Origin of the sequence: Alteromonas macleodii (assembly GCF_903772925.1) — a bacterium.
In the GTDB taxonomy this organism is placed as follows: domain Bacteria; phylum Pseudomonadota; class Gammaproteobacteria; order Enterobacterales; family Alteromonadaceae; genus Alteromonas; species Alteromonas macleodii_A.
This window is the reverse complement of sequence record NZ_LR812090.1, coordinates 278,264-393,606: the sequence shown is the minus strand read 5'-3', so window position 1 is coordinate 393,606 and position 115,343 is coordinate 278,264. Positions and strand designations below refer to the sequence as shown.

The 115,343-nt window shown below is 44.6% G+C and carries 93 protein-coding genes, 3 tRNA genes and 3 rRNA genes (2 of these 99 running past the window's edge); 34 read left to right on the top strand and 65 right to left on the bottom strand.

Annotation, left to right across the window (positions count from 1 at the left end):
- On the top strand, positions 1–639 hold the 3' portion of the coding sequence (locus PCAR9_RS01705; RefSeq protein WP_179982139.1) for an adenylate/guanylate cyclase domain-containing protein. 438 nt of this gene lie to the left of the window's left edge; 639 of the gene's 1,077 nt are visible here — the last part of the coding sequence; its start codon lies off the left edge, out of view; the stop codon is at positions 637–639.
- Positions 640–726: 87 nt separating this feature from the next.
- Here the strand turns inward: PCAR9_RS01705 and PCAR9_RS01700 are convergent, their stop codons facing one another.
- From PCAR9_RS01700 to glnK, 4 genes are all read right to left on the bottom strand, one after another.
- Positions 727–1,653, bottom strand: a complete 927-nt coding sequence (locus PCAR9_RS01700) for a Dyp-type peroxidase (RefSeq protein ID WP_179982138.1) — start codon at positions 1,651–1,653, stop codon at positions 727–729.
- 182 nt (positions 1,654–1,835) lie between these two features.
- Positions 1,836–3,527, bottom strand: coding sequence for a gamma-glutamyltransferase (gene ggt, locus PCAR9_RS01695; RefSeq protein ID WP_179982137.1), 1,692 nt, complete (start codon positions 3,525–3,527; stop codon positions 1,836–1,838).
- 219 nt (positions 3,528–3,746) lie between these two features.
- Positions 3,747–4,994, bottom strand: coding sequence for an ammonium transporter AmtB (amtB, locus tag PCAR9_RS01690; protein ID WP_179982136.1), 1,248 nt, complete (start codon positions 4,992–4,994; stop codon positions 3,747–3,749).
- Between the two features lie 32 nt (positions 4,995–5,026).
- The gene (gene glnK, locus PCAR9_RS01685) at positions 5,027–5,365 is read right to left on the bottom strand and encodes a P-II family nitrogen regulator (protein WP_012516988.1); all 339 of its coding nucleotides are present in this window, start codon (positions 5,363–5,365) and stop codon (positions 5,027–5,029) included.
- Between the two features lie 242 nt (positions 5,366–5,607).
- Between glnK and PCAR9_RS01680 the strand changes: the two genes are divergently transcribed.
- A complete protein-coding gene (locus tag PCAR9_RS01680; RefSeq protein ID WP_179982135.1) occupies positions 5,608–6,450 on the top strand; it encodes a hypothetical protein in 843 nt (280 codons plus the stop codon).
- Between the two features lie 72 nt (positions 6,451–6,522).
- Here the strand turns inward: PCAR9_RS01680 and PCAR9_RS01675 are convergent, their stop codons facing one another.
- Positions 6,523–7,302: an AraC family transcriptional regulator gene (locus PCAR9_RS01675; RefSeq protein ID WP_179982134.1), complete on the bottom strand. Its 780-nt coding sequence runs from the start codon at positions 7,300–7,302 to the stop codon at positions 6,523–6,525.
- Between the two features lie 128 nt (positions 7,303–7,430).
- Here PCAR9_RS01675 and PCAR9_RS01670 point away from each other — a divergent pair, with 128 nt between their 5' ends.
- Positions 7,431–8,354 carry a DUF808 domain-containing protein gene (locus tag PCAR9_RS01670; RefSeq protein WP_179982133.1) on the top strand — a complete coding sequence of 308 codons (924 nt, stop codon included), beginning with the start codon at positions 7,431–7,433 and terminating at the stop codon, positions 8,352–8,354.
- A 413-nt stretch (positions 8,355–8,767) separates the two neighbouring features.
- Positions 8,768–9,052: a hypothetical protein gene (locus PCAR9_RS01665; protein ID WP_179982132.1), complete on the top strand. Its 285-nt coding sequence runs from the start codon at positions 8,768–8,770 to the stop codon at positions 9,050–9,052.
- 268 nt (positions 9,053–9,320) lie between these two features.
- On the opposite strand, the gene mrcB is transcribed toward PCAR9_RS01665, so the two are convergent.
- Positions 9,321–11,672 (bottom strand): penicillin-binding protein 1B, encoded by a 2,352-nt coding sequence (gene mrcB / locus PCAR9_RS01660; protein WP_179982131.1) that lies wholly within the window; start codon positions 11,670–11,672, stop codon positions 9,321–9,323.
- A gap of 268 nt (positions 11,673–11,940) precedes the next feature.
- On the opposite strand from mrcB, the gene PCAR9_RS01655 reads away from it, so the two are divergent.
- Positions 11,941–13,215: a lytic murein transglycosylase gene (locus PCAR9_RS01655; protein ID WP_179982130.1), complete on the top strand. Its 1,275-nt coding sequence runs from the start codon at positions 11,941–11,943 to the stop codon at positions 13,213–13,215.
- 88 nt (positions 13,216–13,303) lie between these two features.
- Here the strand turns inward: PCAR9_RS01655 and PCAR9_RS01650 are convergent, their stop codons facing one another.
- Positions 13,304–14,116, bottom strand: a complete 813-nt coding sequence (locus PCAR9_RS01650; RefSeq protein WP_179982129.1) for a DUF4198 domain-containing protein — start codon at positions 14,114–14,116, stop codon at positions 13,304–13,306.
- Positions 14,117–14,295: 179 nt separating this feature from the next.
- Positions 14,296–17,019 carry an ATP-dependent RNA helicase gene (locus tag PCAR9_RS01645; protein WP_179982128.1) on the bottom strand — a complete coding sequence of 908 codons (2,724 nt, stop codon included), beginning with the start codon at positions 17,017–17,019 and terminating at the stop codon, positions 14,296–14,298.
- Positions 17,020–17,205: 186 nt separating this feature from the next.
- Here PCAR9_RS01645 and thpR point away from each other — a divergent pair, with 186 nt between their 5' ends.
- Both thpR and purU read left to right on the top strand, forming a co-directional pair.
- Positions 17,206–17,859 carry an RNA 2',3'-cyclic phosphodiesterase gene (gene thpR / locus PCAR9_RS01640; protein WP_179982127.1) on the top strand — a complete coding sequence of 218 codons (654 nt, stop codon included), beginning with the start codon at positions 17,206–17,208 and terminating at the stop codon, positions 17,857–17,859.
- Positions 17,860–18,083: 224 nt separating this feature from the next.
- A complete protein-coding gene (gene purU / locus PCAR9_RS01635; RefSeq protein WP_179982126.1) occupies positions 18,084–18,938 on the top strand; it encodes a formyltetrahydrofolate deformylase in 855 nt (284 codons plus the stop codon).
- A gap of 77 nt (positions 18,939–19,015) precedes the next feature.
- On the opposite strand, the gene PCAR9_RS01630 is transcribed toward purU, so the two are convergent.
- Together PCAR9_RS01630 and PCAR9_RS01625 are read right to left on the bottom strand one after the other, a co-directional pair.
- On the bottom strand, positions 19,016–19,453 hold the full coding sequence (locus tag PCAR9_RS01630) for a hypothetical protein (protein WP_179982125.1): 438 nt from the start codon (positions 19,451–19,453) through the stop codon (positions 19,016–19,018).
- Positions 19,454–19,517: 64 nt separating this feature from the next.
- On the bottom strand, positions 19,518–20,036 hold the full coding sequence (locus tag PCAR9_RS01625; RefSeq protein WP_179982124.1) for a YgjV family protein: 519 nt from the start codon (positions 20,034–20,036) through the stop codon (positions 19,518–19,520).
- A gap of 255 nt (positions 20,037–20,291) precedes the next feature.
- Between PCAR9_RS01625 and PCAR9_RS01620 the strand changes: the two genes are divergently transcribed.
- Both PCAR9_RS01620 and PCAR9_RS01615 read left to right on the top strand, forming a co-directional pair.
- The gene (locus PCAR9_RS01620) at positions 20,292–22,481 is read left to right on the top strand and encodes a M3 family metallopeptidase (protein WP_179982123.1); all 2,190 of its coding nucleotides are present in this window, start codon (positions 20,292–20,294) and stop codon (positions 22,479–22,481) included.
- A 360-nt stretch (positions 22,482–22,841) separates the two neighbouring features.
- Positions 22,842–24,752 carry a methyl-accepting chemotaxis protein gene (locus PCAR9_RS01615; RefSeq protein ID WP_179982122.1) on the top strand — a complete coding sequence of 637 codons (1,911 nt, stop codon included), beginning with the start codon at positions 22,842–22,844 and terminating at the stop codon, positions 24,750–24,752.
- A 56-nt stretch (positions 24,753–24,808) separates the two neighbouring features.
- Here PCAR9_RS01615 and PCAR9_RS01610 read toward each other — a convergent pair whose 3' ends face one another.
- Positions 24,809–25,396, bottom strand: a complete 588-nt coding sequence (locus tag PCAR9_RS01610) for a hypothetical protein (protein ID WP_179982121.1) — start codon at positions 25,394–25,396, stop codon at positions 24,809–24,811.
- Between the two features lie 189 nt (positions 25,397–25,585).
- The gene (locus PCAR9_RS01605; RefSeq protein ID WP_179982120.1) at positions 25,586–26,440 is read right to left on the bottom strand and encodes a hypothetical protein; all 855 of its coding nucleotides are present in this window, start codon (positions 26,438–26,440) and stop codon (positions 25,586–25,588) included.
- Between the two features lie 213 nt (positions 26,441–26,653).
- Here PCAR9_RS01605 and PCAR9_RS01600 point away from each other — a divergent pair, with 213 nt between their 5' ends.
- Positions 26,654–28,462, top strand: a complete 1,809-nt coding sequence (locus PCAR9_RS01600) for a cation:proton antiporter (protein ID WP_179982119.1) — start codon at positions 26,654–26,656, stop codon at positions 28,460–28,462.
- A gap of 275 nt (positions 28,463–28,737) precedes the next feature.
- Here the strand turns inward: PCAR9_RS01600 and PCAR9_RS01595 are convergent, their stop codons facing one another.
- The gene (locus tag PCAR9_RS01595; RefSeq protein WP_179982118.1) at positions 28,738–30,048 is read right to left on the bottom strand and encodes a 3-deoxy-D-manno-octulosonic acid transferase; all 1,311 of its coding nucleotides are present in this window, start codon (positions 30,046–30,048) and stop codon (positions 28,738–28,740) included.
- Positions 30,049–30,177: 129 nt separating this feature from the next.
- Between PCAR9_RS01595 and PCAR9_RS01590 the strand changes: the two genes are divergently transcribed.
- Both PCAR9_RS01590 and PCAR9_RS01585 read left to right on the top strand, forming a co-directional pair.
- Positions 30,178–31,251: a glycosyltransferase family 9 protein gene (locus PCAR9_RS01590; protein ID WP_179982117.1), complete on the top strand. Its 1,074-nt coding sequence runs from the start codon at positions 30,178–30,180 to the stop codon at positions 31,249–31,251.
- Between the two features lies 1 nt (position 31,252).
- A complete protein-coding gene (locus PCAR9_RS01585; RefSeq protein ID WP_179982116.1) occupies positions 31,253–32,359 on the top strand; it encodes a glycosyltransferase family 4 protein in 1,107 nt (368 codons plus the stop codon).
- A gap of 95 nt (positions 32,360–32,454) precedes the next feature.
- On the opposite strand, the gene rpsQ is transcribed toward PCAR9_RS01585, so the two are convergent.
- The 11 genes from rpsQ to rpsJ are packed head-to-tail and all read right to left on the bottom strand — an operon-like array spanning position 32,455 to position 37,392.
- On the bottom strand, positions 32,455–32,712 hold the full coding sequence (rpsQ, locus tag PCAR9_RS01580) for a 30S ribosomal protein S17 (RefSeq protein WP_012516966.1): 258 nt from the start codon (positions 32,710–32,712) through the stop codon (positions 32,455–32,457).
- Entirely contained in the window at positions 32,712–32,903 is a 192-nt protein-coding gene (gene rpmC, locus PCAR9_RS01575) for a 50S ribosomal protein L29 (RefSeq protein ID WP_012516965.1), read from the bottom strand. The genes rpsQ and rpmC overlap by 1 nt, the downstream gene beginning before the upstream one ends.
- The gene (gene rplP, locus PCAR9_RS01570; RefSeq protein ID WP_012516964.1) at positions 32,903–33,313 is read right to left on the bottom strand and encodes a 50S ribosomal protein L16; all 411 of its coding nucleotides are present in this window, start codon (positions 33,311–33,313) and stop codon (positions 32,903–32,905) included. The genes rpmC and rplP overlap by 1 nt, the downstream gene beginning before the upstream one ends.
- 2 nt (positions 33,314–33,315) lie before the next feature.
- Positions 33,316–34,020: a 30S ribosomal protein S3 gene (gene rpsC, locus PCAR9_RS01565; protein WP_014947978.1), complete on the bottom strand. Its 705-nt coding sequence runs from the start codon at positions 34,018–34,020 to the stop codon at positions 33,316–33,318.
- A 9-nt stretch (positions 34,021–34,029) separates the two neighbouring features.
- Positions 34,030–34,362 (bottom strand): 50S ribosomal protein L22, encoded by a 333-nt coding sequence (gene rplV, locus PCAR9_RS01560; RefSeq protein ID WP_012516962.1) that lies wholly within the window; start codon positions 34,360–34,362, stop codon positions 34,030–34,032.
- Between the two features lie 11 nt (positions 34,363–34,373).
- Positions 34,374–34,649 (bottom strand): 30S ribosomal protein S19, encoded by a 276-nt coding sequence (rpsS, locus tag PCAR9_RS01555; protein ID WP_012516961.1) that lies wholly within the window; start codon positions 34,647–34,649, stop codon positions 34,374–34,376.
- 15 nt (positions 34,650–34,664) lie between these two features.
- Positions 34,665–35,489: a 50S ribosomal protein L2 gene (rplB, locus tag PCAR9_RS01550; protein ID WP_012516960.1), complete on the bottom strand. Its 825-nt coding sequence runs from the start codon at positions 35,487–35,489 to the stop codon at positions 34,665–34,667.
- 14 nt (positions 35,490–35,503) lie between these two features.
- Positions 35,504–35,803: a 50S ribosomal protein L23 gene (gene rplW, locus PCAR9_RS01545; protein WP_179982115.1), complete on the bottom strand. Its 300-nt coding sequence runs from the start codon at positions 35,801–35,803 to the stop codon at positions 35,504–35,506.
- Entirely contained in the window at positions 35,800–36,405 is a 606-nt protein-coding gene (rplD, locus tag PCAR9_RS01540) for a 50S ribosomal protein L4 (protein ID WP_118490523.1), read from the bottom strand. Before rplD ends, rplW begins: the two co-directional genes overlap by 4 nt.
- Before the next feature lie 18 nt (positions 36,406–36,423).
- Entirely contained in the window at positions 36,424–37,062 is a 639-nt protein-coding gene (gene rplC / locus PCAR9_RS01535; protein ID WP_014947975.1) for a 50S ribosomal protein L3, read from the bottom strand.
- An 18-nt stretch (positions 37,063–37,080) separates the two neighbouring features.
- The gene (gene rpsJ / locus PCAR9_RS01530; protein WP_010179497.1) at positions 37,081–37,392 is read right to left on the bottom strand and encodes a 30S ribosomal protein S10; all 312 of its coding nucleotides are present in this window, start codon (positions 37,390–37,392) and stop codon (positions 37,081–37,083) included.
- A gap of 430 nt (positions 37,393–37,822) precedes the next feature.
- On the opposite strand from rpsJ, the gene PCAR9_RS01525 reads away from it, so the two are divergent.
- Positions 37,823–40,039: a GspE/PulE family protein gene (locus PCAR9_RS01525; protein ID WP_179982114.1), complete on the top strand. Its 2,217-nt coding sequence runs from the start codon at positions 37,823–37,825 to the stop codon at positions 40,037–40,039.
- Positions 40,040–40,105: 66 nt separating this feature from the next.
- On the opposite strand, the gene acnA is transcribed toward PCAR9_RS01525, so the two are convergent.
- Positions 40,106–42,823 carry an aconitate hydratase AcnA gene (gene acnA / locus PCAR9_RS01520; RefSeq protein WP_179982113.1) on the bottom strand — a complete coding sequence of 906 codons (2,718 nt, stop codon included), beginning with the start codon at positions 42,821–42,823 and terminating at the stop codon, positions 40,106–40,108.
- A 475-nt stretch (positions 42,824–43,298) separates the two neighbouring features.
- Between acnA and PCAR9_RS01515 the strand changes: the two genes are divergently transcribed.
- Positions 43,299–43,760 carry a cupin domain-containing protein gene (locus PCAR9_RS01515; RefSeq protein WP_179982112.1) on the top strand — a complete coding sequence of 154 codons (462 nt, stop codon included), beginning with the start codon at positions 43,299–43,301 and terminating at the stop codon, positions 43,758–43,760.
- Between the two features lie 176 nt (positions 43,761–43,936).
- Positions 43,937–44,683 carry a 2,3-diphosphoglycerate-dependent phosphoglycerate mutase gene (gpmA, locus tag PCAR9_RS01510; RefSeq protein WP_012516952.1) on the top strand — a complete coding sequence of 249 codons (747 nt, stop codon included), beginning with the start codon at positions 43,937–43,939 and terminating at the stop codon, positions 44,681–44,683.
- 70 nt (positions 44,684–44,753) lie between these two features.
- On the opposite strand, the gene PCAR9_RS01505 is transcribed toward gpmA, so the two are convergent.
- From PCAR9_RS01505 to PCAR9_RS01480, 6 genes are all read right to left on the bottom strand, one after another.
- On the bottom strand, positions 44,754–45,755 hold the full coding sequence (locus tag PCAR9_RS01505; RefSeq protein ID WP_179982111.1) for a branched-chain amino acid aminotransferase: 1,002 nt from the start codon (positions 45,753–45,755) through the stop codon (positions 44,754–44,756).
- Between the two features lie 188 nt (positions 45,756–45,943).
- Positions 45,944–46,059: ribosomal RNA gene (rrf, locus tag PCAR9_RS01500) — 5S ribosomal RNA — on the bottom strand.
- A 138-nt stretch (positions 46,060–46,197) separates the two neighbouring features.
- A 23S ribosomal RNA gene (locus tag PCAR9_RS01495) occupies positions 46,198–49,076 on the bottom strand.
- A gap of 348 nt (positions 49,077–49,424) precedes the next feature.
- Positions 49,425–49,501: transfer RNA gene (locus PCAR9_RS01490), tRNA-Ile, on the bottom strand.
- A 43-nt stretch (positions 49,502–49,544) separates the two neighbouring features.
- Positions 49,545–49,620 (bottom strand) — tRNA-Ala (locus tag PCAR9_RS01485).
- Between the two features lie 78 nt (positions 49,621–49,698).
- A 16S ribosomal RNA gene (locus tag PCAR9_RS01480) occupies positions 49,699–51,231 on the bottom strand.
- Together the 16S, 23S and 5S rRNA genes with 2 tRNA genes alongside form the textbook arrangement of a ribosomal RNA operon.
- A gap of 518 nt (positions 51,232–51,749) precedes the next feature.
- On the opposite strand from PCAR9_RS01480, the gene PCAR9_RS01475 reads away from it, so the two are divergent.
- Positions 51,750–52,898, top strand: a complete 1,149-nt coding sequence (locus PCAR9_RS01475) for an iron-containing alcohol dehydrogenase (RefSeq protein ID WP_179982110.1) — start codon at positions 51,750–51,752, stop codon at positions 52,896–52,898.
- On the opposite strand, the gene PCAR9_RS01470 is transcribed toward PCAR9_RS01475, so the two are convergent.
- The 7 genes from PCAR9_RS01470 to PCAR9_RS01440 all read right to left on the bottom strand — a co-directional run bounded on the left by PCAR9_RS01470 (position 52,895) and on the right by PCAR9_RS01440 (position 60,540).
- Positions 52,895–53,662 carry a 3-keto-disaccharide hydrolase gene (locus PCAR9_RS01470; protein WP_179982109.1) on the bottom strand — a complete coding sequence of 256 codons (768 nt, stop codon included), beginning with the start codon at positions 53,660–53,662 and terminating at the stop codon, positions 52,895–52,897. The two genes, PCAR9_RS01475 and PCAR9_RS01470, sit on opposite strands and share 4 nt — an antisense overlap.
- Positions 53,663–53,780: 118 nt before the next feature.
- Positions 53,781–54,398, bottom strand: coding sequence for a gluconate 2-dehydrogenase subunit 3 family protein (locus PCAR9_RS01465; RefSeq protein ID WP_179982108.1), 618 nt, complete (start codon positions 54,396–54,398; stop codon positions 53,781–53,783).
- Positions 54,398–56,083: a GMC oxidoreductase gene (locus tag PCAR9_RS01460; protein ID WP_179982107.1), complete on the bottom strand. Its 1,686-nt coding sequence runs from the start codon at positions 56,081–56,083 to the stop codon at positions 54,398–54,400. Before PCAR9_RS01460 ends, PCAR9_RS01465 begins: the two co-directional genes overlap by 1 nt.
- A gap of 44 nt (positions 56,084–56,127) precedes the next feature.
- Positions 56,128–57,045, bottom strand: coding sequence for a hydroxypyruvate isomerase family protein (locus PCAR9_RS01455; protein WP_179985119.1), 918 nt, complete (start codon positions 57,043–57,045; stop codon positions 56,128–56,130).
- Positions 57,038–58,255, bottom strand: a complete 1,218-nt coding sequence (locus PCAR9_RS01450) for a nucleoside permease (RefSeq protein ID WP_179982106.1) — start codon at positions 58,253–58,255, stop codon at positions 57,038–57,040. The genes PCAR9_RS01455 and PCAR9_RS01450 overlap by 8 nt, the downstream gene beginning before the upstream one ends.
- A gap of 26 nt (positions 58,256–58,281) precedes the next feature.
- Complete coding sequence (locus PCAR9_RS01445; protein WP_179982105.1) at positions 58,282–59,349, bottom strand: sugar phosphate isomerase/epimerase family protein; 1,068 nt, start codon at positions 59,347–59,349, stop codon at positions 58,282–58,284.
- A gap of 36 nt (positions 59,350–59,385) precedes the next feature.
- Positions 59,386–60,540 carry a Gfo/Idh/MocA family protein gene (locus tag PCAR9_RS01440; RefSeq protein ID WP_179982104.1) on the bottom strand — a complete coding sequence of 385 codons (1,155 nt, stop codon included), beginning with the start codon at positions 60,538–60,540 and terminating at the stop codon, positions 59,386–59,388.
- A 376-nt stretch (positions 60,541–60,916) separates the two neighbouring features.
- Here PCAR9_RS01440 and PCAR9_RS01435 point away from each other — a divergent pair, with 376 nt between their 5' ends.
- The 3 genes from PCAR9_RS01435 to PCAR9_RS01425 all read left to right on the top strand — a co-directional run bounded on the left by PCAR9_RS01435 (position 60,917) and on the right by PCAR9_RS01425 (position 63,317).
- Positions 60,917–61,921, top strand: coding sequence for a LacI family DNA-binding transcriptional regulator (locus PCAR9_RS01435; RefSeq protein WP_179982103.1), 1,005 nt, complete (start codon positions 60,917–60,919; stop codon positions 61,919–61,921).
- Between the two features lie 55 nt (positions 61,922–61,976).
- Positions 61,977–62,930: a sugar phosphate isomerase/epimerase family protein gene (locus tag PCAR9_RS01430; protein ID WP_179982102.1), complete on the top strand. Its 954-nt coding sequence runs from the start codon at positions 61,977–61,979 to the stop codon at positions 62,928–62,930.
- A gap of 63 nt (positions 62,931–62,993) precedes the next feature.
- Complete coding sequence (locus tag PCAR9_RS01425; RefSeq protein ID WP_179982101.1) at positions 62,994–63,317, top strand: DUF3392 family protein; 324 nt, start codon at positions 62,994–62,996, stop codon at positions 63,315–63,317.
- A 25-nt stretch (positions 63,318–63,342) separates the two neighbouring features.
- Here the strand turns inward: PCAR9_RS01425 and PCAR9_RS01420 are convergent, their stop codons facing one another.
- Positions 63,343–64,518: a PIN domain-containing protein gene (locus tag PCAR9_RS01420; protein WP_179982100.1), complete on the bottom strand. Its 1,176-nt coding sequence runs from the start codon at positions 64,516–64,518 to the stop codon at positions 63,343–63,345.
- Between the two features lie 263 nt (positions 64,519–64,781).
- Between PCAR9_RS01420 and PCAR9_RS01415 the strand changes: the two genes are divergently transcribed.
- The gene (locus PCAR9_RS01415; RefSeq protein ID WP_179982099.1) at positions 64,782–67,802 is read left to right on the top strand and encodes an anti-phage protein; all 3,021 of its coding nucleotides are present in this window, start codon (positions 64,782–64,784) and stop codon (positions 67,800–67,802) included.
- Positions 67,803–67,816: 14 nt separating this feature from the next.
- Here PCAR9_RS01415 and PCAR9_RS01410 read toward each other — a convergent pair whose 3' ends face one another.
- Entirely contained in the window at positions 67,817–68,335 is a 519-nt protein-coding gene (locus tag PCAR9_RS01410) for an HAD family hydrolase (RefSeq protein ID WP_179982098.1), read from the bottom strand.
- A 277-nt stretch (positions 68,336–68,612) separates the two neighbouring features.
- Here PCAR9_RS01410 and PCAR9_RS01405 point away from each other — a divergent pair, with 277 nt between their 5' ends.
- The 3 genes from PCAR9_RS01405 (at position 68,613) to PCAR9_RS01395 (ending at position 72,325) form a co-directional block, all read left to right on the top strand.
- Positions 68,613–69,506 carry a DMT family transporter gene (locus PCAR9_RS01405; RefSeq protein WP_179982097.1) on the top strand — a complete coding sequence of 298 codons (894 nt, stop codon included), beginning with the start codon at positions 68,613–68,615 and terminating at the stop codon, positions 69,504–69,506.
- Positions 69,507–69,656: 150 nt separating this feature from the next.
- The gene (locus PCAR9_RS01400) at positions 69,657–71,456 is read left to right on the top strand and encodes a diguanylate cyclase domain-containing protein (RefSeq protein ID WP_179982096.1); all 1,800 of its coding nucleotides are present in this window, start codon (positions 69,657–69,659) and stop codon (positions 71,454–71,456) included.
- A 197-nt stretch (positions 71,457–71,653) separates the two neighbouring features.
- Entirely contained in the window at positions 71,654–72,325 is a 672-nt protein-coding gene (locus PCAR9_RS01395) for a haloacid dehalogenase type II (protein WP_179982095.1), read from the top strand.
- Positions 72,326–72,396: 71 nt separating this feature from the next.
- Here the strand turns inward: PCAR9_RS01395 and PCAR9_RS01390 are convergent, their stop codons facing one another.
- The 19 genes from PCAR9_RS01390 to PCAR9_RS01300 form a co-directional block, all read right to left on the bottom strand.
- Complete coding sequence (locus tag PCAR9_RS01390) at positions 72,397–72,657, bottom strand: hypothetical protein (protein WP_179982094.1); 261 nt, start codon at positions 72,655–72,657, stop codon at positions 72,397–72,399.
- Between the two features lie 430 nt (positions 72,658–73,087).
- Positions 73,088–74,134 (bottom strand): protein-glutamate methylesterase/protein-glutamine glutaminase, encoded by a 1,047-nt coding sequence (locus tag PCAR9_RS01385; protein WP_179982093.1) that lies wholly within the window; start codon positions 74,132–74,134, stop codon positions 73,088–73,090.
- 2 nt (positions 74,135–74,136) lie between these two features.
- Positions 74,137–74,754, bottom strand: coding sequence for a chemoreceptor glutamine deamidase CheD (gene cheD, locus PCAR9_RS01380; RefSeq protein ID WP_179982092.1), 618 nt, complete (start codon positions 74,752–74,754; stop codon positions 74,137–74,139).
- Between the two features lie 8 nt (positions 74,755–74,762).
- Positions 74,763–75,593: a CheR family methyltransferase gene (locus tag PCAR9_RS01375; RefSeq protein WP_179982091.1), complete on the bottom strand. Its 831-nt coding sequence runs from the start codon at positions 75,591–75,593 to the stop codon at positions 74,763–74,765.
- On the bottom strand, positions 75,593–78,505 hold the full coding sequence (locus PCAR9_RS01370) for a methyl-accepting chemotaxis protein (RefSeq protein ID WP_179982090.1): 2,913 nt from the start codon (positions 78,503–78,505) through the stop codon (positions 75,593–75,595). The genes PCAR9_RS01375 and PCAR9_RS01370 overlap by 1 nt, the downstream gene beginning before the upstream one ends.
- Positions 78,506–78,609: 104 nt before the next feature.
- Positions 78,610–80,916: a methyl-accepting chemotaxis protein gene (locus PCAR9_RS01365; RefSeq protein ID WP_179982089.1), complete on the bottom strand. Its 2,307-nt coding sequence runs from the start codon at positions 80,914–80,916 to the stop codon at positions 78,610–78,612.
- Between the two features lie 4 nt (positions 80,917–80,920).
- Positions 80,921–81,424, bottom strand: coding sequence for a chemotaxis protein CheW (locus PCAR9_RS01360; protein WP_179982088.1), 504 nt, complete (start codon positions 81,422–81,424; stop codon positions 80,921–80,923).
- Entirely contained in the window at positions 81,421–83,364 is a 1,944-nt protein-coding gene (locus PCAR9_RS01355; RefSeq protein WP_179982087.1) for a chemotaxis protein CheA, read from the bottom strand. Before PCAR9_RS01355 ends, PCAR9_RS01360 begins: the two co-directional genes overlap by 4 nt.
- Before the next feature lie 38 nt (positions 83,365–83,402).
- Complete coding sequence (locus tag PCAR9_RS01350; protein WP_179982086.1) at positions 83,403–83,768, bottom strand: response regulator; 366 nt, start codon at positions 83,766–83,768, stop codon at positions 83,403–83,405.
- A gap of 65 nt (positions 83,769–83,833) precedes the next feature.
- Entirely contained in the window at positions 83,834–85,045 is a 1,212-nt protein-coding gene (locus tag PCAR9_RS01345) for a methyl-accepting chemotaxis protein (RefSeq protein WP_179982085.1), read from the bottom strand.
- A 226-nt stretch (positions 85,046–85,271) separates the two neighbouring features.
- On the bottom strand, positions 85,272–86,318 hold the full coding sequence (locus PCAR9_RS01340; protein ID WP_179982084.1) for a protein-glutamate methylesterase/protein-glutamine glutaminase: 1,047 nt from the start codon (positions 86,316–86,318) through the stop codon (positions 85,272–85,274).
- Positions 86,293–86,922 carry a chemoreceptor glutamine deamidase CheD gene (gene cheD / locus PCAR9_RS01335; protein WP_179982083.1) on the bottom strand — a complete coding sequence of 210 codons (630 nt, stop codon included), beginning with the start codon at positions 86,920–86,922 and terminating at the stop codon, positions 86,293–86,295. The genes PCAR9_RS01340 and cheD (PCAR9_RS01335) overlap by 26 nt, the downstream gene beginning before the upstream one ends.
- Before the next feature lie 14 nt (positions 86,923–86,936).
- Positions 86,937–87,767, bottom strand: a complete 831-nt coding sequence (locus PCAR9_RS01330) for a CheR family methyltransferase (RefSeq protein WP_179982082.1) — start codon at positions 87,765–87,767, stop codon at positions 86,937–86,939.
- A 3-nt stretch (positions 87,768–87,770) separates the two neighbouring features.
- Positions 87,771–90,674, bottom strand: a complete 2,904-nt coding sequence (locus PCAR9_RS01325; RefSeq protein WP_179982081.1) for a PAS domain S-box protein — start codon at positions 90,672–90,674, stop codon at positions 87,771–87,773.
- Between the two features lie 51 nt (positions 90,675–90,725).
- The gene (locus tag PCAR9_RS01320; protein WP_025256887.1) at positions 90,726–91,229 is read right to left on the bottom strand and encodes a chemotaxis protein CheW; all 504 of its coding nucleotides are present in this window, start codon (positions 91,227–91,229) and stop codon (positions 90,726–90,728) included.
- The gene (locus tag PCAR9_RS01315) at positions 91,226–93,406 is read right to left on the bottom strand and encodes a chemotaxis protein CheW (RefSeq protein WP_179982080.1); all 2,181 of its coding nucleotides are present in this window, start codon (positions 93,404–93,406) and stop codon (positions 91,226–91,228) included. Before PCAR9_RS01315 ends, PCAR9_RS01320 begins: the two co-directional genes overlap by 4 nt.
- Positions 93,407–93,444: 38 nt before the next feature.
- Positions 93,445–93,810 (bottom strand): response regulator, encoded by a 366-nt coding sequence (locus PCAR9_RS01310; RefSeq protein WP_071950567.1) that lies wholly within the window; start codon positions 93,808–93,810, stop codon positions 93,445–93,447.
- A 56-nt stretch (positions 93,811–93,866) separates the two neighbouring features.
- Positions 93,867–94,538: a methyl-accepting chemotaxis protein gene (locus PCAR9_RS20220; protein ID WP_415858651.1), complete on the bottom strand. Its 672-nt coding sequence runs from the start codon at positions 94,536–94,538 to the stop codon at positions 93,867–93,869.
- A 1,358-nt stretch (positions 94,539–95,896) separates the two neighbouring features.
- Positions 95,897–96,406, bottom strand: a complete 510-nt coding sequence (locus tag PCAR9_RS01300; RefSeq protein ID WP_179982078.1) for a hypothetical protein — start codon at positions 96,404–96,406, stop codon at positions 95,897–95,899.
- 172 nt (positions 96,407–96,578) lie between these two features.
- On the opposite strand from PCAR9_RS01300, the gene PCAR9_RS01295 reads away from it, so the two are divergent.
- The gene (locus PCAR9_RS01295; protein ID WP_179982077.1) at positions 96,579–96,872 is read left to right on the top strand and encodes a discoidin domain-containing protein; all 294 of its coding nucleotides are present in this window, start codon (positions 96,579–96,581) and stop codon (positions 96,870–96,872) included.
- Here PCAR9_RS01295 and PCAR9_RS01290 read toward each other — a convergent pair.
- Positions 96,869–98,053: an MFS transporter gene (locus tag PCAR9_RS01290; protein ID WP_179982076.1), complete on the bottom strand. Its 1,185-nt coding sequence runs from the start codon at positions 98,051–98,053 to the stop codon at positions 96,869–96,871. The genes PCAR9_RS01295 and PCAR9_RS01290 overlap by 4 nt on opposite strands.
- 104 nt (positions 98,054–98,157) lie before the next feature.
- Here PCAR9_RS01290 and PCAR9_RS01285 point away from each other — a divergent pair, with 104 nt between their 5' ends.
- The 3 genes from PCAR9_RS01285 (at position 98,158) to PCAR9_RS01275 (ending at position 102,318) form a co-directional block, all read left to right on the top strand.
- Positions 98,158–99,051, top strand: coding sequence for a LysR family transcriptional regulator (locus PCAR9_RS01285; protein ID WP_179982075.1), 894 nt, complete (start codon positions 98,158–98,160; stop codon positions 99,049–99,051).
- 104 nt (positions 99,052–99,155) lie between these two features.
- Complete coding sequence (locus PCAR9_RS01280) at positions 99,156–100,310, top strand: MFS transporter (protein WP_232091087.1); 1,155 nt, start codon at positions 99,156–99,158, stop codon at positions 100,308–100,310.
- A gap of 214 nt (positions 100,311–100,524) precedes the next feature.
- Positions 100,525–102,318, top strand: coding sequence for a polysaccharide lyase family 7 protein (locus PCAR9_RS01275; RefSeq protein ID WP_232091086.1), 1,794 nt, complete (start codon positions 100,525–100,527; stop codon positions 102,316–102,318).
- Positions 102,319–102,560: 242 nt separating this feature from the next.
- Here the strand turns inward: PCAR9_RS01275 and PCAR9_RS01270 are convergent, their stop codons facing one another.
- The 4 genes from PCAR9_RS01270 to mutY form a co-directional block, all read right to left on the bottom strand.
- Positions 102,561–102,740 (bottom strand): DUF2986 domain-containing protein, encoded by a 180-nt coding sequence (locus PCAR9_RS01270; protein WP_179982074.1) that lies wholly within the window; start codon positions 102,738–102,740, stop codon positions 102,561–102,563.
- A 153-nt stretch (positions 102,741–102,893) separates the two neighbouring features.
- A tRNA-Phe gene (locus PCAR9_RS01265) sits at positions 102,894–102,969 on the bottom strand.
- Between the two features lie 151 nt (positions 102,970–103,120).
- Positions 103,121–103,393, bottom strand: a complete 273-nt coding sequence (locus PCAR9_RS01260) for an oxidative damage protection protein (RefSeq protein WP_025256893.1) — start codon at positions 103,391–103,393, stop codon at positions 103,121–103,123.
- A gap of 58 nt (positions 103,394–103,451) precedes the next feature.
- The gene (gene mutY, locus PCAR9_RS01255) at positions 103,452–104,519 is read right to left on the bottom strand and encodes an A/G-specific adenine glycosylase (RefSeq protein WP_179982073.1); all 1,068 of its coding nucleotides are present in this window, start codon (positions 104,517–104,519) and stop codon (positions 103,452–103,454) included.
- 132 nt (positions 104,520–104,651) lie between these two features.
- On the opposite strand from mutY, the gene PCAR9_RS01250 reads away from it, so the two are divergent.
- From PCAR9_RS01250 to arcA, 6 genes are all read left to right on the top strand, one after another.
- On the top strand, positions 104,652–105,356 hold the full coding sequence (locus PCAR9_RS01250) for an alpha/beta fold hydrolase (protein WP_179982072.1): 705 nt from the start codon (positions 104,652–104,654) through the stop codon (positions 105,354–105,356).
- 91 nt (positions 105,357–105,447) lie between these two features.
- Positions 105,448–106,167, top strand: a complete 720-nt coding sequence (gene trmB, locus PCAR9_RS01245; RefSeq protein ID WP_179982071.1) for a tRNA (guanosine(46)-N7)-methyltransferase TrmB — start codon at positions 105,448–105,450, stop codon at positions 106,165–106,167.
- On the top strand, positions 106,167–107,249 hold the full coding sequence (locus PCAR9_RS01240; protein ID WP_179982070.1) for a methyltransferase: 1,083 nt from the start codon (positions 106,167–106,169) through the stop codon (positions 107,247–107,249). Before trmB ends, PCAR9_RS01240 begins: the two co-directional genes overlap by 1 nt.
- Before the next feature lie 146 nt (positions 107,250–107,395).
- Positions 107,396–108,820 carry a glycogen synthase GlgA gene (gene glgA / locus PCAR9_RS01235; protein WP_179982069.1) on the top strand — a complete coding sequence of 475 codons (1,425 nt, stop codon included), beginning with the start codon at positions 107,396–107,398 and terminating at the stop codon, positions 108,818–108,820.
- A 219-nt stretch (positions 108,821–109,039) separates the two neighbouring features.
- Entirely contained in the window at positions 109,040–110,680 is a 1,641-nt protein-coding gene (locus tag PCAR9_RS01230; RefSeq protein WP_179982068.1) for an ATP-binding protein, read from the top strand.
- Between the two features lie 160 nt (positions 110,681–110,840).
- Positions 110,841–111,548 carry a two-component system response regulator ArcA gene (arcA, locus tag PCAR9_RS01225; protein WP_014996957.1) on the top strand — a complete coding sequence of 236 codons (708 nt, stop codon included), beginning with the start codon at positions 110,841–110,843 and terminating at the stop codon, positions 111,546–111,548.
- 78 nt (positions 111,549–111,626) lie between these two features.
- Here the strand turns inward: arcA and PCAR9_RS01220 are convergent, their stop codons facing one another.
- Positions 111,627–114,737 carry a beta-galactosidase gene (locus PCAR9_RS01220; RefSeq protein WP_179982067.1) on the bottom strand — a complete coding sequence of 1,037 codons (3,111 nt, stop codon included), beginning with the start codon at positions 114,735–114,737 and terminating at the stop codon, positions 111,627–111,629.
- Between the two features lie 104 nt (positions 114,738–114,841).
- Here PCAR9_RS01220 and PCAR9_RS01215 point away from each other — a divergent pair, with 104 nt between their 5' ends.
- Positions 114,842–115,343, top strand: partial view of an AraC family transcriptional regulator gene (locus PCAR9_RS01215; RefSeq protein WP_179982066.1) — the 5' portion only. 353 nt of this gene lie beyond the right edge of the window; the window shows 502 of its 855 coding nt (coding positions 1–502); its start codon is at positions 114,842–114,844; its stop codon lies off the right edge, out of view.

The window sequence follows — 115,343 nt, the reverse complement described above, 5'->3', positions numbered from 1 at the left end:
TTTATGGGTGACGGCATCATGGCGTTATTCGACCATCAAGGTGGCACGCCTAAAGAAAAAGCATTGGATGCGGTACAAGCTGCATTAGATTTACGTAAGGCATTAACGATTTATAACGGACATCGGAAAAACTGCGATTACGAAGCTATAAATATGGGGATAGGTATTCATTTCGGCCAAGTCATTATGGGGACCGTGGGCTCGGAAGATAGAATGGATACCACAGTTATAGGCGATAGTGTAAATATAGCCTCTCGACTAGAAGCTCTAACGCCTAAGTATCAAGCCGACATTATTGTGAGTGCTCAGGTGCTTCAAATTATCGGCCCTAACGATTCTCTTAGAACCCGCCTACTTGACTGGGTTCGAGTTAAAGGGCGAAAAGCCCCAATAGAGATATACGAAATTCTCAGCCACCTGCCAGAAAAAGAGCAGGAAAAGAAACTTGCGGTGCAAACGAAAATAGCCGCGGGTTTGGCATGTAGAATTAATCAGCAATGGGATGAATCTATTGCATACTTTGAAACAGCCTTAGCAATAAGCCCCAATGATTCACTTGTACATCACCACCTGGATGTGTGCCGTATCTACAAAAACTTAGATCTTGCCTCTGACTGGGACGGTGCTTTGGTCCTATAGTATTTATCGCGCTAACACCTTCAAGCGACTAACATCCTGATGGATGTATTCCAGCTTCTAATGAAGATGGGCATTAACTCAACACTCTCAGTTTTCCGAAAGCTTCGCTTGTTGCCGAATAAATGTCACAGAGGGTGCAAAGAAAGCAGCACCTGTTTCGGCACTGGTGAAATCTAGCCAGCGGTCGTAGTCGCCTTCTCCGTTGCCGTATATCTGACTATGCAGCATTTGCTTAAAAGGCCGCGCGCTCGCACTACAACTTACAAAGAATAACCCCTGGGAAATCATATCGCCGTAAGGCATGCCTTGCTTTATTAGTCTTGGTTCATCGCCATCAGGGGCAACCGTACTTGCTCTGACATTATGTGACGACTCTGACTGCTCACTGCTGACTAAGTTATGCTCTTGCGTTGTGCCCATAACCTGCTCTTGCTGGCGGCTAGACAGGCTGTTCCAGCGCCTTAAATCGTGGCGATAACGCTGGACGTGAACATAGCTGCCACCGCTAAAATCAGGGTCATCTTCTCCGATAATCCCCACCTTTCTGCGCTTCATGCCACGAGGGTTATCCGCGCCATAAAGATACCCATTGAGGTCACGCCCATCTAAATATCTAAACCCTCTTATCTGTTCAACAAGCTCTACGTGAATGCGCAATAGGTCCATCACTTCAATGCCAACGGCGTGGCAGATATCTAGCCTATCAGCGCGAATTTGAATAAAGAGATCACAAGGCATGGTGGGCGCACTTCGGTCTTCGCACTGCATATCGGGAAAGGGGGCAAGTTCAATGGGTATCAAACCCGGATAGACTTCTGCCCAATAACCAGTACCTATGGCTACTACTCCTGTAACCATAGCCTCGTAATGCTCATTTTCGAAGTGCTCAAAAATATCCAGCACGCGAGACAATTTTGCGCGCACGGCTTGGCTATCATCGTCAATTACGTTCAGTAACAAATACTGTGCATGTAAGTTGGGCTCAGCGCAGAGGCCTTTTTGTGGTTGTGTCATTGCCGCTCTTTTTGTTATTAACGTCTTACTATGACGCTTCGCTGCTGACGAACATTCGTCACGCTTTGTATTGCGAACCTTTTTATCAATTGTAGCAACTACTTCAAACTTAAAAACCTTTTCAAGTGAAGCTAAGTTTTATTGAGCAGATAATCTATCGCTTAATATTTACTCTAGTGTGCTTAATAGCCCGCTGCTTGTCCATCTTTTCGCGTTTCTGACGCGCCAAAATAGACACCTTTTTGCTCATCCCAAGCAATGGCTTGGTAACCGCCAAATGCGCCTACAACGCGCTGTAGCTTATGCCCTCGCTCCATGAGCTCTCGTTGAACGGTTTCACTAAAGCCAGACTCTAAGCTCACATAGCCGCCATCGGTCATAAGCGCCCCAGTTGGGCTACTTGAACCACTGTGCAGTATGCGGGGAGCATCTCCCGCTTCTTGTAAATTCATACCGAAGTCGAGAATATTCACAATAATTTGTGCGTGCATTTGCGGCTGTGTCCCGCCGCCCATCACCCCAAAGCTCATTACGGGGTTGCCGTTTCTTGTTACGAAAGCAGGAATAATAGTGTGGAAAGGACGCTTGCCTGGGCGGTACTCGTTAAAGTGCCCTTCTTCAAGCGTAAACATCTCGCCTCTATTTTGAAGAATAAAACCAAGTCCAGGCGGCGTCATTCCTGACCCCATGCCGCGATAGTTGCTTTGAATCAAAGACACCATGTTACCCTCTTTATCAGCAACGGTAAGGTAAATGGTATCTCCTTCATAAATGCCCGCATCAACACGATTTGCAGCGCGTTCGCTGTCAATCAGCTTTTGGCGCTCAGCGGCATACTCTTTTGAAATCAGCCAATCGACGGGAATCTCATTAAAATCTGGATCAGCGTAGAACTTAGCGCGGTCTTCAAAGGCAAGTTTTTTGGCTTCAACAAAGGTATGTATGTAGTCAGCTGAATTAAACCCCATTCCTTCGATATCGTAACGTTCTAGCACATTAAGAATCTGTAGTGCTGCGATGCCTTGCCCGTTTGGCGGAAGCTCCCATACATCGTAGCCGCGGTAGTTAGCGGAAACAGGCTCTACCCACTCAGAGGTATGTGAAGATAAATCCTGGTATGACAAAAAGCCCCCTTGGGACTTCATATAAGCATCGATAGTACGGGCGATATCCCCTTTATAAAAGGCATCACGCCCCCCAGTTGCTATCTTTTCATAGGTCACGGCTAACCCGGGGTTTTTAAAAATGTCACCCTTCTGCGGTACCTTACCATTGATAAGAAAGGTCTCAGCAAAGCCATCGTAATGGCCAATTCGTTCTTGATTCATCTGCCAGTAGTAGGCAATGACCTCGGAAACCGGAAAGCCTTCACGGGCATATTTGATAGATGGCGTGAGCAACGCTGACATAGGCAGTTTGCCAAACTTCTCGTGTAGCGCAAACCAGCCGTCTACAGCACCAGGGACAGATACGGGCAGAGGACCAAATTTGGGTATTTGATGAAGACCGCGTTCAGCAAAGACCTTTTTGGTTAGCTGTCTTGGCGAGCGGCCAGAGGCATTTAAACCTACCAGCTTTTCTTCTTTTGCATCCCACACAATGGCAAATAAGTCGCCGCCAATACCGCTGCCTGTTGGCTCAACCAACCCCAACATGGCGTTGGCCGCAATGGCTGCGTCAACCGCGCTACCACCTTGTTTTAAAATATCCAAAGCCACTTGCGTGGCTAATGGTTGGCTAGTGGCCGCCATGCCGTTCTTTGCAATAACTTCTGAGCGACTTGCAAAGGGTTGCCCCGTTATTCTGTCATAGCCCAAACAATTGATACTGAAAAAAGCCAATATCAAAGGTAGTAGTCGCACACTTACAGTCATAACTATCCTTTTACAAAAACGTCGCCGTTGATAAATCTAGCCTAAACCCTTTAAAACATAGTGTAGCGTTATTGTCACATTACGCCTAGGGCCTTTTCTTTAGTCTTATAGCAACTAAAAAGTACATGACTTTAAAAGAAAAAAGCCCCGCAACTGCGGGGCTTAAACGAAGTAATAAGGCATTATTATTGTTATTTCATTTGCCTAATCGAGACTCTCTTACGAGCGGCCGCTTGTAAAGTCTGGGTATGCTTCCAGACCACACTCGCTCATGTCTACGCCGTCGAACTCTTCTTCTTCGCTCACACGTACACCCATTACCGCTTTAATCACTAGCCATACCACTAGGCTTACTACGAATACCCATACAAAGATAGTCGCGGCGCCAATAAGCTGACCAGAGATGCTTGAACCGTCATTTGTGAAAGGTACAAGGATTAGACCTAGAAGACCTACCACACCGTGAACTGAAATTGCGCCCACTGGATCGTCAATCTTAAGCTTGTCTAGCGTAACAATGCTTAGCACTACTAAAATACCACCAAGGCCGCCGAACAGCGTTGCTTCTAGTGGAGTAGGTGTTGAAGGCTCTGCTGTAATAGCTACAAGACCTGCCAGCGCACCGTTAAGAACCATAGTTAGGTCAGCTTTACCGAATAGAATGCGTGCTACGATAAGTGCAGCAATTGCACCACCAGCAGCTGCAGCATTCGTGTTCATAAATACAATAGCTACTGAGTTTGCACTTTCAACAGTTGCAGTAGCCAGTACTGAACCGCCGTTGAAGCCAAACCAACCCATCCAAAGGATAAATGTACCTAAAGTTGCAAGCGGTAAGTTTGCACCTGGAATCGCGTTTACTTTACCGTCAGCAGTGTATTTACCCTTACGAGCACCAAGCACAAGAACACCAGCAAGAGCAGCAGCTGCACCAGCCATGTGAACAATACCAGAGCCAGCAAAGTCAGAGAAACCTAGGTCTCCTAGTGTATACATACCGAATACGGCTTCGCCGCCCCATGTCCAAGCACCTTCCATTGGATAGATGAAGCCCGTCATGACAACTGCAAACGCTAGGAATGCCCAAAGCTTCATACGCTCAGCAACCGCACCAGATACAATAGACATTGCTGTTGCAACAAATACTACTTGGAAGAAGAAGTCAGCAGAAGGTGCATATGTTGCTGGTTCTTCAGCTACACCTGTAGCGCCATCAGCCATGATACCGCTTAGGAATGGACCCCAGTCGCCACCGCCATACATAATTCCGTAGCCGCAGATCATGTACATGGTGCAAGCAATTGCAAATAGTGCCACGTTTTTAGTTAGAATTTCTGTGGTGTTTTTCGCTCGAACTAGACCAGCTTCAAGCATCGCAAAACCTGCAGCCATCCACATAACCAGTGCACCGCAGATTAGAAAATAAAAGGTATCTAGCGCATACCCAAGTTCAAAAGTGATTTCCATTATGGTTTTCTCCGCAAATATATCGTTGTGGCTTACAGCGCGTCGCTATCCGACTCACCAGTTCGAATACGAACGGCGTGTTCAAGGTCATAAACAAACACCTTGCCGTCTCCAATTTTGCCTGTTTTGGCAGCGCCAACGATGGCTTCTACCAGGCGCTCTACTTGATCATCCTGAACAGCAATTTCCAGTTTGACTTTAGGTAGAAAATCCACCTGATATTCCGCTCCGCGGTAAAGTTCAGTGTGTCCTTTTTGACGTCCAAAGCCCTTCACTTCGGTCACGGTCAGACCGTCGATACCGATTTCTGAAATGGCTTCACGAACATCATCTAGCTTGAACGGCTTGATGATCGCTGTGACTAGTTTCATGAGTTGCTCCCAGTTTGTTTTGGTTATTCTGTGATTTATGGTCGTGTTTCCAACTACGGGAAGATAAACCAAGAGCCATGCCACAAATGTTTCCATATAAAAATCATATATATAGCCACAAACAAGCGGACCTTGCACAAAAATAATGCACATTAATGGTGCACGAGCTAAAAATTGCCCAACAATGAAGCGGCCGAAGAAAATACTGAGGTAAGGTGTCTAAAAAGAGCGATGAAATTAGGATGGAACTATTCGATAGCGTGAATGGTCTGTTGTTTACAATGACAACTATCACTCCTACTTTCTTTGCGCCTGAACGCAGCATCGAACACCATGCCCTTGCTAAAAAAACGGCGTGGCGGCCGCTATTAATTTCAGGCGGTGTACACGTATTTGGGGTGATTTTGGTTGTCTTACTTTCTCAGTTGAGTATTGATGATCAAAAAGCACGTGTAAACATTTTGGAGCGAACAGCCGAGATAAAAGCTCGTCTGTATTACCCTCCCATGCCACGACCTCAAGTGACAGAAGATAAGCAGGTTGAACGCCTTAATGAAACACGTAATAACGAGCTTAAGCCTGATGTGTTTAAGAGTCCGCAAGCGACTGATAGTAAAACCAAACCATCAGAAAAAGTAGAAGCCCACCAAGAGATAAACCCAGCGACTGAGGAACAGCTAGCACCGGTTGAAAGTAAGCCGGATAAAACGCCGCCGTCCTCGAGTCTTTCCAATGATATAAATCGACGGGCGGGTTCGTTAAACCTATCGGTTAAAGACGGGGCTGCACGCTATTTTGAAGAATATAACAACAACAAACTCGCTGAAGACGCTAAACAAGCAGCAAGAGAATTTCAAGAACAAAAAAACAGCCCTATATTAAGCGGGCCAAGCACACAGCAAATACAAGCAAAAGAAAATCGACGCCCTTCAAAGCGCGTAAACTGTAGCAGTACGACCAATAAAACCTTGGCGATATTGAGTGGGATTGCGGGTGGTAGCCTGAAATGCACCAAAATGGACGATCACAAACGTTTTATAGACGCTAGAGTGAAAAAATTACCCCAAGATGAAAATAAAAACTAGAGCGTGTTGATTATTGCTTTGCTTTTTTATAGTAGTCCGTAGCTAACGAGAGCTCCCCTTTAGCAAGGCGTATCACTTTCTCTTAAAAGTCTTTGGTGGTTGCCCGAAATACGTTTTAAACCGACGGCTGAATGCCGCAACGTCTTCATAACCCGTGGTTTGAGCTATGCTCGACATAGGCGTATCGGTATTTCTAAGCAGCGCTTTGGCTTTCTCCATCCTTATCTTCACTAGGTAATCACGTAAGCTAAGCCCAGTGGCTTGTTTAAACCGAGTTTTGAACTGTGTGGTTCCCATACAGGCCATCTCTGAAAGCAACTGCAACGTATGCGATGCCCCTAAGTCACCATGTATGTGGCTTATTACTTGGGTGATTCGCTTGTCTGCTCCCGCGCCCACCTCACTTTTTGCCAGCAATACCTGAAATAACGCAGTCATTTCATCGTGCCCGTAAAAAGCGTAATTGGTTAACTGCACTTCGACAAAACTTAAGAAAGCTTGAAGGGCGGTATTAACCTGGAAAATAGGCTTGTGTTTGTCTTGCAACTGTACTGGTACTGAACGTAAGTCGGCAACCACAAACTTTGCATTTTCGTTCGCACTAAAACTATGTACTTCGAGGGGCGCAATACACACTCCCTCCCCTACACCGACGCTGCCTGTAAAATAGTCTTGCGCTATTTCTATATGCCCGTTTACAGGCAATACTAACTGATAAAAAGGATGTGCGTGACTACGGGCTTTTCTGGCATAAGAACGAACTGAAAGCGACGGTAATTGTGTTGCTTCACCTATTTCTCTGTCGTTACTCACACTGATTCCTGCCTTTTTCTCTGATGTCACGTTATTCATAAGTTGCCAAAGGTAAGATGCTGCGCGTATTCTTTGTATGCCGCAACTACTTATCGCTTGCCGATTTGCTATGTTAGTGAAACATAAAAACAGCACACTTTATAACAACGAATACAAGGAAAATCACTGTGGCCGCAGCTAACTTACTTGCCCTACTTGATGATATTGCAACGTTAATGGATGACATCGCAACTATGTCAAAAGTCGCAGCACAAAAAACAGCGGGCGTTTTAGGTGACGATTTAGCAGTAAATGCCGATCAGGTTCAAGGGGTTAAAGCAGATAGAGAACTGCCTGTTGTATGGGCTGTTGCAAAAGGCTCGCTTATCAATAAGGCCATCTTGGTTCCCGCAGCGTTAGCCATAAGTGCCTTCATACCTTCACTTATTACCGTGTTATTGGTGCTGGGCGGATTATATTTATGTTTTGAAGGCGCTGAAAAACTGCTTCATAAATATCTCCCCCATGAAGATGAGGAAGAAATACGAGAAGCCCGAATTGAAGCGCTCTCTAAAGACGATGTTGATATGGTGGCTTTTGAACAAGATAAAATCAAAGGCGCTATACGCACCGACTTTATATTATCTGCTGAAATCATTGTTATTGCGTTAGGTACCGTGACAGATGCAACGCTCACAACGCAAATTGGTGTGTTAGTGGCACTAAGCTTAGCCATTACACTTGGCGTATATGGACTAGTCGCGGGCTTGGTTAAAATGGACGACGTGGGCCTTTACATGCTTCGTAAGTCACTAACAGGCTCAATGAACACCCTTCAACGATTTATCGGCAAAGCATTGTTAGTTGCCGCGCCCGCGCTAATGAAAACCCTTGCGGTAGTGGGTACGGTGGCAATGTTCTTGGTGGGCGGCGGCATCCTTACTCACAGCATAGGCTTTCTACATATTTTTACCGACTGGTTTACCACACTTATCCCAAGCGCATCATTGGTTATGTCTATACTGGCAGATGGCGTAGTAGGTATTGTTGCTGGCGTTATCATTGCGCTAGTAGTGACAATGGTTTCCAAATTTAAAGGCAAAAAGTCCTAGGGCCGTGCTCTGTGCTTTATCTTTTTGTTTAGTCTTTTTTCTTTTTCACCTTCTCTCTTAAGGGAGGGCGTCGCGGTTTTCTGTACCGCTGACCTTCCCTATAGCACTTTATCTAACAAAAAATACCTTAGCTCACGCTTTCTAAATCGTTGCGTTAGTCATTTTGACCACACTCATATGAAAAGCACTAAATTTTAGTATTTTTGTAATAGGCAATCTTTTTACCTACTTTCCCAAGAAAAACAAAGTTCAACAATTTCAAGTACATAGACTTTTTTAACGAGTTGGCACATCCCTCGCTATAAACTAATTGTTAATTGATAACGACTTATTATCGAAACCTTTAGCAACATGATAGCTGCCACGCAGTATGTTCAAGTGCAGTGTCTAACTTACTTTTTTAGGAGATTACTATGTTTATCGGTCGCAAAACTTTCACTGCACTAACTTTAGCAACTAGCGTATTGAGCGCAGCAGCATTCGCTGACGAATCTCAGAACAACATTGTTTCACATACAGATTTTATCGTTGAAAGCGCCATGAATGACGTAAAGCAGAACTTAGCGCTGGATGTGACCTATGACGTGTTAACTAAAAGTCACACATTTGAACCAGAAGTAGAAAAAGCCCGCTCATTGATTGCAGAAATAACTATTACACCAATTGAGTCAGTCAGCTCGGACGATAACGACGCATAAGGAGAGTGCACATGTTAACCGCCGCAACCCTATTTATGATAGTACTCGGGCCGGTTATTGCGTTTGCTGTAAGTGCGCTGGTGTTTTCTACAGCGCGCCTATTCCTTCAGAAAGGTCACTGAAAACGCAATAAAAACAAATAGGAACCTAACCGACTACCGCTAAAAGATTTGCCTTCCCTGGGCCTTTTACTCCAGAGGGAGATAGAAAGCACGGACTGTATCCCAGCCAAGTGATTGTGTTTTCTATCTTCTTACTGGAGTTTTTTTCATCCGAATATCCGTTCCCACCAGCTTTTATCATCCTTGTCGCTGTCTTTGTCTACAGGACGGCCTGAACAATCTTGTTGAGGTGGAGGAAGCACATCCAAAATAGCCGGTACGCTTAAACTCCCAGCACATCCTGCAACCACAACCGCGCCGGTCTTGGCGTCAAAATGTGCAATGCCTAAGCCTTTTGGGAAACGCCTTGATAATGACTTGGGTGACTGAGATTTCATGTAGTTTATAAAGACGGGTAAGGCCCCACCTGCACCGGTCAAATTAACCGGTTGGTTGTCATCATTGCCTACCCAAACCGTAACCACATTGTTTCTATCGAAGCCACTAAACCAGCTATCGCGGTAATCGTCTGTGGTGCCCGTTTTGCCAGCCATATTCACATTCCCAAAATTCCAACCGATGCGCTTCGCAGTACCTTCGGTGGTTACTTTATACAAGGCATAGTTGAGCAAATAGGTTGCTGCTTCATCGGTGCGCTGAGCAAAAAACTCCGCCTTTTTCCAAAGCAGCGCGTTATCTGCTGTTACTACAGAAGTCACCGTATGAAGAGGTATGTAACGCCCATCATTTGATAAGGTCTGGTACATTTGGTTTGTACTAAATGGTGTCAATTCAAAAGCACCAAGGGTCAACGACGGTACTTTATCTACAGGGGTGGTTACCCCTAATCGCTCTATCGTATCGGCTAGCGCATCAAGCCCTATCTGCATGCCTAAATTAACCGTAGGTATATTTAAAGACTCGACTAGCCCTTGAAGTAAAGGCACCTGGCCTCTGAACTCTTTATCGTAGTTTTGCGGCGACCACGTTTTTCCATTTCGACTTTCAAGGGTAATGGGTTCGTCTTTAAGCGGCGTTGCCAAGTTAAATTGTGTTGGATCTTCTAGTGCGGTTAAGTAAACCGCAGGTTTAATCAACGAGCCTATAGGGCGTTTTGCGTCTAGTGCTCGGTTAAAGCCTTTGAACGCAAAGTCTTTTCCGCCAACGATAGCGCGTACTTCACCACTTGCACTATCTGTGACTACCATTGCGCCCTGTAATGGCACTTTCCTGTCTTTTTGCAAACCGTCTAGCGTACCCGACAATGCACTTTCAGCGCGGCGCTGGGCTACGATATCAAGTGTTGTAAACACTTTTACGCCCGAATCTCTTAAGCTAGGCTCAGCCAGAATTTCATTGAGTTCCCGACGAACCTGCTCCATGAAAGCAGGGTGTTTACCGCTTGCTAGGCTCGCCCCACTGGCGAGCCCTAACGGCATATTCACAAAACGTTCGTAGTCTTGACGACTAATTTCATTTTCATCAAACAGCATGCGCAGCACTAAATCACGACGCTCTTTCGTGCGCTCAGCATATTTGCGTGGGTTGTAATAAGATGGGCCTTTAATAATAGCAACCAACGTGGCTATTTCGGGCGTACTTAGCTCGTTAGCTGGTCGGTCAAAATAGAAATAGCTAGCAAGTCCAAAACCATGTACGGCCATATCGCCATTTTGCCCCAAAAACACTTCATTTAAGTACGCTTCAATAATTTCTGATTTGCTGTAACGGGCATCAATGATCACCGCCATAATGGCTTCTTTTGCCTTACGCACAATGGAACGCTCACGGGTTAAAAACATGTTTTTAACCAGCTGCTGCGTTAGCGTACTGCCGCCTTGAACCGTTCGTCCGGCTGCAATGTTTGCCATTAGAGCCCGCAATATTGAAAGCGGCGCAACGCCATGGTGATTATAAAAATTGCGGTCTTCCACCAGGGTTAGCGCTTTTGGCAACATGTCAGGAATGGTGTCTAACGTTACCAGCATACGGTCTTCTTGAGACCCGCTTGTCATGCGCGTTACTAACCAGGGTTCTAGCTTTGCAGAACCATACGGGCGGCCTTGCGACTTGTCATAAATTTCCCCAATACGTGCACCTTCCCACGTGATCACTAAATGACGCAGAGGCTCTGCGCCTTCTGGAAACTGAAACGCGCGGCGCTGTACAGTCAGCACCTTATTTTGATAGCTATATTCACCGCTACTGTCGGCAAAGGTTACCTTGCGGTAGCCCAGCAAATTGAGTTCATCAATGACTTCTTGTGGCGTGATCTCCTCGCCTTTACTTACTTCTAAAGGACGTGCGAAGATTTGCGCAGGTACTTCCCACTTGTTACCCGAGAACGCATGTTTAATTTGTGCGTCGAGATAAAACGCATAAGCCCCGAGCACCACTAAGCCTATTAAAGCGACTCGCCAGAATAGCTTGAAAAACCACGAGCGCTTGGCTGAGCTCTTACCCTTGTTGGTTGTTTTGCTTTTTGAAGATGATTTGTTTTGTGTCTGTTTTTTTGCCACGTGAAAACGCCATGAAGATCATTGAAGATGACATCGCATACTTTGCGATATAGGTTTAACGAACGTCGCTTAAAACGTTAGTTTTAATGGTATCAACATTACCATTCGGGCCGCCGCTCAACAACTGTTTCCAAATATGCACACCTATTGCCCATTTACTATTGATGCGGAATAAAGTACTTCTGTACGTACTAGGAAAAGTGAATTTTACTCGCGTTTCACGGTCACAATGCGATAGCATGCTGGCAAGTAACACAGGAATCGTACTATGCGCTTAGCTTCATTTAAGTCTTCTTTTCTTTCTGATCGTTCACCTAAGAAGACCAAGTCTTACACCTCATTAATTCGTACATCTTTGGCTCTGCTTATTACTAGTGCGTCGATTAACACCGCTTATGCCAATGAACAATTTGCTAGCTGCACCGCCGTACTTGCAGATAAAGCAAAGCAAGAAGGGGTTAGCCAGCAAACCATTGATGATGTATTTCCTCACCTTGTTCATCAAGACCGTGTGATTGAGTTAGACCGAAGCCAACCTGAATTTGTACAAACCTTTCCAGGGTACTTTAGTAAGCGCGTTACCGATTGGCGCACTCAGAAAGGCAAAGAGATGTACGCTAAGCACGAAGCGCTTTTGCACAAACTCAGTGATAAGTATGGCGTGCCTCCTCACTACCTGCTCGCTTTCTGGGGCTTAGAAACAAACTTTGGCTCTTACAAAGGCAAAATGCCGGTACTTGATTCTCTTGCCACGCTGGCTTGTGACAAACGAAGAAGTAAATACTTTACCCAAGAGTTCCTTGTGGCCGTGAAGCTGATGGAACGGGAAAAGCTTCAAAAAGAAGACATGATTGGTTCGTGGGCTGGCGCTATGGGTCACACTCAGTTTATGCCTTCAGCCTATACACACTATGCCATTGACGGCGACGGCGACGGGCAAATTAATTTGTGGGCAAGTGAAGAAGATGCGTTATCTTCTGCCGCAAACTTCCTTGCAAGCCTAGGTTGGGAGCGCAGCTTCCGCTGGGGTCGTGAAGTGCAGTTGCCTGAGAACTTTGACTATCAAGAGTCTGGTTACAAAAATAGAAAACCTCTTAGCGAATGGAACGCTCAAGGCGTGAAGAAAGCCGATGGCTCTGCGCTGGGCGAAGACGATACCACAGCTTATGTTATCGTGCCTGCAGGGCATAACGGCCCTGCCTTTATTGCTTACAAAAACTTCCGCGTTATTATGCGCTGGAACAACTCTGAGTTTTATGCCATCGCCGTAGGCGTATTGGCCGACCGCATCGCTGGAGCGTCTGGTATTAAAGCAACCTTACCTGATCTCCCCGCCTACAGCCGCAAAGACATTATTGCGCTTCAAAGTAAGCTAAATAATTTAGGCTTCGATGTGGGCAAACCCGACGGCATCATTGGCCCTGCCACTCGCGAGGGTATCCGCAACTACCAAATTAGCAATAATATGATCGCAGATGGTTTTCCAGGTTTGGAAGTAATGGCAGCCCTCAACATTGACCTGGCAAGCAAGGCTACCTCTTAAACTTGATTAAAACAGCGCCCTTTCAAGGGCGCATTAATCATTTGGTATTTTTAGTAATCGGTAAGATAAACACCGTCCAGCTTATTGGTTACTGAACGTATTCAAACGTTAGACTTGAAAAGTAAGTTTCAAAATCTGCTGCAGAACTATTTGTAAGGGGTACGCCCCAAACCGTATTTAGCATAACAGGCCCTTCGACATTAACTTTAAACGTCGCCTTTCCTTCACTGTCAGTTTTAACCGCTTGCACTTCCACGCTGTGATCAACTAAGGATGCTGCATCGATAAGTGCATTGCTTAAGGGCTTTCCTTTGAACAACACCTGAACAGATAGAGTGTTATCTGAGAGTTTATAAGGGTGTTCAAGGGGCACTATTTCTAACGTGTGGCCAATTGGTTTTATGGCATTGTCCGTTATTGCCTCACCTACTTGTACAATGGTTTTTGCTTTCCTTGAATAAAGCTCTTTTCCGGCGATATCGTTTTGCCCTCTCGCCTCGCGATGGGCTAGTATTTCTGTTAAACCTTCATCTTTCGCATACTGATTAAACTTCTTCGCTTTTAGTACACTAGTCGCATGATAGCTTTCAAACCCTATAACGTGAGTGCCAGGTGAAAGCTCGACCGTTTTAGCCATGCCGGGTAGCATTGACGTTTTAGGTACTACGCTGGCGGCCATATCACTCACGCCATTAGAAGAATAAGTGCGCAACGCGACTATCCTATCCCATGACAGGTTCCAGTGAGAGGTATCTTCTTTATGGCCTACTTTAAACTGCAAGGCAACAGCACTTGGCTCTTGTGAACGGTAGCTTGCTGGCTCTAACCAAAAATCGTGAGCCCGAGCACTTAAAGATGTAGCAAACAGAAAGCCCACGGTGGCTAAACTGGATAATTTCATAGTGTAAGGTTACCTAAATAAAAGTTTGTAATTGCTACCATCAACTTAGCTTAGTTTTTATTGTGTAACCACTGTCGTTAAAAACAGACTGTGTAAGAGACTGGCGTATAAGCAATGGCTAGTGTTTGAAATACACAACAATCAAATAAAAACAATAAGAGGTATGGCCGCATCAACGGCTACATATGTTTTTTTGTCTTGCTGGTCGGCAATGCATTGGCAGGATCATCCGGCCAAAAGTGCTTGGGGTAACGCCCCTTCATCTCTTTTTGTATTTCTTTATAGCTGCCTTGCCAAAACGCACCTAAATCACTGGTGGTTTGCAGTGGCCTACCTGCTGGCGACAGCAGCTCGCACACAACAGTAACTCGCCCACCCGCTAAGGTTAATGGAGCGCTTTGCGAATACAATTCTGGCATTTTGACCGACAGCACCACATCCCCATTGTCGCGATAATCTAGGCTAGCCTCTCTGCCCGTAGGAATAGTCACGTGAGTGGGCAAAAGCGTGGCCAATGCGTCTTGCTGAGGCCAAGATAACCCATTATTCAAGACAGTTTTCCACGGTAACTGCTTAAGGCTTTTGATACTTTTACAGCTTTTTAAAACAGGCGCTAGGCTGTCTTTTGCCCTATGCACCAAGTCGCTTAATGACAATGGCCAGGGATCTGGTTCGTCAAAAGCTTTATCTTGCGGTAAATTGAGCTTTGCGGCCAACTGAACTCTTCGCCACCATTGCCAATCGGCATCCGACAGTGGCCAATTGGATAACGGCAAGGTATCGAGATAGGCAAACCAAGCATCGCACATTGCGCTATCCCAAAACGCTTTTTCGCGGCTTTTTTCCTGTCCGGATACTGGCGCACTATTTAGCGTTATGTCATAAAACCCCGTACTTACTCTGGCTTCCATTACGCCAGTTTCGCTGTTAAGAATAACGCTACGCTTTTCGCTAAATGCGTCAGGGAAAGCTAAACGCAACCTGCGCTCAGGGACACGCTCAGCTAGACGTATTGCCACTGTGCTTTTGATTAGCTGCCCCTCAAGCACGGCTATCCACGGGTGATTGTCCTTTTCGCTTTCATTGGAAAATGTACTACCGGCTGTAGCGGTTAGCTCAGCCCCCTTCCCACTCGCCAACTTGTACTCAATAATATGAGACTGTGAAGCACCGCTTCCCGTAGCCCCCTTCGTTGTCACTTTCGAATTACCAAAATTACCGCCATGGTTGCTTGGCGCATTTCGCCGGTAGCCCACCTGCAAAGGAAAGGCGATGGCGATACAAAGGCCAAGGGCGTGTTCGTCTAATGCGTTGATGTCAGGCTTAAAACTCTGCGTTTTTCCCTTCTCGCTTTGCACATAGCGCGCATAACGAGAAGCCTGTTGTATAAGCTGATTGCGAGTACTGCTATTAGCATGAAGCAGCGCATCCATTACGTTTGTCGCACCATTTACATTAATATTGCTTTCGCTTATAGCCACTACAAAAGGTGCTGCAAAGCGAAGCGCACTATTTTCATCAGCACTTAGCCCCTCTATACCTGTTTTTGCCGTTAGCAATAAATGGGCTAAATGAGGCTGACATGGCAACTGGGCCAACGCTCTTCCATAAGGGGTAATGTTTGCCTTTGAAACAGCATTAACTCGGCAAAGCTTTTGTTGTGCGACCTGCAGTTGTGCTTGTGTAGGTTGAGTCAATAATGCCAACGTATCTGGGCTGCTACCCCACGCCAGAGTATCAAGCAAGAAGCTGCTTAAGTCCTCTTTCTCAATTTGCGCCGCATTATGTTTGGCCAAACGCTCGAAGCTGCTTTTACTGCATAACCTATAGCAGGTACCGGCCATTACCCGTCCTGCTCGCCCTGCTCTTTGCGTGGCTGATGCTTGCGAAATACGTTGCTGGGTAAGCGCAGTAATATCGCTTGAAGGGTGATACTGAGCGCTGTTCTCCCACAGAGTATCAATAACTACTGTCACGCCTTCAATGGTTAAACTTGTCTCTGCAATGTTGGTAGATAATATGATTTTTCGTTTACCCTGGGGGTCTGGCGCGATGGCTGCTTGTTGTGCTGATTTTCCTATAGCGCCATAAAGCATGTGAACGGCTATGTCCGCACTTTCAGCTAACCCTTTTATTTCTCTGGCAACAGCATTTATGCTTCCTCGGCCGGGAAGGAACACTAAAATATCACCATCGTGCTCGCTTACTGCCTGTTTTATGAGATTACTGGTTTTCGGTACCAACTCATAAGCCTGCACATCTTGGGTGTAGCGAACATCAACAGGAAACATACGACCTTGCGTTTCCAAGTTCGCTACTGGCAGTACGCTAAACCCATTGAGCAATGTTTGAAGTGGCGCAATATCCAAGGTTGCCGACATCACCACTAGGCGTAAGTCATCGCGAAGCCCAGACTGGACTTCAAGTGCCAGCGCCAACCCAAAGTCACTATGAATACTGCGCTCATGAAATTCATCGAAGACAATAGCATCTACACCGGTAAGCTCTGGGTCTTGCTGAATCATGCGCGTTAATACGCCCTCGGTTATTATCTCAAGCCGAGTAGCTGACGACGTTTTTGACTCGCCCTTTATACGATAACCAACTGTTTCACCCACGTTTTCATTTAACTGTTTTGCTAAGTGGTCAGCAAGATTTCTTACCACCACCCGGCGAGGCTGCATGAGCAAGATTTTTCCTTTTAGCGAAGATTGCAGCAGCGACAAAGGCAGCACAGTAGATTTCCCTGCCCCCGGAGGCGCCCCTATGATGATGTTGTTAGTCGCTACGGCTTCTTGTAGCGGCGTAACAAGTTCATAAGCGGGTAGGTGAGAAAACGGTTGTAACATAAAGGGCATAAAGGTGTTATAAGTTGGTGGGTATAGTGTACCTGATGTAAACAATGCACTCGAACATCACAGCTATTTTTTTAAATTTGGTAAATACTCAATACGCGGGACTTGTTTTGGAACTCGTCCACAGCGCCATGATAAACTTATTATCGTACAGACGTTCGCTGCCTTCTTAAGTTTGTGGACAGCAATACTGTTTAATGTACATAGATAGGGCAAATTTAAAGGAGGAAAGCTATGCGAAGCTTTATTGGTTTAGATCTTAGCGCCACAGAAAAACTTGCTCTAGATAGCTGGCGTCAACAGGCGTTGCCTGAAGTAATGCCTCGTCAATGGGTGAAAAGCGAGGTAACTCGTACTCGTAAGTCTGGCAACAAGCGTAACGAGCACATCAACAGCCAAGGGCCCGCAGTACCTTATGCTGTGCCAGCAGCAAACTTTCATATAACGCTTTGCTTTTTAGGCGAGATAAATCACCGTCAGCACGAAGCGCTTGTGTATGAACTCGATCAGCTCGTCAGTGAACCATTTTCTCTGGCTCTCAATGCCACTGGGTTATGGAATGGGCCTAAAATACTCTTTGCTGCACCTACTGATACGCCAAAGGCACTTAATGAGCTCGCTAAATTGTCGCGAAAAGCGGCCCGTAAAGCGGCAATCGAAGTAGAAAACAGAGAGTATAAGCCTCACGTCACTCTTGTGAGAAAGGCTACGTCAACATTGCCGCTACCGCTTTACAGCCCAAGCGTAGACGTTCACATCTCAGCATTTCACCTATTTGAGTCTGTAACTACGCCGCAGGGAGTGACCTACCCTATTCGTCAATCTTGGCCGTTGAAACATAATATGTCGGTAAGAGAGAAACTTCGTCGCGGTATTACAGATGAGTAAACCAGCTAAATAATGAATGGCGAACTAAGAAAAATGTACTGCCGCACCGGATTATCCGCACCTGCAAAACTATGACAAACGCCTTTTTATGGCTAAGCAGCTGTGATCTATGGGTGTGATTATGAGTTATAGCAATTTAAGCTGGTTTTAAATTGCCTATAGCCTTTACAACGCCTAGCGTCACGGGTAAAAAGATAGCCTGTTTTTTTATTCAAACTGCCCACATGCAACAAACATTTAGATTAGTTATAGACTGCCCTGACCAAATCGGGCTAGTTGCCAGCGTGTCGCAATTTTTAGCCGACCATAACGCTACCATCGTTGAGGCCAGCCATCATACCGATTTACAGACCGGCCGCTTTTTCATGCGCCATGAAATTAGTACAGATTCGCTAAAACTAGACCACCAAAGCTTTGTTAAAGAGTTCACCCCACTTGCTAACGAGTATCAGATGAACTGGAAACTCAGTGATTCAGACAAAAAACAGCGCGTTGCTTTGTTAGCGAGCCTTGAGTCTCACTGTTTAGTTGACCTGCTTCATCGCTGGCATACTGGCGAGTTGCACTGTGATATTCCAGTAATTATTGGCAACCACCCGCAAATGAAACAGTTTGCTGACTGGTACAAAGTACCTTTTCATTGGGTAGACTTTAAAGCCTTAGGAAAAGAAGCAGCATTTGCGCAAATCACCACCTTACTTCAAGAGTACAAAATTGATTTGACCGTGCTTGCCCGTTTCATGCAGATTTTACCTGATACGCTATGCCAAGAGCTGGAAGGTAAAGCCATTAACATTCACCACAGCTTCCTACCTAGCTTTGCCGGCGCTAAGCCATATCAGCAAGCTTATGATCGCGGCGTAAAATTAATTGGCGCAACGTGTCATTACGTCACCAAAGACTTAGATGAAGGTCCGATCATTGAGCAAAGCGTAAAACGAATCAGCCATAGCGACAGCGCAGCTGACATGGTGCGCAAAGGTAAAGACTGTGAAGTAACCGCACTGGCTCACGGTGTGCGCTACCATTTAGAAGACCGCGTAATTATTCACAGAAACAAAACCGTGGTATTCGCGTAAGCTTTTACAATTACCTAATAAAAAAGCCCGACAGTAACATTACTCTCGGGCTTTGATTTGGTCGAGTCTCGCTCTATCTAGACATTCTTTTTCACGTTATTGAACCCATCTTCACCAAGTACTTCTTGAAGCCTAGCTTGTATTACGGCTTCCTTGTGTGGATAGTGAAAATCGAAACCTCTGCCATTTTTATCTAAAATTACTCCTAGATATTGGTGAGAAAAATTAAGCGCATAAATCGTGTCAGCATTCACTTTTAGTGGCTCGCGGTCATAACCGTGCAAATAGTGAAACACAACGCTCTCATTCTCTTTTTCTATTAAGCTTTCGATAGAATATTTCTTGCTAAGGCCCCTGCTTCTGAAATAGGAAACATAGCCAATAAGAAGCCCTACACTACTAATGGTCATTGCAAGCTTCAGATCGTCTTCTACGTTTAAGCGCAGGACAAAAAGCGCCAATAGAAAAGCCGGAACACCAAAAAATATTGCTTTGTCGATGGGTTTACGTTGCATTACCTTGCCTGTGGATTCAATTCCGTTTGACAATAAATACATCACAAAACAACTATATATTCAACTAAATTGGGCTAGTGCGCATGGCACGTCTAAGCTTCATGTAGTACCACAGGTTTGATACTGCAAATAGCGCTTCAGTAATAGCTAAGCCCCACGTTTGAGTAATCACACCGTATGCCGTGAAGTTGATTGAACCTATAATCATACACACGCGAAGGCCAGCCTCTTTACAGTGCAGTTCGCCAAAGCGATAAGCCATAAAAGTTAACACAGGCATAGCCTCAATCAGCGAGGTTTTACCGGTTAAATTATTTACTGTCAGTACAATCACCATCATAGTGATTAAGGTAATGTAAGTTGCAATAGGCGACAGGAGCTTATTTTTTATTATGCGATAGCTGGTACTCATTCCTGCTACCGTTATAACTACAACTCCTCCCCATGCTTGCTCAAAAGCCAAAAGAGAACCAATAGCAATACATAAACCTAAATTCAGCAGCAGTAACTTGCGTTCAGTATTCGACCAAAAGGAGGCCAAGGCGAATGCTACGGGAAACCCGTGGAGAAGAAATTCAAACATGGTGATCACAGTAAATAAGTCAATGGTTTACGCGCTGTGGAATACAGCTAATTCAGAACGCGCGCAGTGTAATTTCCAACCAGCGCAAAGCCAATCAAAATTTGTGCAATTTCGACGAATTGCATACCAGTACGATTTCCCCTCCAAACCGCTGTACTGCAAGGAATTACGTTAAAGAGCATTTAACTTATTTTTACATTATCTTAAGATGGTTTTTGTCAAAAAACCTATAGATAAAAACAGACAGGAAAACTCATGGGTAAATTTAAAACATCACTTACCGCTATAGCGGTTGTGGTTGCACTTGGTGCATGTTCACAGCAAAAGGCACCAGAAACGTCTAGCACAGAAGTGCAAAATACAACGGCATCTCAACAAGCACAGTTTGATAACGTGCTGCTTCAAGAGTTTAAAGGCCCCTATGGCGGTGTACCTGCGTTTGATAAGATGAATTTGGAAGATTTAAAGCCTGCGCTGGAAAAAGCTATGGAATTGAATCTTAAAGAAATTGAAGCTATCGCGAACAACGAAGCGCCACCAACGTTTGAAAACGTTATTGTAGAAATGGAGCGGGCAGGTGCAGAGCTGGGGCGCGTATTCACTTACTACGGCATTTGGAGTTCAAACAAGTCGAGCCCAGAATTCCGCGAAATTCAGGCAGAAATGTCGCCTAAGCTATCAGCTTTCTTCACGCAAATTACGCAAAACGAAAAGCTTTTTGAAAGAGTTAAAACGGTATATGAGTCTGACGAGTTAGATTCACTTACGCCAGAAGAACAGCGTATAACATGGATGACCTACAATAGCTTCGCACGCAATGGTGCGACCTTAGATGGCGAAGCGAAGAAGCGCTATGCTGAAATTAACCAAGAGCTTGCTACGCTACACACTAAGTTTTCTAACAATGTACTAGCAGACGAAGAAAACTACGTTACCTATATTACTGAAGACCAGCTTGACGGTTTGCCTGCCTCATTTGTTAAGGCAGCAAAAGCGGCAGCCGAGTCTCGCGGCGAAGAAGGTAAATATGCAATTACCAATACGCGTTCGTCTATGGACCCGTTCTTAACATACTCCACCAATCGAGAGCTTCGCGAGAAAGTTTGGCGTACTTACTACAACCGCGGTGACAATGCTGACGAGTTTGATAACAACGACATTATTAAACGTATCTTAACTCTTCGTGACGAGCGCGTTGAGCTATTAGGTTACGAAAATTACGCTCAGTGGCGCTTAGAAGATCGCATGGCAAAGAACCCAGAAAATGCCATGGACCTTATGATGAAAGTATGGCCTGCCGCTATTGCTCGTGTTGAAGAAGAAGTGGCCGACATGCAAGCCATTGCAGATGAAGAAGGTGCAGACATCACTATTGCACCATGGGACTACCGCTTCTATGCAGAAAAGGTGCGCCAGGCGAAATACGACTTAGACTCAAACGAAGTAAAGCAGTACTTACAGCTTGATAAGCTTCGCGAAGCCATGTTCTACGTTGCTGGTCGCTTGTTCAACTTCAATTTTACACCTGTTGAAGAAGGCAAAGTGCCGGTTTTCCATGAAGATGTAAAAGTATGGGAAGTAACAGATAAAGACAGCGGTGAACACATTGGCCTTTGGTATCTTGACCCGTTCTCACGTCAGGGTAAGCGCTCTGGTGCTTGGGCAACTACATACCGCTCTTACACTACCTTTGATGGCAAGAAAACCGTATTGTCTTCTAACAACTCGAACTTCGTAAAAGGCGCTGAAGGCGAAGCCACGCTTATTTCGTGGGACGATGCTGAAACCTACTTCCACGAATTTGGCCATGCACTTCACTTCTTAGCGTCCGACGTTGAATACCCGTCGTCGCATTCTGGTGTACGCGATTACACTGAGTTCCAGTCTCAGTTGCTAGAGCGCTGGTTAACTACCGATGAGGTTATCAACAACTACCTGGTTCATCACGAAACAGGCGAGCCAATTCCAGCAGAACTAGTTGAAAAGATTAAGAAGGCCTCAACCTTCAATGAAGGCTTCAAAACCACTGAGTACATGGCTTCTGCCATTATGGACCTGAAGTATCATACTACCGATCCTAGCAAGATTGACCCTGATACTTTTGAGCGTGAAGAGCTTAAGAAGCTGGACATGCCAGAAGAAATTGTGATGCGTCACCGCTCACCTCATTTCGGCCACGTATTCTCAGGCGAAGGTTATGCGGCGGCCTATTATGGCTACATGTGGGCAGAAGTGCTAACTGCTGATGCTGCAGAGGCCTTTATGGAAGCACCGGGTGGTTTCTACGATAAAGAAGTGGGCGACCGCTTAGTGAAATACCTATTTGCTGTGCGTAACGCAATGGATCCAGCTGAAGCGTATCGCAAATTCCGTGGCCGTGATGCCAAAGTAGACGCACTAATGCGCGACCGCGGTTTCCCTATTCCTAAGGAAACGAAAGAGTAAGCGTTAGCTGATGCTCTAATAAGCATTGCTTAAACTAGCCCTCGGTTCTATGAGTAGTCCGAGGGCTTTTTCGTTTATGTTTACTACCAGTCCACATAGATAAAGTCTAATATTTTTTGTTGACCTGTTGGTCAATTATGCTTCACAATCGTTTTGACCTATTTATTAGCAAAAAGTATAAACTTTACAAACAATAGGTCGATAACTTCTCTGCGCTTAAAAAATAATAAAAGCACGAGCGTAAGAATCATAAAGTAGTACTGGCCCGCCTAGGATTCAGTATCAGACGTTGCTGTGCCTGCAATGCCACGTCACCTTTAATCTATAAATTTTCAGCATTAACTTACGTGGTCGAAAGTCATGACTTTCAGTATTAAACAAAAACTCATTATTTCTCTTATTGTGGCAGTACTTGCCGCAGCTATTCTTGTAGGTTCAATTAGCCAATGGATTGCCCGTGATCTCGTTAAAGAGAACATGGAAGAACTACAGCTCCCTTCTTTACTGAAACAGGTTGGCAACCGCGTAGACAGAGAGGCCAGTGTAATGCTGACTGTGGCGCACAGCATTGCCTCTAACCCCGATATTCTCGCTTGGTCATCAGCCGGCGCCGATAGCGCTGGCGAACGGCGTTTACTGGGCTATCTAAATAATATAGTTGAATTTAACGATTTAACGGTAGCCTCGTTTGTAGACAGAAACACCTACAAATATTGGAACCAAGATGGCTTTTTGCGTGTACTTAAGAACGATGAGTTCGACGGGTGGTTTTTCGCTTACAAAAATAGTGGCGAACCCATCTCGCTGAGTTTGTACAACGAACCCGGACAGGGTTACCGCCTGTTTGCGAATTATCAGCAAGTAAACGGCAGAGGTATGTCGGGTGTTGCTAAATCGGTAGATGAGTTATTAGGTATTATCAATGCCGTTAAAATTGCACAAACCGGATTTGTCTTTCTTGTAGACGGTAGCGGTACTATTATCGCACACCCCAATACTGATTTACTGGGCAAAGCCAAATTAGCGACAATAAGTGATTCGAACACAGCAGGACAACTGCTTAATCGTCAGGGTTTCGCTATGGCCACCAGCGACTCAGCAGGCGATACACAGTTATTTGCCAGTACCTATGTGGAAAAGGCGGGCTGGTACGTAGTAGCGCAAGTACCCGAGCACGAACTTTATGCATCTTTAGATGCGGGTAGCCGCCAAATCATTATATGGGCGTTGATCATAGCCGGTGCTTTTGCATTCATCGGTATATGGCTAGCTGGAACCCTTACCAAACCACTTGAATCACTCGCTGATGTTTTCCAACAGCTCGGCAGAGGGCAAGGCGATTTACGTTCTCGAATTCCTATGCCTGAACAAAAAGAAATTGCCCGCTTAGTAGAAGGGTTTAATAACTTTATCGACCACCTTCACGGCACTATCTCTCAAGTGGCTAAAACAAGCCATGCATTAAAAGCATCGGCTCAGGATGTAGCAAAGCAATCTCATCAAACTGAAAACTCTACTAAAAGCCAACGGGATCAGACGTTGCAAGCAGCTGCGGCATTAACGCAGATGGGCAGTACAGTAAATGAAGTGGCACAGTCAGCTACTCATGCCGCGCAAAATGCGAATTTAGCAACCACAAACTCGGCTCACGGTCGCGAAATTACTCAGCGTGCAGTGCATGCGATAAACGGCCTGTCAGAGCAAATTCAAGATGTATCACGAGTTATTCAGTCGCTAGATGAACACACCGCAGCCATTGGCGGTATCCTTGATACGATAAGAGGTATTTCGGAGCAAACTAACCTACTTGCGCTTAATGCTGCAATTGAAGCTGCGCGGGCTGGCGATCACGGTCGAGGCTTCTCGGTTGTTGCCGATGAGGTTCGAACTTTGGCGCAACGTGCCGCCCAAGCGACTGATGAAATACAGGTTAAAATTGACAAGTTTCAGCAAGATTCTAAATCTGCGGTTTCGCAAATGGAGTCGAGCCGTACGCGCACCACTGATGTTGTAACCGCAACCACTGAAATTGACAAGTTGCTTCAAGATATCGCCGAAGAGATTGCTCATATCAATGATGTGAATACGCAAGTTGCCACTGCAACCGAAGAACAAGCGACTGTGGTTGAAGATATAAACCGAAACATCAACGATATTAGTGCATCTAGTGAAGAAACCTTAAATGCAACGCAAATATTGGTGAATGTAAGTGACAAACTTGACGAGCTGGCGCAGGAACTTTCGCTAGAAGTGAGCAGGTTTAAGTTGTAAGAAGCTTATAGTGCTATACGCCAAACAGTTGGTAAAAAAACCTTGTTCGCCATTATTTAGAAGGTAATGGCGTATTGCACTTTTACTTGATTATCACGGCTTGAGCGCCACGGTAGTTGAAGTGAGGCACCACCACTTTCCCACGATTCTCTCATGGCGCCTACAGTAAGTAGGTGCCTATCTTCGTTAAACGGAACTTCAACGTATAGGCCAGCCGTTGTGCTAGTTGGTAGTCTTATCGTATCAGCAACCGGGATACGCATTTCATGACGAGGGCGCACTTTATGGCTCAACCCTAAGCGGTAATCTCCTCTATCCCACCAGCTGACTACTTCGAACTCGTGGCTTTTCACGCGCTGAGATAAAACACCGTAGTCAAGAAGCCCTTTGTTGTAGTGCACAATGGCTTCAATGTTAAACATTGGCGCTATTTTTTGGCTGAATGCTAATTGGTACTGCTTCTGTTTACAGCCTTTGAATTTAATTTTGTTTTTGGTGAGAGTTAAAGAGAAGATATCATCGCTGTCTGAATACTTGTTTAGCCATTGTTGCGCTTTTTCAACCACTGAAGCATTAGCAGCACCTGCCATCATTAAACATGAGCAAGTGCACATTGCCAAAATAGCATGTACGAAACGTCTCATCTTCGCCCCTCTTAAAATGTGGTTGGTTAAAACAAACGTAAACACAGTTTTAGTATAGGCAGGAAAGAGGGTAATTGGGTATTAGCCATTTTACTAACAACAGCTAAAAGATAACTTAAATAGAATTGTGACGAGTGATGAAAGCGCGCTTGCTCACAGTTGTTAACAAGCGTAACGACCGAATTTTGCTTATTTTTGTGTTATTTGAGCGCTAGACAATGACGCCTTCCGCCCTTCCGTTGCTTCTTCACTAAACCAATAGGTGCCCTTGTTATCTACGCATACACCTTCAACTTGCTTATATCGCTCTAACGGCCATATATCAAAAAGCGTATAGTCTTGTGATATTTGAGCGATAAACGTTGCGAAATTGCCAAAGGGATCTGATTTATACCCTGTGATAACGAACATGCCTTGATGATGGTCGAAATCAACGCCAGTTACTACACCTGGTAGGCCTTCAATCGATGCAAAGGGGCTGATAGTTTGTTCTGTTTCCCCTTCGTTGACCTTGTAAACATGAGTAATGCCCGTTCTCCAGCTTTTTGAGAACAGAAGCAGTTCATTACCGTACTTGACCATCGCTTCTGAATCGAAATCGTGTGCGTAAGGAATATTGCTCGAAGCATTATTGCCTGCATATTTTAGCGTGAAGGTAGTTATTTCGTTTGTGTTGCGGCGATTTACTTTGTGAACTTCAACCTTCTCTCTTTTTCCTTTATTGTTTCCAACATCTGCAATGTAAAACGACGTGTCATCAGCGGTTATTGCTTCCCAGTCTCTATTAGTCAGTGGTAAACGCGTCCGCTCGGTTATCTCACCTTGGTAATTAATACGGTAAATTATTGGTGCGTTGCCTGAGTCATTAAGCGAATACATACTATCAATTTCACAAAACAAACCCGACGTTTCCGAAAGCTCTTCAGGCAATTCCACAACACTCTTAACGTTAAACGAAGCGCCCGAGGTAGGATATTGATTCGCGCATGCAGACGCTAGTAAAAGCGCTGACGTCAAAAGTGCAAGTTTAAAAAGAGAGTTCAAAAAAGTCGTTCCTAAAAGACCGGTAATCTCTTGTAATAATACCAAAGCTTTTAAACATCTAATATGTATTTAGCGCGCTAAAAATGGTCTATTGGTCTAAACTTCAAACCCAAGCGTATATCGCTATGGGCTAATGCTTGGCCTAAAGTCTCTATATGACAAATATTTAGGCTGATATAGGATGAATAAATAATAACGCGATAAGGATTCACTTTGTCAGACCCGCTTCTCTCACTCGTTGCAGTAGGATTGCTGTCAATTACATGCCAATACTTAGCTTATAAGGTAAGGCTTCCTGCAATTTTGCCGCTCTTAATAGTCGGTATTGTTGTCGGCCCGGTATTCGGTGTACTTAATGCGGACGACTTATTCGGCGATTTATTGTTTCCCGTCGTTTCTCTCTCTGTTGCCATTATCTTGTTCGAGGGCTCACTGACGCTAAAGTTTAGTGATATTGCGGGCCATGGCAATATGGTGAGGAACCTGTGCTCTATCGGTGTCTTAGTCACTTGGGTGGTTGCGGCGACAGCCGCACACTATAGCCTAGACCTTTCATGGCAGTTGTCCTTTTTGTTCGGTGCAATTGTTACTGTAACTGGACCTACCGTTATTGTTCCCATGTTAAGGACTGTACGACCTAAAACCAACCTAGCCAATATCTTACGTTGGGAAGGTATAGTTATCGATCCCATTGGAGCCTTGTTAGCGGTACTGGTATTCGAATTCATCGTAGCGTCACAAGAAACAGCTATTACACATACACTCATTGCCTTTGGAAAAACCGTCGGTATAGGCTCCGTATTGGGGCTTGCCTCAGGCTATTTACTGGGCCTATCTATTCGTAAGGAATGGATCCCCCACTATCTGCTTAATACCGCTGTGTTAACCGTTATTTTAGGTGTATTTGCAGCATCAAACTACGTAGCGCATGAATCGGGCCTTTTGGCGGTGACCATCTCTGGTATGGTGTTGGCCAACATGAAAGATGTTGATGTAGAAGACATCCTCGAATTTAAAGAAACCCTAAGCGTTTTACTTATTTCAGGTTTATTCATACTGCTTGCTACGCGACTGAACTTACAGTCTGTCATCGATGTAGGATGGGGATCGATTGTGGTGCTAGCCGCTATTATGTTTATAGCTCGCCCCCTGTCAGTATTAGCATCGTCCATTGGTACTGGACTTAAGCTGAATGAATTAGCGTTGCTAAGTTGGATTGCTCCACGTGGTATCGTTGCTGCAGCAGTCTCAGCCCTGTTCTCTCTTAAGCTTGAAGAAATCGGTTATGAAGGAGCGGGTATTATCGTTCCTATCGTCTTTATGGTGATTATCGCGACGGTTGTAGTGCAAAGTCTTACCTCTCGCAGTGTTGCATCTCTTCTTAAGGTTAGAGCGCCGGCGCCTACTGGCTACCTTATTTTTGGAGGTAGCAAATTCAATCGCGCCCTTGCGTGTGAAATGTTGAATCAAAAGTTGGACGTGACTATTGCAGATACTAACTGGGATGCGATTAGAGAGGCGCGCATGATGGATATTCCGGTGTATTTCGGTAATCCTATGTCCGATCATGCTGCTAGACATCTCGATTTAAACACCTTTGGCACTGTATTGATAATGTCGCCTTACAAACAATTGAACCCACTTATTGCTTATCACTTTGAGTACACTATGGGTAAAGACAAAGTGTGGGCGCTAACCAATAATGAACAGTCTACGCGACCTAGTCACCAAGTTAGCGAGCAGTATGCTAAAAAGCTTACGTTATTTGATGAGGGTGTTACCTATGGCTATTTAGCGTCAGCCATTGCCCGTGAATCTGCGGTTAAAACGACCCGGCTTTCAGAAGAGTTTACCTTTGAGCAGTATACGAAGCAGTATGGTGAACGGGCTACGCCGCTTATTGCCATTAATGCCGAAGGTAAAAGCTACACCTTTATTAACGGCAACAGCATTCAGCCTAAAGCTGGCTGGCGCATTATCAGCTTGATTGAGCCAGAGCTTGAACAAAAAATAGAAGAGTAAAAATAAGAAAACCTCCTGCCTCTCGGCAGGAGGTCTCTCCCTGGAGAACACGTAACACAGTGCCCTTTTATTAAAGGTGCGTTTTTATTTGGATTTTACTGCCGATACGCTGTCGTAGGCTTTATAGCAAAGAGTAGACCAAATCAACAAAACCCATTCTTTACAATAACTTACATTAGTTTGCACACCCTGACTTTAACAGGTACCTCATAGAAAACCCCATTAAAGTGCACAGTGCGCACTATTAAGGGGCCCACTTTTTAACCATAAAACAATTAGTTAACGTATTTCCGTATGCACTGAACAGTAGCTTCAAGAGCACCACTATTTTCTTCTAATACTTTACGGCCAGCTTGTCCTGCCTTTTCTCGCTCATTGGGTTTTAGAAGCCATCTATTCACAATCGCCGACATTGCTTCCCCACTCTCTACTTTTATCAGCGCGCCACACTCTTCTAAGTAACTGCAGATAACCGGATTATTATAAGTGTGAGGGCCCATTATTATCGGAATAGAAAAGCTTGCAGGCTCTAGGGCATTGTGACCCCCTCTATCAGCTATGGAGCCACCAACAAAGGCGAAAGAAGCCACCGCATAGGCATCATTTAATTTGCCCATCTCATCGAGTAACACCACATTGGTATCTTCTGGTACGGATTGCACCTGAGAACTTCGAACAAACGGTAGCGATTTAGCTTCAATAAGCTTAGCTACCGTATCGAAACGCTCAGGGTGACGTGGAACAATAATTACTTTGAAGGGAGGGCTTTGTTGCCACAACTCTTTTGCTGCTTGAAGTACCGCTTCTTCTTCAAGGTCATGGGTACTCCCCGCTACAAGTATGGGGTAATCTGCTCGATTCAAACCTAAAAAAGGATGGTCCGGCGCGGTAGCAGAAGCTACCTGGTCGAACTTGATGTTGTTAGTAAGCGTAAGCTTTTTATCGGGCACCCCAAGCCATGCATAATTTTTGTAGTCGCGCTGCCCTTGGGCACAAATATGGTAAAGCTTAGCGAGCATAGGGTTAAACAACTTACCAATCTTTTTATAACGTCTGGCAGACCTATCAGTCATACGGGCGTTGACGACCATTACAGGTATATCCCGTTTCCAGCATGCGTGGATAAGGTTAGGCCATAACTCTACCTCGGTGATTAGCACAGCTTTGGGCTGAATTCTTTTGAGCATTCCTGCCATAGCCATATGCAGATCGTAAGGTAAGTAAAAGTGATGCACGCTGTCACCGAAGATTGCGCGTACCCGCGCAGAGCCCGTAGGCGTAGTGGTGGTCACCGTAATCTGGCAATCGGGCTCATCCGCCATGATACGTTTAATTAAACAAGAAGCCGCAACCACCTCTCCCACTGAAACACAGTGAAATAAGTATCCGTCTTTTTTAGGTGCATGTGCGACGAACCCAAAGCGTTCAAACCTTCTCCGGTTATAGTCTTTGTTTCTGGTGGTACCTCTTAGCATTAACTGTAAAAAGGCGAAGGGAATAATGAACACTAATATCAGCGAATATCCCCATCGGCATATATCTTCAATAAGTGTGGGTTTGTAGCCGTTACGCTCGGCAGCAAACATAAATTGTCCTTAATGGTAAACATAAACGCATACATAATCGTTAATACAATGTGCGTCATTAAAGTGTCGTCAAACTGTGATGATATTGCTAGCTAGTTAGCTTCACGTGAATTTTGAAAGCCTATTCTAATGCCTAAAAACGTACAACAAATTCTTTTTATCAGGCTTAGCGCAATTGGCGATATTGTAATGGCTTCTGGCCTACCGTCTAGCATAAAGCAAAGTTATTCCCAATACGGAGAGCCTGTTGAATTAACTTGGCTAGTAGAAGCTCCCTATGTCGCGCTAGTTAAAAGTCAGCCCTATGTAGACCACGTTATTGCGTGGCCTAAAAACGAATGGCGAGCGCTATTAAAGGCTAAAAAGTACTGGGCGCTTTTTAAAACTATAAAAGCGTTCAGAAAACAGCTCAGAGAAAAGAACTTCAAAGTAGCAATTGAAGCACAAGGATTGTTGAAAAGCGCCTTTTTCGCTTACGTCAGTGGTGCATCACAGCGCATAGGTTTTAAAAGCAAAGAAAATAGCCAAAGATTACTTACTCTCGCGCTAGATAAGCCAATATCACAACAGATTAGCAGCGAATATCGACACCTCGCTAAAACACTATATTCACTTTGCAGCGCTGAAAACAATAATAGCCAAGGCTATGAAATGTGCATCAGATCAAGTAGCGCTGCCATGCAGTCAGCGATATCGAAAACTAGTCACTTAGGCTTAACAGAACCCTTTATAGCCATCGCGCCCTTTACCACTCGCCCTCAAAAGCATTGGCCTTCTGAACACTGGCAAAATTTAATTCACAGGGTACGTAATCACTCTAGTTTACCTATAGCCATTTTAGGAGGTCCTGGTGATGCAGCAAAAGCCGAAGCCTTAACCTTTGAATGTAACGGCGTAATTTCGCTCGCAGGAAAAATTAGCTTAGAGGAGTCCGTGAGCGTGCTGTCACTTTGCCATGCGTTTGTTGGTGTAGATACGGGTCTTACCCATTTAGCTACAAGTTATAAAAAACCTACTGTTGCCATTTTTGGTTCAACAAGACCCTATACTATAACCGACAATGCATATACCCATGTACTGTTTAAAGATATGCCTTGCGCCCCATGTAAACGGAAACCCACGTGCAATGAGCGCTTTGACTGCATGACGCTAGTTACACCTGAACAAGCCTTTAATCAACTTAAACCATACATAAGCCACTAGTATGAGCAACAAGCATTCTTTCGACATTAACGTTTTGCATATCGAATTGGGAAGGCATTTATACGGTGGTGCGAAGCAAGTAACTTATCTTATCGATGCGCTAGATAAAGACAGTGGGTTTACCCAACAGCTTGTTTGTGCTGCTAACAGCGAAATCAGTCATTACAGTTTTGACCGCTGTAAAACTTTCTCTATTAACTACAAAGGCGATACCGACCTAATAGGCTTTAAGCGTTTACTTGACGTTGTAAAGCGCATTAGGCCCGACGTAATTCACGTACACAGTAGACGTGGCGCTGATGTCTGGGGCGCACTGGTAGCAAAATTCACGGGAATACCGGCAGTATGTACCCGACGTGTTGATAATACTGAGGGTAAATTGGCCAGCTTTAAATATCGAGAGTACGAAGCGGTAATAAGCATATCGGACGGTGTCCATAATGTAGTCTCAAAGCACTGCGATAAAGTGAAATACCAAGGAATTATTCACTCTGCCGTTGATGAGAAAGAATACGGACAGCCTGCTGACCAGCAGTGGTTGAAGAGTAAGTTTGATATTCCACAGCACCACTTCGTTATCGCTAATTTTGCACAATATATCCCCCGCAAAGGGCAAGCCGATTTAATACTCGCTATGCGAGAGCTAACAACGCAATTTAATAACCTAACTTGCTTTCTTTTTGGTAAGGGCTCACAAGAAGAACACTATAAGTCGTTAATCGACAGGTATAAGCTGCACAGTAATGTAAAGCTGTGCGGGTTTACTAACGACGTTGCGAGCATTTTGCCTAATATAGACGTGCTGGTTCATCCCGCTTACGCTGAAGGGCTTGGCGTTATACTTCTACAAGCAGGGATAAGCAAACGTGCTGTTATATCAACCCCCGTTGGCGGAATTCCAGAAATTATAAAGCATAAGGAAACGGGTTTAATGGTGAGCCCCGGGGATATTAGCGGGCTGGTGCAAGCAGTAAGCTTATTGATAGCAAAACCCGAGGAAAAGATAGCATTAGGTAAAGCACTTCACCGGCATGTGAAAACACACTTTAGCATAGAGAATATGGCAAGAGAGTATGCTGCACTTTACAACCAGATTGTGAAAGCGTGAGTAAAACAAAGCGCGAACGCTTTTTAGGACAGGTCAAAGAAAACAAAAAAGCCGCTCGAAAGCGGCTTTTTTAAGACTTTGAAAAAAGTTAGCGATTAAACGCCAGCTTTTTCAACAACGTCAACTAGCATCCAAGATTTGTTCTTAGATAGCGGGCGACATTCACGTACTGTTACTACGTCACCTTGGTTGCACACGTTGTTTTCGTCGTGGGCGTGAAGCTTAGTAGAGCGCTTGATGAACTTCCCGTAGATTGGGTGCTTAACAAAACGTTCAACTACAACAGTGATGGTTTTATCCATCTTGTTGCTAACCACACGACCTTGTACTGTACGAATTTTTTGCTCAGTCATTACGCATCAGCCTTTTGAGTCAGAATGGTTTTAACACGCGCGATGTTACGACGTACTTTTCTCAACTGATCAGTTTTTTCAAGCTGACCTGTTGTGTGCTGCATGCGCAGGTTGAACTGTTCGCGTAGCAGGTTAATCAACTCTGCGTTCAGCTCTTCTACGCTTTTGTCTTTCAGTTCAGTCGCTTTCATTACATCACCGTCCGAGTTACAAAGGTTGTTTTAAATGGCAGTTTAGCCGCTGCCAATTCAAACGCTTCGCGTGCAAGATTTTCAGGAACACCTTCCATCTCGTAAAGAACACGACCAGGCTGAATTTGGCATACCCAGTACTCAACGTTACCTTTACCTTTACCTTGACGCACTTCAAGAGGCTTCTCAGTAATTGGCTTGTCAGGGAAAACTCGAATCCAAATTTTACCTTGACGCTTAACGTGACGAGTCATAGCACGACGCGCTGCTTCGATTTGGCGCGCAGTCATTCGACCACGGCCAACTGCTTTAAGGCCGTAAGTACCAAAGGCAACAGTGCTACCCGCTGCGAAGCCGCGGTTGCGGCCTTTGTGCATCTTACGGAACTTCATGCGTTTTGGTTGTAACATGATTAGCCCTCTCGCTTAGCGTTGCGGCCTTTCTTCTTAGGTTGAGCAGCTGGTGCTTGCTCTTGAGTTGTAGGTAGACCACCTAGAACTTCACCTTTGAAGATCCATACTTTAACGCCGATGATACCGTAAGTAGTTGACGCTTCAGAGGTTGCGTAATCGATGTCCGCACGGAAAGTGTGCAGAGGAACGCGACCTTCACGGTACCATTCAGAACGTGCAATTTCTGCACCGCCCAAACGGCCGCTAACTTCAACTTTAATACCTTTCGCGCCTAGACGCATTGCGTTTTGAACTGCGCGCTTCATAGCACGACGGAACATAACACGACGCTCTAGCTGGCTAGAGATGCTGTCAGCTACTAGCTGGCCATCTAGCTCTGGCTTACGTACTTCAGCGATGTTGATCTGAGCTGGCACACCGGCTAGCTTAGATACGTAGTTACGCAACTTCTCTACGTCTTCACCTTTCTTACCGATTACTACGCCTGGACGAGCAGTGTGAATAGTCACACGGATGCTCTTAGCAGGACGCTCGATCACGATTTTAGAAAGTGAAGCGTTCTTAAGTTGTTTAGTCAGATACTGACGTACCTGATGATCGTTATACAGGTTGTCTGCATAGTCTGCAGTATTAGCGTACCAGGTAGAAGTCCATGGTTTGCTGATACCCAGGCGTATACCTGTAGGATGTACCTTCTGTCCCATTATCTACTCCTAGTTATCCGCTACAACCACAGTGATGTGACTGCTGCGCTTAAAGATACGATCAGCACGGCCTTTAGCACGTGGCTTGATGCGTTTCATAGTTGGACCTTCGTCAACGAAAACCTTGGCAACGACTAGCTCGTCGATGTCCGCGCCTTCGTTGTGCTCTGCGTTAGCAATCGCAGATTCCAAAACTTTCTTTACTAGCGCTGCGCTTTTCTTCGGGCTGTACGCAAGAACTTCTAAAGCTTTCTCTACGTGTAAACCGCGAATTTGATCCGCAACCAAGCGTGCCTTTTGAGCCGACGTGCGGGCAAAACGGTGTTTAGCTAATGCTTCCATCTTCCTACCCCTTAACGTTTAGCTTTCTTATCCGCGACATGGCCGCGGTAAGTACGCGTTGGCGCAAATTCGCCCAACTTGTGGCCGACCATTTCGTCACTAATAATGACAGGTACATGTTGGCGACCGTTATGGACCGCAATGGTCAACCCAATCATATCTGGGATGATCATAGAACGACGAGACCAAGTTTTGATTGGTTTACGTTCGTTCTTTTCCACTGCAGCCTCTACCTTCTTCAGCAAGTGAAGGTCAATAAAAGGACCTTTCTTGAGAGAACGTGGCATGGTGAATCCTCGCTATTACTTGTTTCGACGACGTACGATAAGCTTATCAGTACGCTTGTTGCTTCGGGTTTTCTTACCTTTGGTAGGAACACCCCAAGGAGTTACTGGGTGACGACCGCCTGATGTACGACCTTCACCACCACCGTGTGGGTGATCAACCGGGTTCATGGCAACACCACGAACGGTAGGACGAATACCACGCCAGCGTGTAGCACCAGCTTTACCTAGTGAACGAAGCATGTGTTCTGCATTACCAACTTCACCAATGGTGGCGCGGCAATCAGAAAGAACTTTACGCATTTCGCCAGAGCGTAGACGTAGGGTAACGTAGTTTCCGTCACGTGCTAGGATCTGAGCGTAAGCACCAGCAGAACGTGCGATTTGTGCACCCTTGCCAGGCTTCATTTCAATTGCGTGTACAACAGTACCTACAGGGATGTTACGCATAGGTAGCGTGTTACCAGACTTGATCGGAGCACCCGAACCAGACTGGATTGCATCACCTGCTTTCATACCCTTTGGAGCCAGAATGTAACGACGTTCACCGTCTGCGTACAATACTAGTGCAATGTTTGCAGAACGGTTTGGATCGTATTCTAAACGCTCAACTTTGGCTGGAATGCCGTCTTTGTTGCGTTTAAAGTCGATTACACGGTAGTGTTGCTTATGACCACCACCAATGTGACGAGTGGTAATACGACCATTGTTGTTACGACCGCCAGATTTGCTGTTCTTTTCAAGCAAAGGTGCGTACGGTGCACCTTTGTGCAGGTCAGGATTTACGACCTGAACAACGTGACGACGACCGGCAGAAGTTGGCTTAGCTTTCAATAATGGCATTTCTAATCCCCTTCTTACTCAGCACCACCGACAAAGTCGATGTCCTGACCTTCTTTAAGAACCACGTAGGCCTTTTTCCAGTCGCTGCTCTTACCGAAAGACATGCCGTGACGCTTGGTTTTACCCTTAACGTTCACAGTACGAACACCTTCAACTTCAACTTCAAACAGTTTTTCAACTGCAGCTTTGATTTCAGCTTTGTTCGCGTCTTTAGCTACTTTAAATACAACTGTGTTGTTCGCTTCAGCAGCCATTGTAGACTTTTCTGAAACGTGAGGTGCTACTAGCACCTTCAGTAGACGTTCTTCTTTCATGCTAACGCCTCCTCAAGTTGTTTAACCGCATCAGCAGTAATTAGCACTTTTTCAAATGCAATCAAGCTCACTGGGTCGATGCCTGCTACGTCACGTACGTCAACTTTGTACAAGTTGCGTGCCGCTAGGAACAAGTTCTCATCAACTTCTGGAGTAACGATTAGAACATCATTTAGTTCATATTCGTTAAGTGCAGAAATAAGAGCTTTAGTCTTAGGTGCGTCAACACCGAACTTCTCTACAACAACCAAACGGTCTTGACGGATTAGTTCAGACAGGATGCTCTTAAGTGCACCGCGATACATTTTCTTGTTAACTTTTTGGTCAAAGTCACGAGGCTTTGCTGCGAAAGCACGGCCACCGCCAACCCAAATTGGGCTACGGATTGTACCAGCACGTGCACGGCCAGTACCTTTTTGACGCCATGGCTTCTTACCGCCACCACGAACTTCAGCGCGAGTTTTCTGCGCTTTTGTACCCTGACGAGCGCCTGCACCGTAAGCTACAACTACCTGGTGTACCAGGGCTTCGTTGAATTCACGTCCAAAGGTCGCTTCGGATACTTCAAGAGCGCTTTGCGCGTCTTTCAATGTTAATTCCATCAGTTCACTCCCCAGACGTTACGCTTTAACAGCTGGCTTTACGATTACATCGTTGCCAGTTGCGCCAGGTACGGCACCTTTAACTAGGATAAGGCCGTTCTCTACGTCAACACGTACAACTTCCAAAGACTGAGTAGTCACTTGCTTGTTACCAAGCTGACCAGCCATTTTCTTGCCTTTGAATACTTTACCTGGTGATTGGTTTTGACCAATTGAACCAGGTGCGCGGTGTGACAAAGAGTTACCGTGTGTCATACGCTGTGAACTGAAGTTCCAGCGTTTGATTGCACCTTGGAAACCTTTACCTTTTGATGTACCAGTTACATCAATCTTTTTAGTGTCGTTAAAGATTTCAACAGTGATTTCACTGCCTACTTCAATATCGGCACCTTCGTTTTCTTCTAGGCGGAATTCTACTAGAGTGCGTCCAGCTTCAACACCAGCTTTAGCAAAGTGACCTGCTTCAGCTTTGTTGATGCGGTTAGCTTTCTTAGTTCCAGCAGTAACCTGAAGAGCGCGATAACCGTCAGTTTCCTCAGTACGAAGCTGAGTAACGCGGTTTGGGGTCGCTTCAATAACAGTCACAGGGATAGACGTACCATCTTCAGTGAAGATGCGAGTCATACCCACTTTACGACCGACTAGACCAATCGCCATTGTTATAACCCTCTCTTATTAGCCCAGGCTGATTTGAACATCAACGCCAGCAGCCAAGTCCAAACGCATCAACGCGTCAACTGTTTTATCAGTTGGCTCGATGATGTCTACCAAACGCTTGTGAGTACGGATTTCATATTGATCACGCGCGTCTTTGTTAACGTGCGGAGAAATCAGAACTGTATAGCGTTCTTTGCGAGTAGGTAGAGGAATAGGACCACTTACCTGAGCACCAGTGCGTTTCGCAGTTTCAACGATTTCAGCCGTAGACTGATCGATCAACTTGTGATCAAACGCTTTCAAACGAATGCGAATTCTTTGATTTGGCATCGATTAAGCTCCAATCGAAAGAACAAAAAAATTCACCTTTTCTCTTCCATTAATTCCGGAAAGAAAAGATGTGCGTAAACCGATGGTTCCCTATCGGAACCCTGTTCTTTTTTCTAGCACGCCAGCAACAGGCTAATCAGTAATGATGAATCCGTTACTTCGGCAACCACCCTAAAAGCAGTGAGGTTGCGGCTAAAAACTTCATACCCTAATTGGGCAGTGGGCGCGAATTATACAGAAAGCAGAGGGCAATGCAAGAGGCAGTTTGCTTTTTATACACATATTTTTACGCTAAAACAGTGTATGTAACTGTCTAGAAGTAGTATTGTTGCTTTTATGGTAACAGTATATCTTGATACCCTAGCGTAAAACATGCTTATAGCGTCAAAAGCGTAAAGGACTAGGCGCCAACATTATTAGTAGTGAGAATATGGAAGTAGTAAATAACCAGCAAACATTTGCACAAATAAAACGCATCTTAAATAACCACTCTACGTTGTTAGATGCCTACAGCCTATTAGAACCTATGATACTTGGCTTGTTTGACGCCACACGCATGAGTATTTTTCAACGCCGTCGTCAACACCAAGACCTGGTCGCCCGATTTAAAACAGGTAAAGAAACCCTAGAGATAAAAGTACCGATTAGCCCCATGTCTATTGCTGGCTACGTTGCGCTTTCACAAAAGCCTGTTGTCATTGATGACCCGTACAATCCTACCCTACTTCAAAGCATTCACCCTCGACTTCGCTTTGCCGATAAATTCGATAAAGACAATGACTTTAGAACTCAAAACATCCTTTGCGTACCAATAATGAACGCTGGCGTGTTAATGGGTGTTATTCAGATCATCAATAAGGCAAGCGGCGGTTTTACCGAAGAGGACCTCAAGCGTGGGAATGCATTAGCGCTTATTCTTGGTGATAAATTCAGATTTGAATTAGGCGGCACCAATAACCCGTTTGACCTGTTAGTTCACAAAAGCTTGCTAGAAGAGGCCACCCTCGCCGATATACAAGCGACAACGCCAGATATACGAGCCTTAGTTCAACGGTTGATATCTGAACATCGCATATCGGAAGATGAAATTGGTAACTCCCTTTCAATCCACTATCAAGTACCGTTCATTTCTTACCTGCCGGAAAAATATCACAGGTTCGAAAACGAAAGTCGTCTAAACGTTTCTTACCTCAAGCGAAACTATGTTGCAGTTATCGCCGATGCACACGATAAACCCATTGTGCTAATGGCTGAGCCAAACAATGCCGCGCTCTTAATGGAAATTGAAAGCGCTATGGGCATTGATAGCTACGAAATCGCGGTAAGTTTACCTAACCTTATTCTTCAATATTTAGGGGAGAATAGCGGTGGCGGCGGCCCTGGTGAAATGAGCGACATCCTCGATGAAATTGGCTCATCCAGCGACGACAATGAAGACCAGATTGATGAGCTTTCAGACGATGCGCCAGCAGTTGTCCGCTTAGTAAGTCGTATACTGCACGATGCTAAACGTTTAAACGCCTCAGATATTCATATAGACCCTGAAAAGAATGCGCCTACTCGTGTTCGCATGCGCGTGGATGGCGTATGCCGCGATATGAACCAGGTACCTCACTCGCATCATAACGCGGTGATTGCGCGTATTAAGATAATGTCGAATCTTAATATTGCAGAGAAACGCGTACCGCAGGATGGCAAGCTCGCATTTAGAATGAACGGTAAACTCGTAGAAGTGCGTGTGGCTACTATCCCCACCGTCGCCGGTGAAGGTGTAGTAATGCGTATTTTGGCATCAGGCGGTGCAATGCCTATCGACAAGATGAACCTGGCCCCAACCAACCGTACAAGGTTGGAAGAAATGATTAAAAAGCCTCACGGCATCTTGCTTGTTGTAGGCCCCACAGGTTCCGGTAAAACCACTACGCTTCACGCTATATTGGGATATTTGAATACGCCTGAAAAGAAAATTTGGACGGCTGAAGACCCGGTAGAAATTACTCAGCCTGGTCTGCAACAGGTTCAGGTAAGCCCTAAAATTGGCTTTAACTTTGCGGCAGCACTTCGGGCATTCTTGCGGGCAGACCCAGATATCATTCTTATTGGTGAGATGCGTGATAAGGAAACCGCTCATGCGGGTATTGAAGCGTCATTAACTGGTCACTTAGTACTTTCAACGCTGCATACTAACTCAGCACCAGAGACCATCACCCGTCTACTTGACTTAGGTCTTGATCCGGTCAACTTCTCAGACGCATGCGTGGGAATATTGGCCCAGCGTCTTATAAGGACCTTGTGTGGGAACTGTAAAGAGAAGTATGTAGCAGGCGAGAAAGACATGGCGTTTATTGAGCGCCAATATGGCAAAGAGCACCTGTCAGAACTGAACATTCAGGCCCCACTTGAACTCTACAGAGCCAAAGGTTGCGAAGAATGTGGAAACACAGGTTATAAAGGCAGAACAGGTGTGCACGAATTACTGGGGATGACACCAGAGCTTCGCTCAATGGTATATAAAGAAGCCAGCGTTTCAGAAATGAAATCACAAGCGGCCAAAGATGGTATGCGAACCCTTGTGCAAGATGCTATTTTCAAAGTATTAAAAGGCGATACTGATATAGCACAAGTCCAAATTATTGGCGGAGAGTAAATGCCCTTGCCGGGTGCCATAAATAAAAAGGCTGCGAACTAACCGCAGCCTTAATCTTATAAACGCTTATCGTTTTAAATACTCTCGAATAACGTAGTGAAGTATTCCTCCGTTTTCGAAGTAAGTAAACTCGTTAGATGTATCGATTCTGATGTCCATCATAAAGGTAGTTGTTTGCCCCTCGTCTGATACAGCTTTCACTTCAACCTCGGTCTGCCCGCGTTCAACTGCATCGATAGAGAACGACTCGTTACCTTTAAGCTCCAAAGAGCTCGCGCTGTCACCTGACTTAAATTGGAGTGGTAGAATACCCATTCCTATTAAGTTAGAGCGGTGAATACGCTCATAGCTTTCCGCAAGTACAGCTTTCACGCCCATAAGAGAAGGCCCTTTAGCTGCCCAGTCTCGACTTGAGCCAGTGCCGTACTCCTTACCACCAATGACAACTGCTGGTACACCGTCATCTTTATAACGCATAGCAGCGTGGAAGATAGACATGCTGTCGCCGCTCGGATAATGGGTTGTCGCACTGCCTCGTGTACCCGGCGCCAGTTGGTTTTGAAGACGAACGTTCGCAAACGTTCCTCTCATCATTACCTCATGGTTACCGCGACGAGAGCCATAAGAGTTGAAGTCTTTTGGCTCAACACCTTGTGCCTGCAGGTACTCTCCCGCTGGGCTATCATTTGCGATGGCCCCTGCAGGTGAAATATGGTCTGTCGTGATTGAGTCACCAACTTTCACTAGGCATCGCGCATTTTCGATTGCCGTCAAGGCTTCTGGCTCTTTACCCATCACTTCAAAGAAAGGCGGATGCTTAATGTAAGTCGACTCTGGCCAGTCATAAACTGATGTTTTACTCACTTCCAGTTCATTCCATTCGCCTGCGCCTTTAAACACATCCGCATATTTTTCTTTAAATAGGTCACCCGTTACGTTTTCAGCAATATATTGCTGAATTTCGTCTTCAGTAGGCCAGATGTCTCTTAGGTAAACAGGTGAACCATCACTTGCCTGCCCCAATGGCTCTGTAGTGATATCTACATTCATGTTCCCTGCTAGCGCATATCCGACTACTAAAGGCGGTGACGCAAGATAGTTTGCCGCTACATCAGGATGAATGCGACCTTCAAAGTTACGATTACCGGATAGCACCGAAGTAACAGTAAGTTTCGCCTTTCTAATAGCATCAGTAATGGCATCAGGTAGTGGACCAGAGTTGCCGATACAGGTTGTACAGCCATATCCCACCAAGTTAAACCCAAGTGATTCAAGCGGGTCCATAAGACCAGCATCTTCTAAATACTGAGTAACAACCTGTGAGCCAGGTGCTAATGACGTTTTGACCCAAGGCTTACGAGTTAAGCCTTTTTCCGCAGCTTTCTTAGCCAGCAGACCCGCGCCAACGAGCACTGACGGGTTTGATGTATTGGTACAGCTTGTAATGGCAGCAATCACGATTGCGCCATCTTCTAAGTTGAACTTGTTACCTCTGAACTCAACAAAAGAGTCATGATCTTCATCAACATCATCAGTGGTACCCAGCCCAGCCTCGGCAATTAAATCGGTTTCTTCATCTAGTACTTTCACATCAATTTGCGAACGATGCCATTCATTGAATGCTTCTGCTGCCTTGTCTAGGGCAATGCGATCTTGTGGGCGTTTCGGCCCGGCAAGTGACGGCACTACTTCGCCCAAATCGAGTTCAAGTGTTTCATGGTACTGTGCATCTTTTGAATGGTCGTCATGCCATAGGTGACTGAATTTAGCGTACTGTTCGACAAGTGCTATTTGGTCCTCATCGCGACCTGTAAGTCTCAAATAATCTAACGCCACATCGTCTATGGGAAAGATACCGCACGTTGCACCATATTCTGGTGCCATGTTTGCAATTGTTGCGCGATCTGCTGTGGTTAAGTGTTTAAGACCTGGACCGTAAAACTCGACAAATTTGCCAACAACGCCGTGTTCACGCAATTGCTGTGTGATGGTAAGCACCATGTCAGTAGCAGTTACGCCAGCAGGCAACTTACCTGAAAGCCTGAAGCCAACCACTTTTGGTAATAACATTGTTACTGGTTGACCTAGCATAGCCGCTTCCGCTTCAATACCACCCACACCCCAGCCAAGTACGCCAAGGCCATTAATCATTGTAGTGTGAGAATCGGTACCCACAAGGGTGTCTGGATAAACCAAGGTCTCACCATCTTGCTCTTTGGTAAAAGCACAGCGGGCCAGATACTCTAAATTAACTTGGTGCACAATACCGCGACCTGGAGGAACAACTTTAAAGTTATCGAAGCTAGACTGCCCCCACTTTAGAAATTGATAACGCTCTTTATTGCGCTCAATCTCTATATCGGTATTCTTTTCTAATGCATTCTCTTCAGCGAAATGATCAACCATTACAGAGTGGTCAATGACCAGTTCTACCGGGTTTAAAGGGTTAATTGCTTGTGCATCGCCCCCTAAGCGATTAACTGCATCTCGCATTGCAGCTAGATCGACTATGGCAGGAACGCCAGTAAAGTCTTGAAGAATAACCCGCGCAGGAACAAATGATACTTCGTGATCAGCGTGGTTGTCAGTGTCCCACTTAGCCACTTGCTCAATGTCACTACTAGAAACGAACTCTTCATCTTCATGTCGGATTAGGTTCTCGAGAAGAATTTTGATACAAAAAGGTAGCCGGTCGAGCGCATACTGATTACCTATACTGTCAAAATTGACCGCCTTGAAGTTTTTGCCGTTTACTTCAAGCTGCGAAAAAGACTTATATGTCATACGCTCTCATCCTTCTTTGCCTGTTCATGAATATTGTCTACGTTTCGATTTTTGCCAATGCAAGAAACGAGCGACGTATTTAATCCGTCGCGTTATTTTCAAGTTTGTACGGCATAAACATGAAAAAAAGTTCACCTATTATTAGTTATTCGTATCGCCGCTTTTCGTCTCAACATATACTTCTACAGAGGTAGGCAGAAAAAGTGTTTCCTATCAGCGGAAAGCAACCAGTTAGAATAATTGGCCTTTATGCACGAGTAGAAGCTTTTGGCCTAGGCTGACAAGGAGAGAGTTATTACGAATGAAGTGTCACATACCTCATTCATTTACAAATATGCAACATTATTATTTTCTTATAATCTTGCAAGCGGTATGCTTATCACCACGCTAAACGCCTAATGCCTTAATACATGCTCAGAAAGTCATTGAAGGACGAGCACCAGTAAAAAAGCAATAACAAGAATACGAAGTTATCATGACCCATCCGCTTATTAAGAAGTACAACCTTGAACCTCATCCCGAGGGAGGTTTTTATCGTCAGGTTTTTCGTTCAGAAAATAAGACTACATCCTATGTCCATGGTGCCAGCCGTCCAGCACTCACCCATATCTATTTTCTTTTACTTAAGGGCCAAGTCAGTCGCTTTCATCGCGTTTTACATGATGAAGTATGGAATCACTATGAAGGTGCTCCTTTACAGCTATTCCAAATTCAGAAACAGCAGTTATGGGAACGCCGTATAGGTGGTGGCAACAACGATTATGTTGAAGTGGTTGAGGCGGGCAATTTTCAGGGAGCTGCAACTATGGGTGACTACTCACTTGTAGGTTGCACAGTCGCGCCAGGGTTTGATTTTGAAGATTTTAGCTTTATTGAAGAACCATCAATGAAAGAGTGGATAAAAGTTGCCCATCCAGACCTGACACGGTTTATTTAATAAATCTCTTATCTGAACGGCAAAGACACGTCTTACCTGCGATTTTATACCCGCTTAAACTGGATTTTTAAGCGCCAATCAAGGATGATAACAGCAGTTTTTAAATATACGTCTGAACGTCCAACTTCTGGAATTATCTCAGACTATTTCACTTTAACGCCGCAGGTAACCCAACTATGTATAAATTGGTACTTATTCGTCATGGAGAAAGTCAGTGGAACTTGGAAAATCGTTTCACAGGCTGGCACGACGTTGACTTGACCGACACTGGTGTAGCACAAGCAAAGACCGCAGGTCAGCTTCTTAAAGATGCTGGATTTACATTTGATCAGGCATATACGTCTGTACTCCTTCGCGCAATCAAAACGCTTAATATTGCCCTTGAAGAAATGGGTCAACACTACCTTCCAGTTGAGCGTCACTGGCGTCTGAACGAGCGTCACTACGGTGCTCTAACCGGTCTAGACAAAGCGGAAACTGCTGCTAAGCACGGCGAAGAGCAAGTGAAAATCTGGCGTCGTAGCTTCGATATTCCACCTCCGGCAGTTGAAGACGACAGTGAACACTTCCCAGGTCACGACCCACGTTATAACAATGTAGATGCTGATATTTTGCCACGTGGTGAAAGCCTCAAGCTTACTATCGAACGTGTATTACCTTACTGGCATGATGTTATTCGTCCAGACATCCAAGCTGGTAAGCGTGTAATTATAGCGGCACATGGCAACAGCCTTCGCGCGCTTGTTAAGTATTTAGATGGTATGTCAGACGAAGAAGTATTAGGTCTTAACATCCCTACAGGTGTGCCACTAGTATACGAACTAGATGAAAACCTTAAACCAATCTCTAAAGAGTATCTTGGCGATGCTGATGCAATCAAAGCAATGATGGATGCAGTTGCTAAACAAGGCCAAGCGAAATAAGCGTAAACCTTTTAAATACTAAAAAGCCTGCTGAAGCAGGCTTTTTTATGGGTATCTAACTATGACTAGTTTAGTTTGGCACTTTGACTAGCCAGTTATGTGTATCTTCGGCTTTACCCCATTGGATATCATTTAACGCCTGTCTAAGTTTCATAGTGACCGGGCCAGCTTCGCCGCTTCCAACCTGATACTCTTTGTCGTTATGAATAAAAGTACCCACTGGCGTAAGCACAGCCGCTGTACCAGATAGCGCCGCTTCTGTATTTGGTTTTGCTGCGCGTTCTAATAGCTCTTCAACTGTAATATCACGCTCACTTACTTTCATGCCGTGATCTTTAGCAATTTGAAGAACGGTTGCACGGGTTACGCCGTGCAAAAAGCTAGAGTCCAACCCTTTTGTAATGATCTCGTCACCGTCAATAAGTAAGAAGTTTGCTGCACCGGTTTCTTGAACGTCACCATTAGGACAAAACAGTATTTGATCAGCCTCAACTTCTGCGCGGGCTTTGAGAATAGGTGGTAATGCACTGGCATAATTACCGCCACTTTTTACCATTCCCATATGCGGTGCACAGCGCATCCCTGTTTCGTCTAGTAACAAGCGAAGTGGCTTTGCTCCGCCCGCAAAGTAATCACCCACTGGAGACAATAATACGTATAGCATCGAATCTGCTGACGGTGCTGCTGCTTTGCCAATAGACGCTTCTGTACCAATGTGAGTAGGACGAATGTACATAGAACCAGGAGGCTCTGGAACTTCAGAAGCATACTTTGCAACAATATCGATAATCATCTTTTCAACTTGCGCTTTATCTATTTCAGGCAAATTTAAAAGGCGGCTACTTTGAGCAAAGCGCTCAATGTTCTTATCCATTCTAAAAATATTGATGCTGCCATCTTCATGCTTAAATGCTTTTAAACCTTCAAAGCATGTACTTGAGTAGTGAAGCACGTGTGCACCAGGGTGAAGTGAAATACTGTCTGCACTGACAAATTCGGTGTCAGTCCACTTATCGTTGACAAAGGTAGCAAGCGCCATTTGTGGCATGAATACTGTACCGAATACGGCCATTAGTTCGTCCTATTTACTTCGACTAGAAAAATACTCGATAGAGTTTACCAAAAAACGCTCACTTTGCTAAAAGTAAGTCAGATCTATTAAGGCTTTTATCGAATAAGAATGTCTAGAAATACTGACAACACACAAATAATGGTGCAGAAAGCAAAAAACCCGCCGTTAGGCGGGTTCTTCTTAATGGGACCTGGCAGTGTCCTACTCTCACATGGGGAAGCCCCACACTACCATCGGCGCTAATACGTTTCACTTCTGAGTTCGGAATGGGATCAGGTGGTACCGTATCGCTATGGCTGCCAGGAAAAAACTGGTAACAATTTGGGAAAGATAATATTAATTCAATCAGTGAGTAACTGCTTTTTACTCTTACTTGCGGCTCATTTTTCAGAGCTTAGCTTGTCTACAACACTCTTAAAGCCTAAAGCTTTTTGGGCGTTGTATGGTTAAGCCTCTCGGGCAATTAGTACAGGTTAGCTTAACGCCTTACAACGCTTCCACACCCTGCCTATCAACGTCATCGTCTATAACAACCCTTCCAGAACTTAAAGTTCAGGGATGACTCATCTTTGGGCCGGCTTCCCGCTTAGATGCTTTCAGCGGTTATCCGTTCCGAACATAGCTACCGGGCAATGCCATTGGCATGACAACCCGAACACCAGCGGTTCGTCCACTCCGGTCCTCTCGTACTAGGAGCAGCTCCCATCAATCATCCAACGCCCACACCAGATAGGGACCGAACTGTCTCACGACGTTCTAAACCCAGCTCGCGTACCACTTTAAATGGCGAACAGCCATACCCTTGGGACCGACTTCAGCCCCAGGATGTGATGAGCCGACATCGAGGTGCCAAACACCGCCGTCGATATGAACTCTTGGGCGGTATCAGCCTGTTATCCCCGGAGTACCTTTTATCCGTTGAGCGATGGCCCTTCCATACAGAACCACCGGATCACTATGACCTACTTTCGTACCTGCTCGACGTGTCTGTCTCGCAGTTAAGCTAGCTTATGCCATTGCACTAACCTCACGATGTCCGACCGTGATTAGCTAACCTTCGTGCTCCTCCGTTACTATTTGGGAGGAGACCGCCCCAGTCAAACTACCCACCAGACACTGTCCACAATCCCGATTAGGGACCTATGTTAGAACATCAAACATACAAGGGTGGTATTTCAAGGACGGCTCCACACAATCTAGCGACTGTGCTTCAAAGCCTCCCACCTATCCTACACATGTAGGTTCAATGTTCAGTGCCAAGCTGTAGTAAAGGTTCACGGGGTCTTTCCGTCTAGGTGCGGGTACACAGCATCTTCACTGCGATTTCAATTTCACTGAGTCTCGGGTGGAGACAGCGTGGCCATGGTTACACCATTCGTGCAGGTCGGAACTTACCCGACAAGGAATTTCGCTACCTTAGGACCGTTATAGTTACGGCCGCCGTTTACCGGGGCTTCGATCAAGAGCTTCGTCCGAAAACTAACCCCATCAATTAACCTTCCGGCACCGGGCAGGTGTCACACCCTATACGTCCTCTTACGAGTTTGCAGAGTGCTGTGTTTTTAATAAACAGTCCCAGCCACCTGGTCACTGCGGCCTCCATTTGCTTACCACGCGAAGTGTTCACAAACAGAGGCGTACCTTCTCCCGAAGTTACGGTACAATTTTGCCGAGTTCCTTCACCCGAGTTCTCTCAAGCGCCTTAGTATTCTCTACCTGACCACCTGTGTCGGTTTGGGGTACGGTTCATATAATCATAAGTTTAGAAGCTTTTCCTGGAAGCAGGGCATCAACAACTTCACTCCCTTGGGAGCTCGTCTCGTGTCTCGGCCTTGAAAACCCGGATTTACCTAAGTTTTCAGCCTACGCACTTTCACTTGGACAACCAACGCCAAGCTTGCCTAGCCTTCTCCGTCCCTCCATCACTGATTATATAAGTACGGGAATATTAACCCGTTTCCCATCGACTACGCATTTCTGCCTCGCCTTAGGGGCCGACTTACCCTGCCCTGATTAGCATGGGACAGGAAACCTTGGTCTTCCGGCGTGGGAGTTTTTCACTCCCATTATCGTTACTCATGTCAGCATTCGCACTTGTGATATGTCCAGCAAGCTTTACAACTCACCTTCATCCACTTACACAACGCTCCCCTACCCAGCAAGTAAACTTGCTGCCGCAGCTTCGGTATATTGCTTAGCCCCGTTACATCTTCCGCGCAGGCCGACTCGACTAGTGAGCTATTACGCTTTCTTTAAAGGGTGGCTGCTTCTAAGCCAACCTCCTAGCTGTCTATGCCTTCCCACATCGTTTCCCACTTAGCAATATTTTGGGACCTTAGCTGGCGGTCTGGGTTGTTTCCCTCTCCACGACGGACGTTAGCACCCGCCGTGTGTCTCCCGGATAGTTCTCATTGGTATTCGGAGTTTGCAAAGGGTTGGTAAGTCGGGATGACCCCCTAGCCTTAACAGTGCTCTACCCCCAATGGAATTCGTCCGAGGCTCTACCTAAATAGATTTCGGGGAGAACCAGCTATCTCCCGGTTTGATTGGCCTTTCACCCCCAGCCACAAGTCATCCCCTGACTTTTCAACGTCAGTGGGTTCGGTCCTCCAGTTGATGTTACTCAACCTTCAACCTGCTCATGGCTAGATCACCGGGTTTCGGGTCTATACCTAGCAACTAAACGCGCAGTTAACACTCGCTTTCGCTACGGCTCCGCTATTCGCTTAACCTTGCTACTAAATATAAGTCGCTGACCCATTATACAAAAGGTACGCAGTCACCACACGAAGTGGCTCCCACTGCTTGTACGTATACGGTTTCAGGTTCTATTTCACTCCCCTCACAGGGGTTCTTTTCGCCTTTCCCTCACGGTACTGGTTCACTATCGGTCAGTTAGGAGTATTTAGCCTTGGAGGATGGTCCCCCCATATTCAGTCAAGATAACACGTGTCCCGACCTACTCGATTTCACTGTAAAGATTGCGTCGTGTACAGGGCTATCACCTTGTATCGCTCCTCTTCCCAAAGGATTCCACTACATTCAATACAGCTTAAGGGCTGTTCCCCGTTCGCTCGCCGCTACTAGGGGAATCTCAATTGATTTCTTTTCCTAAGGGTACTTAGATGTTTCAGTTCCCCTCGTTCGCCTCGTTACACTATGTATTCATGTAACGATACCTGTAAACAGGTGGGTTTCCCCATTCGGACATCTGTGGTTCAAATGCATTTTGTCGGCTCACCACAGCTTTTCGCAGACTTACACGTCCTTCATCGCCTCTAACTGCCAAGGCATCCACCGTATACGCTTCGTCACTTAACCATACAACCCCAAACAGCCTTTTGACTTCTGTCTAAGTTATGTCGTATGCATGACAAGCTAATCGGAAGAATTGCCTTGCTATCAATAAATTGATAACAAGCAATTCAGTCAAGTAGAGTAAAAAGTCATCTTTCGATTTCTCAGTTACTCAATTTTGATTGATTACTATTAATATCAGCTTTCCAAATTGTTAAAGAACATTCGATGTTTCCTGCAAAAGCAGTACTTTCATCTTTAGAGTAAAAAACCCTAATCAATGCTTACTGAAACAGTAAATATTCATTAGGATTTCGGGTCCAACGTGACACATTTCTACCTTTATTACCTTCCTTTCTTAAAGCAAGGAAATGGTAGGCTTGGGCAGACTTGAACTGCCGACCTCACCCTTATCAGGGGTGCGCTCTAACCAGCTGAGCTACAAGCCTTCAGTTTCTAAGTTTGTTAGCAACAAACCCAGTTTCAAGTAGATGGTGGAGCTAAGCAGGATCGAACTGCTGACCTCCTGAATGCAAATCAGGCGCTCTCCCAGCTGAGCTATAGCCCCATAAACTTGTGTCGTTCTTCATTTTAAACAAGACTATCTGTGTAGGCACTGCATCAAGTGCGTCTTTCGACGTAATGGTAAGGAGGTGATCCAACCCCAGGTTCCCCTAGGGTTACCTTGTTACGACTTCACCCCAGTCATGAAACACAAAGTGGTAATCGTCCTCCCGAAGGTTAGACTAACTACTTCTTTTGCATCCCACTCCCATGGTGTGACGGGCGGTGTGTACAAGGCCCGGGAACGTATTCACCGCAGTATTCTGACCTGCGATTACTAGCGATTCCGACTTCATGGAGTCGAGTTGCAGACTCCAATCCGGACTACGACATTCTTTAAGGGGTCCGCTCCACATCACTGTCTCGCTTCCCTCTGTAAATGCCATTGTAGCACGTGTGTAGCCCTACACGTAAGGGCCATGATGACTTGACGTCGTCCCCACCTTCCTCCGGTTTGTCACCGGCAGTCTCCTTAGAGTGCCCAACTTAATGCTGGCAACTAAGGACAAGGGTTGCGCTCGTTGCGGGACTTAACCCAACATCTCACGACACGAGCTGACGACAGCCATGCAGCACCTGTGTCAGAGTTCCCGAAGGCACCAATCTATCTCTAGAAAGTTCTCTGCATGTCAAGTGTAGGTAAGGTTCTTCGCGTTGCATCGAATTAAACCACATGCTCCACCGCTTGTGCGGGCCCCCGTCAATTCATTTGAGTTTTAACCTTGCGGCCGTACTCCCCAGGCGGTCTACTTAGCGCGTTAGCTTCGCTACTCACGACTTAAAGTCACAAACAGCTAGTAGACAGCGTTTACGGTGTGGACTACCAGGGTATCTAATCCTGTTCGCTACCCACACTTTCGCACATGAGCGTCAGTCTTTGGCCAGGGAGTCGCCTTCGCCACTGATGTTCCTCCAGATATCTACGCATTTCACCGCTACACCTGGAATTCCACTCCCCTCTCCAAGACTCTAGTCTGCCAGTTCTAAATGACCATCCCAGGTTGAGCCCGGGGCTTTCACATCTAGCTTAACAAACCGCCTGCGTGCGCTTTACGCCCAGTAATTCCGATTAACGCTCGCACCCTCCGTATTACCGCGGCTGCTGGCACGGAGTTAGCCGGTGCTTCTTCTGTTGTTAACGTCACGGCTAGCAGGTATTAACTACTAACTTTTCCTCACAACTGAAAGTGCTTTACAACCCGAAGGCCTTCTTCACACACGCGGCATGGCTGCATCAGGGTTTCCCCCATTGTGCAATATTCCCCACTGCTGCCTCCCGTAGGAGTCTGGACCGTGTCTCAGTTCCAGTGTGGCTGATCTTCCTCTCAGAACAGCTAGAGATCGTTGCCTTGGTAAGCCTTTACCTTACCAACTAGCTAATCTCACTTGGGCCTCTCTTTGCGCCGGAGCCTAAGCCCCGTTTGGTCCGTAGACATTATGCGGTATTAGCAGTCGTTTCCAACTGTTATCCCCCTCGCAAAGGCAAGTTCCCAAGCATTACTCACCCGTCCGCCACTCGTCAGCGAAGTGCAAGCACTTCCTGTTACCGTTCGACTTGCATGTGTTAGGCCTGCCGCCAGCGTTCAATCTGAGCCATGATCAAACTCTTCAATTAAATATATCGAAATATGAATCGTCGTTGTGACACTCTTAACGAGTGCCCACACAGATTGTCTTGTCTAAATTGTTAAAGAACATTGCGACTTCGTCGCAATTCACCAGAAGCCGTTGCTTCTTAGTGACTCACCCTGTTCGAGTGAGGTGCGCATTATACGCTGGAAGTTTTCGTTGTCAACACTTTTTGAAAATTTATTTTCTGAAGCGTTTCTTCTAAACTCCCGTCTTTACTGGCCTATGCAGGTAGTAGAGACTTACTTCAGGAGGGTTGCTGTTTTGCTTTTCCCCCGAAGCGGATGCGCATTTTAGGGAAATGAGCGCTCACGTCAACACTTATTTCGAAAAAAACCTTATTTTTCGATCGTTTGCACAAACAACAAACAAAACGTTCATTAAAACCACGAATTCACCTCACTTTTAAGCATCTATAAGCTTAGTTAAGTGGTATCCGCTGTGTTGTACTATAAATTAAAGAACTCGTAGCTATTAAAAGTACGTCGTTATCAGGAGCACTCTATGAAGGTTTCGGAATTTAAGACCGCGGGAAAACTCATTACAGGACTTGGTGCTATTAAAGCCCTTGCTGATGAGATGAAGCGTTTAGGCATAAATAACTGCGCTGTGATAACTGATAAAGGCGTATCTTCTTCAGGGCTTCTCGACCAAATACTCACGCTCATTTCTTCTAAACCTTTACTTATTGTCGATGACGTACCTCCTGAGCCTGAAGTAGACGTTATAGAAAGAAAGTTGGGCTTGCTTCGGGAAAAACAGATAGACGGGATAATTGCGCTGGGCGGAGGCAGTGCTATTGATAGCGCTAAAGTACTAGCCTCTACTTATGATTATACCGGACCTCTTTTAGAACTCTTCGGTGAAAATACGCTTACACAAAGAAACCTCCCCCTTATTGTTATCCCCACTACCGCTGGTACAGGTTCCGAAGTTACCAACATTGCTATTTTGTCTGACCCTAAAGCACAAATGAAAAAAGGCATTGTTAGCCACTGCTTATTACCCGATGTAGCAATTGTTGCACCTGAAATGACAAAAACCTGCCCTCCCTCCATTACAGCAGCTAGTGGAATAGACGCGTTCGTTCACGCCCTTGAAGCCTATATCAGTGTTAATGCTAGCCCCATTACCGACGCACTTGCAGAGAAGGCGCTTAAGCTTATCTTTAGTTCATTAGTACACGCTTATAATAATGGTGAGAACCTGTCGGCTCGTGAAGATATGGCCACCGGCAGTTTAATGGCTGGTCTTGCGTTTGGAAATGCCGGCGTGGGCGCAGTACATGCACTGGCTTATCCCTTAGGCGGGCGCTTTCATTTATCACACGGTATGAGTAACGCTGTAATGCTTCCCCACGTGTTGAAAGTTAATGCGCCTTTCTGCCAAGACAAACTTTACTGCGTGGCCAAGCTACTGAAGGTATGTGAGCGCCACCATTCAAAAGAAGAGGCAGTTAAGCTGCTATTAGGTGCTATAGAAAAGCTGTGTAGGGATGTAGACATACCCGCTTCACTCACCCATTTTAATATTTCGCCAACTTGTGTAGGGGAACTAGCAGAAGAAGCGAGTAAAGTAACTCGCCTTCTTCGCAATAATCCCAAGCAATTAAGTATTGAAGAGATTGAAGATATATATCGGCTTGCGTTTTAAAGCGGTCTTACCCACATATTTTTGAAGCTCACTAAGTTACCGTGATCTTGCAATTGAAGCGGGGCACATCCGTGCGCTTTATATTTAGGTGCACCTATCCATTCTGTGGTTCCTTGGATCTCGGTATGGTTTTGAACTACTACGCCATTATGTATAACGGTAACATAGCCCTTTGTTGCTAAGTCTTCACCGTTAAAGGTAGGAGCTTTATAGATAATGTCATAGGTTTGCCACTCACCAGGGGCCTTCATAGCATTAACTAACGGGATAGTTTGTTTATATACACTTGCCGCCTGACCATTGGGATAGGTCTTATTCTGATATGAGTCTAATACCTGAATCTCGTATCTTTGTTGAAGGAAGATACCGCTGTTATTACGCTGCTGTCCTTCCATACCTGCTTCTGGCTGAGGCGCTTTCCACTCTACGTGTAGTTGTACGTCACAAAACGCTTCGTTCGTTTTAATATCGCCCGTGCCCGGTTTTACGGTAAGTACACCTTTTTGAAGCGTCCATTTAGCCTCACCTTCTTTTACCGAACTCCAATTTGATAAGTCATTGCCAAGTAAAATGGTAGCATCAGAAGGCACGCCATTCTCATCAAAAGAGACAACTTCCGGAACCGGCTCCCAAACTTCTGTTTTGGCTGCCTGCTTTTCACGAGTTAGACGTGACTCGCTTTTCTCTGTATCTGCTTCTGTTGTAGCGCACGCGGTAAGCGGCATAAGTAGCGCCACTGTAGAGGCAAGAAGAGTCTTATTCATTGTGTTAGTACCTTTTTTAATCTGTTTCATCACTATGTAGCAATTGGCTTTCTTGTTTTGCTTTATTCACTAAGCTTTTGTATCAGGCTTATGTCTATCAAACGTATGTATATCAGGCTTACGTGGCCCACGCTTTGTCGCCCTTCTTATAAGGAAATGCTCCATCGTAACGCCCAGGAATAGCTACATATCGAAGTACTTTGGTGGCACCAACTTGTGACGTGAAAAAGCAATAAAGTGTCAGTTGCTTTAATAAGGTGAAGTAGTGAGGGGTTGGCTCATCGGTACCAGGCTCCCATTGACTTGGCTTGCCTGTTTCAACGCCTTGATAAACGCCGTTAGAAAGGTTCGCCGCTTTTGCTTCCACATCCAAATCATTAAAGAAGGTTTCTCGCTCTTGCTTGGAAAGCTGGATAAATGGCTTATTGAAGCGACTTTGACTTAATGAAGATATTTTCTTTATGCCATCGACAAACGTCTTTTGAAGTAAGGGTGTGTAGCAATCGGTTACCAGCACAGCCATTGTTGCGCCAACGTTTGCAGCTTTTGCTCCAGGCGTATCTGTTTGGGGGATGATTACCTCCCCCATCTCATTGAGTAGAGCCACGTCTTTTTCATTAAATAATGTGTCACTTAGCGGTACCGCAGGAATATCTTTGTATGCAAACACATTTCCTGCAAATAACGCCGTACCCGTGGCTGTCGCGATAAGTTTAAGTAGTTCTCTGCGTTCCATTAAAGATTTCCTCGCTTTAACTCTTCCACGGCAAATTCAGCAGCTCTTGCCGTTAGCGCCATATAGGTTAGCGACGGGTTAACACAACTGCCCGATGTCATTGCTGCACCGTCTGTAACAAATACGTTAGGTGCGTCCCATACTTGGTTATGCGCATTTAACACGGACGTTTTTGGATCTCTGCCCATACGCGCCGTACCCATTTCGTGAATACCCATGCCAGGAGCATAGTCGGCATCCCAACCTTGAACATTCTTAAGCCCAGCTGCTTCGAACATATCAACGGCGTCTTGCTGCATATCTTTACGCATCTTGAGTTCGTTTTCTTTGATCTCAACGTCCATGGCAAGTACTGGCAAGCCCCACTTATCGGTGACTTTTTTGTTTAGGTACACTTTGTTTTCGTGATACGGAAGAATTTCGCCGAAAGCTGTCATCCCGATGGTCCAAGGACCCGGCTCGGTGATCGCATCTTTTAGCCCTGCTCCTATACCAAGCTCGGCAATGTCTTTGCGCCAGCCTGAACGACTTGCGCTGCCCTGATAGCCGAATCCACGTAGATAGTCACGCTTATCGCCATCCCAATTTCTAAACCTTGGTACATAGAAACCGCTTGGTCTGCGTCCAAAAGTATATTTATCGTCAAAACCTTCTACTTCTGCCGATGCTCCTACTCTAAAATGGTGGTCCATAACGTTGTGGCCTAGCTCGCCACTACTGCTTCCTAATCCACCGTCCCACACATCTGTGGCAGAATTCATTAGTACCCACGCCGAGTTCAAAGCTGACGCATTAACGAAAACGATTTTACTTTTGAATACATAGGTCTCGTTGGTTTCTGCATCGATAATTTCAACACCAGTTGCGCGCTTTTTGTCTTTGTCGAACAAGATCTCTTTTACAATCGAGAAAGGACGAAGGGTTAAGTTACCTGTTTTAACAGCAGCCGGAAGCGTAGATGCTTGTGTACTAAAGTAGCCACCAAACGGACACCCCAACCAACACTTATTGCGGTACTGACAATGAACACGCCCTTCTTCAGGTTTGCTTTGTGTCATGTTAGATGTTCGACCGTGTACTAAATGGCGCGAGCCTTCGTAAGCTTTTTTAACCCGTGCAGCGACACTTTCCTCTACAATATTCATTGGCATCGGCGGCTGGTAAATACCATCAGGCAACACGTCTAAACCATCTCGGTTGCCGCTGATACCTGCGAATTTTTCTACATAGTCATACCAGGGTGCTAAGTCTTCGTAGCGAATAGGCCAGTCAACCGCTATACCTTCTTTAGCATTGGCTTCAAAATCTTCTTTGTTTAAACGGTAGCTTTGGCGCCCCCATAACAGTGAGCGCCCGCCTACATGGTAGCCTCTGTACCAGTCAAAGCGCTTATCTTCTGTGTAAGGATTTGCTTTTTCGTTTGCCCACATACCGTAGGTTTTTTCGTTTAATGGGTAGTCGCGCTTAAGAACGGGATAATCTACTTTCATCGCCTGTGTAGGTAAGTCGCGATGTGGATAATCCCAATCTTCTTTGTGGGCATTCTTGTAGTCTTTAATATGTTCAATATTTTGACCACGCTCGAGCATAAGCACTTTTAAGCCTTTCTCGGTAAGCTCTTTAGCTGCCCAACCGCCACTGATACCAGATCCAATGACTATTGCATCGTATTCGTTACTCGCCATAACACGTCCTTAAAACTTCATTCGTCGCTGTGCCTGTTCGCACGTTATACATCGCAGATTTGAATCGCCTGGTTTAGCGACTCGATTCTGCTGGCTTTGCTTTTCGGTGTGGGTATAAACTCTTGTGCTAGATAGCCTTTGAATCCGGTCTGAACAATGGCTTTAGCAATGGCTTCATAATTAAGTTCTTGTGAAGCATCTATTTCGTGACGTCCAGGAACGCCGGCCGTGTGATAATGACCAAAGTACTGATGGTTATCGCGAATAGTTCGGATGATATCGCCCTCATTAATTTGCATGTGGTAGATATCGTAAAGTAGTGAGAAGTGCTCAGAACCAAGACGTTTGCAAAGTTCTATGCCCCACGCAGAGTTGTCGGCCATGTAATCAGGGTGATCGACTTTGCTGTTGAATAGCTCCATGAAGATCACTACGTTGCGTTTTTGGGCGTGAGGCAAAATTCGCTGTAATCCTTTGACGGCATTTTCAAGCCCGTCTTCGGGCGACATGCCTCTGGCATTACCGCTAAAACAAATAAGGTTGGTGTAACCTGCATCGGCGACTAAATCTATGTGCTTTAAATAGCGCGCTTCTAGTTCATCGTGTAATTCAGCATGAATAAAGCCATCTTCAAGGCTAATTTCAGCGCCATTACACATAGAAGAGTCGATGCCATATTGCTTTAGTACAGGCCAATCTTCAGGGCCAACCAAATCAATTGCTCCAAACCCTAATTGCTTAACAGTTTCGCACAACTCTTCAATGCTTAAATCGCCGTAAGTCCATCGACTTACCGAGTGATTCACATTGCCTTTAAGCGGTGTATTCATGGCATTGCTACCTTTACGTGCTGTGGTTGAATCGGCTGCCGCTAAACCAGAGGCGGTTAATCCTACTCCAGCTATTCCTACCCCAGTCATTGCCATGCTTTGAAGTAACTTTCTGCGGGCATTGTTATGCATCGGCATTAACCTTCTCCTTTCTAAATAGAATGGCAAAGAGCACTAACACCACCGCGGCAAACGCTGCTGGGAATAACCAAACCTGCTGCCAACTATGGGCACCTGTTTCCAACGTATAGGTATCGGTAATTGCGCCTGCTACAGCAAACCCCATCAGCATACCTACGCCGTATGTTGCTAGGGTAATTAGCCCTTGCGCGGCACTTTTTACATGTTCTCCCGCTTTCGCATTGGTATAGATTTGCCCTGATACAAAGAAGAAGTCGTAACAAATGCCGTGCAGTGCAATACCGATAATAAGCATGAACAAACTTTCGTCTGCGTTCCCAAATGCGAACAGCGCATAGCGAATTACCCATGCAGCCATACCAATTACTAAGGTGGCTTTAATGCCAAAGCGATTCAAAAATACCGGTAGAGCCAACATAAACAGTACTTCAGATACTTGGCCCAATGTCATTTTTCCCGTGGCGTTTTCAACGCCTATTTCGGTAAGAAAAGGGTTAGCATTTTGGTAGTAAAAGGCCAGCGGAATACAAATGAGTACCGATGAGAGAAAGAACACAAAGAAGTTCTTATCTTTGAGCAGTGCCAACGCATCTAAGCCTAGAATATCCCGTATGGTTACGGCTTTGCCGCTAGATTTAGGAGGCGTGTTAGGTAGCGTAAAACTGAACACACCTAAAATTAACGAGGCAATGCTGCATAATAATAAGGTGTTTTTGAGCATACCATCGGCAATAGATTGGGCAGAATCCCATGAGAATACATAGCTAATCATAAGACCTGCCACAATCCAGCCGATAGTGCCCCACACACGAACTTTTCCGAACTCTTTCGACGGGTCGACCATTTGCCCGAATGACACCGAATTGACTAATGCCAGCGTAGGCATATAGGCAATCATGTACGCCAACACATAAGGGTAGAAGCTGACAAAATCATTCGCTTGGTACATACAATACATAAGTACGGCGCCAACGAGGTGTAAGAAACCGAGGATCTTTTCTGCATTAAAGAATCGGTCGGCAATAAGCCCCACAATGAAGGGGGCGATAATGGCGCCCCAACTTTGGGTTGAGAAAGCCATACCGATTTGCCCGCCATTAGCAGCCAAGGTATTCGACAAATACGTACCTAATGTTACAAACCAGCCTCCCCAAATGAAGAACTGAAGGAACATCATCAAACTCAGGCGTAGGGTTATCATAGTTATTGCTATCCTGTTGATGGCGCTTAGCGCTCAAGCCCTAAAATACGATTATTCTTCGCTTCACTCACGGCACCACCCGCAAAATCGTCAAACGCGTATTTGCTTGGCTCAATAATATGTGAAGCAATGAAAGGCGCGCCTTCAGCAGCACCTTGCGCACTGTCTTTTAAGCAGCATTCCCACTCAAGAACTGCCCAGCCGGTAAAGCCGTACTGGGTAAGCTTGCTAAAAATTCCTTTGAAATCGACCTGCCCGTCGCCAAGAGAGCGAAAACGGCCAGCTCGTTCTTGCCAGTCTTGATAGCCGCCATATACACCGTTTCTACCGTTAGGGTTAAACTCGGCATCTTTGACATGGAACATTTTGATACGGCTGTGGTAACGATCGATAAAGTCGAGGTAGTCAAGCTGCTGTAAAACAAAGTGGCTTGGGTCAAAAAGAATGTTTGCCCGAGGGTGATTATCTACCGCACTTAAAAACTGCTCGAACGAGGCGCCATCGTGCAGGTCTTCACCAGGATGGATTTCATAACACACGTCTACGCCAGCATCATCGAATGCATCAAGAATGGGCTTCCAACGCTTAGCGAGTTCAGCAAAGCCTTGCTCAACCAAGCCAGCTGGACGCTGAGGCCATGGATAAACTAAGTGCCACATTAATGCACCTGAAAAAGTGGCGTGGGCTTTTAATCCCAAACGTTTACTAGCGATAGCCGCACATTTTAGCTGGTTGATTGCCCACTCGGTTCGCTCTTGTGGCTTACCATGCAGATGCGAGGGTGCAAAGTTATCGAATAATTCGTCGTAAGCAGGGTGTACAGCAACTAACTGACCTTGTAGGTGCGTAGAAAGCTCGGTTATTTCCACGCCAGCGTCTTTACAAATTTTTGCGATGTTGTCGCAGTACTCTTGGCTTTCAGCCGCTTTTTCTAAATCAAAAAGACTAGGTTCGGTAGGAACTTGTATTCCCTTATAGCCAAGCGACGCTGCCCACTTCGCCATATTTTCAAGCGTATCGAAAGGCGCCTCTTTTCCCATAAACTGAGCAAGGAAGATAGCGGGCCCTTTTATAGGTTGTTGGTTAGTAGCCATAAGCGCTCACCTTTTTCATATTAAGTTGTAGTTGCATTATTGCGTTCCTTCCTGACTAACTGATTCCCATTTAGTGTCACTGTCAGTACTAGCTAGCATGGCGTCGATAAATACCATTCCGCGTAAGCCAGCATTTATTCCAGGAACGCCCTCGGCTTTGCCTTTTTGATTAGCACGCACTGCTTTGGCAAAGTCGGTATACAAGTTTGCCATGGCTTCTAAATAACCCTCTGGATGACCAGCTGGAACACGACAACGTGCAGATGCTTCATCACATAGCCCAACTTGGCCTTGGCCCGCTCTAAACACTTGATAAGGTGCGTCGATGGGACGATAAATAACAGAGTTAGGTTCCATTTGACGCCACTGTAAACCGCCTTTGTCACCATATACACGGATCTTCAATGCGTTTTCCTCACCGGCACATACCTGTGAAGCAATCAACACACCCGACGCGCCCTTTCTAGTTTTAATAAGCGCAGCACCGTCATCGTCTAATCGACGTCCTTCAACATGCGTGTTCAACTCGCCACATAGCGAAGTAACACTGTCGTTCAATACAAACTCAACCAGACCAAAGGCATGAGTACCTATGTCTCCCATTGCGCCTGTTGCCCCAGAAATTGCTGGGTCGGTGCGCCACTGCGCTTGTTTATTGTGCGTTTCTTCTTCGCCAGACAACCAGCCTTGAGGGTACTCAACATACACTTTTCGAATGTTGCCCAGCTTACCGCTTTCAATAAGATGACGTGCTTGCCATACCATTGGATAGCCAAGGTAGGTATGAGCCAAGCCATATAGCGATTCATTTGCGTGAATAACATCTTGCAGCTCTTTTACTTCAGCAAAGCTAACGCCTGCTGGTTTTTCACAGAAAACATGAAAGCCCGCTTTAATAGCGGCAATTGAAATGGGTACATGAAGATGATTAGGTGTGACGATTACTACCACCTGCATGCGCTCTTGCTCAGGTAACTTAGCTTCTTCGTCAAGCATTGCCTGCCAACTACTATATGCGCGAGTTAACGGCACGTTTAACGATGCGGCAGTGCGTGAGTTATTGTCTTCATTGCGGCTAAATGCGCCACACACCAACTGGTAGTTCCCATCTAATCCTGCGGCATGGCGATGTACGGCACCGATAAATGCGCCTTCCCCGCCGCCGATCATTCCCATTCGTATTGGTTGCATCGAAATTCCTCTTTGTGCAATTGCACTATTGGTGTAGCTAATACGATAAAATGTAACCCGTTACATTTTGATGGTCAATACAAAAAACAGCATTTTATTAATCTAAAGTTTACATTTAGCAGTGTAACGTTGGCTATAAGCCCCAATAATTGGCGATAAAACGGGCTGAATATAGAAGGCGGATGAAGTGAAATTTACAATTAATCTACAAATAACCTTTGACGTTCTTGTTAAAGTACGTATTCTTTAAGTTAAAATGAAAACGGTTACATTTTAACTTCACAGTTAATTTGAATTCGCTACCATCGTATAACGCCTACCGTTAGCTGGTTGGGTTTACAATGCATGCATGAACTAACAAACAACAAAAATAGAAATGGCAAATATTAGAGATGTAGCAGATAGTGCCGGCGTTTCGGTTGCTACCGTATCAAGAACACTACAACAACCTGAGCGTGTTTCTCCTAAAACACGCAACAAGGTGATGGCTGCGGTTCAGGCTGTGGGGTACAAACCTAATTTAATGGCGGTTAAGTTTCGTTCGGGTAAAACCCACAATTTGGTGGTGCTGGTTCCCACTGTGGCGAACGTGTTTTTTGCCCGTGTTATTAGCGGAATGCAGGAAGCCGCCGCAGAGCTAGGTTATTCCATTTTACTTGCCAACACCCTTGGTAACACTGTAATTGAAAGCCATTACGCCAAAATGGTAAGCACTTCGCAGGCAGACGGGCTTATTCAGTTGCGTGCACACAATCCTTTTGATGCCACTATGGTCAATGACAACGGCCTACTTCCTATGGTGAATGCCTGTGAAGTGATTGACGATGGTCAATACCCCGTTGTGTCTTTAAACAACCGTGCTGCAGCTAAGGCGATGACCGAGCACTTAATATCGTTAGGGCATTCCCGCATTGCCATGATCAAAGGGCCAAACTCAAGCCCGCTGACCCAAGACCGGTTAGTTGGCTACCAAGACGCACTAACGCAAGCTGGTATTTCCTTTGATGAAAACTTGCTGTTTCCGGGCGACTTTACATTGCAGGCTGGATACCACGCCGGTGAAACTATCGCCCGTTTGAAAGACAGGCCTTCCGCTGTTTTTTGTGAAAACGACGAAACAGCTATTGGTGCTATGCAAGCCTTCAAGCAAGCTAATTTGCATGTACCAAACGATATTTCTGTAGCAGGTTTTGACGACATTGCGTTCTCAGCATTTGTCGACCCGCCGCTAACGACTATTGCACAACCGGCAGAAGAGTTTGGTAGAACGGCGGTTACGCTTTTAGTGGACCTACTGAACGGCAAAATTCGCAAAGCCCCCAAGGTTATTATGCCGTTTGAACTTATTGTACGTGGGAGCACAGGCAAAGCTTCGAGTTAATTAGTGAGGATAAAACGCCAGCCCCTATGAACCTAGACATATAAAGGAGCACACAGTGAATTGGAGTAAAGAAACTTTAAGCAAGACAGCTATTTTAGACGCGGCCAGCAACATTGGCTCTGGCGTTTCGAGACGACAGTTCATTAAATACTCGTCTGGTTTATTGGCGGCTATGAGCGCTCCTGCTGTTTTAGCAGATACGAGTTTGGCGAACGGGCATGGTGGTGATAAAGGAGCAATGATGGAGGGCATGCATAACAGCGCGGTTGGCCTGCAGCTTTATACCCTAAGAGATATTATGAAAGTAAGTGTACCGGCTACGCTTAAACTGGTAGCTGACGTAGGCTATACGGAAATGGAATTTGCAGGCTACTTTGACCACAGCGCAAAAGAGATTAAGCAACTACTTGATGATAACGGCCTAACTGCGCCCTCGGCTCATATACAGTTAGACGCGTTCGATACTAATCTGTCACAAATTTTAGATGACGCTCACACCGTTGGTCACAAGTACTTAGTGGTACCTTGGCTTAGCGAAGCACAGCGCGGTACAGGTATAGCGCCTTACCAAGCCCTTGCAGAAAAGCTAAACACCATTGGTGAAGCCTGTAAGAAAGAAGGCATTACCCTTGCCTACCACAACCACGATTTCGAGTTTGAAGTACGCGATGGCAAGACACCGTTAGACGTGCTAATTACCCAGACCGATCCAGACCTTGTTACCATGGAACTTGATTTATACTGGGCGGTAAAAGCAGGTAAAAACCCGGTTGATTACTTTAAGCAGTACCCAGGCCGATTTAAGCTTTGGCATGTAAAAGATTTGGCTGAAGACGGCAGCTTTGCTGACGTGGGCACAGGCACTATTAACTTTAAAGAGATATTTGCGCACGGCAAGTTAGCTGGCATTGAACATAAATTTGTAGAGCGCGACCAAACCACCGACCGCATAGCCACTATTGAACAGGGCTTTAAAGCAGTAAGCGCATTAAATAAAGGCGTTAGCTAACGCTTTTGACTTTGCCGTGGTTATAATGGGCACATAGCAAAACATCATAATAGTAGTAATTTTATGAGTGAACTTTTCAGTGCCCTTTCTCGCGCATTAAGCCCCTATTACACCGAAATGAGCATTATGCTTATGGCCACAATTTTAGTGGTGTACGGCGACCTGATTAACGGCCATGTAAAACGCATTCTTGCACCTTATCACTTTATTATTCGCGTTAGCATGTTTGTAGTGCTGTGTGCCTTTGGCTATGGCGCACTAACCTTGTACGGCGCACCCTTCTTGAAACACACCCTAGCCTACTTGCCCTGGCAGTACCAAGGAGCAGGCTATGTGGCATCATTTCTGTTGACTGGCTTTTTGGCTGAAAGGCGTAGGTATGTTTGACGCAACCAAAACCATACTTAAAATGTTATTGTGTACTTCCTTCCTGCGTCAACACTTCCACAGTGTCGATATCAAGGCTTATCCTAATGGGGTTCGAAGGCGAATCTAGGTACTCGCAATGTGCTTTCACGGCTTCAACATCTAGTTCCTTTTCTATATATACCGTAACTAGACCTTCAAAGAGCAAATCCATAACTTCAGATAGGTCACAAATTCCATCGCCATTCATACTGTCGTACGAAACATCTCTCTCGAGATTTTTTTCAAGAATCAGATATTCACCATAAGTCGCACAATAAAGTACTGTACCTTTTGCGATAAAAGAGATTTTCAACGAATAACTTTCATTCTCAAGCCAAGCAACATCATCTATTTTTAATTCTTTCAAAGTACTAGGAGCAACGTAGTCAACTCTTTCTCCGAATGACTGAATTCCAAACTGGTCGTTTAGGATTACATCCTGCTCCTCTAGATACAACTCACCTACTTCCGATTTAGTATCCTGCAAAAAACTATAAAGCTTTTCTAAGAACTGAGGAGAGCTGAGATAACCTTTAATTGTTTCAGCCTTTTCAGAAAGATTATCTAGTTGCTCAATCTCTGTCTTCAAGCTTCTTTCTTCTAGCACATCTGCTAGAGAGTCATAAATGGTTACTCCAGCAAGCGTTTCGAGGTGCGCTTTAAATGTGCCATCCTTTATGACTATTGATAACTTTTCCTCAGTCCTCAAAAGATTGGTAATAATAGAGCAAATCATTGCATCAGGAATATCCTCTCTAGACTTTGCTTTTCTATAAACACCGTTACCACTGAAATAATCATCTAGAACCTGATTAATATCTTCTGGCTTAAAATCAATAACATTGACGGCCAGATCGTCCACCCAGCGGTTAAACTGCTCTAGAATTTGATTTTCTATAGCCATTTCAGCGGTATTTAAAATGGTTTGCGCATTAACAATTGAATCTTTGAACTTATTATCGTAGAAACTTTTTTTAAGGAGTATTGCTAGAGAGTCACTAGATTTTTTCAAGCTCTCTTTCGCTTCATAAATTTTCCGACTAATAAACTCACGTTTGACTATTTCTGGAATGTGTAGATGAACCGCCTCGGCCTTGATGAGGCGCTTAAGTAATAGCATATTTCGAGATGACACCCCCTCTTGATAAAGGATATTAGTATCTAGCACTATATTTCTCATACGTGTACTTCTTATATTATTCCATAACTCATTATTGCGGTCGCCTATGCGACACTCTTTTTCTGTATCTAGCGCAATAGCCGGGGGGGCTTAACGTTGCATTGCCTTAAAATTGCCTTGTCGAAAGGCGAACGTCAATGACCATTAGCAACCATATAGCTACGTTAAAAATAACAATTTTTTGATTTTTAGCATAGTCACATCTGTGTTACTTTAGAAGATAGACTTAGAGAACCTCGCCTTTAAAAGGATTACTCAGCGCTATGGAAAGCAACACTTCTATTTTTTGTATTAGCGATATACATATTTCAGCACAGAATCATAAAAACGTTTTAGAAAAACTCTCTAAAGCTATTTCAATGATAAAGAAATTTAAAGTTGAAAATAAAATCCTTAATTGTGTGACTATATTCGCTGGTGACATAGCTTTTTCCGGTAATACAACTGAATATGACTTAATTTCACCCAAGATAGAAGAGCTACGACTAATATCAAAAGTTGTATTCTGCCCGGGAAATCATGATCACAACTTTTCTCAGTACGAAGGCAGTATCCGAAGTATTCTACTTGCTAGTAAGCAGTATGATGAAAGCGTAATCAAAACAGCATCTGAAGGCATGAGAGAGTATCGCGACTTTGAAGAAAAGTTTGCATCAGACGCTCTAGAAAGCCAAAACTTGTTAAGCAAAACATACAAAATAGATAATGAGCTTTATATTCATTCCCTTAACACTGCGTGGTGCTCTACCTTAAAAGAATCAGCTGGGGAACTGCACTTCCCTCTAGATCAAATGCCAAAAGCTGAAGCAGGAAAAGTTAACTTAGTATTTTTTCACCATCCTTTTTCTTGGCTAAATCTAGAAAATTCAAAGGGTTTTCGCAATGAACTTAAGGAAAATTTCCAGATAGTGATATCCGGTCATGAGCACGAGCATGATGATTTCGCCATAGAAACAGATACAACCAAGGCTCTTTTCATTGAATCTGTTTCTTTTTATTCGCACAGGGAAGAAGTTGACGGTTTTTTTTGTATTACGCAAGAAAATAACGATTTAAAAATAGACAGATTCAAACTTAATGAAGAAGAATTTGAAATTTTTAGTACGAGAAGAAAATCTAATATTCTTGCGGAAAAAGGAATTAGAAACAAAGGAGCTGAGTTATCTCCGAGCTTTTCTGCATTTCTGTCAAGTTTAGGAACTGGATTTATTCATAGTGAGAAGAAAAACTTAGAACTTGATGATATATTCATTTATCCAAACCTAAGTGTCAGAATAAACAGCAAACAAACGCTTAAAAACAAGTCGTCTTCACAGATTGAAAGTGGGGCTCTTGGTAATAGATTGTTTTTATCTGGTGACGAAAATACCGGAAAGACTACTCTTTCGAAGAAGGTTTATAAAGATTACTTTACAAAAGGTTTTTTCCCAGTATTTATTGATGGAGGAGCTGTAAAGAAAAGTAGCAAATTGAATCATTCTTTTATAAGAGGTTTAGTCCAAGAACAATATTCAAAGTTACCTACTGCTGATTATTTTGATGAAAATTTAAATAGGGTTTTGATTTTTGATGATTTTGACAAAATTAAAGGTTCGAAAACGTCTATAGAAGAAATGATGCAATTTTTAAACGATAACTTCGATAGTATCGTGATTTTTGTTTCTGACTCTTATAATTTAAGCGAAGGTATTGTAACAAATATTCCAAGTATCGGTGAATATGAATGGTATGACATCCTCAATCTTGGCTTTAAACTTAGATATGAGCTAGTAAACAAATGGAATACCCTCAAAGAATCGTGTAGAGAGTGCCAAGATACATTGATTAAACAGAATGACTTTATAATAAAAACTGTTAACAATGTACTAGGAAAAAATTATATACCTGCTAACCCATTCTTTCTTATCACCGTCCTTCAAAGTATGGACGAGGGTAGCGCTGCAGACATTAACACCAGTTCACATGGTTATTACTATCAATACCTCATTACTTCAAGTTTAGGCTTAGCAAATATCAAAAAAGAAGAGTTAGATGAATACTTTACCTACATAAGTCATCTATCATACTTTCTTCATGAACAAGATATTCGCTCAATTTCCGTTGACGAGTTCAACAGCTTCAATAAGACGTTTGAAAACATCATGGGGCTATCAATAAATATTAGCGACAGATTGAAAAAACTCGTTAATGCGAAAATATTGAACAAAGATGAAGATTCAGTTTCATTTAAATATCCTTACGTATACTACTTTTTTCTTTCCAATTACTTAGCTCAATCGATCGATGATGAAAAAATTAGAGCAGAAATAGAAGCACTTATAGAGAATGTAAACGATAAGAAGTCGGCGAGTATTCTAATGTTTCTTACGCATCATTCTAAAAATAAGGTACTGATCGAAAAAATGCTCCATCGATCAGCACGTCTTTTCGAAGAGTACACTCCAACGAACCTTGATATGGACTCTAACTTCATTGATAAAATTGTTAAAACATTACCAGATATCAAATATCTAGCTTCTCAAGCTGATTCACAAGAAAACCGGCTGCAACACGAAGAACGCAAAGATTATCTAGCAGAAATACATGAAGATGAAGATGAAGAGGCTCTTGCTTCTGTCGAGGATGAGAAGGAAGAAATAGTCGACCTAATTAAGCAGTTTGGAATGACAATGAAAGCCGTAGAATTATTAGGACAATTGAGTAAAAACTACTATGGCTCCCTCCCCAAAGAACTTAAGACTAAGTTAATTAAAGAAGCTATTGAAGGCCCATTACGAGCCATTGAGTCAATTTTCGTTGTAGTAAGGGAGCATCCTGAAGAAGCAGTGAAAGCTGTTGAAGCAAATATAAAAAATACTGAAAATAATTACACTGAAAGTGAAATATCTAAAGTTGCGACTGAAGCACTATTTGGACTGCTATCAACGATTACCTATGTTTTCATTAGAAAAATTGCGTCATCTATCGGCCACAAAAACCTTGAAAGTATCGTTCGCGAAATTATGGATGAGAAAAAAACGAACTCTTCTAAATTAGTGTATTTGTCAGTACTTCTCGACATGGGTAAATTCGGTTCAACTGATGTTGTACATCGCGTTATCAAAAGTCTTGAACAAAATAGTATTTCGAAGTTAATCACACAGGTCTTAGTACGTAACTACCTTTATATGTTTGAAGTACCTGATTCCAAGGTACAGAGTCTCTGCAAAATGGCGGGACTCAGATACCAAACCATATCGAGCGGAATACGGCTAGAAAAACAACAGGACAAAAGGCTAACGTAATTCATTTGCTCAGTCTAAACCAAAAACCACTTCATCCCAGCATTCTCGGCGGCTTGCTGGTCATAAATAAAGTCGCCCACATACAGGCAGTCTTCAGGTTGAAGCTGCCATGTGTTCGCCACCATCAATAAGGCGGTTGGGTCGGGTTTGGCGGGAGCATCTTCGCGAGTAAGTACGTAGTCGATGGGTATGCTGTTATTAGCTATCTTAACTGCGGTAGCCTGGCGACAGTTGCGGGTAACTATTGCCATGGGTAAGTTGTTTGCCTGCACTTTCTTTACCATGGCTTTGCCTATGGCTAGCCATTTAGCGTTCTGTGCATCCTCTAGTTCGTGCTGCAAAATAGTGCGGTGTGCATTCGCTTTGGTTTCGGCGCAGCTAAGTGCATCAACAAAGGTCAAAATATCCTCGTCTTGTGGGCAACCTATGTCTGCGCGCATTCGTGTAAAGTTAAGGCTAGACTCTACCAAGGTGCCGTCTAAATCGAATATCACACCTTTTATGCCGCTTAAGTTCATTTGCTCAATAGTCACGGTTTTCTAGCCCTTTCACTTCAGTAATATTGTAAAGACTTCATTAACGCTCACCTAAAATAGTTCAGCGCGGTCTCGCTCCTTTTTTGGTATCAATATAATGCCACGAAAGACCTTCACCTTCTGTTACGTTTGCTTAAGGCTATGATGTTTTAGCTAAAAACCAACTGAATGATTTAAGTTTACGCCAACTACACCATGCATTAGCATAGCCGCTCTTTTTGGCAGACTAAACTTTGCCCTTTTCTCATTTATTCATATTGTTTACAGGTAATTTATGGGTGTTTTTGCTGCGCTTGGTACAGCGCTTTGTTGGGCAATTGCCGCGCGCTTGTTCCGTGGTACGGGTAACGCGTTTTCGCCGCTAACGATGAACTTTTGGAAAGGCTTAATTTCAATTGCCATTTTGGCCGTTGTGCTACTTTTCGTTCAGCCAACCGGGCTTACCACCAGCGCAGTGTTGTGGCTATTACTTAGCGGCCTAATTGGCATAGGCATTGGCGACACCTGTTTCTTTAAAGCCCTGCAGAGCATTGGCGATAGCCAAGCGGTACTGGTTGCCGAAACCCTTGCGCCTTTATTTACTGCCCTATTTGCTATGGCCTTTATTGGCGAGTGGATTACCTGGCAGCAGTGGGTTGGCGTTGCTGTAGTGCTATTTTCGGTGGATATGGTTATAAAGGCACGTAAACGCAGTTCTACTCATGTATTTGCTACCAGCGGTTATTTATATGGCGTTGGCGCAGCACTGTGTCAGGCTGTTGGTGCGGTAGTCAGCCGCGACATTTTAAGCGCGGGCGATGTTGATGCGGCAAGTGCTGCGTTTTTGCGAATGGTAGGCGGTATGGCCTTTGTGATACCGCTTATAGCCTTAACTAAAACCCGCTATATGCCTGTTATCGACTATCAAAGTAGCCACGGCAAGCGCATATGGCCGGCTTTTGTAATAGCCACATTGCTTGGTACTACTGCCGCTATCTACTTACAAATGTTTGCATTTGCCTATGCCAAAGCCGCCGTTGTTCAAACGTTAATTGCCACCAGTGCGTTAATGTCGTTAGGGGTAGCCTGGGTGCTTGGTGAAAAAGCGACAAAGGCCACCATTGCATGGTCTGCCGTTGCCTTAGTTGGCGTGGCAATTTTGGTAAGTTTTGGGGCGCCTGTGCATTAGGGGTAATGTGCTTACCACTTTTTATAGCTGCTAAATTCAGACACAAAATACGTATAAGGAAACAAAAAAGCAGTAAGATTTACGGGCTTGATATAGTAGTTATTGGCTTAAATCGATATTATAAAGAAAAAAACGTAAACGCTATCTCTTATGGCTCGAAGGTTTTATTTAACACTCTTATCTTTTTTCAGCGTGTTGTTCGCTTCCTCTGCGACTCTGGCAAATACTGATGTCGATGCCGTTATCGAAAAAGTTCGCTCGCCCTCGTACGATTGCCCAAGTCAATCGTTGCTGCCAGAGCTAGAACAAACGCTCACTTTAGAAAGCCTCTCACCCCAACAACGTTTTGCTTTGACCGTAGCCAAAGGGCAGTTTTTAATTTGTCGTGGCAAGTATGAAGAAGCAGAAAAGATGCTGCTTAAAGCCATAATGCAAAGCAATATAGATGAAAGCTCGTACGCGTTTGCATCGGCTATTTATCAAATTGGCTTTTCTTATGATGCCAGAGAAAACCCGGCGCGCTGTAAATACTATCAACAGGCCCAAGATTTATCTTCACCAAAACGTCATAGCGATATTTTTACCAGCTCTTCGCTAGGGCTTATTAACTATTGTTCAGAATCTACGTCGCCCGAAGTTAGGCTAGGTAAAATGTTTGGCGTGCTTAAACGCTATTCCGATAACGGTAGCCCAGGCGAACTCGCGCATATCCACAACGCTATCGGCCTTCTCTATGGTGATTTAGAGCAACACGCGCTGGCCGCAGAACAGTATCTGAAAGCCCACAAAATGGGCCTACTTGTTTACAAAGGCAGTAATAAGGTCAGTATTATCATTAGTGCCATTGTATCGCTGCTAAGCAGCGGTCAAACCGATAAAGCCTATCAAAGTATTTTGGAGCTAGGTGCACTAAATAGCGAAATCAACACGCCACTTAGTAATTTTTTGTATCAATATGCTCTGTCTATCTATTATAGAAAAACGCAGGATTACAATAACCTAGCCTATACTCTCCCTGATTTAGAAGAAGCAACAGACAGTATCTCTAGCTCTTTTGGTCAAATGCTCGTTGCTTGGCACAAAGCCGAACTATGCTTACACAACAATAACCTAACCTGTATAAAGCAATACTTAACTGACACAGGTGCGTTAGATAAAAATGCTATTCCAAGGATTTTCGAAACTAACCTAGACTACTTGAGCTTCAACGTTTCAATTTTTTTGGCTTTAGGCGATATAGAGCGCGCAAAAGTAGCCCATAGTATCTACTCCAAAGAGGTCATTAAGCGAAGAGAGATTACCCAAGATACCGCTTTAATAGTTGGTGCCGCTAATCTGTATACACGTATTTATGATCTTGAGTCAGCCATTGAAAAAGCCGAAGAACAGAGAAGGAATACTTTATATACCGCTATCCTAGTTTTTCTACTGTTTGTTATTATTGCTGGGTACGTGCTACGTAAGAAGCACGTTGCACGCAAAGCCATCGACCCGGTAACACTTTTACTCAACGCCGATTCAGCCATCGCACGCATTAATAAACTAGATGCGCCTAAAAAGGGTCGTGCCATTGCTATTGCAATATTCGACATTAGCAACTTACGAGAGATAACGCGTAAAATGGGCTCTACGAAAGGCGATTTTGTATTGCGGCAAATTGCGCAAACTTTTCAAAACGTTATCCGAGGTAACGATATTCTGGGCCGCTTTGGAACCGACCAATTCATTTTATGCCTTCACAATATTGAAGAACGAAGCGCGCGCCAGTTCTTTGACCGCGTACAAAGCGCGCTAGAGAGCACCTTTGAGAGCGACACCAATGATGACTATTTTGTGGTTAAGTCTCAAATGAGCGTATTTATTGCCACCGAAAAAATTACTGGGCTAAACGATATACTCGATGACATTGCCATGTCGATTGATATGGACAGTCGCAACGACACCAATTAGCTTAAATAAAAACGCGCGAACTGTATTTGCGGTGTCGCGCGTTCCCAACCTCCCCTTTGCTCTCCTTCAACGCCAATCCATCGACATTGGTCGTATAGGCCTTTAGCAAAACCAATTCTGTTTTACAGTGGTATAAGCAACAGGCGCGTTAGCACAACACGCGACGTTTCCAGTCATTAATAATAGGAAGGTGAATTGTGACGCCAAGGGTTATTTTTTTCGATATCAATGAAACACTCTTAGACATGCAGGCTATTAAAACAGGCTTAGCATCTGTATTAAACGGCGATGAGACACTGGTCGACTTATGGTTTGCTAACTTGCTCCACCATAGTTTGGTAGATGTAACGTCGGGGCAGTTTCATGACTTTATTGATATCGGCGCGGCAGTGCTTACCATGGTAGCCCACAGTAAAGGGATAGCCCTTGATGAAACTACCGCGAAAGACACCATTAAACAGCATATAACCAAGCTACCCGCTCATAGTGACGTTATTCCAGCGTTGAAGGCACTTCAAAGTGCGGGATTCTCCCTAGTGGCACTTTCAAATTCATCAAAAGCAGGGCTGGATGCGCAGCTGGAATATGCCAATATTAAGCCGTATTTTTCTCATGTGTTGAGTGTAGAAAGCGTACGAACTTATAAGCCTCATGCAGCGGTTTATCACTGGGCTTGCCAACAGGCTAATGTGAAGAACGAAGACGCCATGATGGTAGCGGCCCATGGCTGGGATGTAAGTGGCGCTAAGGCAACAGGTATGCAAACTACATTTGTAGAGCGTTCGGGCAAAATGATGTACCCGTTAGGGCTTGCACCTGATCACAGTATTAGTTCGCTAAATGATTTAATACGTATAGTGACTGACTAACTTTATTTACTGTATAAACAAAAAAAGTCTTACCAAGGTAAGACTTTTTTGTTTCTAAACACACTTCGCAATTAAAGCTTTGCTAACTCTGGACGGTTAGCTTTAAAGCCTTTTGTGCTACATGAGTTGCGTTTAGTTTCTAATGCATTTAATTGGCGCTTAAGCCATGATTTTTGAATACCAGACTTTGCTACGTCCATTTCAGTGCTTACGCGAGTAATTTCTTTTCCGACATTAACACATGCTTTCTTATTCGGTTCAAAGCCGCCGTTAGCTAGAACTGAAGAAGAAAATATTAAGGCTGATAGCGCAATTAGCGTTTGCTGTTTCATAAGAGTCCCCAACTACTCGTTATTATCTCGGGTTAGTGTTTTACCGTAAGAATGAGCATATACTTGCTCTCAAATCTGTAGGGAATATAGCAGGCCTTTTTTTGTTATTAGGTACAGTAAAATATACGTAGTAATAAAACCTTGTATACTTTCCCGCCACTATCACACATAAACCATTGTCTTTTATATTATTATGGCGACAATGCTTCACCTTACCATTCCACTTACGTATCGATTTTTATATTTTTACGCACTTCCAAGTAAGCCTATCCATAGTATCGGCTTCAGCAACAGCATTCTGAAGCAGCATTACCTACTTATTAAGCAATGCTATTAAAACACCTTAGCTTTTTAGGGACAAGGGAAGCATAACAATCCTTTTACATGAAACAGGGAATAAGACACGTTTTATGACCTATACCTTGTAACACTACAAGCGACTGCCAGCGGAAAGCTTTTCAACCGTCTGCATAACTGCCTTACCCATATCATCAAGGCTAGTTATGTGCCTTGCCGCTCCCTTTTCGATGGCTACTTTTGGCATTCCAAAAACTATACAACTTGCTTCATCCTGACAAAATGTCTCACAGCCTGCGTTGAATAACTCATGAAGGCCGATAGCGCCATCACTCCCCATCCCCGTTAGCAATACGCCTATCGCGTTATTACCCGCGCTTTTACACAACGAATTAAACAATACATCAACAGAGGGCTTGTGACCCGAAACCCGCGCACCGTCAGTAAGCCTGATACGGTAATCTGCACCACTTCTTTCTATTTCCATGTGCTTGTCGCCTGGCGCTAAATACGCTTGTCCAGGAAGTAAGCGCTCGCCTCCCTTCGCCTCTTTCACCTGCATTTGACACACAGCGTCTAGCCGCCGTGCATAGGTAGAGGTAAAGCCCGCCGGCATATGCTGCGTAATCACTGTTGCTGGGGCATTAGCAGGAAAGGTTCGCAGTACCTCTTTAATAGCTTCAGTACCACCTGTAGAAGCGCCTATTGCAATAAGCTTTTCTGTTCCTGAGTAACTCACCTTATTCACGGAAGATACTTTGGCTGGCGAGGCTTTTTTTACTTTTGAACGTGCGGCAGTTCGAATTTTATCGACTATTAACTCGTGATATTCTGCCATACCTTGTGCCACACCAATTTTTGGTTTAGCAACAAAATCAATCGCACCTAACTCCAGCGATCTCAAGGTGGCTTCTGCCCCCTTTTCGGTCAGCGTAGAAATCATAACCACAGGAGTTGGCCTAGCATTCATTAGCACTTCTAAAAAGCGCAAACCATCTACTTTTGGCATTTCGATATCCAATGTTATGACATCGGGGGCCTTTTCAAGCACCAATTTTTTGGCAACAAACGCATCGGGCGCTGCGCCTACCAGCGTCATGTCAGGCTCGCTTTTTATTATTTCGCTGAGTATTTGGCGGATAAGCGCTGAATCATCTACTACCAATACTTTTATTGTCATAACTAGTCCTCAAATAAATCTACGCTGCCGCTTGGCGCCTGCTTAGATAATTCCCAGCGGTGCTGACTTTCTCGCTCGATAATTGTTGCATTGTTAAGCTCGTGAATACGCTTCATCATCACGTGGCCGCTGTCTGGAAAAAAATACACCTTTCGCGCATAAACGTCGCACAAGTCGCTGGCTAAAATAGGTATGCCTTCGGTTTCTAAAAACTGAGTCACAAATTCTGCATTAAACTTACCTACATCGTTTTGAACAAAAGAAGGTACAACTTTACCGCCGCCAAAGACTTTTGCTTTTAGCCGGTTCTTTTGTGCGCCTACTTTAACGAGCTCATTAATCAAAATTTCCATGGCATGAACGCCGTATTTTGCCGCCATTCCTTGAACTTGCTCAAATTCACCTGCCGATTTGTTCACGGTAGGCAACATAAAGTGGTTCATGCCACCAAACCCCGTATGAGGGTCGAACAAGCAAGCCGCTACACAAGAGCCAAGCACCGTGACCAGCATTTTGTCTTTTGTGGTAACAAAATACTGACCGGGTAAAAGCTTTACCGCTTCTTTAGAAAAACGCTTGTCGTAATAAGTTATTGGCAGTTCAAAATTGGGTGACGCCACAATCTCTCCTAACCGGCTGGGCGATAAATAGTTTTTCCCACCGGTCTAACAAGATTAGTATACATATTGAAATTTTCAGAATGTCCAGCCATGTATAACCCCGTTGGCTTTAACATACCCACCATTTTTTGTAGTACTTTTAGCTGCGTTGGTTTGTCAAAGTAGATCATTACATTTCTGCAAAATATAACGTCTAGCGGCCCCTTCACATCCCACTTTGTGTCGGTGAGGTTTAGTTTTTTAAACTGCACCATATTGCGAAGCTCATCGACCACTTTGACCTTTCCTTCATTAGTACCTTTGCCTTTGTGAAAGAACTGCTTTTGTCGATGTTGCGGTATTTTCGCTATCGAGGCTAAGGGATAAACACCGGCTTTGGCTTTAGCTAGCACTTTACTGTCTATGTCTGAGGCAATGATCTTAACCGGTGTTTTAAAACTTCCGAAGGCTTCCGCTACCACCATCGCGATTGAATATGGCTCTTCACCAGTAGAACTGGCAGCACACCAAATATTGGTAACATTATGCTGTCTTAGATAATCAGCCAACGCGGTAAAGTGGTGCGGCTCGCGAAAGAAGGACGTAAGGTTCGTGGTAAGCGCATTGATAAATTGCTCCAACTCCGATTCCGAGGTGTTCACTAAAGCAAGATATTCATTAAAACTACGCAAGTTTCTTGCCCTTATCCGACGGGCTAGCCTGCTGTAGACCATTGCTTCTTTGGCATCAGATAGATTTATTCCTGCCTTTCTAAACAACATCTTCTGCACGTTTTTGAAGTCCGCCTTTTCAAAGGCGAACTCCCTGGAGCTATCTTTTGGTGATACAGCCGCTGTCATTAGAATGACTCCCACTCGGCCTCGGTTGGCATAGCCGGAGTTAGCGCCTTCGCTTGAGACAATCGCTGAGCTGGCGCTGCAGATAAGCGCTGCTGTCGAGAGCCCCCGTGAGTAAGAGCCGCTATATGCTGCTGTTCACTGCTTAGCCCTTTTCCTACTTCAAATACAGAGACCCGTTCATTCAACTGCAGCGATTGTTGTTTAAGACTGTCTGCGGCGGCTGCGGCCTCTTCCACCAGCGCGGCATTCTGCTGGGTCATTTCATCCATCTGAACTACGGCTTTACTGACTTCCTCTATCCCCGCAGCTTGCTCTGCAGACGCCGCCGCAATTTCAGACATAATGTCGTTTACCCGTTTGATTGAGGTCACAACTTCTGCCATGGTATCGCCAGACTTCACGACTAACTGGTTGCCGCTCGCAATTTTACTCACCGAGTCAGAAATGAGCTCTTTAATATCTTTCGCAGCTTCGGCAGAACGCTGCGCTAGGTTACGCACTTCAGAGGCAACAACCGCGAAACCTCGCCCTTGCTCACCAGCGCGCGCTGCTTCAACCGCAGCATTTAATGCCAGTATGTTAGTTTGGAAGGCAATCCCATCGATAACGCCGATAATGTCTGATATCTCTTGGGCAGAATCATTAATCTGCGTCATGGTATCCACCACTTCGCCGATGACCTCCCCTCCTTGAGACGCTATTTTGCTTGCCTGCGCAGCAAGAGAGTTTGCCTGCTCGGCATTTTCAGCATTAAGCTTTACAGTACCAGTTAGCTCTTCCATGCTCGACGCAGTTTCTTCAAGACTTGACGCCTGTTGCTCAGTGCGGCTTGATAGGTCAGCATTGCCCGTTGCTATCTCGCCTGACGCTACATTAATAGTCTCAACCGCTTCATTAATATTGGTGATGGTGCCGCGCATTTCATTGATGAATTGATTTATTGCTTCGCCTAACACAGCAAAGTCGCCATCTAATGCGTGGTCAATATTAACGGTAAGATCTCCTTCTGTAAGCCTAGTCATCACGTGCTTAATTTCATCAACTGCCTGAGTTCGGCCTGTAATGTCGGTAGCGAATTTCACGACGCGGAAGGGTTTACCGTTGTGATCTAAAATGGGGTTATAGGTAGCTTGTATAAAAATCTCTTTGCCGTTTTTGCCAACTCTGCGGTACTCACCAGAAGAATAGGTGCCACTGCGCAATGCATCCCAAAATGCCGCATACTCAGGGCTAGCCCGATATGACGGAGCGACAAACATACTGTGATGCTTCCCTTTAATCTCCTCAAGGGTATAGCCCACTGTATTTAAGAAGTTTTCATTGGCATCTTGGATAATGCCGTCCATGTTAAACTCAATGACCGCCTGAGACTTTCCAATGGCGGCTAACTGCCCCTCAAAATACGCATTTTTAACCTTTTGTTCGGTAATGTTGCTGGCGTATTTAACCACTTTTACTACCTTGCCATTCATATCGAAGATGGGATTGTAGGTCGCTTGAATCCATACGTCAGAACCATCTTTTGCAATACGGTGAAACTCACCAGAATAAAACTGACCTTCAGCCAATTTCTTCCAAAAGGTGCGATATTCTTCAGATTCACACTCTTGTTTAGTGACGAAAATTCTATGGTGCTTGCCTTTGATCTCGTCTAGCCCATACCCAACCGTGGCCAAAAAATTATCGTTTGCGGTCACGATGTTGCCGTTCGGGTCGAATTCGATGACTGCTTGAGATTTGCTGATCGCATTTATCTGACCGGTGTTAAATGCATTCTGCAGCTTTTGTTCAGTAACATCAGAGGCGTATTTCACCACTTTCTGGGGTTGACCGAATTCATCAAAAATAGGGTTGTAAGACGCTTGGATCCATAGCTCGCTGCCATCTTTTTTTACGCGTTTAAATTCCCCTGACTTAAACTCACCCTTTTTCAAATCTCGCCAAAACGCCGCATATTCGGGACTCATTTTATAATTCGGCTCGACAAACATACTGTGATGTTGCCCCTTTATCTCACTGAGGTCATAGCCTGTTGTAGCACAGAAGTTTTCGTTGGCGTGTTGAATTACCCCTTCTAGGTCAAACTCTATGACAGCTAGCGATTTATCGATGGCGTTTATCTGGCCTTCATAGTCTACGTTTTTGCGCTTTTGCGCAGTGATGTCGGTGGCAAATTTAACAACGCGAACAATATTGCCCAACTTATCGTAGATAGGATTGTAAGAAGCTTGGATCCAAATTTTGTCACCGTTTTTCGCTACGCGACAATACTCTCCACTGCTGCGTTCTCCATTTCTCAGGTCTTCCCAAAATTGGTTATATTCTTCAGATACACCATAGTCTGGTAACACAAATAGACGGTGATGCTTACCTACAATATCTTCTTTTAAATAACCTGTTACTTTTAGAAAGTTGTCGTTAGCGTTTTCAACTATACCTTCTGGAGTAAAGGAAATAATAGCTTGGCAACGGTCAAGGCCCTCCAGCAAAGCTGACTTCTGCTGCAACTCCTGGTCGTTTATCCACTCCACCATTGTGCCAAGTTTCTCACCTTCTACGCTTTTGATTGTGGTGAGCTTTAGCGTAAACAGCAGGTCACTTACTGGCAGTAAAAAGGTGTCGCTACTATTACAGGTGCCGTATCGCTGGCTCAATTCTTTATTATTAGCAAAAAAGCTTGCGATAGAGGTGCCGGTCAATTCCTCAAGATTAATGTTAGGAAGTGAGCGAGAAAACTGTGCGCTATGCTCTGCTGCGAGCTGTCTAAATGCTTTGTTGGCAAAGGTTATCGTTCCCGATGCATCCACTAACATTAAACATGCCGTACTCTCACTCAACGCCTGCTCCTGAAAACGAGAAAGACTTTGAGCAGCCACCAACTCTTCATTGTGAAATATATTAAAAACACCCATAGCATCACCTATCATATTAGTAGCGCTACGTGTTTGAAGCGCTGAATAAAACTGCAAGTAATAAAAAAGGCGAACTCCCTTTTGAAGAATTCGCCTTTAATTAACTAAAAAGACTCCCATTCGTCGTTGTGCGGTACTTTAGGAGCTAACTTTTTATTCGTATTTAGCATGGCTACGGAAGCCACTTTTTTCTCTGACACAGCCTGAGGCGCTTGTTGTGGTCTCGTTTCTGCAACAGCAGCTTTATCACCTATATTAAACGCCGACACACGCTCGGATAGATTACCGGATTGTTGTTGCAAGCTTTCAGCAGCTGCCGCGGCTTCTTCTACCAGTGCCGCATTTTGCTGCGTCATTTCATCCATTTGCACTACCGCTTTACTGACTTCTTCAATGCCTGAAGCTTGTTCAGAACTTGCTGCAGCAATCTCTGACATAATGTCGTTGACCCGCTTAATAGAGGTCACCACTTCTTCCATAGTATCGCCAGACTGATTGACGAGTTTATTCCCCCCGTCAATTTTGCTCACTGAGTCTGAAATAAGCTCTTTAATTTCTTTTGCCGCCTCTGCAGAGCGCTGGGCTAAGCTTCTTACTTCTGATGCAACTACTGCAAAGCCTCGGCCTTGCTCGCCTGCTCGAGCCGCCTCTACAGCAGCATTTAATGCAAGTATATTGGTTTGAAATGCAATGCCGTCGATAACACCGATGATGTCTGAAATTTCTTGGGCTGACTCGTTAATTGACGACATGGTATCCACCACCTGACGAATTAACTCACCGCCTTTAGTCGCGATATCGCAGCTCTGCGAAGCTAGGCTATTAGCTTGTTCCGCGTTTTCAGCATTGAGTTTCACTGTACCTGTAAGCTCTTCCATACTTGACGCGGTTTCCTCAAGACTAGACGCTTGTTGCTCGGTACGGCTTGAAAGGTCAGAGTTACCTGTGGCTATTTCAGACGAAGCAGTATTAATGGTTTCTACTGCTTGGTAGATAGAACCGATAGTGCCAGACATTTCACCGACAAACTGGTTTATGGCATCACCCAATATTTGGAACTCGCCTTGGAACTGTTCATCAAGCTCTGCAGTTAAATCACCACCAGATAAGCGGGTCATTACCTCACTTATTGAACCGATAATACGGCGCATATCGTCAATGAAACGATTTATTGATGTGCCTAGATCTTTAAATTCGCCGTCAAACTCATGCTCAATGCGACAGTCTAAATTGCCCTGAACTAATTCATTCATGGCAGTCTTGATATCGCTTATGGCTTGCTTTCTGCCCGTAATGTCGATGGCATATTTTACTACGCGATGCGGTCTTCCATTTTGATCTAAAATGGGGTTATAAGATGCCTGGATCCAAATTTCCTTACCGCCTTTGCCCACGCGCTTAAACTCATCGGTAAACAATACGCCTTGGCGTAACTGCTCCCAAAATTGGCTATACTCAACACTGCGCTTGTATTCATCATCAACGAACATGCTGTGATGTTTGCCTACAATTTCATCTAAGTTGTAGCCAACAGTGTTGGTGAAGTTCTCGTTGGCGTTTAAAATTTTTCCGTCAAGATCGAACTCGATAACCGCCTGTGCTTTGTTTATTGCTTCAATTTGCCCTTCGAAATACGCGTTACGAAGCTTGTTTTCGGTGATATCGGTGGCAAATTTCACTACGCGAATGACCTTGCCATCACCACCAAATACCGGGTTGTAAGTCGCTTGGATCCAAACCTCCTTACCCATTTTATCAAAGCGACAAAACTCGCCACTTTGCAGCTTGCCCGCTTTAAGGTCGCGCCAAAACTGTGCGTACTCTTCAGTACGAATATACTGAGAGTCACAAAACATCTTATGATGGTTGCCTACGATCTCGTTAAGGCTATAGCCAAGAGCATTCAAGAAGTTTTCGTTAGCGTTTTGAATTACGCCATCTGCATTAAATTCTATAACCGCTTGCGCATTGTTAAGCGCGTCCAGCATGGTGCTTTTGATAAGCAACTCAGATTGATCAACCCATTCAACCATAGTGCCTATGTTTTTGTTATCTTGGTCGAAAAGAGGGGTTAGCGTAAGTTTGAAGTTCAAGTCGCCTATGTTTATTGTAGAGGTCATCGTTGACTTTAGTTCTGCAAGGATATTACGTTGATGAGACGGGTTGCGGTGAAACTGATCGATGTTCTGTCCTTCAAGGTTGTCAGCAGAAAAGCTGGGAAGAACAGCCTGTAGCTTCTTTTCATTTTCTTTAAGCAGTGTTTTTACCGACTGATTGGCGTAAATAATATTTCTGTCTGCATCGGCCATCATGATGCAACACGTTGTGGCATCAAGCGCCTGTTTGTTTCTTAATGCTTGGTTAACGTCCGTTGCCTTCGTGAAGTCTTCTAACCACGTCATGATTCCCATTGTCTCAGCCCTCAACCGTTTGTGTTTTTGTTTCAACTAAGCCCAATTCGTTACTTGTAATTAAGCTCTCAATATTCACTAAAATAACCATGTGTTCGTCTACATCTGCCAGCCCGTGAAGGTATTTGCTATCGAACGCCACTCCGAACTCTGGGGGAGGAAGCATGTCTTCTTCCGAAAGACGTATTACGTCAGACACCCCGTCAACGACAATACCTACAATCCGCTCGTGAACGTTTAGCATGATCACGATAGTAAAGTCGTTGTAGGTGGCTTCGCCGACATTGAACTTAATCCGCAAATCCACGATAGGTACAATATCGCCACGAAGGTTTATCACCCCCTTAATAAAGCTTGGCGCATTGGCTATTTTGGTGACCTGCTCATAGCCGCGAATTTCTTTCACCGTCGTGATGTCTAAGGCGTAGTGTTCTTCGCCCAATACGAAACTTAAAAATTCATTCTCTTTCGACGCACTAACGGCTTGCTGTAATGCTGCTTCGCTCATAGTGAAACCTCTTCATTTGGGATATTGGTACAATTTGCTGCTACCGAATCGGCATCCAAAATCATCGCGACCTTGCCATCGCCCATAATGGTAGCGCCTGCGATCCCTGCGACTTTTTTGTAATGTTGCTCTAAGCTCTTGATGACGACTTGTTGTTGACCTACCAGAGAATCCACCAATACGCCGTAGCGTTTTTTACTGCTTTCTAGCAGTACCACTATGCCTCGAGTTGGTTCGATAATGCCGTCGTCTACCTGCATCAATTGGGTAAGTGACACCAATGGCCAGTACTGGTCTCTAATCCACAGCACCTTGTCATTACCAAGTGTTTTTACTTGGGAAGCTGTAGGCTGAAAAGACTCGATTACGTTAAGCAGCGGAATGACAAAAATCTGATCGCCAACTGACACACACATACCGTCTACAATGGCGAGCGTAAGGGGTAGGTGGATATAAAAGGCTGAGCCCTCGCCTTGCGACGATTCGATTTCAATGCGTCCGCCAATAGATTCAATATTTCGGCGCACTACGTCCATACCAACGCCACGACCTGATACATCAGTGACCTCAGCGGCGGTAGAAAAACCCGCTTGGAATATAAGCTGCCAAATTTCACTGTCTGGCATGTCCGGCGTAACGGCTAACCCGTTTTGTGTCGCTTTATCTAAAATGCGCGCTTTATTTAAGCCTGCACCGTCATCAATAATGCCGATAATGATGCTGCTACCTTTTTGCTCTGCACTTAAAATAACGGTTCCATTTTCGGATTTACTTGCTTCAAGGCGCTTTTCAGGGCTTTCGATACCGTGGTCAATGCTGTTTCTAACTAAATGCGTAAGCGGGTCGACCAGCTTTTCGATAAGGCTTTTATCAATTTCAGTGTTGCCCCCCTGAATAACCAAATCGACTTTTTTGCCTAGCTTTGATGAAAGGTCACGTACAACGCGAGGGAAACGATTAAATGTCATGTTTACTGGCAACATGCGCATAGACATTACCGATTCTTGTATTTCACGGGTATTGCGCTGTAGCTCGTCTATCGCGAGCTGTAAACGTTCACCTACCTGCCCTTCAACTTCCTGGCCTACGTTAGAAAGCATGGATTGAGTAATAACAAGTTCGCCAACTAAATTAACCATGGCATCAATTTTTGTTGTATCTACACGAATTGATGCGGCTTCTTTTGCCACTTTAGGTTTGGTTTTGACTGGCTTAACGATAGGTTGTTTGGGGGTGGCTTGTGCCGGTGTAGATTGTGTTACATCTGGTTTAATAGGAAGGTTTTCTGGTTCGAAAAAGCCAAAGCCCTCATCGTTTTTGTTAACTTCAGGCGCCGCTTCAGCCTGTTTCTCCGCTGCTACTTCATCATCTTCAAAGAGTCCAAAACCCTCAATTTCCTCTGCTTCTTTTTGATTTTGCGAAGTTTCAGAAGTGATGCTTTGCGTCTCAGTTTCTTCATCATCGAAAAAGCCAAAACCTTCAATCTCGTTGTCTGAAGCACCTTCAATATCTTCGGTTTGATCACTAGGCTCATTCACGACTTCACCTGAAGCGCTAGCAAGCGTCTCTTCGAGTACTTTTATGCTTGCGTCAATCTGTGCTTGAGGAAGTTCTGTCTGCTCTTTATAAGCAGACATGGTGTCTTTGAGTACATCAAGGGTTTGCAGGAAAATATCAACAATTTCTGCCGTTACCTGAATCTCTTGGTTGCGGGCTTTATCGAGCAGGTTCTCCATGACATGTGTGAGGTTCATTAACGCGTCGAAGCCAAAAATTCCGCTTCCGCCTTTTATGGAGTGAGCCGCTCTAAAAATACTGTTTAATTCTTCGGGGTCGGGAGCATCCACAACTAAGGTCATGAGCAACTGCTCCATGTCTTGGAGGTGCTCATCACTCTCATCAAAAAACACACCGTGAAACTGGTTTACATCAATGGTCATGGTTAACTCCCACTTGCCCTATTAAAACCGACGTTCGATTAGCCCAACACTCGTTTCATCACATCTAACAGCTTGTTCGGGTCAAAAGGTTTCACCATCCACCCTGTGGCTCCGGCAGCCTTACCTTTAGCCTTCATATCGTCGCCAGCCTCTGTGGTAAGCATCACAATTGGCGTCGAACGAAAATTAGATAACTCTCTTAAAGACTTAACCAGCGTTAAGCCATCCATGCGAGGCATGTTCTGATCGGTCAGTACAAAGTCGAAACGAGCCCCCTGGCACTTGTCTAGCGCATCTTGCCCATCTTGTGCCGTAGTTACGTTGTAGTTCGCTGACTTGAGGGTCATTTCAACCATCTGACGAATAGATACAGAGTCGTCAACAATCAATATGCTTTTGCTCATAATTCAATCACCTTTTGAATTGTCAAAATTGCTCTTACCTTGCTTTGTAGAGATTTTCGTTACCGCTAAAAAAGCTCTACATCACCCGCATCCATAGAAGTCGCAGAAACTGGGTTATGGTCTGCTTGCCCTTTTTCAGTAAGCGAGTGTTGATAGTTTTCTAGATTTTCTCGCACACGACTTGCGCTTTCTGCGGACAGCTGTGAAAGCTGCTCAATAATGAATTCAATGGTCTCTCGGGTATACGTGAGGTTTTGGCCATTTATATCGCCAAACTGAAGGCCGCGAATGGCGGCTGCTGTGGAGTCGGCAAGCTGTTGCCTGATGGCTTCAAGCTCGCTTGCGCCCTGTATATCAGCTTCTGCTTTTTTGATAATGCCTTTGAGCTGTTCGCTAATCGCATCTTTTGCGTTCACCACGTGAGAAATGTCCTGAGACGCAACGACTTCAGCAGTTTCCGTTAGTTTATCGATAAGCGACTTGATATTTTCTATTTGGGTTTTAATTACGTCACTGAACTGCGTAGAACGGGTAGATAGCGCACGGACCTCGTCTGCGACAACAGCAAATCCACGACCAGCTTCACCAGCACGCGCAGCTTCGATAGCTGCGTTAAGCGCTAGTAGGTTGGTTTGTGAAGAAATATCGTCAATGCCGCTTAACGCTTCAATCACGGTAGGCATGGCTTGCTGAATAGTTTGAACTTGAGTTTCTAACGCTCTTGTAGAGTCGGTCATTTGGGTAGTTGATGCGATAAATTGCGTTAGTGTTGCATCGGTGTCTGACGCGAATGAACGCATTTTGTCGGCGTAAGCGCAGTCACTGTTATCATCGTCTTTTAGCAAATTGTTTATGCTAATTTCTTGCTGGCCAAGCAGGGATTGAAGAGAAATAAAGGATTCGCTTAACGTAGCCACCGCATCGCTTTGGGTTGAAAAAATGTCACTAATATTTGATGAGGTGACTGATAATATGTTGTTCGCTTCGGATACTGCAATACTGATTGAATCAGAAGCTAACGAAGCCTCATGAGAAGGAGAGTAGTACTCTGTTGAATCGTTAGCGTTAGGCGTTGCTGTTGCCTGACTTAAATTAGTTACTCTTAGTAGTACGAACAGCAGAAAAACCACACAAGCGGAGCTAAGCACGAGTCCTAAATGCGATACTGACGTAAAGGATAAAGTCCAGCTCCCTAACATCGTTAAAAACGCCACAACGAAAGCATTGCTCTTGCTAGAGAAAAAGTTATCCAAATAATTTGCTGCAATGGCGACCACGATTTCACCTCGATTGTAACTACCGCGTTAACAACTGTACAAAACACGATCAAATTATGGTCTAATTTTTACCTCTAACAATTATACTTTTGAATATTTTTGTTAACTTGTTACTTTGGTGACATTTGCGACAGGCAGTGGTACGGGTACGCCCATCGCTTATGGAATCTACAATAAGGAAAGTACTTGGAGGATTTGTAAAAGCACCAGAAGATATAAGAACTACTTAAAGCCGACTACCCGCTCCTAATGCTTCGAGTGTATCAAGTATAGCGTCTGAAATTTCTTCTAAGGGTTTTATGAAACTTGCAGCTTTCATTTCTACAGCGGTTTTAGGCATGCCGTATACAACACAGGTTTTTTCATCTTGGCAGAAGGTGACAGCGCCTTTAGTGTGCATATTCTTTAAACCTTTTGCCCCGTCGCGCCCCATTCCGGTAAGCAATACACCCACTGCATTTGCCCCTGCGTGCTCAGCAAGTGAATCGAACATGACGTCAACCGACGGCTTATGCCCTGATACCTTAGGGCCATCATCAAGGCTCAAGCGATAATCGGCACCACTTCTCTCTACTTTTAAATGTTTATTACCTGGTGCTAAATAGGCAAAGCCTGGCAATAAGCGCTCTCCCCCCTGCGCTTCTCGCACCGTTATTTCACAAAGGTTATCAAGACGCTTAGCATAGGTGGTGGTAAAACCCGGAGGCATATGTTGGGAAATAATAGTTGCTGGAGCATTGCGAGGAAAATGCATGATGACATCTTTGATCGCTTCGGTTCCCCCAGTTGAAGCGCCTATTCCAATAAGCTTTTCAGTGCCGGTATAGCGCATGGAAGCGTGCTTAGTACAGCGAGTTTCGGTGGGATGGCTTAACTTTGAGTGGGCCGCTGCCTTTATCTTTTCAACGATAACTGCGGCATATTCGGTCATACCTTGCGCCACACCTAATTTTGGCTTTGCCATGAAATCAACCGCTCCCAATTCTAGGGCGCGCAACGTTGCATCGGCGCCTCGTTCAGTGAGCGTGGAAATCATTACCACTGGGGTTGGCATCGCCTTCATCATCACTTCTAAAAAGCGAAGCCCATCTACCTTCGGCATTTCAATGTCTAGGGTAATAACATCGGGCCTAAACTCTTGTACCATCCGTTTGGCTACGTAGGCATCGGGTGCTGCGCCAACTAATGATAACCCTGGCGCTTTAGCGACGATTTCTGACAAAATTTGTCTTATTAAGGCAGAGTCGTCAACGACGAGAACTTTTATAGGCATGTGATTGTTCCGAAAATGAAATAACACCCGTCTTCGCTTGCTCAGAAAGTAGAACACGATGCGTAGATTCACGCTCGTAAAGCGTGGCATTATTGAACTCGCGAATTCGCTTCATATACACTTTTCCGTCTGCCGGAAAATAGTAAATTTTTCGAGCATAGGTAGACATCAAATCACTGCTAACAAGGGGAATATTTGCATTATCTAAATACTCTAAAACAAACTCTGCATTTACTCGCCCAATGTCTTGTTGCACAAACCCTGGTAAGACTTTTCCGCCGCCAAATGCTTTAGCCACCAGCTTGTTACGACGCGCGCCTAAATGCACGAGTTGGTCTATCAGCATATTCATAGCGTGCACGCCGTACTTTGTGGCTAAGCAGGCGTCGAGATTGGTAGTAAAGTTGAGATCGGGCAACATGAAGTGGTTCATGCCCCCAATTTTCTTTTCTTGATCGAAAATGCACGCCGCAACACACGAACCAAGGATAGTTACCAAAGCTTTGTCTGCGGCAGTAGCATAGTATTGCCCCGGCAGGAGCTTCACCGCTTCTTTTTGAAGGCGATTATCAAAATAACGTATGGGGTTTTCATCCTGACTCATACTACAAGTTCCCTTTAAACAACGGGTCGATAAACGGTTTTCCCCATGGGCGCCACCAGTTCAGGGTACATAGTGAAATTTTCAGAGTGCCCTGCTACGTACATGCCGTCACTACACATTAACTTCACCATACGCGCTAAAATTTTACGCTGCGTAGGACGGTCAAAGTAAATCATAACGTTGCGGCAAAAAATTACGTCTATCGGCGCATCTAAACACCAGTTTGGCGACATTAAATTGAGTGGTTCGAACTGCACCATTTTACGTAGCTCATCTACCACCCTTACTCTTCCGGTTTGCGAACCTTTACCTTTGTAGAAGAATTGGGTTTTATAATCGTAAGAAAGCTGACTAATACTATTTTGGGCATAAACGCCTTGGCGGGCCTTCTGCAACACTTTACTATCAATGTCTGTGGCAAGTATTTGTACGTTGGGCGTAAAGGTGCCAAACACAGACGCCACCGTCATCGCAATACTGTAAGGCTCTTCACCCGTGCTGCTCGCAGCACACCAAATACGTTTAGTTTGCGGTCGCTTTCGAAGAAAATTTGCTAGCGCTTCAAAGTGATGTGGCTCCCTGAAAAACGCAGTCAGGTTGGTGGTAAGCGCATTGATGAAGTGCTCCATTTCATCGTCATTGCTTCCAACATAAGCTAAGTATTCTTTAAAGCTATTTATTTCGAGCGTGCGCAGCCGCCTCGCAAGGCGGCTATAAACCATCGCGTCTTTCGAGTCGGCTAGGTTAATACCTGCTTGTTTAAAAAGCAGACCTTTTACCCGCTCGAAATCTCTTCGGCTATATGAAAACTCCCTTTGCGCGTCCGTGCTTGGTATGGCCGTCATACACTAAAATGCCTCCCAATCCGACGCATCAGGCGCAGCTGGATTCAGCGCTTTTATTCGCTGCTTTGGCACTTCGCGCTCTTTAGGTAACCCACTGCTACCATTTAACGAGCGCACCTCAGAGGTCTGTTCGGGCTTTCGACTATTTCCTACTTTGAAAACAGATACCCGCTGCGCGAGTTCACCCGACTGCTGTCGCATACTGTCAGCGGCTGCCGCTGCCTGTTCAACTAAGGCAGCATTTTGTTGGGTCATTTCGTCCATTTGAACCACCGCATTGCTCACTTCCTGAATGCCTGTGGCTTGCTCCGATGAGGCAGCAGCAATTTCAGACATAATGTCGTTAACACGCTTTATGGCAGTGACGATATTGGCCATGGTTTCACCAGACTTATTCACCAATACATTGCCATCGCCAATTTTTTCCACCGATGCTGAAATTAGCGCCTTAATGTCTTTTGCCGCCTCTGCAGAGCGCTGGGCCAACGTTCTTACTTCGGAGGCAACAACTGCAAATCCGCGTCCTTGTTCTCCCGCTCTTGCCGCTTCAACGGCTGCGTTTAGTGCAAGTATGTTTGTTTGGAAGGCAATGCCATCAATTACGCCGATAATGTCGGAAATACGCTGGGCTGAGTCATTAATTTCACCCATGGTATGCACCACTTGTTCAATAACTTTGCCGCCCTCAGATGCTACATCAGACGCCTGACTTGCCAACCCTTTTGCTTGGTCAGCATTCTCTGCATTTAGCTTCACCGTTCCCGTTAGTTCTTCCATGGCTGAGGCAGTTTCTTCTAAGCTTGAAGCCTGCTGCTCGGTACGGCTAGACAGGTCGGCGTTACCCGTGGCTATCTCGTTTGAAGCAGTATCGATGGTTTCAACAGCAGTGTGAATTTTCACTATGGTGTCGCGTAGTTCGCCAATAAAGTGATTGATGGATTCACCCAGTACTTTGAAATCACCATCTAGTGGCTCATCTATTGTTTTCAATAAATCGCCTTCTGTTAAGCTCGCCATAATAGATTTGATGCTTTCTACTGCTAAGGTTCTACCTGTAACATCTGTCGCGTATTTCACTACTCTAAACGGCTTGCCGTTTTGGTCTAAGATGGGGTTGTAAGAGGCTTGGATATAAACTGGCTTTCCTGATTTGTCGAAACGCTTATACTCGCCGCTGGCATAAACCCCTTGACGCAATTGCTCCCAGAAGGCTGCGTATTCGGGGCTATTTTTAAAGGCAGGATCTACAAAAATACTGTGGTGCTTACCTTTTACTTCGTCAAGGGTATAGCCCATCGCGGCTAAAAAGTTGCTGTTCGCGTTTAAGATTACGCCTTCAAGGTCAAATTCAATGACAGCCTGAGACTTACTTATGGCGTTCAACTGACCTTCAAAGTAGGCGTTTTTCAACTTGTCTTCAGTGATGTTGGTTGCGTATTTAACTACTCTGAACGGGTTACCGTTCATGTCTTCTATTGGGTTATAAGAAGCTTGGATCCATACGCTATTACCTGACTTGCTTACTCGCTTAAATTCGCCAGAGAAGAATTTGCCTTCTTTAAGTTCAGACCAAAAACGCTGGTACGATTCTGTTTGTCTGTTTTCTTCATCTACAAATAACTGATGATGCTTACCTTTAATTTCGTCTAGGCGGTAACCCATAGTGTTGAGGAAGTTGTCATTAGCGGTAATGATATTGCCATCTACATCAAACTCGATGACCGCCTGAGATTTACTAATCGCGTTAATTTGCCCTTCGAAATACGCGTTTCTTAGCTTATCTTGCGTTACGTCGGTGGCAAATTTAACTACTTTAAATGGCATGCCAGTACTATCAAAAATGGGGTTGTAAGACGCACGGATCCATATCTCTTTGCCGCCTTTGGCAATGCGTTTGTATTCACCCTCGGTATGCTCTCCTGCTTTTAAACTCTGCCAAAAAGCAGCGTATTCTGCACTTAGCTTATACCTTGGGTCGACAAACATACTGTGATGCTGCCCTTTAATTTCTGACAAGCTATAGCCCATTGCGGCAAGGAAATTTTCGTTGGCGTTTAAAATATTTCCCTCTAGGTCGAACTCGATTACGGCTTGAGATTTGTTAATGGCGGTAATTTGCCCTTCAAAATCTGCATTTTTCTGTTTTTGTGCAGTAATGTCAGAGGCAAATTTAATGATGTAATCCACCTCGCCGTTGTCGTCAAACACAGGGTTATAGGTAGCTTGGATCCATACCTCTTCGCCTTGTTTATTGATTCTGCAAAACTCACCGCTGTGTACGTCTCCGCTTTTTAGCTTTGTCCAAAACGCTTTGTACTCATCGCTTTGTGCGTAGTCACTATCTACAAAAATACGATGGTGCTTTCCTACTACTTCAGCCTCGCTATAACCCATGGCGGATAGAAAGTTGTCGTTAGCCGATAATATTTCCCCATCTGTAGTAAAGGAGATCACAGCTTGGCTTCGCATAATGGCATCGACCATGCCTTTGTTACGTTTATTTTCTGTGTTGTCCTGCCATTCATTAACGAAAAGCTGAGTGCCGTTTTCGTCCGCTGTTATTGCAGATGTACTTACACAAAAGCTATGTTCAGCAAGTGAAACAAGCTGCTTGTTACCACCTGTAGAATGGGTGAGTAAATAAGACGGATTTTCTGCTGTGCTTGCACTGACTGTAATATCGTCAATGTGCTTTCCTGATAATGTGGATTCGCCACCGCCGACAGAAAAGTCTTTAGAGTAGGCTTTTACCATATGCAGGAATGCCGGTGTGCAGTAATGAATAACCCCAGACTTGTCGATAACCAACAAGTTTGAAGCACTCGCCTTTAAAATATTCGACTTTAATAGCGCGTCGTGCTTCGCTATTTTTAATTCTTCGCCGTTAAGAAAATTAAATACGCCCATAACTAATATTTCCCAATGTCAGGTGTTTCCGTTTAGTGAAGGACCTTGTAACTACGCGTCGTCGTTAACGCTATCAGGTGCAACTAAACCCAGCTCCTCGCTGGTTATTAAGCTCTCAATGTTCACCAGAATGACCATGTTTTCATCCACATCGGCTAAGCCGTGTAGATATCTGCTGTCAAAGGCTACGCCAAACTCTGGTGGCGGAAGTACTTGCTCTTCAGACAAGCGAATAACATCGGATACACCATCTACCACGATGCCAACAATGCGCTCTTGAATGTTCAGCATTATCACTATTGTGAAGTCGTTATATGTGGCCTCGCCTACGTTAAACTTAATACGCAAATCCACGATAGGAACTATGTCACCACGTAAATTAATTACGCCTTTTATAAACGCTGGCGCATTCGCAATTTTGGTAACTTGTTCGTATCCTCTGATTTCCTTCACTGTTGTTATGTCCAAGGCGTAATGCTCATCGCCAAGCACGAAACTTAAGTATTCTTTGTCTTGTCCGCCAGTAACCGCTTGATGCAAGGCAGTTTCACTCATGAAAGTAACTCCTCTATTTGGCTGGAGGTGTAGGTTGTAGCGATGGAGTCTGCATCAATGATAAGTGCGACTTTTCCGTCACCCATAATGGTTGCCCCCGCTATTCCAGCCACTTTACGGTAGTGTTCCTCTAAACTTTTAATGACCACCTGCTGCTGGCCCACTAGTGCATCAACCAAAATACCAAAGCGCTTTTTACTGCTTTCAAGTAACACCACAATGCCCTCTGTTGGAGAAAGTGCGGCATCCTCTACTTCCATAAAGTCGTAAAGAGGCACTAAAGGCCAATATTGGTCTCGGATGTAAAGTACGGTGTCGTTACCCAAGGTTTTAAGCTGCTGCTTTGTGGGCTGGAAAGATTCAATAATATTTAAAAGAGGAACAACAAAGATTTGCTTACCTACTGACACACACATGCCGTCGACAATGGCAAGCGTAAGCGGCAGGTGAATGAAAAAAGCAGAGCCTTCTCCAGCGCTCGATTCAATATCAATGCGTCCGCCAATTGACTCGATATTGCGACGCACCACATCCATTCCTACCCCTCTGCCCGATACATCGGTAATAGCTTCGGCGGTTGAGAAGCCAGGCTGGAAAATCAACTGCCATACTTCTGAGTCAGGCATATCGTCTGATACGGCAAGCCCGTTGCTTCGCGCTTTATCAAGAATTTTATCGCGATGAAGGCCACCACCATCGTCAATAATACTGATGATAATACTGCCGCCCTTTTGCTCGGCACTTAAGATAACCGTGCCCTTTTCCGGCTTGCCAGCAGCCGTACGCTTTTCTGGCATTTCGATGCCATGATCAATGCTATTGCGCACTAAGTGAGTAAGCGGGTCGACAATCTTTTCAATTAGGCTTTTATCGATTTCCGTACTGCCACCTTGAAGTACCAGTTCAACCTGTTTACCCAACTTTCCTGCTAGGTCTCTTACTAAACGGGGGAAGCGATTAAAAGTTGCAGTTAGCGGAAGCATGCGCATAGACATGACCGACTCTTGAATTTCCCGGGTGTTGCGCTGTAACTCATCAATAGCTAGCTGTAGCCGCTCTCCAACTTGCCCATCAACATCCTGGCCTATCATAGATAGCATTGACTGGGTGATAACCAGTTCGCCCACCAAGTTAACCATAGCGTCAATTTTCGTGGTATCTACTCGAATTGAAGCCGACTCTCGGGCGGTGCTTTTTTTCGTAGAAGGTTTAGTTTTCTTCTTAGCCGTTGCATGCGTAGAGCCAGCCCCAGTTTGTGGTGCTTTAACACCGTTAGATGTTGTTGCCGAGTTTTGAGAGGTCTTGGCGCTTTGCCTTTGCTGATCGTTAGTTGTGTTTACTGCAGTATTTATGTGGCTAGCCGAAGGTACGTCTTCGAAAAAGCCAAAGCCTTGGCCTTCCTCTTTGTTACCACTTTCAGCTTTTCCGGCTTCTGATTTTTCCGCTTGAGACTCGACAAGGTTACTTTGGGTTTCTTCATCATCAAAGAACCCAAAACCTTCATCAGCTTGTGGTGACGATTGGGTAGTTTCGCTTTCTTGAAGATCGCGGTTATCAGATACGTCATCAAAAAATCCAAAGCCATCATCGTCTGCTTCGCTGCTTTCGCTAGATTGATTGTGAACAGGCTCTTCATCGAAAAAGCCAAAACCGTCGTCAGTAGCTGAACTAGCCTCAGAAGGCTCATCATCAAAGAAGCCGAAGCCATCATCATGTTCACTTTCATTTTGCGCGTTTACGCTTACTTCAGTTGACCCATAGTTGCCATCTGATTCAGCATCAGTGGGTTGCCCGTTAATAACACCGTTGAGTATTTTTATGCGCTCATCGATGCCTTCTTGTGGAATTTCAGTTTCATCACGGTAGGCGTTTAAGGTGTCTTTTAAAACGTCTAGAGTTTCTAAAAGAACATTTACAATGTCAGCTGTGACGCTAAGTTCATTGTTACGAGCCTTGTCGAGTAAATTTTCCATCACATGCGTTAAGTTCATCAACGCATCAAAGCCGAAAATACCGCTACCGCCCTTTATGGAATGGGCTGCTCGAAAAATACTATTGAGTTCTTCAGGATCAGGAGATTCGACGTCTAAGCTCATCAATAGCTGTTCCATATCGTCGAGATGCTCGTCGCTCTCGTCGAAAAACACACTATGGAACTGTTCAATATCGATGCTCATTCTGAATCCTTCCAGACTTAAGGTATTAGAAGTTAGGCTTAACCTAAGACACGCTTAGTAACGTCAAGAAGTTTGTTTGGATCGAAAGGTTTTACCATCCAGCCAGTTGCTCCCGCAGCTTTACCTTTCGCTTTCATATCGTCGCCCGCTTCTGTGGTAAGCATGACAATTGGGGTTCTGCTGTAGGCCCCTAAACCACGCAAATTTTTAATAAGCGTAAGGCCATCCATACGAGGCATGTTTTGATCAGTGAGTACAAAGTTAAATTGCTGCCCCTTACATTTATCCAGCGCTTCTTGACCGTCTTGTGCTGTGGTGACGGTATATCCGGCGCCCTTTAATGTCATCTCTACCATTTGACGAATCGACACTGAATCGTCGACAACTAAAATATGTTTGCTCATATGCTCACTTCTCCAAAATATGTCATTACTGACAGTGCTTCCTGTCCTTTCTTAGCTTAGAACAATTCAACTTCTCCAGCGTCCATAGAGGTTGCAGACACCGGGTTGTGATCATTTTTACCTTTCGCAGCGAGCCCTTTTTGGTACTCATTTAATGCGCTGACAAAACGCTCAATATTGCTGGCATCTAACGTTGCCAACTGTTCTTTAATGAACGAAATCATGTCTTGGGTATATTGAATATGCTGGCCATTTATATCGCCAAATTGCATACCTCGAATAGCTGCGTTTATCGACTCATCAAGCTGTGAACCTATATCTTCAATCTGTTTTGTAGTTACAAGATCCGCTTCTGCTTTTCTAATGATTTCGGCCAGTTGATCACTAATGTGTGATTTAGCATTAACAACCTGAGATATATCTTGCGAGGCTACAAATTCTGCTGTGTCGGTGAGTTTGTCTACCAAACTACGAATGTTCTCAACTTGGGTTTTAATCACGTCACTAAATTGTGTAGAGCGGGTTGATAATGCGCGTACTTCATCAGCTACAACCGCAAAACCTCGACCTGCTTCGCCTGCCCTTGCCGCTTCTATCGCAGCATTTAGAGCCAATAAGTTGGTTTGCGCGGCGATATCATCAATGCCGCTAAGCGCGTCAATAACCGTAGGCATGGCCTGTTGGATAGTTTGGACTTGTTCCATAAGGTGCTTTGTTGAAGAGGACATTTGCTCGGTTGAATCGATAAATTCGGTTAAGGTTCCGTCAGTTTCTTGTGCGAACGTTCGCATGCGTTCTGAATATGATTGTGTTTGCGCACTATCAACGCTCAATAACGCGTCAATGCATTGAATTTGCTGTGCAACAAGGGCTTTTAAGCTGCTAAAGGCATTGGATAAAGTTTCAACGGCGTCATCTTGGGTAGACTTGATGGACGATAAATTGCTGTCGCATGTGCTTAAAGACAGAGCAAGCTCATCGCTCGCTTTTTTGATATCAGCACTACCCGCTTGTTCGCTTTGCCCTATGGAGTCGTTATTTGGATAGATCTCGTCAACTTCATCCGCACTTTTGCTATAAGCGAAAGCACTAAAGACAACTACGCCTGTTAGTACCGCAAGCGCTGTGAGCGCGGACACAAAAAAGAACAAAGCCCAAGAAGCAGCTATGCCTACTACACAAAGTACATATATGCTCTTTAAAGCCCCTTGCTGTATTGAGGGTAAGTTACTAGATGACAAAAAAACTCTCCTTGAAAAAACACTGCGACTTAAATTCAACAGTACTCTTTCATAATTAAGCACGTTACTTGGTTCACGAATTACAAAGCGCTGGGCACACAATTTGAGCGCCAGTGGGCAAAAAGCCTAGCGCAAAGGCAACATAACGATGTTAGCCAAGCTGGGTAACAACGTTATGATTAACTGACTTTGCACACATGAGATAAGCGTAGTACCCATTTTGAAAAGTAGGCAAGAACATGCATAAGTTTTTTATTAAAAAAAAGCGCTCTTTGGCTTTAACTGCGTCTAAAAAGCGCAAACTAGTTCTTATCAGGCTTGTTTTCAGAGTACTTGGCTTCGTTCCACTATGCGTCAAGTGCGCGACTATGCAGGGTGCTCTTTCTGAAATTGAAACATTCAAGTGTGCCTATGACACACGCCACTCCCCAGTAATTTAGCCATACATGCCATTATTAATTTTTGATTTCGAAAGGTGCTTAGCACCGAACAATAGTGTAGGTGAAGGCATATTGTTACCTCTATTCAATGCCATCGAGTCAGATAAGCGTAACGATTTAACTCCCTCTTTAAGTAAAGAAATGCGTCTGGCTTTTTGACGTAAGCCTTTGGACTATATGGTTGAAAAATATAAGCCAGCTACGAATGAAGTACGGGTTATTGGAGACTGTGAGGAGTCTGAAATTAGTGCAGATAATAGTTTAGGTACGAAAGCGGTTCAGATACTTCGGACTGGCGTTAAAAAGCCACTAAAAGCACAGTTCTATGTGTCTTCGCTTCAAGAGTTTGTAAGTTTGGTACAGATGTCGTTGCGCTTGGGGATCTATTTATATGAGGCTGGTCAATTATGGATCCAGACTATCAGCATCAGGCAAAGGTGTGTATTTGTATCCAGTCAATACCCAAACTCCATTCACATAAGTATAAGTCCACTCCCTGCTTCCATCAGCTTTAGTCTGCTTGACTGTTTGCTTATCACCTTCTTTCGGTGCTGGGTCAGGATTTGGGACACTGTTAAGAGTTTCAAGAGAACTTTCAGCTCCTTTATTAGACTCTCCTGCACCCATACAGAAATGTTTCTTACTTATCAAAGTATAAGGTTCGTCAAGGTCAAAAGTGTTAGTGCTAATTGCTTCATACATTGCATCAATCAGCCCAGAACTAAGAGTAGGGGTGCCTTTTTCTTCTACAACTTCAGTACTACAAACCGTTTTTGCTAAAGTGGAACCAGGAAATGCAATAAATGAAACAACGAAGAGTGATACATAAGTACCTAATTTGACGACTTTTGGCGGCTTCGAACGTGCTCGATGGCATTTATTCAATGATAGAAAATTATGAATATACTTTGGCATTATAATTAAAACTCCCTCTTAATCTAAATTGTGAAAGTCCACAACTAAAGCCTAGTCGTAGCCCATGCAAAACGCAAAACGCATTAAATCAAACCTCAACGATTAAGTGCATGAAATTACTTAGATTAAAAATCAACAAGTGCACCACTCGCTAAGTTAAGTACCCTTTCGTATGCCCTTAAGCGGAAACTCTGTTTCAATTAATACCGCGTTTGACGATGGTAGCGGTCATGGTAGTTATCCTGCGACCAATGTTATTGACGGTAATACCGACTTTTCATCACGTTGGGCAGGTAGCGGCTCGCCGGTGAATTTAACGGTTCAGCTTAACGAAACCACTAAGGTATCAGAAGTTGGCATAGCCTGGGGTCGAGGCGATACGCAGGCATACACGTTTGAAATATACGCACGCCCAAGAACTAGCGGCTCTTGGACGAAAGTCTTTGATGATGTGAGCAGGTTTTAGTCGCTATTTGTATCTAACTTGCTAAGAAGTGTTGAAAATAGTGTTGATGAGAAAGCGCCAATAGATATGCACACTGCCACTGCTGAGAAAATAAAAAACACCAGGTTTAGGTTTACAGGGAGAAAGTCGATAATCGACGTGAAAAATTGTCCAGCGAAGACTGCCATCGCAAAGAACGAGAGATTCTTACCTCTATTTTCCTCTTGGCTTATTTCTACAGTCGCATGATTGAGTAGTGGTATTGATAGGCCAAAGCCTGTACCCGCGAACGTCGCAGCTAGCATTATTGCCTGTATTTCACTAAAACTCCCGAAAACGAACAACGCTGCGCCAAAGCAAAGAAATGAAAGCGAAAGTGTTCTTTTCTCTTTTATCGCTTTAACAAACCTAGGCAATAACGAAGCTGCAACCACAGCAACCAGTGATATATACGACAATATGTAACCGATATGCGCTTCCGAGTAGTCAAGCGCTTCAAGGTGTTGAGGTAAAGAGACAACCATACTGAAAAATAGCGCCATCGCGCATACAGCAAAGCTAAGAATGGATTTGATACCAGAAAAACTGGACACAACGTCTTTCGCTTTATGATCACTAGTGCGATTTCTCGACGTTAATATTTTTTGATTACTCGGTATGGAAAAAACAACTAGTAGTGCGCATACTGCTGCAATGCCGTACAGTAAAAACGCCGCCTTCCAATGAGCCTGCGCTAGTATCCCTCCAATAAAAAGAAAGATTACGCCACCGAGCTCGATAGCCATTCCTTGCTTGGCAATCATTTTTAAGCGCGCTTCCCCTGTGTACCATTGAGATATCAGCGCCGTTCCTGCAGCCATAACACCGGCAGCAAACCCGCCTAATACTATGCGATTTGCAGCAATAAGAATTTCACTGCTAAGCAACACAACAGATAGGCCTAGCACGCAGTAGCTCCATAAGCTTAATAACAGCGTTTTTCTTGCCCCGTGTTTATCTATCCATCGCCCAAAAAGCGGAGCGAAAATGATAGCTCCAAGTGCAGGCAGCGTGATGAGTAACGATGGGTATTGAGTAAATTGTAGCCCTTTTGCGATAGCAATCAGCCCCGGTGCAACAGCTGCCCCAACCATAATTGTAAGGGTGGCGCATAAGAGCAATGTAAACTCACCGGTGCGCGAAAGGTTATTAGAGGTATTCATAAAGTGCTCTCTTGCTAGTTAAACTGTTCAGCAATGCTAACGCCTTGCTAGCAATCCTTTAAATGATATTATTCAACCTCACTAATCTCTAAATGGCATAAATCATGAACTTCAAGCACCTGAAAACCTTTATTGAAGTCGCACAATGCAAGAGTTTTTCAACCGCGGCTGCTCGGCTACACACAGTGCAAAGTGCAATAAGCCGCCACATTAACGCGCTAGAAGAAGATTTAGAGGTTACTTTGCTGTTACGCAATACACGCACCGTGGAGCTAACTGAGGCGGGGGAAAATTTCCTGCTACATGCGCAAGCTATTGTTAAACACTGTCGTGACGCAAAAGAAGATGCGAAATTAATACAAAGCGGCCACAAAGGTCTATTGAGAATTGGTTACCTTAGTTCTGCATGCGCTCACTTTTTGCCAGACATGTTGCGGCAGTTTTCAAAGCAACATGAAAATGTAAAAGTAAAAATTATTGAAATGACTGTCGCCGAACAACTTCAGGCCCTTAGCGAAAACGCCATTGATATTGGCTTTTCCCGTCCCATTCCTGATGCTTACAAACCACTACTCGAAGAAAAGCGGGTGGCTTACGATCCAATACAAGTTGTAGTTTCAGATAAACACGAACTACACACATTAAGTGAAATTTCACCAGATATGGCTGGAAAGTATCCGCTAATATTGTTTTCCCGAGCCCACGCTACCAATCAGTTCGATAACATTATGGCTTTGTTTCACGAAAGAAATTTAAGTGTAAATGTAGTAAGTGAACCTCATTCCATGCAGGCTTTGTTAACAGAAGTGGCCAGTAGCAATTGTGTTGCACTCGCTCCTAGCTGTATACAAAACTTACAAACAAATGGCTGCAAATTTATTCCTTTAAATCCGGGCATGAATGTAGAACTCTGTATGCATTGGTCTACCCAAGCATCGGCTACTACCAACGCTTGGTTAACTTGGTACAAAGAGAACGAAGATATATTTAGGCTATAACCATATCTATGCATTTATAAGATAAGTCATCCACAATAATATCATTTCTAGTATAAATTGAAGGCACGTACAATTTTTCTATCAATAGGATACGGGAGATTGTCTTGCAGCCCTCTTTTTCAGAACTCACAAAAAAACAGCTTTTTCTTTTAGCATGCGCTGTTGCCGCTACTGCAGCAAACCTTTACTACACACAGCCTATACTGCCTCTAATAGGCGAAAGCCTAGGAGTTAAAGAAAGCGCACTTGGCACCATTCCCGCTCTTGCGCAAATAGGATATGCCATAGCGATCATTTTCATATCACCTTTAGGCGATGTCTTAGCAAGGCGAAAAATCATTGGGGTGCTCTCGGTATTGCTTATTATTGGAGCGAGCGCCGCATCTGTTTCAAGTCATGTCATGATGCTTGGTGTAGCGTGCGTGTTAATTGGCTTAAGTGCCAATATTACTCAGCAGATTATTCCCTTAGTGGCGTCGATGATGAGTGGTGATAAAAAAGGGCCTGCCATTGCTACCGTTATGACGGGGCTTACCGTAGGCATTTTGCTCTCTCGTACCATTAGCGGCACTATAGCGACTCACTTCGGGTGGCGCGCGGTTTTCGTAATGTCTGCGCTTCTGGCTGGATTAGTTGGCCTAATGCTGTATCTCATTTTGCCCAATCAAAAGCCTAACCTTTCTATGTCGTATACGTCGCTACTAAAAAGCTTGCTACAACTTTTTAAGAAATATAAGACACTTCGAAAGGCTACCTATACTGGCATGATTTGGTTTGCTGCTTTTAACGCATTATGGGCTACATTAGCACTACACGTAAGCGAAGGTCCCTTCTATTTTAATGCCCAACAAGCAGGTATGTTCGGCATAGTCGCTTTAGCCGGTGTCGCAGGTGCCAAATTAGCGGGTAGATGGGTAAATAAATTGGGTGCAGCACAAAGCGTTTCCTATTCAGTGTTAGTTATCATCGCAGGGTTTGCCCTTTCAGTTTTTACCCAGAACATGCTTTGGAGGCTGGTCGCCAGTATCGTACTTATCGATTTTGGGGTGTTTAGCGCCCAAGTTGCCAATCAAGTCAGAGTGTTTTCCATAGATGCACAAGCACAAAGTCGTGTGAACAGTATATATATGCTGGGCTATTACATTGGCGGCGCTGTAGGCTCATCTGCCGGTGTGAAGCTTTATTCTCAATTTGGGTGGAACGGTGTTTCAACGATTGCGTGTGGTGTTTTGCTCATAAGCCTTACTATTAATCGATAGAACTAGACTTCAATTGGTAATACCAATAAATTTTAATAGAAATATGACAAGATAAAAATAATCAACATTTTCATTTATTTATACGTGATAATAAAAATAAATATCATTGTTGTTTTGATCTATTCCAAATATGCACTTACATTATGTTAACCAATTTTATACAAATTGGTATTAAATTGGTTATACCTTTTGATAATTAAGTAAGGATTTTATAATGAAAGTTGCCTTTACCCTACCGTGTGCATTTTTAGCTATAGCCGCTACTAATGCACACGCAGCAACCTTTGTAATGGAAAAAAATAACACTGCGTTTTCTATAGATGGAAACGGTGGAGCGGTTGTTGGACAACAACCCTATTTATGGAACACGAATCTCAACAATGTTAACCAGCAGTGGGTGCAGATTAGTCATGGAGATGGCTATTACTCATATAAAAAACAAGATACAAACCTTTGTTGGGACGGTGGTAGCGGTGGCTCTAATGGCCAAGCTATAACTTTAGAACCTTGTGATGCATCGAATTACGATCAGCATTGGGAAAAAATAAAGGTGATCAGCGGTACAGAAATTTATCGCTTCCAGAAGCGCAACGCCTCTGGCTATTCGATAGACGGCGGGAACGGCGCAGCACGTCAGCAGCCGTTGTATCTATGGTCTTCTAGTAATAACAATGTAAACCAACAATGGGAACTAACTCGAACAGACGCAGATTCACCATCTACGGACAATGCTGGAAGCTCTGTTTCAATTAATACCGCGTTTGACGATGGTAGCGGCCATGGTAGTTATCCTGCGACCAATGTTATTGACGGTAATACCGACTTTTCATCACGTTGGGCAGGTAGCGGCTCGCCGGTGAATTTAACGGTTCAGCTTAACGAAACCACTACGGTATCAGAAGTTGGCATAGCCTGGGGTCGAGGCGATACGCAGGCATACACGTTTGAAATATACGCACGCCCAGGCACAAGCGGCTCGTGGACTAAAGTATTTGATGACGTGAGCAGTGGAAATACTTCTAATATTGAAGTGTTTGATATCGATGATATTGCCGCTCAACAAATTCGCATTAAAACTTTTTCTAACACTGCAAATTCAACTTGGACGAATATCACAGAAGTTGAAGTCTATGAAGGTGGCACTGTTACGCCGCCAACTTCGAATCCGTCATTAGATCCAAGTGCGCCACCGTCAACTAATTTCGATTTGTCTCGTTGGTATCTAAGCATTCAAACCGACGATGATGGCAATGGAAAGGCAGATTCAATTAAAGAAGACGAACTTAACGCAGGTTTTGAAGACAGTCGCTTCTTTTATACGGCTAACGACGGTGGAATGACGTTTAGAAGCGAAATAGATGGTTATAAAACATCAACTAACACTAGCTATACTCGTTCTGAGCTTCGGGAAATGCTGCGGGCAGGTGACACATCTATAGATACGCAAGGCGTTAATAAAAACAATTGGGTATTTAGTTCTGCTCCCTCTTCTGCACAAAATGCGGCTGGCGGCGTTGATGGTAATATGAAAGCTACTGTTGCTGTTAATCACGTCACCACGACGGGCGATAGCGGGCAAGTAGGTCGTGTAATCATAGGGCAGATACATGCAGATTCAGATGAGCCTGTGCGCCTTTACTACAGAAAACTACCTGGGCATGACAAAGGCTCGATTTACTTTGCCCATGAGCCTGGTAATGGCAATGCCGAGCAATGGTATGAAATGATTGGTTCGCTCTCTAGCTCAGCAAGCGAACCTAGCGACGGCATTGCACTAAATGAAGTGTTCAGCTACGAAATTGACGTAACGGGCAACACCCTTACTGTTAAAATATTACGCGAGGGTAAACCTACGCTAACTGAAGAAGTGGATATGAGTAATAGCGGCTACGATGTTGCAGATGACTACATGTACTTTAAAGCAGGCGTTTACAATCAAAACAATACGGGCGATGGGGATGATTATGTTCAAGCGACCTTCTATGCGCTTGATGTAACGCATGACTAAATAGCCTACAAAACATAGCCAGCTTAACTACAAGCTGGCTATTTTCTTTCTCTCTGTTCTTGCAATTCCAAAAAGCGCAAGGCTCGATAGTGCGCTACTTCGTGTTACCTGGGTAGCACTCCAAAATGGATAAAGGTGTGTCGCCATGACATACGTATTCGAAATTATTTACCCCAGCTGGACAGAAAAAACGATCCCATTGTTTTAGCTGAGTGAATTCATCACCATATTTGACCGCAATATTATCTGTCGACTGGTTTAGTACTTTTTTCGGTCCCAGACAATTCATCGTGCTCTTGTTCTGCAAGCTTTGCCCGTTCAGCTTTAGAGATGTACGCTGGCTTATTGCTTTTATGAAGTTTAGCCTTAGCTTTCTTATCTTTTTTCTTAAGCTTAGTGAAGATTTTCTTACGACGGTTCATGCTCTGTTCTTTAACTTTTTGCACTCAATGCTCGCATTATACGATGCACACCGCTAAAGCCGCCATATGTGTTTTCGCGAGCACAAATTTCAAAATAGAGGAAAGTGGTTTGGGATCAAAAAAGCCCTCGCATTTCTGCAAGGGCTTAAATGATGGTGCCTCGACCCGGGATCGAACCAGGGACACGCGGATTTTCAATCCGCTGCTCTACCAACTGAGCTATCGAGGCTGAAACTTGTTAGCGTTCTAGGCGTTTACTGCCTGTCCTGCTGTGGGTGCGTATTAAACGGTTTTCGCCTTCACAAGTCAACCGTTTTTCTCGCTTTTTTTGCGCTTTTATTACTGTTTGCACATTGTTTGCTCAAAAAACGCTTTTTTGCTTATTTTTCAGGCGGAACATAGCCTTCAATCGTAGGCTCTACATCGTCAAACAAGTATGCCGACATTTTTTCTTCCAAAAATGAACGGGCATTCGGCTCCATCATATTTAACTTATGTTCGTTAATTAGCATGGTTTGTTTCTTTTGCCATTCGGCCCATGCTTCTTTAGAAATGTTGTCGAAAATACGCTTACCCAGTTCACCCGGATAAAGTTGGAAATCTAAGCCGTCTGCTTCTTTTTGAAGCTTGCGACAAAATACCGTTCTTGCCATGTTATTTCCTTTCGTTCGCTATCTGCTTAGCAATTAATACAAGGCTACCTTTACAAGCCTAACGCATTAACTGCTGAATTATCTTGGTTGTGGGTGCCGCTAAACCAACTTCAATAGGCTCGTTCAACGAAAACCACCGATATGCCGTTTCAGCTACGCGCTTTGTTGGAGCAGAGTTTACCACGGCCACTACTGGGGTGATATCTAAATGAAAATGACTAAAGGTATGGCGGAAGCCTTCAAGCTCTCGGGTCTCTTCAACAGTGATCCCCCGCTTGTTAAGCTGCTCAATACCCTCTTTTATTGAAGACACCTCGATAAAACCATACAAGCCGCCCCAGAGGCCTGTAGAGGGACGCTGTTCTAAATACACTTGGCTATTGAACTGTGCCACCATCATAAAAGTGGATTTTTCCGGTAGCGTTTTTTTCGGTTTTTTGCCCGGGTAGTCGGTTTGCGCACCTTGTGCATAGGCAATACAGTCGGCTTGAAGCGGGCACTCGTCACACTTTGGTTTGCTTCGCGTACAGATCATTGCGCCCAAGTCCATCATCACCTGAGTATACTTGGCACAACGTCCACCTTCTGGGTTGGTAGGCGTGTTTTTCTCTGCCACCTCCCAAAGTTGGTTTTCCACTTTTTTCTGCCCCGGCCACCCGCCTATTGCGTAGTAACGCGCCAGCACACGCTTCACGTTGCCATCTAAAATAGGAAAGCGCATATTGCGAGACAGCGACAGTATTGCCCCTGCCGTTGAGCGACCTATGCCGGGTAAATCCATGACTTCTTCAAGGCTGTAGGGAAATTCTCCGTCATACTTATCCACCAGCGTAATTGCCGCTTTGTGCAAGTTTCTTGCTCTTGCGTAGTAGCCTAGCCCCGTCCAATGATGAAGCACATCGTCTTGAGATGCTTTCGCCAACTCATGTACAGAGTGGAATGACGCCATAAAACGTTCAAAGTAAGGAATTACCGTAGTAACTTGTGTTTGCTGGAGCATAATTTCCGACACCCATACCTTATAAGGCGTTACTTCTTGCTGCCAAGGTAAATGTTTTCGCCCATACTTGCCAAACCATGCAAGCACTCGCTCCGCAAAGCTTCCTGTATATTTTTGTTCTGTCATAATCATCTATATGGATATAGCTACTGCTTATTCTTTTACTAATAAAGCTTAATGCTTTCTGTCTAGCGACCATTCATTAACTAGCGCGCTATGGTAGCATGTAACTAGCTAGTTTAATGTTAAGGAGCACACGTGTCTGTGCAGCACCCTGTTTTGTTTTTTCCCGGTACACTCTGCGACGAGCGCGTATTTCTACCACTATGGCGCTCATTGAATATTTCACAGCACAGATATGTGCCGCTTCAATGGGCAGCGTCACAAGAAGAAATGCTGGCATTAAGCGAAGACCGTATCCTCGATGACGAAAAAGTGCACCTTGTAGGTTACTCCATGGGCGGGTTTATTGCGGCACTAGTCGCACAGCGCAATCCTGCCAATGTAGCCTCTGTTACTCTGATAGGCTACAACCCAGAAGGTTTGTCAAAAGAAGAAATTGCCAAGCGTAAGCAGCTGACTACCATGCTTAAGCAAGGAAACTTTAAACCCGACAATGATGCCTACCTTTCACGGTTTATTCACCCTTCACGTTTGAACGATGAAGATGTGGCTGGCGTTGTAAAATCAATGGCACAAGATTTAGGCAAAACAACATTGCTAAATCACACGCTAGCCACCACGCCACGAGAAAGTACCGTTAAAGCACTCGCAAAGATCAATGCTCCAGTGACGTTTATCACTGCACAGCAGGATGCAATTGCTCCAGCAGAAGCAATAAAGCAACTTAAAAGTGGGTTACCCAAAGCTGCTTTCCACACTGTTAGTGATGCGGGGCATATGTTGGTACTTGAGCAGCCTAACGCCGTAGCGTCTATTATTGCTAAACAAATTAGCGTATAAAATTACAGCATTTTTACCACTATAGCGTTGCATAAGCCGTGGGTAAGTGGATAATGCGCCACCAGAAAATTGGGTTAGAAAGGCATTGCAAATGAGGCAATTCAAAAGTCAGGCGGAAGCAGAAGCCGCTGGAGTATACGTAAGTAAAGTAAAGAGCTTCGTTAAACGCGAAGGCAGACTTACCAAAGCACAAGAAAAAGCACTAGCAGATTACTGGCCAACCAAAGGCATAGACTATGTGGACGCGCCCTTATCGTTGCCAGAATTGTTTGGCCGAGACGCAGATGTGGTTGTGGAAATCGGCTTTGGCATGGGTAAGTCATTAGTTGAGATGGCCGCAAACGCGCCAGAGAAAAATTTTATTGGAATTGAAGTACATCGCCCCGGAGTTGGCGCATGCTTAGCCGATGCTAGTGAGCAAGGTGTCGAAAATTTGCGTGTAATGGAGCACGACGCCGTCGAAGTGCTTAAGAATATGATTCCAGATGACTCATTGTCGCGCCTGCAATTGTTTTTCCCAGACCCGTGGCACAAAAAGCGTCACCATAAGCGCCGTATTGTTCAGCCCGAATTTGTTGAGTTAGTTCGCACCAAGTTAGCTATTGGCGGCTGCTTTCATATGGCGACCGACTGGGAACAATACGCTGAGCATATGTTAGAGGTCATGACCAACGCCGACGGTTACACCAACACTGCAACTGACGGTCACTATGTGCCTCGACCGGACTACCGCCCAATCACTAAGTTTGAAACTCGCGGCCAAAAGCTAGGTCATGGCGTGTGGGATCTAATTTTCGAGCGTACTAAGTAATGATTTTATCTCCTCAAAGCCAGCTGTTAGAACGTAATATCGCGCTTTTCGATGAAGGCCAGTGGGCATTTATTAACCCTACTGACGCGTACTTCCTAGACGCTCTCAAATCGCATAACGTAACGGTTCTTCACCAGTATTTCGATATTTTTTCCGAGTGCGTGCGCGTCATACCTTCTGTTTCGTTTGATAGCAGAGACATTACGCGCACAGGCTTTGAGGTGACGCAAAAGGTTGGCAATCATACCCATATTTTTGCGCCTTTCTTGGCTTTAGAAAAATCTCACACTGACGTGATGATTTTCTTACCTAAAGCAAAAACCCATTTTCAAATGTTACTGCGAATGGCCGCAAGTATGGTTGGCCAACATGGCAGAATACATGTGGTTGGTGAAAACAAAGGCGGTATTAAAAGTGCCGCTAAGTTAATGCAACAATATGGCCCTACGCAAAAAGTTGATTCGGCGCGCCACTGCAGCCTGATTACCGTTTTAGTTGAAGAGCCTCACCTTGCTTTTGAGTCCAATGCTTGGCTTGATATGAATACCTACCACGTTGAAGGTACAGCTTGGGATGTGGCCTCTATGCCTGGCGTTTTCAGTTATAAAGAACTGGATGCGGGAACAGAGCTTCTGCTTGAAAAGCTTTCGACGTCACTAAGCGGTGAAGTACTAGATTTCGCGTGTGGTGCTGGCGTTGTTGGTAGCTACATTATGCTTAAATACCCGCATTTAAAGCTGCATCTTACCGATGTGAGCGCGCTTGCGGTATATTGTAGTGCTTTGACCCTGGCTGAAAACGGATTGTCAGCAACCTTATATGCTGCGGATGGTTTGCATGGGCTTTCCCATAAAGTTCAGCATATTGTCACAAACCCACCGTTTCACACTGGCATTAAAACCGACTACACCATTACGAAGCGATTTATCTCAGATGCAAAGGCAACCTTAAGCCGTGGTGGCACTATGCAAATGGTGGCGAACCGATTCTTACCCTACCCTGGTTTGCTCGCCGAGCACTTCCAAACGGTTTATACCACGGCACAAACTTCTCAATTTTCTGTTTATCAGGCAGCTTTATAATTAAAAAAGCCATTGGCTTATGCTAACTTAGCTTTTCTACCTGTTGCTTATGCCATTGTGGATACTTCACAGTGGCACTCAGCGCTTTTCGTACACTTAACTTAAGCATTACGAGTGCACTACATGTACGCTCTGGGAGATTAACTGTGAATATTGTATTTGCTATTTCAGAAGTTGAAGAGTTGGTCAAAACTGGCGGACTTGCTGACGTTGGCAAAGCGCTCCCTCTCGCACTACATGGTATGGGCGAAAGCATCACGATAATAATGCCTTATTACCAAGTACTGGCAGAGCAATTGAACCTGCCCACGGTAGCCGAGCAACAAACCCTGTTCACTGAAGGGCAAGTATACCACTTCGATATTCGCTACATGCAATGGCATGACATTCCAATTTACTTTGTAGACGCGCCTGACTACTTTATGCGTGAAGGGCTATATGCCAATGCCTTTGAAGCATATGAAGATAATGGCGAGCGCTTTAGTTTATTCAGCGGCGCTGTTCTTCAAACGCTTAAAGCGATTGATAAAAAGCCGGATATTATTCACTGCCATGATTGGCACACGGCTATGCTTCCGTTTTTACTTACCCACGACAAATCAGGGTATTTCAATAGCACCAAAACAATATTCACTATTCATAACGCCGCTTTCCAAGGTGTGCACAAACTAGAAACCATCCCGTTCCTTCGACATCACCCAAACATTTTGGCGCAAGTACACGGCGGGTACATCAACATGCTGCAAAGCGGTATTGAGTTTGCCTCGAAAGTGACGACTGTAAGTCCTAACTATGCAAGGGAGCTGCTTACCGACTTAGGTAGTCACGGACTTCACGAACGTCTTGTAAATCGTCAAGCCGATTTAAGCGGTATTCTAAATGGTTGTGATTACACCCAGTGGAACCCCGAAACAGATACGTTTCTGCCTGAGCACTACAGTGTAGATAACCTTCATCCAAAAACCGCCTGTAAGCGGGTTTTGCAGGAAAAGTCAGCACTGCCTGAGAATAGCGACATTCCGCTTATTGGAATGGTATGCCGCCTTACAGAGCAAAAAGGTTTCGGGTATATACTGCCCATTTTAGACGACCTGATTAAGCATAATATCCAAATGGTCATTGTAGGCACTGGCGATCCAAAGGTATGTATGGATCTTGGTGAGTTTGCCCAACAACAGTCTGACAAGTTCGCGTTTATTAACGGGTTTAGTTCAGAGCACGCTCATTTAGTAGAGGCTGGCGCTGACTTTTTCCTTATGCCTTCACAATTTGAACCATGCGGATTAAATCAAATGTACAGCTTGGCTTACGGCACTATCCCTATTGTGCGCTCAGTAGGAGGGCTTAAAGACACGGTCATTGACTATAGCAACGATAGTGAAGGTACAGGTTTTGTGTTTGATGAACCTACGCCGCATGCTTTGTTAGCTTGTATTCGACGTGCTCTGCTGGCTTTCTATGAGGATAAGGGCAAGTTCAGGGCAATGCAGCAACGGGGGATGAGAACTCGCTTTACGTGGGAAACGTCTGCCAAACATTATCAGCAGCTGTATTTATCGGCGACTAATTAGTCGCTATTGTTGTTGAGCTTTTATCGTTTCCCCCCTTATTGGAGCACTGACTTCACTATAAGCAGCGGCGATATAAGCGTAAAAAAAACCGTAGCTAAAATAGGTTATAGTTCTGTAACCTTCTACATTAATTATTGTTTATAAGCGCCTTTCTTTTTGTCTACTTTTGCGCCACTATTAAAAAACGGATGATGTGAACGGACAGTACACAAGGCAGGTATGACGGATAAGGCAGTAAAGCTTTCTATAAAAAGCCTCTTTCTTTGGGTGGTAATGTCTATTATTACCTTCTCAATTGCAGTGTTGTCGGGCCTTGCTGTTTATACCCAAATAAAAACCTATCGCCATGAGCTTGAATCTAACGCAATGATGCTGGCTAAGTTGGTCGCTAGAAGCTCATCTACCTATCTATATGATGAAACCCCTGAACGTATAGAAGTTGCGTTAAGCAACCTTACAGCTGCAGAGCATGTACTCAATGCTCACGTGTACAAAGCCCAAAATGGCACATCGCAGCCAGAAATTTTTGCTTCGTACAATAAAGAGGGGCAGCTTTTATTAGGTGGCAAGGAAAACCAGTTAGCTTCCATGGTTATGAATCCAATACTGGCTGATAACGGGCATTACCTTGAACTGAGTGCAAAAGTGTTCGACCCAGAGACCAACATCCAGTTAGGTTGGGTATATTTAAGGGTTTCCTCAGACAACTTTAACCAACTGGTAGGGAAGTCAATTTGGCTAAATTTAGCAGTAGCTTTAGTGCTATTAGCCATAAGCCTTTACTCTGCACTAAGAATGCAGCGCTTTGTAACTGGTCCGGTGAAAAGTATCGCCAATTTTTTACAACGCACGTCCCGACAGCGTGACTATTCAGCTCGCGCTAAGGGCTCTAGCATTAAAGAGCTCGACATTTTAGCTGATGCGGTGAACGTATTGCTGCTGCGCATGCAAGAATACATGCAAAAACAAAGACAGGCAGAGGAGCAGCACAGAAAACTTAATGCCAGTCTTGAAGATATGGTCAGCCATCGAACAACAGCACTAAAAGACGCGAACCAAGAGCTTATTCAAACATTAGAAAAGCTGCACCAGTTTCAGCGGCAAATCGTGCAGAATGAAAAAATGGCGTCCCTCGGTGATATGGTTGCCGGTGTCGCACATGAAGTTAATACACCAATAGGTTTAGGCGTAACTGCATCAACCATGATGTTAGACAGGTTGGCTGTTATTCAAAAAGACTTTGAGAATAAAACGCTAAAAGCCAGCGCAATGAAGCGCTTCTTGGAAGAAAGTAACGAAAACCTCAATATTATTTACCGTAATTTGAACAGAGCTGCAGAGCTTATCAGTAGTTTTAAGCAGGTTGCCGTAGATCAAACCTCAGAATCTAGTAGAAGTTTTTGCGTTGTACAGCTAGTTAATGAGATACTGTTGTCATTGCAGCCTCGACTCAAAAAATTAAAACACAACATCAACGTAAATTGCGACCCTACCCTTAGCGTTGAAACGAAGGCTGGCCCAATAAATCAAATTTTGATTAATTTAATAATGAATTCGGTTATCCATGGGTTTGAATCTATGGATAAAGGCACCATTGATATTAGTGCCGAGTTGGTTAGCAGTGATAAGCTCAAGCTTGTTTATACCGATAACGGAAAAGGCATTTCTCCGGAAATCCGCAAGCGGATTTTTGACCCCTTTGTTACTACTAAACGTGGGCAAGGCGGTTCAGGATTGGGAATGCACTTAGTATACAACTTAGTTACGCAGGCCCTTAATGGTTCAATATCGATTACCAGCGAGGAGGGCAACGGGGTAGAATTTGTCATTATCTTCCCTGTTGTTAATGCGAAAACATGAGAATAGTTGTATAAAGTATGAACTTTTCTTGATTTTTATTGGCTAATCCCAATACCTTAACAGTAAGAATATTCACAAGTTACTTGCAATCAAGTATATGAATATTAAAATTTAACCAGTTAGTTGCTTAAATCGTATTTTAGAAAGAGTGTAAAACACCATGCAGACGCCAAATGTGTTAATTGTTGAAGATGAGGTGGTAACCCGTACCACGCTTAAGAGTTTATTTGAAGCGGAAGGGTATAATGTATTTGAAGCCGAGAATGGTGATCAAATGCATGATTTCTTCGAGAATCACGCTATCAATTTGGTTATCATGGATATCAACCTACCAGGCAAAAACGGCCTGATTTTAGCGCGTGAAGTACGTGATCGTAAAAACGTTGGCCTTATCTTCCTAACAGGCCGTGACAACGACGTTGACCGCATTCTAGGTCTTGAAATTGGCGCAGACGACTATCTGACTAAGCCATTCAACCCTCGTGAATTAACTATCCGCGCGCGCAACTTACTGTCTCGTACAACAAACTCTTCAGAAGATGACGATTTACCAAGCCGTGTAAGCTTTAACGGTTGGACTCTTGACGGTGACAGCCGTTCATTGATTTCTCCTAACGGTAAAGAATTCCGTCTACCTCGTAGTGAATTCCGTGCGCTTCACCTTTTCCTAAGCAACCCAGGTAAGATCCTTACCCGTGAACAGCTAATTATGGAAATGACAGGTCGCGAGCTTCGTCCAAATGACCGTACGGTTGACGTTACTATTCGTCGTATTCGTAAGCACTTCGAGTCAGATCCAACAGATGAAGAATTGATTGTAACTATCCACGGTGAAGGTTACCGTTTCTGCGGTCAGGTTGACGGCTAAACCGCTGCCTGAACGAATATTGAGTTAATAAAAAAGCCGCTACCATGTAGCGGCTTTTTTGTGCGTAATGGTATCTGACTAGCTAGCAGTAGCGCTAAAGTAAACCGAGTAGCGATAGCGCTTTTCTTCCAATAAGAAGGCTTTGTGTGTACTTGGGCTCCACGAGTCATCGCCGCCCACGCCCATGTGAGCATGGTCAATATAGACAAACACACAATCTTGAGGGACTAAATCACAGGTATGTTTTGCCTTATCCAACTGTACTTGCCCATATTCACTTACGCTGAAGTGGAACTGCCCGCTGGCAGTTAATTCACCGATGGCCAGCTTTTTACAGTGACTACGCAAGCCATTATCCGTTGGGAACACATAGCGCGTTTGCATAGCATTAATAGGTAAGGTGTAGTGGCCATAGCGCGCCGCTGCTTTTCTGTCTGGGTAGTTTTCAAACGGCCCGAGCCCCTGCCAAGTAACCGACGTACGCTCTTCGGCTACAGGCACTGCCGTTTGCATACCAATTCGCGGCATTGGCGGTAAACCATCGTCTAACAACACCTCTACATCTACTGAAAGCTTGGCTTGTACATCTAGGGTATAAACCCACTTAGTTGAAGCCATTAGCTTTTGACCATAGTGATACTCGAATAACGACGTTATGCGTACGTCTTGCGCGCCCTGTTCGACGTTTATACCCGTACAAGTGCGTGACCATTCGCCTATACCCGCACGACGCCAGCGGGACTCCCAGGCGTTCGGATCGGGGTTATCGACTTCACTTACCCCAATATCGTTATCCAGCGGCGCTCGAAAGAAATTATCCTCTAACGGCGCACTTAGAGTTTCATTATTTCCCTGCAGCCATGACGTTAACAGCCCACTTTCACTGTTGAAGCTAAATACGTTGTTTTGGACATTTACCAGTAGCATCCCATCTTGGGCCTCAATAACTAGTTCACTTTTGTCGTCTTGCTCATTGAAAGAAAATGGGACCATACCGCACATATTGGTTAGTGCTAACTGCGCGGTGTCCATAACATGCCCTGCACCCGCCCACGCACAGTAATTCGCTGTTACAACATCAATATTTAAATGATACTCAGCCCCTGCTTTAAACGTAATTTCAGGGGTTAGGGTCAGCATTTGTGCTTGTTGCGGACCTATATTGATTTCGAGCTCGCCCTTTGCATCAGAAATCGGTTTTCCGTTTTCTAGTACTTGCCAACGCAACAGCTCATTGTCTGTGCGTCTAAACAGGTAATCACTACTTACTGTAAGCTCAAACTTGTTGTCTTTTTCAACCAGCGAAAAGCTTAAGTGCTGCTGACAATATTTTGCTTCAAACAAGTGGGGATGTGGCGTTCTGTCTGGGAACAGCAATCCATTAATACAGAACTGACGATCGTTATCGATATCACCAAAGTCGCCACCGTAAGCCCAGTAAGCTTCACCACTGTCAGTGTACTTAGTTAACCCTTGGTCAACCCAGTCCCAGATAAAACCGCCTTGAAGACGCGGATACTCTTTAAATGCTTTCCAATATTCATCAAAGCTGCCCAAGCTGTTACCCATAGCATGGGCGTACTCACATAAAATAACGGGGCGGTTTTCACCCGGCATCGACAACCACTTTTTAATGGCCCATTTAGGTACAGCATCGTCCTTAACGTCAGTATCAACTCTTGCGTACATGGGCGCAATAATGTCGGTCGCCGTAGTATCAGCACCACCACCTTCATATTGCACAGGTCGTGATGAGTCAAATGACTTGGCCCAGCCATACATGGCGTCGTGGGTAGGCCCATGACCACACTCGTTACCTAACGACCAGATGATAATACAAGGGTGGTTTTTGTCTCGCTCGACCATTTGGGTGAAGCGGGCCATGTATGCACCGGCCCAAAGTGGGTCGCGAGAAAGTCTTCCCATTGGGAACATACCGTGGGTTTCGATATTCGCTTCATCTACCACATAGAGCCCATATTCATCGCAAAGCTCATACCAGCGAGGGTGATTTGGGTAATGTGCAGTACGCACGGCGTTGAAGTTGTTCTGTTTTAAAAGCTTGATGTCTTCAAGCATGTCATCTTCATTGATGGCATGGCCTTTAAGCTGATGGTGCTCATGTCGGTTAACGCCGCGAATAAGCACAGCTTTGCCGTTAACCAATAGCTGGCCATTTCTCATTTCAATATTTCGAAAGCCAACATTGTAGGCTTCAAAGTCCACCGTGTTACCACTCTCATCAATAAGGGAAACAACAATACGGTACAAGTTTGGTGTTTCCGCGGTCCAGTGTTTGGGCTCTTTCACATCTAATGTTTGGAAAACCACATCATCCCAACCGCCCTTTTCATCAATACGCTTATTGTTGGTACCGGTAATAACTTGCTCGGTAACAGCGCTATCGCCATCAAAAAGCTGGATACCTACTTTAAAGGCAGATGGCGCATTGATAGCAGTACGAACTGAAACCGTAGCGTCGCGGTAGCAAGCGTCAAGGCTTGGCGTAACGAACACGTCCTGAATGTGATGTTGAGGTTTAGTGACTAAATTAACGTCGCGAAAGATGCCGCTGAGCCACCACATATCTTGGTCTTCTAAATAGCTACCGTCAGACCATCTGATCACCATAACAGCCAAGCGGTTTTCACCCTCTACTAAGAGGCGGGATAAATCGAATTCAGCAGGCAAGCGACTATCTTGAGAATAACCTACATACTCGCCGTTACACCAAAGGTGAAAGGCGCTATTTACGCCTTCAAACACAATGTGGTTACGCTGCTTTAGTTCATCATTGGTAACGTTGAACGTAGTGCGATAGCAACCCGTTGGGTTATCGCTAGGTACTACAGGCGGATTTACTGCAAACGGATATTTAACGTTGCAATAAATAGGTTTGTCGTAGCCCTGTAGCTGCCAGTTGGACGGCACGGTAATAGGCTGCCAATTTTCAGATTCATCATTACTCAACGTTTTAGTAAGTAGGCTTTCAGGTACGCTTTCTGGGGCATCAAACAAACGAAAATCCCATTGGCCATTTAAACTGCGCTTTTGCGCATTGGTACTGTGCAGTGCATCTTCTAGCGTTTTGTATCCGTAATGTGGACTGTGGGCACTGATGCGGTTTCTTTGAAACACAACTGGGTTTTGCCAGTCTTTTTGAGCGACTACTTGGGAAACATTAAGCATGTCATATCCTTTACTTTTTCGTTAAGCGAAATATAGCTAACTTTCTACAGATCCTTTATGCTCTAAACTTACATCTATTTATCCAAAACTATCATTTTACATTTATGCAACCTATCTTCAGAGACATTGTAGATATTGGCCCCAACTGCTTCGAACGCTTTATTGATAGTAGTAACGCGCCAGAAATCAGCAGCCTAGACATTGAACTGGCAGGATGCTCTAACTTATCAGGGAACTATACAGTGGGGCGTGTTTCTCCGCCTAACCATACCTTGTTCTATAGCATAAAGGGGCAAGGAAAGTTTCGCGTTCCATCAGGCGAACTACAGCTAAATGAAGGGCAGCTTATTATTTTACCTGCTGGACAAAGCTTTGAAGTTTCCATTATCAGCGAGCAGTGGGACATAATTTGGGTAAATTTAGCTAATACCGAGCGCTGGAAGTCATTTAGAAAAAGTGATGCCCTGGTTGTAGATAACGCCATGCTAGAAGGACTGCATCACGCCATGGAACTTGTGTACTTGGAACGCGACCTTGATAGCCGTCGCGCTGCCATGCAGTTTGTTTCTCGTTACCTGTGCCGCATAGCAGATGCTCCATTAGGTA

Coding starts and splice junctions, on each gene's coding strand:
- rpmC (WP_012516965.1), bottom strand. CDS start 32,903: ATGAAAGCGACTGAACTGAAAGACAAAAGCGTAGAAGAGCTGAACGCA.
- PCAR9_RS01505 (WP_179982111.1), bottom strand. CDS start 45,755: ATGGCCGTATTCGGTACAGTATTCATGCCACAAATGGCGCTTGCTACC.
- rplB (WP_012516960.1), bottom strand. CDS start 35,489: ATGCCATTATTGAAAGCTAAGCCAACTTCTGCCGGTCGTCGTCACGTT.
- PCAR9_RS01625 (WP_179982124.1), bottom strand. CDS start 20,036: ATGTTTGAATTTCTTCTCCACGGGTTTCCCGTAGCATTCGCCTTGGCC.
- PCAR9_RS20220 (WP_415858651.1), bottom strand. CDS start 94,538: ATGTCCTCTTCAACAAAGCACCTTATGGAACAAGTCCAAACTATCCAA.
- PCAR9_RS01350 (WP_179982086.1), bottom strand. CDS start 83,768: ATGAGCAAAAGCATATTGATTGTTGACGACTCTGTATCTATTCGTCAG.
- PCAR9_RS01515 (WP_179982112.1), top strand. CDS start 43,299: ATGACCCATCCGCTTATTAAGAAGTACAACCTTGAACCTCATCCCGAG.
- PCAR9_RS01310 (WP_071950567.1), bottom strand. CDS start 93,810: ATGAGCAAACATATTTTAGTTGTCGACGATTCAGTGTCGATTCGTCAA.
- trmB (WP_179982071.1), top strand. CDS start 105,448: ATGAGGCAATTCAAAAGTCAGGCGGAAGCAGAAGCCGCTGGAGTATAC.
- PCAR9_RS01525 (WP_179982114.1), top strand. CDS start 37,823: ATGGAAGTAGTAAATAACCAGCAAACATTTGCACAAATAAAACGCATC.
- PCAR9_RS01405 (WP_179982097.1), top strand. CDS start 68,613: ATGGGTGTTTTTGCTGCGCTTGGTACAGCGCTTTGTTGGGCAATTGCC.
- PCAR9_RS01680 (WP_179982135.1), top strand. CDS start 5,608: ATGGAACTATTCGATAGCGTGAATGGTCTGTTGTTTACAATGACAACT.
- PCAR9_RS01295 (WP_179982077.1), top strand. CDS start 96,579: ATGCCCTTAAGCGGAAACTCTGTTTCAATTAATACCGCGTTTGACGAT.
- PCAR9_RS01595 (WP_179982118.1), bottom strand. CDS start 30,048: ATGTTTGCTGCCGAGCGTAACGGCTACAAACCCACACTTATTGAAGAT.
- PCAR9_RS01610 (WP_179982121.1), bottom strand. CDS start 25,396: ATGAGACGTTTCGTACATGCTATTTTGGCAATGTGCACTTGCTCATGT.
- purU (WP_179982126.1), top strand. CDS start 18,084: ATGCAACAAACATTTAGATTAGTTATAGACTGCCCTGACCAAATCGGG.
- amtB (WP_179982136.1), bottom strand. CDS start 4,994: ATGGAAATCACTTTTGAACTTGGGTATGCGCTAGATACCTTTTATTTT.
- PCAR9_RS01445 (WP_179982105.1), bottom strand. CDS start 59,349: ATGGCTACTAACCAACAACCTATAAAAGGGCCCGCTATCTTCCTTGCT.
- cheD (WP_179982083.1), bottom strand. CDS start 86,922: ATGAGTCAGGATGAAAACCCCATACGTTATTTTGATAATCGCCTTCAA.
- PCAR9_RS01700 (WP_179982138.1), bottom strand. CDS start 1,653: ATGACACAACCACAAAAAGGCCTCTGCGCTGAGCCCAACTTACATGCA.
- PCAR9_RS01375 (WP_179982091.1), bottom strand. CDS start 75,593: ATGACAGCGGCTGTATCACCAAAAGATAGCTCCAGGGAGTTCGCCTTT.
- PCAR9_RS01465 (WP_179982108.1), bottom strand. CDS start 54,398: ATGGAACGCAGAGAACTACTTAAACTTATCGCGACAGCCACGGGTACG.
- rplD (WP_118490523.1), bottom strand. CDS start 36,405: ATGGAATTAACATTGAAAGACGCGCAAAGCGCTCTTGAAGTATCCGAA.
- PCAR9_RS01365 (WP_179982089.1), bottom strand. CDS start 80,916: ATGGGAATCATGACGTGGTTAGAAGACTTCACGAAGGCAACGGACGTT.
- PCAR9_RS01400 (WP_179982096.1), top strand. CDS start 69,657: ATGGCTCGAAGGTTTTATTTAACACTCTTATCTTTTTTCAGCGTGTTG.
- PCAR9_RS01460 (WP_179982107.1), bottom strand. CDS start 56,083: ATGGCGAGTAACGAATACGATGCAATAGTCATTGGATCTGGTATCAGT.
- arcA (WP_014996957.1), top strand. CDS start 110,841: ATGCAGACGCCAAATGTGTTAATTGTTGAAGATGAGGTGGTAACCCGT.
- PCAR9_RS01390 (WP_179982094.1), bottom strand. CDS start 72,657: ATGAAACAGCAAACGCTAATTGCGCTATCAGCCTTAATATTTTCTTCT.
- PCAR9_RS01270 (WP_179982074.1), bottom strand. CDS start 102,740: ATGAACCGTCGTAAGAAAATCTTCACTAAGCTTAAGAAAAAAGATAAG.
- PCAR9_RS01425 (WP_179982101.1), top strand. CDS start 62,994: ATGAGTGAACTTTTCAGTGCCCTTTCTCGCGCATTAAGCCCCTATTAC.
- PCAR9_RS01300 (WP_179982078.1), bottom strand. CDS start 96,406: ATGCCAAAGTATATTCATAATTTTCTATCATTGAATAAATGCCATCGA.
- PCAR9_RS01420 (WP_179982100.1), bottom strand. CDS start 64,518: ATGAGAAATATAGTGCTAGATACTAATATCCTTTATCAAGAGGGGGTG.
- PCAR9_RS01475 (WP_179982110.1), top strand. CDS start 51,750: ATGAAGGTTTCGGAATTTAAGACCGCGGGAAAACTCATTACAGGACTT.
- rpsJ (WP_010179497.1), bottom strand. CDS start 37,392: ATGCCAAATCAAAGAATTCGCATTCGTTTGAAAGCGTTTGATCACAAG.
- rpsQ (WP_012516966.1), bottom strand. CDS start 32,712: ATGACTGAGCAAAAAATTCGTACAGTACAAGGTCGTGTGGTTAGCAAC.
- PCAR9_RS01355 (WP_179982087.1), bottom strand. CDS start 83,364: ATGACCATTGATGTAAACCAGTTTCACGGTGTGTTTTTTGATGAGAGT.
- rpsC (WP_014947978.1), bottom strand. CDS start 34,020: ATGGGACAGAAGGTACATCCTACAGGTATACGCCTGGGTATCAGCAAA.
- PCAR9_RS01415 (WP_179982099.1), top strand. CDS start 64,782: ATGGAAAGCAACACTTCTATTTTTTGTATTAGCGATATACATATTTCA.
- rplW (WP_179982115.1), bottom strand. CDS start 35,803: ATGAAAGAAGAACGTCTACTGAAGGTGCTAGTAGCACCTCACGTTTCA.
- PCAR9_RS01440 (WP_179982104.1), bottom strand. CDS start 60,540: ATGCAACCAATACGAATGGGAATGATCGGCGGCGGGGAAGGCGCATTT.
- PCAR9_RS01285 (WP_179982075.1), top strand. CDS start 98,158: ATGAACTTCAAGCACCTGAAAACCTTTATTGAAGTCGCACAATGCAAG.
- rplV (WP_012516962.1), bottom strand. CDS start 34,362: ATGGAAGCATTAGCTAAACACCGTTTTGCCCGCACGTCGGCTCAAAAG.
- thpR (WP_179982127.1), top strand. CDS start 17,206: ATGCGAAGCTTTATTGGTTTAGATCTTAGCGCCACAGAAAAACTTGCT.
- PCAR9_RS01290 (WP_179982076.1), bottom strand. CDS start 98,053: ATGAATACCTCTAATAACCTTTCGCGCACCGGTGAGTTTACATTGCTC.
- PCAR9_RS01590 (WP_179982117.1), top strand. CDS start 30,178: ATGCCTAAAAACGTACAACAAATTCTTTTTATCAGGCTTAGCGCAATT.
- acnA (WP_179982113.1), bottom strand. CDS start 42,823: ATGACATATAAGTCTTTTTCGCAGCTTGAAGTAAACGGCAAAAACTTC.
- rpsS (WP_012516961.1), bottom strand. CDS start 34,649: ATGCCACGTTCTCTCAAGAAAGGTCCTTTTATTGACCTTCACTTGCTG.
- PCAR9_RS01370 (WP_179982090.1), bottom strand. CDS start 78,505: ATGGGTGTTTTTAATATATTTCACAATGAAGAGTTGGTGGCTGCTCAA.
- PCAR9_RS01220 (WP_179982067.1), bottom strand. CDS start 114,737: ATGCTTAATGTTTCCCAAGTAGTCGCTCAAAAAGACTGGCAAAACCCA.
- glnK (WP_012516988.1), bottom strand. CDS start 5,365: ATGAAACTAGTCACAGCGATCATCAAGCCGTTCAAGCTAGATGATGTT.
- PCAR9_RS01260 (WP_025256893.1), bottom strand. CDS start 103,393: ATGGCAAGAACGGTATTTTGTCGCAAGCTTCAAAAAGAAGCAGACGGC.
- PCAR9_RS01675 (WP_179982134.1), bottom strand. CDS start 7,302: ATGAATAACGTGACATCAGAGAAAAAGGCAGGAATCAGTGTGAGTAAC.
- PCAR9_RS01655 (WP_179982130.1), top strand. CDS start 11,941: ATGCGCTTAGCTTCATTTAAGTCTTCTTTTCTTTCTGATCGTTCACCT.
- PCAR9_RS01665 (WP_179982132.1), top strand. CDS start 8,768: ATGTTTATCGGTCGCAAAACTTTCACTGCACTAACTTTAGCAACTAGC.
- PCAR9_RS01435 (WP_179982103.1), top strand. CDS start 60,917: ATGGCAAATATTAGAGATGTAGCAGATAGTGCCGGCGTTTCGGTTGCT.
- PCAR9_RS01315 (WP_179982080.1), bottom strand. CDS start 93,406: ATGAGCATCGATATTGAACAGTTCCATAGTGTGTTTTTCGACGAGAGC.
- PCAR9_RS01360 (WP_179982088.1), bottom strand. CDS start 81,424: ATGAGCGAAGCAGCATTACAGCAAGCCGTTAGTGCGTCGAAAGAGAAT.
- PCAR9_RS01585 (WP_179982116.1), top strand. CDS start 31,253: ATGAGCAACAAGCATTCTTTCGACATTAACGTTTTGCATATCGAATTG.
- gpmA (WP_012516952.1), top strand. CDS start 43,937: ATGTATAAATTGGTACTTATTCGTCATGGAGAAAGTCAGTGGAACTTG.
- PCAR9_RS01620 (WP_179982123.1), top strand. CDS start 20,292: ATGGGTAAATTTAAAACATCACTTACCGCTATAGCGGTTGTGGTTGCA.
- rplP (WP_012516964.1), bottom strand. CDS start 33,313: ATGTTACAACCAAAACGCATGAAGTTCCGTAAGATGCACAAAGGCCGC.
- PCAR9_RS01240 (WP_179982070.1), top strand. CDS start 106,167: ATGATTTTATCTCCTCAAAGCCAGCTGTTAGAACGTAATATCGCGCTT.
- PCAR9_RS01470 (WP_179982109.1), bottom strand. CDS start 53,662: ATGAATAAGACTCTTCTTGCCTCTACAGTGGCGCTACTTATGCCGCTT.
- PCAR9_RS01325 (WP_179982081.1), bottom strand. CDS start 90,674: ATGGGCGTATTTAATTTTCTTAACGGCGAAGAATTAAAAATAGCGAAG.
- PCAR9_RS01385 (WP_179982093.1), bottom strand. CDS start 74,134: ATGACAATAAAAGTATTGGTAGTAGATGATTCAGCGCTTATCCGCCAA.
- PCAR9_RS01340 (WP_179982084.1), bottom strand. CDS start 86,318: ATGCCTATAAAAGTTCTCGTCGTTGACGACTCTGCCTTAATAAGACAA.
- rplC (WP_014947975.1), bottom strand. CDS start 37,062: ATGGCGATTGGTCTAGTCGGTCGTAAAGTGGGTATGACTCGCATCTTC.
- PCAR9_RS01320 (WP_025256887.1), bottom strand. CDS start 91,229: ATGAGTGAAACTGCCTTGCATCAAGCGGTTACTGGCGGACAAGACAAA.
- PCAR9_RS01615 (WP_179982122.1), top strand. CDS start 22,842: ATGACTTTCAGTATTAAACAAAAACTCATTATTTCTCTTATTGTGGCA.
- PCAR9_RS01230 (WP_179982068.1), top strand. CDS start 109,040: ATGACGGATAAGGCAGTAAAGCTTTCTATAAAAAGCCTCTTTCTTTGG.
- ggt (WP_179982137.1), bottom strand. CDS start 3,527: ATGACTGTAAGTGTGCGACTACTACCTTTGATATTGGCTTTTTTCAGT.
- PCAR9_RS01330 (WP_179982082.1), bottom strand. CDS start 87,767: ATGACGGCCATACCAAGCACGGACGCGCAAAGGGAGTTTTCATATAGC.
- PCAR9_RS01275 (WP_232091086.1), top strand. CDS start 100,525: ATGAAAGTTGCCTTTACCCTACCGTGTGCATTTTTAGCTATAGCCGCT.
- PCAR9_RS01630 (WP_179982125.1), bottom strand. CDS start 19,453: ATGCAACGTAAACCCATCGACAAAGCAATATTTTTTGGTGTTCCGGCT.
- PCAR9_RS01455 (WP_179985119.1), bottom strand. CDS start 57,045: ATGCATAACAATGCCCGCAGAAAGTTACTTCAAAGCATGGCAATGACT.
- mutY (WP_179982073.1), bottom strand. CDS start 104,519: ATGACAGAACAAAAATATACAGGAAGCTTTGCGGAGCGAGTGCTTGCA.
- PCAR9_RS01650 (WP_179982129.1), bottom strand. CDS start 14,116: ATGAAATTATCCAGTTTAGCCACCGTGGGCTTTCTGTTTGCTACATCT.
- PCAR9_RS01450 (WP_179982106.1), bottom strand. CDS start 58,255: ATGATAACCCTACGCCTGAGTTTGATGATGTTCCTTCAGTTCTTCATT.